96 protein-coding genes, 4 tRNA genes, 1 other RNA gene and 1 riboswitch (1 of these 102 running past the window's edge) are annotated in these 115343 nt (G+C 47.6%); of the genes, 93 read left to right on the top strand and 8 right to left on the bottom strand.

Features of this window, described 5'->3' with window-relative positions:
• From DWY89_RS05965 to DWY89_RS05875, 19 genes are all read left to right on the top strand, one after another.
• Positions 1-2682: the 3' portion of an acyl-CoA dehydratase activase gene (locus tag DWY89_RS05965; protein WP_118524486.1), read on the top strand. 2016 nt of this gene lie to the left of the window's left edge; 2682 of the gene's 4698 nt are visible here — the last part of the coding sequence; its start codon lies off the left edge, out of view; it ends in the stop codon at positions 2680-2682.
• A 58-nt stretch (positions 2683-2740) separates the two neighbouring features.
• A complete protein-coding gene (gene eno, locus DWY89_RS05960) occupies positions 2741-4033 on the top strand; it encodes a phosphopyruvate hydratase (protein ID WP_118523603.1) in 1293 nt (430 codons plus the stop codon).
• 441 nt (positions 4034-4474) lie between these two features.
• A complete protein-coding gene (locus tag DWY89_RS05955) occupies positions 4475-5581 on the top strand; it encodes a BMP family ABC transporter substrate-binding protein (protein ID WP_022359763.1) in 1107 nt (368 codons plus the stop codon).
• Between the two features lie 139 nt (positions 5582-5720).
• Entirely contained in the window at positions 5721-7259 is a 1539-nt protein-coding gene (locus tag DWY89_RS05950) for an ABC transporter ATP-binding protein (RefSeq protein WP_118467440.1), read from the top strand.
• Positions 7256-8302, top strand: coding sequence for an ABC transporter permease (locus DWY89_RS05945; protein ID WP_118523602.1), 1047 nt, complete (start codon positions 7256-7258; stop codon positions 8300-8302). Before DWY89_RS05950 ends, DWY89_RS05945 begins: the two co-directional genes overlap by 4 nt.
• Positions 8299-9249: an ABC transporter permease gene (locus DWY89_RS05940; RefSeq protein WP_022359766.1), complete on the top strand. Its 951-nt coding sequence runs from the start codon at positions 8299-8301 to the stop codon at positions 9247-9249. The genes DWY89_RS05945 and DWY89_RS05940 overlap by 4 nt, the downstream gene beginning before the upstream one ends.
• Before the next feature lie 41 nt (positions 9250-9290).
• Complete coding sequence (locus DWY89_RS05935; RefSeq protein ID WP_107001566.1) at positions 9291-10229, top strand: nucleoside hydrolase; 939 nt, start codon at positions 9291-9293, stop codon at positions 10227-10229.
• Between the two features lie 32 nt (positions 10230-10261).
• Positions 10262-11536: an ArgE/DapE family deacylase gene (locus DWY89_RS05930; RefSeq protein WP_118523601.1), complete on the top strand. Its 1275-nt coding sequence runs from the start codon at positions 10262-10264 to the stop codon at positions 11534-11536.
• A gap of 31 nt (positions 11537-11567) precedes the next feature.
• Positions 11568-12314: a glutamine amidotransferase gene (locus DWY89_RS05925; RefSeq protein ID WP_107001564.1), complete on the top strand. Its 747-nt coding sequence runs from the start codon at positions 11568-11570 to the stop codon at positions 12312-12314.
• A gap of 25 nt (positions 12315-12339) precedes the next feature.
• Entirely contained in the window at positions 12340-13485 is a 1146-nt protein-coding gene (locus DWY89_RS05920; RefSeq protein ID WP_107001563.1) for a M20 family metallopeptidase, read from the top strand.
• The gene (locus DWY89_RS05915; protein WP_118524485.1) at positions 13482-14510 is read left to right on the top strand and encodes a LacI family DNA-binding transcriptional regulator; all 1029 of its coding nucleotides are present in this window, start codon (positions 13482-13484) and stop codon (positions 14508-14510) included. The genes DWY89_RS05920 and DWY89_RS05915 overlap by 4 nt, the downstream gene beginning before the upstream one ends.
• A gap of 21 nt (positions 14511-14531) precedes the next feature.
• Positions 14532-15428, top strand: coding sequence for a ribokinase (locus DWY89_RS05910; protein ID WP_118523600.1), 897 nt, complete (start codon positions 14532-14534; stop codon positions 15426-15428).
• Between the two features lie 169 nt (positions 15429-15597).
• Positions 15598-16968: a sodium-dependent transporter gene (locus DWY89_RS05905; RefSeq protein WP_107001560.1), complete on the top strand. Its 1371-nt coding sequence runs from the start codon at positions 15598-15600 to the stop codon at positions 16966-16968.
• Between the two features lie 375 nt (positions 16969-17343).
• Positions 17344-18669 carry an electron transport complex subunit RsxC gene (rsxC, locus tag DWY89_RS05900; protein ID WP_107001559.1) on the top strand — a complete coding sequence of 442 codons (1326 nt, stop codon included), beginning with the start codon at positions 17344-17346 and terminating at the stop codon, positions 18667-18669.
• A 13-nt stretch (positions 18670-18682) separates the two neighbouring features.
• A complete protein-coding gene (locus DWY89_RS05895; RefSeq protein WP_118523599.1) occupies positions 18683-19624 on the top strand; it encodes an RnfABCDGE type electron transport complex subunit D in 942 nt (313 codons plus the stop codon).
• Entirely contained in the window at positions 19624-20232 is a 609-nt protein-coding gene (locus tag DWY89_RS05890) for an RnfABCDGE type electron transport complex subunit G (RefSeq protein WP_022359777.1), read from the top strand. Before DWY89_RS05895 ends, DWY89_RS05890 begins: the two co-directional genes overlap by 1 nt.
• A gap of 14 nt (positions 20233-20246) precedes the next feature.
• Positions 20247-20948: an electron transport complex subunit E gene (locus DWY89_RS05885; protein ID WP_022359778.1), complete on the top strand. Its 702-nt coding sequence runs from the start codon at positions 20247-20249 to the stop codon at positions 20946-20948.
• A complete protein-coding gene (locus tag DWY89_RS05880) occupies positions 20948-21523 on the top strand; it encodes an RnfABCDGE type electron transport complex subunit A (protein ID WP_107001556.1) in 576 nt (191 codons plus the stop codon). Before DWY89_RS05885 ends, DWY89_RS05880 begins: the two co-directional genes overlap by 1 nt.
• Positions 21524-21538: 15 nt before the next feature.
• A complete protein-coding gene (locus tag DWY89_RS05875) occupies positions 21539-22330 on the top strand; it encodes an RnfABCDGE type electron transport complex subunit B (protein ID WP_022359780.1) in 792 nt (263 codons plus the stop codon).
• A 150-nt stretch (positions 22331-22480) separates the two neighbouring features.
• On the opposite strand, the gene DWY89_RS05870 is transcribed toward DWY89_RS05875, so the two are convergent.
• On the bottom strand, positions 22481-22924 hold the full coding sequence (locus DWY89_RS05870) for a hypothetical protein (protein ID WP_117795137.1): 444 nt from the start codon (positions 22922-22924) through the stop codon (positions 22481-22483).
• Positions 22925-23217: 293 nt separating this feature from the next.
• On the opposite strand from DWY89_RS05870, the gene DWY89_RS05865 reads away from it, so the two are divergent.
• Both DWY89_RS05865 and DWY89_RS05860 read left to right on the top strand, forming a co-directional pair.
• A complete protein-coding gene (locus DWY89_RS05865) occupies positions 23218-23439 on the top strand; it encodes a peptidase M50 (RefSeq protein ID WP_107001555.1) in 222 nt (73 codons plus the stop codon).
• Positions 23440-23492: 53 nt separating this feature from the next.
• Entirely contained in the window at positions 23493-24104 is a 612-nt protein-coding gene (locus DWY89_RS05860; protein ID WP_118482205.1) for a class I SAM-dependent methyltransferase, read from the top strand.
• Between the two features lie 328 nt (positions 24105-24432).
• Here the strand turns inward: DWY89_RS05860 and ychF are convergent, their stop codons facing one another.
• Positions 24433-25530, bottom strand: a complete 1098-nt coding sequence (gene ychF, locus DWY89_RS05855) for a redox-regulated ATPase YchF (RefSeq protein WP_117795141.1) — start codon at positions 25528-25530, stop codon at positions 24433-24435.
• Between the two features lie 487 nt (positions 25531-26017).
• Here ychF and DWY89_RS05850 point away from each other — a divergent pair.
• The 14 genes from DWY89_RS05850 (at position 26018) to DWY89_RS05785 (ending at position 40088) form a co-directional block, all read left to right on the top strand.
• Positions 26018-26101: transfer RNA gene (locus tag DWY89_RS05850), tRNA-Leu, on the top strand.
• A gap of 4 nt (positions 26102-26105) precedes the next feature.
• Positions 26106-26189, top strand: a tRNA-Leu gene (locus DWY89_RS05845).
• 166 nt (positions 26190-26355) lie between these two features.
• A tRNA-Leu gene (locus DWY89_RS05840) sits at positions 26356-26439 on the top strand.
• Between the two features lie 4 nt (positions 26440-26443).
• Positions 26444-26527 (top strand) — tRNA-Leu (locus DWY89_RS05835).
• Positions 26528-26626: 99 nt separating this feature from the next.
• On the top strand, positions 26627-28384 hold the full coding sequence (locus DWY89_RS05830; RefSeq protein WP_118492128.1) for a S8 family peptidase: 1758 nt from the start codon (positions 26627-26629) through the stop codon (positions 28382-28384).
• Positions 28385-28646: 262 nt separating this feature from the next.
• Positions 28647-30329 (top strand): carbon starvation protein A, encoded by a 1683-nt coding sequence (locus DWY89_RS05825; RefSeq protein ID WP_022359691.1) that lies wholly within the window; start codon positions 28647-28649, stop codon positions 30327-30329.
• A 324-nt stretch (positions 30330-30653) separates the two neighbouring features.
• Entirely contained in the window at positions 30654-31661 is a 1008-nt protein-coding gene (locus tag DWY89_RS05820; RefSeq protein ID WP_117795145.1) for a deoxyguanosinetriphosphate triphosphohydrolase, read from the top strand.
• A 10-nt stretch (positions 31662-31671) separates the two neighbouring features.
• A complete protein-coding gene (dnaG, locus tag DWY89_RS05815) occupies positions 31672-33585 on the top strand; it encodes a DNA primase (protein WP_107001551.1) in 1914 nt (637 codons plus the stop codon).
• Between the two features lie 204 nt (positions 33586-33789).
• Positions 33790-34905: an RNA polymerase sigma factor RpoD gene (rpoD, locus tag DWY89_RS05810; protein WP_022359694.1), complete on the top strand. Its 1116-nt coding sequence runs from the start codon at positions 33790-33792 to the stop codon at positions 34903-34905.
• Positions 34906-34948: 43 nt separating this feature from the next.
• Positions 34949-35716 (top strand): class I SAM-dependent methyltransferase, encoded by a 768-nt coding sequence (locus tag DWY89_RS05805; protein ID WP_117795149.1) that lies wholly within the window; start codon positions 34949-34951, stop codon positions 35714-35716.
• Positions 35703-36503, top strand: a complete 801-nt coding sequence (locus DWY89_RS05800; protein WP_118524484.1) for a Nif3-like dinuclear metal center hexameric protein — start codon at positions 35703-35705, stop codon at positions 36501-36503. Before DWY89_RS05805 ends, DWY89_RS05800 begins: the two co-directional genes overlap by 14 nt.
• A 12-nt stretch (positions 36504-36515) precedes the next feature.
• On the top strand, positions 36516-38168 hold the full coding sequence (locus DWY89_RS05795) for a nucleoside kinase (protein WP_118523583.1): 1653 nt from the start codon (positions 36516-36518) through the stop codon (positions 38166-38168).
• Positions 38169-38212: 44 nt separating this feature from the next.
• Positions 38213-38560, top strand: an RNA gene (rnpB, locus tag DWY89_RS05790) — RNase P RNA component class A.
• Between the two features lie 100 nt (positions 38561-38660).
• Entirely contained in the window at positions 38661-40088 is a 1428-nt protein-coding gene (locus tag DWY89_RS05785; RefSeq protein WP_118523582.1) for an alanine/glycine:cation symporter family protein, read from the top strand.
• 136 nt (positions 40089-40224) lie between these two features.
• Here the strand turns inward: DWY89_RS05785 and DWY89_RS05780 are convergent, their stop codons facing one another.
• Complete coding sequence (locus DWY89_RS05780) at positions 40225-40650, bottom strand: aspartate carbamoyltransferase regulatory subunit (protein ID WP_022359701.1); 426 nt, start codon at positions 40648-40650, stop codon at positions 40225-40227.
• A complete protein-coding gene (gene pyrB, locus DWY89_RS05775) occupies positions 40644-41567 on the bottom strand; it encodes an aspartate carbamoyltransferase (RefSeq protein WP_107001544.1) in 924 nt (307 codons plus the stop codon). The genes DWY89_RS05780 and pyrB overlap by 7 nt, the downstream gene beginning before the upstream one ends.
• A gap of 419 nt (positions 41568-41986) precedes the next feature.
• Between pyrB and DWY89_RS05770 the strand changes: the two genes are divergently transcribed.
• The 23 genes from DWY89_RS05770 (at position 41987) to DWY89_RS05665 (ending at position 70899) form a co-directional block, all read left to right on the top strand.
• Positions 41987-42751 carry an ABC transporter ATP-binding protein gene (locus DWY89_RS05770; RefSeq protein WP_118523581.1) on the top strand — a complete coding sequence of 255 codons (765 nt, stop codon included), beginning with the start codon at positions 41987-41989 and terminating at the stop codon, positions 42749-42751.
• Positions 42752-42828: 77 nt separating this feature from the next.
• A complete protein-coding gene (locus tag DWY89_RS05765; protein ID WP_243022758.1) occupies positions 42829-44799 on the top strand; it encodes a CARDB domain-containing protein in 1971 nt (656 codons plus the stop codon).
• A 15-nt stretch (positions 44800-44814) separates the two neighbouring features.
• Positions 44815-46176, top strand: coding sequence for an ABC transporter permease (locus DWY89_RS05760; protein WP_118492140.1), 1362 nt, complete (start codon positions 44815-44817; stop codon positions 46174-46176).
• A gap of 464 nt (positions 46177-46640) precedes the next feature.
• Complete coding sequence (locus DWY89_RS05755) at positions 46641-47180, top strand: transcription termination/antitermination NusG family protein (protein ID WP_118492142.1); 540 nt, start codon at positions 46641-46643, stop codon at positions 47178-47180.
• Positions 47177-48520 (top strand): sugar transferase, encoded by a 1344-nt coding sequence (locus DWY89_RS05750; RefSeq protein WP_118492144.1) that lies wholly within the window; start codon positions 47177-47179, stop codon positions 48518-48520. The genes DWY89_RS05755 and DWY89_RS05750 overlap by 4 nt, the downstream gene beginning before the upstream one ends.
• Positions 48510-49319, top strand: coding sequence for a glycosyltransferase family 2 protein (locus tag DWY89_RS05745; protein ID WP_118482216.1), 810 nt, complete (start codon positions 48510-48512; stop codon positions 49317-49319). Before DWY89_RS05750 ends, DWY89_RS05745 begins: the two co-directional genes overlap by 11 nt.
• Positions 49316-50113, top strand: coding sequence for a glycosyltransferase family A protein (locus tag DWY89_RS05740; protein ID WP_118482217.1), 798 nt, complete (start codon positions 49316-49318; stop codon positions 50111-50113). Before DWY89_RS05745 ends, DWY89_RS05740 begins: the two co-directional genes overlap by 4 nt.
• On the top strand, positions 50100-51281 hold the full coding sequence (locus DWY89_RS05735; RefSeq protein ID WP_118523580.1) for a CDP-glycerol glycerophosphotransferase family protein: 1182 nt from the start codon (positions 50100-50102) through the stop codon (positions 51279-51281). The genes DWY89_RS05740 and DWY89_RS05735 overlap by 14 nt, the downstream gene beginning before the upstream one ends.
• A 4-nt stretch (positions 51282-51285) precedes the next feature.
• Entirely contained in the window at positions 51286-52074 is a 789-nt protein-coding gene (locus tag DWY89_RS14370) for an ABC transporter permease (RefSeq protein ID WP_333491424.1), read from the top strand.
• Positions 52075-52803, top strand: a complete 729-nt coding sequence (locus DWY89_RS14365) for an ABC transporter ATP-binding protein (RefSeq protein WP_118482219.1) — start codon at positions 52075-52077, stop codon at positions 52801-52803.
• A 22-nt stretch (positions 52804-52825) separates the two neighbouring features.
• The gene (locus DWY89_RS05725; protein WP_118482220.1) at positions 52826-53530 is read left to right on the top strand and encodes an IspD/TarI family cytidylyltransferase; all 705 of its coding nucleotides are present in this window, start codon (positions 52826-52828) and stop codon (positions 53528-53530) included.
• Between the two features lie 18 nt (positions 53531-53548).
• Positions 53549-56608, top strand: a complete 3060-nt coding sequence (locus DWY89_RS05720; RefSeq protein ID WP_118482221.1) for a CDP-glycerol glycerophosphotransferase family protein — start codon at positions 53549-53551, stop codon at positions 56606-56608.
• Positions 56609-56611: 3 nt separating this feature from the next.
• Complete coding sequence (locus DWY89_RS05715) at positions 56612-57667, top strand: NAD-dependent epimerase/dehydratase family protein (protein ID WP_118482222.1); 1056 nt, start codon at positions 56612-56614, stop codon at positions 57665-57667.
• Positions 57668-57692: 25 nt separating this feature from the next.
• A complete protein-coding gene (locus DWY89_RS05710) occupies positions 57693-57986 on the top strand; it encodes a hypothetical protein (protein WP_118524483.1) in 294 nt (97 codons plus the stop codon).
• Positions 57983-59701, top strand: a complete 1719-nt coding sequence (locus DWY89_RS14585) for a DUF6020 family protein (protein ID WP_118524482.1) — start codon at positions 57983-57985, stop codon at positions 59699-59701. Before DWY89_RS05710 ends, DWY89_RS14585 begins: the two co-directional genes overlap by 4 nt.
• A gap of 16 nt (positions 59702-59717) precedes the next feature.
• Positions 59718-60653, top strand: a complete 936-nt coding sequence (locus DWY89_RS05700; protein ID WP_118481718.1) for a glycosyltransferase family 2 protein — start codon at positions 59718-59720, stop codon at positions 60651-60653.
• Positions 60654-60762: 109 nt separating this feature from the next.
• Positions 60763-62463 carry an AAA family ATPase gene (locus tag DWY89_RS05695; protein ID WP_118523772.1) on the top strand — a complete coding sequence of 567 codons (1701 nt, stop codon included), beginning with the start codon at positions 60763-60765 and terminating at the stop codon, positions 62461-62463.
• A 244-nt stretch (positions 62464-62707) separates the two neighbouring features.
• Positions 62708-63217: an SEC-C metal-binding domain-containing protein gene (locus DWY89_RS05690; protein ID WP_118523773.1), complete on the top strand. Its 510-nt coding sequence runs from the start codon at positions 62708-62710 to the stop codon at positions 63215-63217.
• Between the two features lie 143 nt (positions 63218-63360).
• On the top strand, positions 63361-66438 hold the full coding sequence (locus DWY89_RS05685) for an insulinase family protein (RefSeq protein ID WP_182434506.1): 3078 nt from the start codon (positions 63361-63363) through the stop codon (positions 66436-66438).
• 31 nt (positions 66439-66469) lie between these two features.
• On the top strand, positions 66470-68155 hold the full coding sequence (locus DWY89_RS05680; protein WP_118523774.1) for a GspE/PulE family protein: 1686 nt from the start codon (positions 66470-66472) through the stop codon (positions 68153-68155).
• A gap of 32 nt (positions 68156-68187) precedes the next feature.
• Positions 68188-69243, top strand: a complete 1056-nt coding sequence (locus DWY89_RS05675) for a type IV pilus twitching motility protein PilT (RefSeq protein WP_118523775.1) — start codon at positions 68188-68190, stop codon at positions 69241-69243.
• A gap of 154 nt (positions 69244-69397) precedes the next feature.
• Positions 69398-70504 carry a stage V sporulation protein AD gene (locus tag DWY89_RS05670; protein WP_118524480.1) on the top strand — a complete coding sequence of 369 codons (1107 nt, stop codon included), beginning with the start codon at positions 69398-69400 and terminating at the stop codon, positions 70502-70504.
• A gap of 38 nt (positions 70505-70542) precedes the next feature.
• Entirely contained in the window at positions 70543-70899 is a 357-nt protein-coding gene (locus DWY89_RS05665) for a SpoVA/SpoVAEb family sporulation membrane protein (protein ID WP_022359528.1), read from the top strand.
• Between the two features lie 136 nt (positions 70900-71035).
• Here DWY89_RS05665 and DWY89_RS05660 read toward each other — a convergent pair whose 3' ends face one another.
• Entirely contained in the window at positions 71036-73747 is a 2712-nt protein-coding gene (locus tag DWY89_RS05660; protein ID WP_118524479.1) for a transglycosylase domain-containing protein, read from the bottom strand.
• Between the two features lie 225 nt (positions 73748-73972).
• On the opposite strand from DWY89_RS05660, the gene DWY89_RS05655 reads away from it, so the two are divergent.
• The 17 genes from DWY89_RS05655 to DWY89_RS05570 all read left to right on the top strand — a co-directional run bounded on the left by DWY89_RS05655 (position 73973) and on the right by DWY89_RS05570 (position 91984).
• The gene (locus DWY89_RS05655) at positions 73973-74635 is read left to right on the top strand and encodes a YigZ family protein (RefSeq protein WP_333491451.1); all 663 of its coding nucleotides are present in this window, start codon (positions 73973-73975) and stop codon (positions 74633-74635) included.
• 165 nt (positions 74636-74800) lie between these two features.
• Positions 74801-76639, top strand: coding sequence for a translational GTPase TypA (gene typA / locus DWY89_RS05650; protein WP_117795171.1), 1839 nt, complete (start codon positions 74801-74803; stop codon positions 76637-76639).
• 267 nt (positions 76640-76906) lie between these two features.
• Complete coding sequence (locus DWY89_RS05645; RefSeq protein WP_022359532.1) at positions 76907-77536, top strand: single-stranded DNA-binding protein; 630 nt, start codon at positions 76907-76909, stop codon at positions 77534-77536.
• Positions 77537-77781: 245 nt separating this feature from the next.
• Positions 77782-78300, top strand: a complete 519-nt coding sequence (locus tag DWY89_RS05640) for a cob(I)yrinic acid a,c-diamide adenosyltransferase (RefSeq protein ID WP_022359533.1) — start codon at positions 77782-77784, stop codon at positions 78298-78300.
• A gap of 29 nt (positions 78301-78329) precedes the next feature.
• Positions 78330-78502: riboswitch (Lysine riboswitch) on the top strand.
• A 148-nt stretch (positions 78503-78650) separates the two neighbouring features.
• Positions 78651-79544: a 4-hydroxy-tetrahydrodipicolinate synthase gene (gene dapA / locus DWY89_RS05635; RefSeq protein WP_118467484.1), complete on the top strand. Its 894-nt coding sequence runs from the start codon at positions 78651-78653 to the stop codon at positions 79542-79544.
• A 133-nt stretch (positions 79545-79677) separates the two neighbouring features.
• Positions 79678-80433, top strand: coding sequence for a 4-hydroxy-tetrahydrodipicolinate reductase (dapB, locus tag DWY89_RS05630; protein ID WP_118523776.1), 756 nt, complete (start codon positions 79678-79680; stop codon positions 80431-80433).
• Positions 80434-80769: 336 nt separating this feature from the next.
• A complete protein-coding gene (locus tag DWY89_RS05625) occupies positions 80770-81525 on the top strand; it encodes a hypothetical protein (RefSeq protein WP_182434504.1) in 756 nt (251 codons plus the stop codon).
• 308 nt (positions 81526-81833) lie between these two features.
• The gene (locus tag DWY89_RS05620) at positions 81834-84296 is read left to right on the top strand and encodes a phospholipid carrier-dependent glycosyltransferase (protein ID WP_118524477.1); all 2463 of its coding nucleotides are present in this window, start codon (positions 81834-81836) and stop codon (positions 84294-84296) included.
• Complete coding sequence (locus DWY89_RS05615; RefSeq protein WP_147341916.1) at positions 84269-84652, top strand: hypothetical protein; 384 nt, start codon at positions 84269-84271, stop codon at positions 84650-84652. Before DWY89_RS05620 ends, DWY89_RS05615 begins: the two co-directional genes overlap by 28 nt.
• A gap of 120 nt (positions 84653-84772) precedes the next feature.
• The gene (locus DWY89_RS05610) at positions 84773-85207 is read left to right on the top strand and encodes a hypothetical protein (protein WP_117795179.1); all 435 of its coding nucleotides are present in this window, start codon (positions 84773-84775) and stop codon (positions 85205-85207) included.
• 299 nt (positions 85208-85506) lie between these two features.
• Positions 85507-86937 carry an adenylosuccinate lyase gene (gene purB, locus DWY89_RS05605; protein ID WP_107001528.1) on the top strand — a complete coding sequence of 477 codons (1431 nt, stop codon included), beginning with the start codon at positions 85507-85509 and terminating at the stop codon, positions 86935-86937.
• Positions 86930-87847, top strand: a complete 918-nt coding sequence (locus tag DWY89_RS05600; RefSeq protein ID WP_118523779.1) for a LysR family transcriptional regulator — start codon at positions 86930-86932, stop codon at positions 87845-87847. Before purB ends, DWY89_RS05600 begins: the two co-directional genes overlap by 8 nt.
• Positions 87848-88057: 210 nt before the next feature.
• Positions 88058-89338, top strand: coding sequence for an adenylosuccinate synthase (locus DWY89_RS05595; protein ID WP_118467494.1), 1281 nt, complete (start codon positions 88058-88060; stop codon positions 89336-89338).
• Between the two features lie 397 nt (positions 89339-89735).
• Positions 89736-91010, top strand: a complete 1275-nt coding sequence (locus tag DWY89_RS05585) for a PD-(D/E)XK nuclease family protein (RefSeq protein ID WP_118523780.1) — start codon at positions 89736-89738, stop codon at positions 91008-91010.
• A 124-nt stretch (positions 91011-91134) separates the two neighbouring features.
• The gene (locus DWY89_RS05580) at positions 91135-91509 is read left to right on the top strand and encodes an MmcQ/YjbR family DNA-binding protein (RefSeq protein WP_107001522.1); all 375 of its coding nucleotides are present in this window, start codon (positions 91135-91137) and stop codon (positions 91507-91509) included.
• 12 nt (positions 91510-91521) lie between these two features.
• The gene (locus DWY89_RS05575; protein WP_243022774.1) at positions 91522-91770 is read left to right on the top strand and encodes a hypothetical protein; all 249 of its coding nucleotides are present in this window, start codon (positions 91522-91524) and stop codon (positions 91768-91770) included.
• Complete coding sequence (locus tag DWY89_RS05570) at positions 91694-91984, top strand: type I restriction-modification enzyme R subunit C-terminal domain-containing protein (RefSeq protein ID WP_118523781.1); 291 nt, start codon at positions 91694-91696, stop codon at positions 91982-91984. Before DWY89_RS05575 ends, DWY89_RS05570 begins: the two co-directional genes overlap by 77 nt.
• A gap of 104 nt (positions 91985-92088) precedes the next feature.
• On the opposite strand, the gene DWY89_RS05565 is transcribed toward DWY89_RS05570, so the two are convergent.
• Positions 92089-92286, bottom strand: a complete 198-nt coding sequence (locus DWY89_RS05565) for a hypothetical protein (protein ID WP_022359311.1) — start codon at positions 92284-92286, stop codon at positions 92089-92091.
• Positions 92287-92533: 247 nt separating this feature from the next.
• On the opposite strand from DWY89_RS05565, the gene DWY89_RS05560 reads away from it, so the two are divergent.
• Positions 92534-93826, top strand: a complete 1293-nt coding sequence (locus DWY89_RS05560) for an N-acetylmuramoyl-L-alanine amidase family protein (protein WP_118524476.1) — start codon at positions 92534-92536, stop codon at positions 93824-93826.
• Positions 93827-93916: 90 nt separating this feature from the next.
• On the opposite strand, the gene abc-f is transcribed toward DWY89_RS05560, so the two are convergent.
• Complete coding sequence (abc-f, locus tag DWY89_RS05555) at positions 93917-95977, bottom strand: ribosomal protection-like ABC-F family protein (protein ID WP_118524475.1); 2061 nt, start codon at positions 95975-95977, stop codon at positions 93917-93919.
• 273 nt (positions 95978-96250) lie between these two features.
• Between abc-f and DWY89_RS05550 the strand changes: the two genes are divergently transcribed.
• The 6 genes from DWY89_RS05550 (at position 96251) to DWY89_RS05525 (ending at position 101485) form a co-directional block, all read left to right on the top strand.
• Positions 96251-96946 carry a redox-sensing transcriptional repressor Rex gene (locus tag DWY89_RS05550; protein WP_106999697.1) on the top strand — a complete coding sequence of 232 codons (696 nt, stop codon included), beginning with the start codon at positions 96251-96253 and terminating at the stop codon, positions 96944-96946.
• On the top strand, positions 96943-97311 hold the full coding sequence (gene acpS, locus DWY89_RS05545) for a holo-ACP synthase (RefSeq protein WP_106999698.1): 369 nt from the start codon (positions 96943-96945) through the stop codon (positions 97309-97311). Before DWY89_RS05550 ends, acpS begins: the two co-directional genes overlap by 4 nt.
• Positions 97308-98822, top strand: a complete 1515-nt coding sequence (locus tag DWY89_RS05540; RefSeq protein WP_118524474.1) for an NAD(P)H-hydrate dehydratase — start codon at positions 97308-97310, stop codon at positions 98820-98822. The genes acpS and DWY89_RS05540 overlap by 4 nt, the downstream gene beginning before the upstream one ends.
• 22 nt (positions 98823-98844) lie before the next feature.
• Complete coding sequence (gene alr / locus DWY89_RS05535; RefSeq protein WP_243022754.1) at positions 98845-100050, top strand: alanine racemase; 1206 nt, start codon at positions 98845-98847, stop codon at positions 100048-100050.
• A gap of 215 nt (positions 100051-100265) precedes the next feature.
• The gene (locus DWY89_RS05530; protein ID WP_022360133.1) at positions 100266-100613 is read left to right on the top strand and encodes a type II toxin-antitoxin system PemK/MazF family toxin; all 348 of its coding nucleotides are present in this window, start codon (positions 100266-100268) and stop codon (positions 100611-100613) included.
• A gap of 143 nt (positions 100614-100756) precedes the next feature.
• Complete coding sequence (locus DWY89_RS05525; protein ID WP_022360132.1) at positions 100757-101485, top strand: YebC/PmpR family DNA-binding transcriptional regulator; 729 nt, start codon at positions 100757-100759, stop codon at positions 101483-101485.
• Positions 101486-101749: 264 nt separating this feature from the next.
• On the opposite strand, the gene DWY89_RS05520 is transcribed toward DWY89_RS05525, so the two are convergent.
• Positions 101750-103213: a nicotinate phosphoribosyltransferase gene (locus DWY89_RS05520; protein WP_118524473.1), complete on the bottom strand. Its 1464-nt coding sequence runs from the start codon at positions 103211-103213 to the stop codon at positions 101750-101752.
• Positions 103214-103823: 610 nt separating this feature from the next.
• Between DWY89_RS05520 and ileS the strand changes: the two genes are divergently transcribed.
• The 11 genes from ileS to DWY89_RS05465 all read left to right on the top strand — a co-directional run.
• Positions 103824-107012: an isoleucine--tRNA ligase gene (gene ileS, locus DWY89_RS05515; protein ID WP_022360130.1), complete on the top strand. Its 3189-nt coding sequence runs from the start codon at positions 103824-103826 to the stop codon at positions 107010-107012.
• A gap of 46 nt (positions 107013-107058) precedes the next feature.
• Positions 107059-109527 carry a glycogen/starch/alpha-glucan phosphorylase gene (locus tag DWY89_RS05510; RefSeq protein ID WP_118523784.1) on the top strand — a complete coding sequence of 823 codons (2469 nt, stop codon included), beginning with the start codon at positions 107059-107061 and terminating at the stop codon, positions 109525-109527.
• A 27-nt stretch (positions 109528-109554) separates the two neighbouring features.
• Positions 109555-110079, top strand: coding sequence for a hypothetical protein (locus tag DWY89_RS05505; protein ID WP_118524472.1), 525 nt, complete (start codon positions 109555-109557; stop codon positions 110077-110079).
• 214 nt (positions 110080-110293) lie between these two features.
• On the top strand, positions 110294-111286 hold the full coding sequence (locus tag DWY89_RS05500; RefSeq protein ID WP_118523786.1) for a SpoIID/LytB domain-containing protein: 993 nt from the start codon (positions 110294-110296) through the stop codon (positions 111284-111286).
• 40 nt (positions 111287-111326) lie between these two features.
• Entirely contained in the window at positions 111327-112094 is a 768-nt protein-coding gene (locus tag DWY89_RS05495) for a M23 family metallopeptidase (protein ID WP_118491203.1), read from the top strand.
• Between the two features lie 310 nt (positions 112095-112404).
• Positions 112405-112995, top strand: a complete 591-nt coding sequence (locus tag DWY89_RS05490; RefSeq protein WP_118467519.1) for a lactate utilization protein — start codon at positions 112405-112407, stop codon at positions 112993-112995.
• Positions 112996-113199: 204 nt separating this feature from the next.
• Positions 113200-113595, top strand: coding sequence for a CBS domain-containing protein (locus DWY89_RS05485; RefSeq protein WP_022360124.1), 396 nt, complete (start codon positions 113200-113202; stop codon positions 113593-113595).
• Between the two features lie 92 nt (positions 113596-113687).
• On the top strand, positions 113688-114086 hold the full coding sequence (locus tag DWY89_RS05480) for a spore coat associated protein CotJA (protein WP_243022752.1): 399 nt from the start codon (positions 113688-113690) through the stop codon (positions 114084-114086).
• A complete protein-coding gene (locus DWY89_RS05475) occupies positions 114086-114340 on the top strand; it encodes a spore coat protein CotJB (protein WP_022360123.1) in 255 nt (84 codons plus the stop codon). The genes DWY89_RS05480 and DWY89_RS05475 overlap by 1 nt, the downstream gene beginning before the upstream one ends.
• A gap of 3 nt (positions 114341-114343) precedes the next feature.
• Complete coding sequence (locus DWY89_RS05470; RefSeq protein WP_117795208.1) at positions 114344-114955, top strand: manganese catalase family protein; 612 nt, start codon at positions 114344-114346, stop codon at positions 114953-114955.
• A 163-nt stretch (positions 114956-115118) separates the two neighbouring features.
• Positions 115119-115343 (top strand): transposase (locus DWY89_RS05465; protein ID WP_243022751.1); only part of this gene is annotated, 225 nt, incomplete at its 3' end.

Raw genomic sequence — 115343 nt, 5'->3', positions numbered from 1 at the left:
TGTGAGCGGGGCGAGATTCTTGGCGATCCGAAGGATGTGAAGGTGCGCGAGCGACTGAAAATAGCGTCAGAAACCCGGAATAAAGTGCCAAATCTCTATAAATTGCGGGAAGAACTCCTGTTTGCAGATTATCTGGATCAAGCGGAAGAAGGGGATGCATCGTCTGCAAAAAGTCATTCAGAGCGGGCAGCCGCTAAGACTGGTCTTGTGCCGAATGCTGTGTCTGATACTGTGCGGCGAAATATAACCATCGGTCTGCCGCGCGTCCTTGCTTTCTGGGATACGATGCCGTTCTGGACGACGTTCTGGCGTTCGCTGGGCTTTGAGATTCAGATTTCATCCCCGAGCACGCACAAGATGTTTGAGGAAGGCTTAAGCGCGGTAACTTCAGATACCGTCTGCTTTCCGGCAAAACTGGTGCACGGGCATATCCGCGATCTGGTAAAGAAGAAAGTGGATCGTATTTTTATGCCGTCGATTGCGGCGATCGGATCGGAAAATACGGAATCAACGAGCGAGTCCATGTGTGCAGTCGTGAAGGGATATCCGCTTGTGATCCGCAACTCGGATTCTCCGGAGAAACAGTGGGGCATTCCGTTTGATGCACCGTTATTTTACTGGTACAGGGAGGAAGATAAAGAACGTCAGCTTATTACATATATGGAACAGACATTTTCCATCCAGCCGTCGGAAACGAAAAAGGCGGTTCTTGCAGGAAATGATGCGATGCGGCAGTTTGGGAGCCGCCTGAAAGAGGCGGGAGCGAAGGTTCTGGAAGAGGTGGAAAAAGAGGGGCGCTATGCGGTGGTGCTGGCGTCAAGACCGTATCAGAATGATGCGCTTGTCAACCACAGCCTGCCGGAGCTTTTGACCGAGTTCGGCGTTCCGGTTCTGACGGCAGATTCTGTTCCGGGCATTGAAAATGTGGATTTAAGCCACAGCCGTCTGGATGTCGTAAACAATTACCATGCGCGGATGCTGGCGTCCGCGGTTCTGGCGGCACAGAGCCAGAATCTGGAATATGTCCAGTTTGTAAGCTTTGGATGCGGGCATGACGCATATTTGTCGGATGAGATCCAGCGTATGATGCGGGAAATCTCCGGAAAATCACCGCTGATCCTGAAACTTGACGAGAGCGAGGTACAGGGACCGCTGCGGATCAGGGTGCGTTCCTTCCTGGAGACGATCAACATGCGGCGGAAGAAGCGGGAGATGGCGGAGAGGCTGCAAAACCAGCCTGGAACAAGCCGACAGGAGAATGCGGGCGGCGGAAATGAATGCGGGACGGCTGCGCTGGGACCAGACATTCAAAAATCTTGGCAGGTTCACGAACTTTCGGATCCATATCCGGTTAAATTTGAGGTGGAAGACCGCAAGAAGCGCACGGTTCTGGTCCCGAACACCTCCCACGCGTTCTGCCGGATTATGTCGGCGGCGTTGAAGACACAGGGAATCCGGGCAGTTCCGCTGGCGGTCGGCAGGGAAGAGGCGATCCGCCTAGGAAAGCAGTATGTCCACAACGATATCTGTTTCCCGGCGCAGATTGTCATCGGCGAGGCGCTGGCAGCACTTCGGAGTGGTCAGTATGTGCCATCTGAGACGGCGATCGGTATGGGAAAATACATCGGTGACTGCCGCCTGACCCATTACAGTGCGCTGCTTCGCAAGGCGCTTGACGACGCCGGCTACCCGGAGGTGGCGATTCTGACGAACGATGACGTTGATTATCATGATCTGCATCCGGGCTTCCGGATGAACCTTGTGTCGGCGATCCGTCTGGCGGGAGCGCTTCCGATGATCGATATTCTGGAAGAGCTGCTTCGCAAGATCCGCCCGTATGAGAAGGTTTCCGGAAGCAGTGATCAGGCATTTGGCGAGGCGATGGATTTCGTCGTGGATGGTCTGGAGCGGCATGGGCTTTCAGGCGCTCTGCGAGGCTTTAAAAAGGCGATCCAGCGGATGAATGCGATCGAATATGACCGGAGCCAGCCGCGCCCGCGCGTCCTGATCATCGGCGAGTATCTCCTCAATTTCCATCCGGGCGCGAATCATGAGATTGAGCGCTACCTGGAGAAAAATGGATTTGAGATTATCGAGGCGCGGATGACGGATGTTATCCGGAAAACGTATTTCTGCCAGGATGAGCAGATTCGGACGTATCATCTGAAAAAGCCGTTTGTCAAGAAAAACTGGTACCATGTGGCGAACCGGGTATTTGACGCTGCGCACGCGGCAGCGGATCGGATAGCGAAACAGCATCCGCTCTATACGCCTGTCTGCCGCCTGCCGGAATTGGTAAAGGAAAGTGACCCGATCATCCCGCACACCTTTGATGCGGGCGAGGGCGTGCTGATTCCGGGCGAGATCCTGCACCATGCGGCGCATGGCTGCCGGGCATTTGTGATTTTACAGCCATTTGGCTGTCTGCCAAACCATGTGGTAGGACGCGGCATCGTAAAAAAAATGCGGGAAATGTACCCGGACGCCCAGATCCTGCCGCTTGACTACGATCCGGATGTGAGCTTTGCCAATCTGGAAAACCGCCTGCAGATGCTGATTATGAATGTGAAAGAAAGAAGCGTGGACACGGTTGCCCTGCCGGACGTGGGGCAGAGAAGCCCCGTGGAGACTATGAATAGAAAACAGAAAAACGCCGATAATAAAAAGCAGAAAGTTTCCTGATTTCGGGTTAGACAAAAATAGAAATCACATAAGCCCACGCGGCGGAAAGGGACAGGCTATGAAACATCTGGAAATTGAAAAGGTGATTGGACGGGAGATTGTTGATTCGAGAGGAAATCCAACAGTGGAGGCGGAAGTTTATCTATCAGACGGAAGCATAGGACGCGGCGCGGCACCGAGCGGTGCATCGACAGGTGAATTTGAGGCTCTGGAGCTGCGCGACGGCGACAAGTCGCGTTTTGGCGGAAAGGGCGTACAAAAAGCAGTCCAGAATGTGAATACCGTGATTGCAGAAGTATTAAAGGGCATGGATCCGGCGGACATTTATGCGGTTGATAAAGCGATGATCGAGGCGGACGGAACCAAGGATAAATCCAAGCTGGGCGCGAATGCGATCCTGGCGGCTTCGATCGCGAGCGCACGGGCGGCAGCCAATGCGTATGGTCTTCCGCTGTACCGTTTTCTCGGCGGCGTATCTGGAAACCGTCTTCCGGTCCCGATGATGAACATTTTAAACGGCGGCGCGCATGCGGCAAATACCGTCGATGTACAGGAATTTATGATTATGCCGGTTGGCGCGGAGAGCTTTTGCGAGGGACTCCGCTGGTGTACCGAGGTGTTCCATGCGCTGGCAGCATTGCTTAAAGAGCGCGGACTGGCAACCTCCGTCGGCGATGAGGGCGGTTTTGCACCGGATCTGGGAAGTGACGAAGAAGCAATCCAGTGCATCTTAGAGGCAGTGGAGAGAGCCGGATATAAGCCGGGCGAGGACTTTGTCCTGGCGATGGATGCGGCATCCAGCGAGTGGAAGAGCGGCAGGAAGGGCGAATATCTGCTTCCGAAGAGTGGCAAACACTTCACCTCCGAGGAGCTGATCGCACACTGGAAACAGCTCTGCGGGAAATACCCGATCGCCTCCATCGAGGATGGTCTGGACGAGGAGGATTGGGAAGGCTGGCAGAAGATGACCGCAGAACTCGGCGGACAGGTGCAGCTGGTCGGCGACGATCTGTTTGTAACAAATACCGAACGCCTGGAAAAAGGTATCCGTCTCGGCTGCGGCAATTCGATCCTGATTAAGCTGAACCAGATTGGATCCGTCTCCGAGACACTGGAGGCAATCAAGATGGCACATAAGGCAGGTTACACGGCGATTGTATCCCACCGTTCCGGCGAGACCGAGGATACGACGATCGCAGATCTGGCGGTCGCATTGAATACCTGCCAGATCAAGACGGGCGCACCGAGCCGGAGTGAGCGCGTGGCAAAATACAACCAGCTTCTGCGGATTGAGGAAGAGCTGGGAACCGGCGCACAGTATCCGGGGAAGGCGGCATTTAATAAAAATTAAGTTGTCTTTTTTGCGAGATATCGTGCAGACAAGCAATCTGTTACATTGCATGAAATGTGTGAATTGTTCCGAAAACGAATGCATTTCCTCAGAAACAGACAAAAATCATCTGGGGAAATGCCGGATGGCGTCGAAACAAAGGAAAATAGAATACAACTTTGAAAAGGAATGCGTTTTACCGTACAACCAGGACGGAGAGAAACGTATTCCTTTTTGTTTTGCATAAGACCGAAAAAAGGAATATTGCTAAAAGTTTGACAATATTTTAAAAAATAATCGTTTTTATACGAAATTTATTGACAAAACAGTGGGAATGATTGTAAAATAACTGTAAAGCAAATATGAAAAAAGGATTTATTTTTTTTGAACGAATGGAAAAACGTTTTACCAAAGGAATGGTCCGGCGGATAACGTATTTCACATAAAAAGGAGGATGAAAGAATGAGAAAGAGAACATTAAGCATTGTACTTGCAGCAGCAATGTGTGCCAGCTTAACAGCCTGCGGCGGTGGCGGAAGTACTGCTGAGACAACGGCAGCTGACAGCAGCAATACCGAGACAAAGGCAGCCGACGCTTCAGAGAAATCTGACAAACCGCTTCGTGTGTGTGTTGTCTACACCGGCAACTTAGGTGATAAGAGCTACAATGACTCCTGCAACATGGGTGCACAGAAAGCAGTTGAGGATTTCGGCATCGAGCTTAAGAGCCTTGAGGGTACCACTGCTGAAGAGTGGAAAGCAAACCTACTTCAGGCTTGTGATGACGGCTACGATTTAATCATCGGTGCTTCTTCCAACATCGCAGATTATATCACTGAGAATGCATCCAGTTATCCGGATACCAAGTTTGCAGTTATCGATACAACCGTTGATCTGCCGAACGTTGAGTCCATCAGCTTTGCTCAGAATGAGGGCTCCTTCCTGGCAGGTGCGGCAGCAGCTATGTTCACCACCAAGACCGATATCCCGAATGTCAATGAAGATCATATCATCGGCTGGGTAGGCGGTATGGATATTCCGGTACTTCATGACTTCTATACAGGTTATGAGCAGGGCGCGAAGTATATCGATCCGGATATCAAGATTCTTCAGGCTTTTGCAGGAAGCTGGACGGATCCGTTAAAGGGCAAAGAGCTGACTTTAGCACAGTATGAGCAGGGCGCTGATATTGTCATGAACGTAGCATCCGGTACCGGTGTTGGTATTCTGGAAGGTGCAAAAGAAGCTGACAAATACGCAATCGGCGTTGACTTAAACCAGGATTCCGATCAGCCTGGACATATTCTTACTTCCATGGTTAAGAGAGTTGATAATGCCTGCTACCTGGTTATCCAGTCTGCAGTAGATGGAACCTTTGAGGGCGGCACAACTAAATATCTGGCACTGAAGGACGGCGGCGTCAGCCTGACTGATTTCTCTGTTATCAAAGAATCTCTGGGCGACAAATTCCCGCAGGATATCGTTGATAAGTGTGATGAGCTTGCCGAGAAGATCAAATCCGGCGAGATCGTAGTAGAAAACTATGAAGGATTTGGCCCAGAGGCATAATTGATAAAGACAAGGCCGGGAGCGAGTGAAACCTGGCGGCGAAGGGGGATCTGGATTCTTTCAGGTTCCCCTTCATTTTCAACAAAAATGTTTTTCTTGGAAAGAGCCGTCAGGCATTTCCGGACGAGAGGGTGATCGAATGAACGAATACGTAGTGGAGATGAAAGGAATTGTCAAAAATTTCGGACAGGTTCAGGCGGTAAAGCATGGCGAATTTACTCTGAAAAAAGGCGAGATCCATTCACTGATTGGTGAAAATGGAGCTGGTAAATCCACCATGATGAAGCTTCTGTACGGCATGTATCCCATTGACGAGGGCGAGATTATCGTCAAGGGGGAACCGATGGGAACCATCACACCGAAGATTGCAATTGAGCACGGTGTCGGCATGGTCCATCAGGAATTTATGCTGGTAAATGAGCTGACGGTTCTGGAGAATATTATTCTGGGATTTGAACCGAAAAAGGGATTGACAATTGACTTTGACAAGGCAAGAAAAGAAGTTAAAAAATATATTGAACAGTATCATATGGACGTGCAGCTGGATAAGAAGGTAAGCCAGATATCCGTTGGTGAGGCGCAGCGTGTCGAGATTATCAAGACATTGATGCGAGGTGCTGATATCATCATTCTGGATGAGCCTACAGCGGTTCTGACTCCTCAGGAGGCGGAACGTCTGTTTGAAATCCTGAACAATCTGAAACAGGATGGAAAATCCCTTGTCTTTATTTCTCATAAGCTGAATGAAGTTATGGCAATATCAGACCGCATCTCTGTGATGCGTCAGGGACAATATATGGGCACTGTTAATAAAGAGGAAACTTCTCCGCTGGATCTGACCAAACGAATGATCGGACGTGAAGTATTCTTAAACATTGATAAGGCTTATTCTGAGGCGGGAGATACGATTCTGGAGGTTCAGGATGTGTGGATTCCCAGCCAGAAGGAGACATCGAAGATCCGGGGCATGTCCCTGCATGTCAAGGCCGGTGAGATTGTCGGCGTGGCAGGTATCGATGGAAATGGACAGAGTGAGCTGGTTGAGGCGATCACCGGACTCCGCAAGGTAGAGAAGGGCAAGATCCTTCTTTGCGGCAAGGATATTACGAATCAGAGTCCGAGAAAAGTGAGAGAGAGCGGTCTTTCCCATATTCCGGAGGATCGAAATACAAGAGGTCTGAACCGTGCCATGACCATTGAGGAAAACCTGATTGCGGTTCGTCTGGATCAGCCGCCGTTTACGAAGGGCATCATGATGAATAAATCGGGACAGGATGCTTATGCAAAAGAAATGGTAGAACAGTTTGATATCCGCCCGGCGGATTATAATCTTCCTACATCTTCCTTATCCGGCGGCAATGCACAGAAGGTCGTAGTAGCCCGGGAGGTATCTCTTGGCAATAAGCTTCTGGTAGCATCCCAGCCTACCAGAGGTGTAGATATCGGTGCCATCGAGCTGATTCGTAATACACTGGAAAAGGCGAAAAAGGCAGGCGCCGGTGTCCTGCTGGTATCGGCAGAGCTGGAGGAGATTATCTCCCTTTCGGATCGTATCGTTGTTATCCATGAGGGCAAGATCACCGGCGAGATGCGTGCGGATGAGGCGAATGAGAACAATCTGGGTCTGCTTATGATGGGCGGTACAGACACAGGGAAGGACGGTGAAGCAGCAGTATGAATCAGACATTAAATGGTATTCGAAGGATTCTTATTACGATACTCGTTGCGATGGGTGTCGGTGCGCTGTTTATCATAGCCATCGGGGAAAATCCCATTGATGCATATGCGGCGCTGTTCCGCGGTGCTTTTGACGGAGAGCTTCGTCTTGGTACAACCTTGGCAGGATTTACTCCGCTGCTGCTGACATCCATTGCTTTTGCAGTTGCAGCGAAAGCAGGCGCATTTAACGTAGGTGTTGAGGGCGAGGTTTTCTTGGGCGGTATCACAGCTGCTTATATAGGCATCAACTGGACCTTCCTTCCGAAGCCGGCTCTGTATGTGGCCTGCTTCGTAGGTGCGATGGTGGTAGCAGCTGCCTGGGCCTTTATTCCGGCGATTTTGCGTGCCTATTATAATGTAAATGAAGTATGTACCACCATTTTGATGAACACAGTAGCCCTTTATATCACATCTTATCTGGTCAGCGGACCTATGAGTGCGGGTACTGCTAATGCTCAGTCCCTGCCGGTTACGGTAAGATTGTATCAGTTTATGAAACCCAGCAGTGTCAACGTTGGTATTTTCATCGCAGCCATCACCGTGATTGTGATTATTTTTATGCTTCAGAAAAGCAGCTGGGGCTACAAGATCCGTACCGTCGGCCTGAATCCGACCCATGCGGATTATGTGGGAATTGATTCCAAAAAGGTATTTGTCGGTGCTATGATGCTTTCCGGTATGTTAGGCGGCATGGCAGGCTGCATCGAGGTTCTGGGTGTTCACGGATATTTCCTGAACAACTTCGCAACCGGACTTGGAAGCAATGGTATGCTGGCAGCTCTGATTGTAAAGAACAACATGGTTTCAACTCCATTTATGGCATTTTTCCTGGCAGTTTTAAAATCAGGTGCTATGGGAATGCAGCAGTCAACCGGTGTACCAAAATCGCTGGTTGATACCATTACAGCAGTTTTCATTATCATAGCGACCATGGAGACTGCATTCCAGTTTACAAAGAAACGTAAAAAGAAAACGGAGGAGAAGAAGGAGGATAAGGCATGAATGCGATAATGCAGAATTTTGATAAAATCTTTAATGCGTCGCTGATTTATGCAACGTTTCGTTCAGCGACTCCGATCATCTTTGCCGCTCTTTGTGCGGCAATCACCCAGCAGGCCAATATCTTAAATATCGGTACTGAGGGTATCATGCTGGTAGGTGCTTTTACAGCAGTAGCGGTCAGCTACTTTACCGGAAGCTGGCTGTTAGGTATCATCGCGGCGATGATCGCGGGTGCTGTGATTGCGATGATCATGGCGGTCGGTCACATCCGTTATAACTCTGAGATCTGTGCGATCGGTATGGGTATCAACTTGCTGGCGCTGGCGCTCACAAAATTCATGGTAAATGCGATCTTCCACAGCACCGGCAGCTTTTCCAGCCCGGACATCAAAGCAATTCCGCGTGTGTCGCTCGGATTTTTAGACAATCTGCCGGTGGTTGGCGACCTGTTTAACAACTGGTGTGTGACCGAGTGGTTTGCTATCGTTCTGATTATTCTGCTTCAGTTCTTCTTTTATAAGACTGTATGGGGACTGCGTCTGCGTGCGGTGGGGCAGTTTCCGGAAGCAGCCAAGACGGCAGGTATCAAGGTAAATGCAATCAAATATCAGGCGATGCTGCTTTCTGGTCTCATCGGTGGTCTGGCAGGTGCTCATCTTTCCCTGGGTTACAGTACCCAGTTTATCGAGAACATGACCAACAACCGTGGTTTTATGGGCGTTGCAGCCATGTATTTCGGCGGTGCCAACCCGGTTCTGACCACACTGGGCTGTCTGCTGTTTGGATTTTCAGATTCCGTCGGTGCCCGTCTCCAGGCATATGGCATTCCATCCCAGTTCGTTCTGATGATGCCGTATATCGTGACCATCGCGGTACTGGCAATTTCCATGATTGCGAAGATTTCAGCCAACAAGAAGAGAGAATCATCCCTGCATGTGGGAAGCTGATGATGAAGAAAGATAAAACACTATAAGGAGGACATAATCAGATGGAAAAGACAAAAATTATTCTTGACTGCGATCCGGGACATGATGACGCGGTCGCGATCACGCTGGCGGCGAACAGTGACAAGATCGATCTGTTAGGTATTACAGTCGTAGCAGGCAACCAGACGCTGGAGAAAACGCAGATTAATGCGAGAAATGTGTGCCAGTGGCTCGGTGTGGATGTGCCAGTGTATGCGGGCTGCGGACAGCCGATGGTGCGTGAAAAAATGATAGCGGGCGATATCCACGGTGAAACAGGGCTGGATGGTCCGGTTTTCCCGCCGCTGACAAAAGAATTAGAGAAAGAGCATGCAGTCGATTTCATCGTTAAAACCCTGATGGAGTCCGATGGCGATATCACGATGGTGACAACCGGTCCGATGACCAATCTGGCGATGGCGATGCGGATGGAACCGGCGATTATTCCGAAGATCAAACAGATCGTCCTGATGGGAGGCGCGTATACCAATGGTAACGTAACTCCAGCGGCAGAGTTCAATATCATCGCCGATGCGGATGCAGCGTATGTATGCTTTACCAGCGGACGCCCAATCACGATGATGGGTCTGGATGTTACCCGCAAGGTACTGTGCTATCCGGAGATCGTTGACCGGATGGAGAAGATAGGCAATAAGGCATCCAAGCTCTTTGCGGATCTGATGCGCTTCTTCTGCAAGACCCAGAAAGAGGTATTTGGCTGGGAAGGCGGACCTCTGCACGATCCGGTTACGATCGCATGGCTGATTGATCCGAGCGTTGTGACCTTGAAACCGATGCATGTGGACATTGACATCCGCAGCGTCCAGTCCTACGGACGTACTAACTGCGATTTCTTCGGTTACGGCGGACAGGAGCCGACTGCAAACGTAGCGATCGATATCGATGCGGCGAAGTTCTGGGATATCGTTGAGGCAGGGCTGAGAAGATACAGCGAGGCATAGTTTATAATACTTGTGTTCGGAGGCAGATATAGATGAGAGACCTGAAAGAAGTTTTAGAGCAGAACAAAGAGAAATATATCGAAGAACTCAAGAATCTGGTGGGAATTGATACCCATGACTTAGGGCACGGAATCGATGGTGGTCTGGAGAAACAGGGACAGGAGTATATGGTAAACCTGTTTGAATCGATGGGAGCCGACGAGATCACGGTGGATCCGATGGATGAGGCTGTGATTCAGGAAAGCTACAAAAAGCACCAGGAAGGAAACCTGGGGCACAACCAGACCGACCGTGCCAATGTCTATGCGACATTTAAAGGAAAACAGGGCGGAAAAAGCCTGTTATTTAACGGTCATATTGACGTTATGCCGGCGGAGATGGAAGACGGCTGGACGAACCCGCCGTTTGAGCCGGTAATTCGGGATGGCAAGATGTACGGACGCGGCTGCACGGATATGAAGGGCGGTCTGATGGCATCGGTGATGGCGGTAAAGCTTTTGCAGGATGCCGGGTATGAGCTGCCGGGCGATGTGACAATTACCTCCGTGTGTGACGAGGAAGGCGGAGGCAATGGCTCGATCCAGGCGGTAATGCGCGGTCTGAAAGCCGACGGCGTTGTCAACTGCGAGCCGACCGACGATACCCTGATTCTGGCGCATATGGGCTGGGTATTCTTTAAGGTTGATTTTGAAGGAAAAGCGTGCCATTCCGGTGCAAAAGCCGAGGGCGTCAGCGCGATCGAGAAGGCGATCAAGGTAATTCAGGGGTTAAATGAGATGGAGCACCGCTGGCTTCTGACGATCCGCCACCGTCTGCTTCCGCCGCCGAGCTTAAATATCGGCGTGATCGAGGGTGGAACCGCCGGTTCTACCGTGCCGGGCGAGTGCAGTTTTTCTACCTGCGTCCACTATGTTCCTACCCTGATGAATCAGGATATGGTTGTAAAGGAATTTACAGAGGTCGTTGAGCGGATCAGCCGTTCCGACGCGTGGATGGAGGCACACCCGCCGAAGATTTCCATTTACCAGACCGGACATGGGTTTGAGATGGAGGAGGATCATCCGCTGGTAGACACCTTTAAGGAGGCGTACAGTGAGGCACTTTCGCGCAGCGTGAAGGTGGAAGGATCCCATTTTGGCTGTGATTCCCGCCTGTGGCGCAACATTGCCGGATGCCCGACGATCCAGTACGGACCGGGCGAGGGCGCACAGTGCCATACCGTGGATGAGTGGCTGAAGATCGATTCCTATCTGGAAGCGATTCTGGTGTATGCGAAACTGATTCTTTCCTGGGGAGAGAAGAAATAAGGAATTGATAAATATATAAGGAGATAAAAATATGAGCAAGAAAGTTTTACTGGCAGGCGAGTCCTGGATGAGCTATACCACCCATGTAAAGGGCTTTGACGCGTTTTATACCTCTACCTATGAGACAGGAGAGAAATGGCTGAAAGCTGCATTGGAGGCAGGCGGCTACGAAGTAACCTTCCTTCCGAACCATCTGGCAAATGAGGAATTTCCATTTACAATGGAAGAACTGAAACAGTATGATCTGGTAATTCTGTCCGATATCGGAGCAAACACCCTGCTTCTGCCGGGCGCTACGTTTAACCGCAGTGAAAAAATGCCGAACCGCTGCAATCTGATCCGCGACTATGTCAACGATGGCGGCGCTCTTCTGATGGTCGGCGGTTATCTGACCTTCTCCGGCGTGGATGCAAAGGGCAAATGGCATGACACAGCCGTACAGGAGGTTCTTCCAGTCGAGGTTCTGACGGTCGATGACCGTATGGAACACTGCGAGGGTGTAAAACCGGTAACCGTGGGCGAGCATGAAGCTTTAAAGGGCATTCCGACCGACTGGCCGGAGGTTCTCGGTTACAATAAGGTAATCGCAAAACCGGAGGCAGAGGTTCCGGTTACTGTAGAGGGCGATCCGTTTATCGCATTTGCTTCTTATGGAAAAGGGCGCAGTGGTGTTGTCACAACCGACTGTGCACCGCACTGGGCACCGCCGGAATTCTGCGAGTGGGAATACTACAATAAATTGTGGCAGAATATCGCAGACTGGCTGATTCAGAAATAAGATAGCAGGAAAAAGGAGAGCGCGTATGGACGGAGCGGTGAAACTTTTAAAAGAGCTTCTGACCATTCGGAGTGTCAATGGACGGGATGACGAGGGAGCAGTGGCAGAATATTTGTGCAAGTATTTCGAACAATCGGGAATTTCTGCACATATACAGCGGATTGACGCGACACATGCCAATGTGCTGGCGGAGCTTGAGGGGGAGTCGGATGACGCTCCGATCTTCTGGAACGGGCATCTGGACACGGTTCCTTACGGAGATACCGGAGAATGGAAGACTGACCCGGCGGTTCCGGTGGAACGGGACGGTTTTCTCTATGGCCGCGGTGCCAGCGATATGAAGAGTGGGCTTGCCGCGATGGTGTACGCGCTCTGTGAATATAAAAAATCCGGTCGTCCGGTGCCGCGTACGATCCATTTCCTCGGAACCTGTGATGAGGAAAAGGGCGGCATCGGCGCCAGGGAGATCTTAAAGGAAGTCCCGGAGACGTCGATTGGAACGCTTCTGATAGGAGAACCGACGGGATGCAGGCTGGGCGTGGCGCAGAAAGGCTGCCTGTGGCTGGAGATAGAAGCACACGGAAAGACGAGCCACGGGGCATACCCGCATGAGGGCTGCAATGCCGTGGAACAGGCGATGGCGCTGACAGGTGAGATTGAAACATATGTGAAAAGCTTCACACACCCGGTTCTCGGCGCATCGACCGCGCAGGTAACGCAGATTTCCGGCGGCGTGGCGCCAAATATGACGCCGGACACCTGCCGGATTCTCATGGATATCCGTATGACACCAGGACTGACAAGCCAGATGGTAGTCGGTCAGGCGGAGGCGTTTGCGGCGGCGCGTTCCGTTACATCGGAAGAAAAATTCCGCGTCAGCTGCCGGATTGTCAATGACCGGCGGGCGATCGAGATTGGAGAATCCCATCCGCTTGTGAAACAGCTCTCGAAGGAACTGGAGAAAAAAGGGCTTCCGGTGGAGACGACTGGGATTAATTTCTTTACAGATGCTTCGATCCTGGTGGAACACAAGCTGGATGCAGCCGTTCTCTTATTTGGTCCGGGCGAGGCAGGTATGGCGCATAAGCCAAATGAGCGGGTCGAGATAGAAAAATATCAGAAATCCATTCAGGTTCTCATGGATCTGATCGCATCGGAGGTGGATGAGTGAGGGCAACCATCAAGGATATTGCCGCTGAGACTGGTTTTTCCGTGACGACAATCTCACTGGTTCTCAATGGAAAAGGATATAAGATCTCGGATGAGACAAAGAATCAGATCCTAGCGAAGGCGCGGGAACTGAATTATCGTCCGAACCAGCTCGCGGTCAGTCTGGTAAAGCGGCAGAGCAAGACCATAGGATTTATCGTCCCGGATATTTCCAATGTATATTTTGCCAATATGGCGCGCGCGATCGATGAGGCGTGCCGCGAAAATGGCTGGAGTGTGATTCTCTGCAACACGAATGATAATTATGACCGGGATCGCGAGTATATCGATCTTCTGGCGGATAAAGGCGCGGACGGCATTGTGTTTATCATGGCTAAAGATAATACGCGGGAGATGGCGGCGGAGGAGATTGATTATCTGGAATCGATCCACATACCCTATGTGGTAGTTGACCGGATCCCGGAGCTTCGGAATTGTCCGGCGGTCGGTACCGACCATGAGATCGGCGGTTATCTGGCGGCGCGCCATCTGTTAAGTCTTGGACACCGGCGGATTGCCTGCGTCGTGGGACCGCATGCGACCCAGATGGATTCGGAGGCGCGTTACCATGGCTACTGCCGGGCGATGGAGGAGGCGGGAATTCCGGTGGATGAACGTCTCGTCTGTGTCGGCGAGTATACGCAGGAGGGCGGCGCGGCGGCAGTCGAACAGCTCATTTCACAGGATTTTACGGCGATTTTCGCCTGCAACGATGCTTCAGCGTATGGCGTATGCAGAAAACTCAAGGAATATAGAAAGAAAGTGCCGGAAGATGTTTCGGTCGTCGGATACGATGACGTTTTCTATGCCCGGATGCTGGAGGTGCCGCTGACAACGATACGGCAGCAGGTACGGGAGATGGGAAGAGAGGCGGTAAGGCTGCTTCTGAAACAGATACGGGAACATAAAAGACCGGAGAGCAAGGTAATCTTTGCGCCGGAACTGGTGGTGCGGGAGAGCACGGCGAGAATACAGCCGTCTCAGTAACCGGAGAGAGAGGGGAGCAGAGTGAAGGTATTGAATTTTGGTTCACTGAATATTGATTATACGTATCAGGTGGATCATTTTGTAAGAGCGGGAGAGACGATGTCCTCCGAGTCGCTGCAGGTATTCAGCGGCGGCAAAGGGCTGAATCAGTCGATCGCGCTGAGCAAGGCGGGCGCAGACGTATGGCACGCCGGAGCTGTCGGAGCCGGGGATGGAGATTTCCTTATCGAGCAGATGAAGAAGGCGGGCGTCCACACGGAGTTGATCGAGCATCTCGACGGGCAGACAGGACACGCGATCATCCAGAAAGATCCGGCAGGGCAGAACTGCATTCTGCTGTATGGCGGTGCCAACCAGCGGATCACGGGGGAAATGGTGGATCGCGTCCTGACACAGTTTGAGGCGGACGATTTCCTGATTTTACAGAATGAGATCAGCGAGATCGGCTATATCATGGAGAAAGCCCATGAAAAAGGCATGAAGATCGTTCTGAATCCGTCCCCGATGAATGCGAAGATCCTGTCCTATCCGCTGGAATATGTGGATTACTTCTTATTAAATGAGGTGGAGGCGTCGGATATCTGCGGCATTGAGGCAACCAAAGATCCGCAGGCGCTGATGAACGGACTGGTAAAACAGTTCCCGGAGGCGAAGATTGTCCTGACACTCGGCGGCGATGGTTCCGTGTACCGCGATGGTGACACAGTCCTTCGTCAGGGAATCTATAAAGTGCCGGTTGTGGACACGACGGCGGCAGGCGATACATTTACCGGTTATTTTATCGGCGGTTTACAGCTCGGTGAAGACCCGAAGACGGCGCTGGAACATGCGGCAAAAGCGGCAGCGATCGCCGTTTCCCGCCCAGGAGCAGCTCCGTCGGTGCCGAACCGGGAGGAAGTCGAGACGTTTGAAGGATAAAAAGCACCTGAAAACTTGTCTTTTAAAACAGAATATAGTAAAATACCATTTGGTGGCGTTTCCGAAATTCGGGCTGGTACCGGGATTTGCGGAGGCGCCTCTTTTTTGCGCCCGTCTGACTCTTGTCAGTGTGGGCCTGTAGAAATAAAAAAGGAGAAGGTAAGTAGAAATGGGAAGAGAACGTTTTTCCTCTCGGCTGGGATTTATCCTGATTTCCGCGGGCTGTGCGATCGGTCTGGGAAATGTGTGGAGATTCCCGTACATCGTCGGTCAGTATGGCGGCGCGGCGTTTGTACTGATTTATGCGGCATTTCTGGTGCTTTTAGGTCTTCCGATCATCGTTATGGAATACTCGGTCGGCAGAGCGAGCCAGAAGAGTGCGGCGCTTTCATTTGATGTGCTGGAGCCAAAGGGTACTAAGTGGCATTTTGAAAAATGGTTCGCGATGGCGGGCAACTATGTCCTGATGATGTTTTATACGACGGTAGCCGGATGGCTTCTGCTGTATGTGTTCAAGATGGCGAAAGGCGATTTCGTGGGTCTGGATGCGGACGGTGTAGCCGGGGAATTTGGCTCTGTACTGGCAAATCCGGGACTGATGACGGTATTTATGCTGCTCTGTGTCGTATTCTGTTTTTCCATCTGTGCGATGGGACTCCAGAACGGCGTTGAGAAGATCACAAAGATGATGATGGTCTGCCTGTTATTCCTGATGGTTGTGCTGGCAATCAATTCGGTGCGGATGGAAGGCGGACGTCCGGGACTTGAATTTTACTTAAAGCCGGATTTTGGCAAGATTCAGGAGGTTGGTGTCGGCAAGGTCGTATTTGCGGCGCTGGGACAGTCGTTCTTCACGTTGAGTATCGGTATCGGTGCGATGGCGATTTTTGGAAGTTATATCGATAAAGAGCGCAGCCTGACCGGCGAGGCGATCAATGTACTGGTCCTTGACACGCTGGTAGCGTTTATGGCGGGACTTATCATTTTCCCGGCGTGTGCGGCTTACGGTATCGAGGCAGGACAGGGACCAAGCCTGATCTTCATCACGCTGCCGAATGTATTTAACCACATGGCAGGCGGACGTTTCTGGGGCACGCTGTTCTTTGTCTTTATGACCTTTGCGGCGGCATCAACGGTCACAGCGGTATTCCAGAATATCGTATCCTTTGCAACGGATCTGACTGGCTGTTCGATCAAAAAGGCAGTCTGCGTCAATCTGGTGGTGATTGCGGTCCTGTCGCTTCCGTGCGTGCTGGGTTTCAATCTCTGGAGTGGTTTCATGCCGTTTGGAGAGGGCAGCAACGTGTTGGATCTCGAGGATTTCATCGTCAGCAACAACCTGCTTCCACTCGGAAGTCTCGTTTACCTGATGTTCTGTACCAGCCGGTATGGATGGGGATTTGAGAATTTTCTCAAGGAGGCAAATGAGGGAAAAGGCGTGAAGTTCCCGCGCCAGGTGCGAGCGTATGTGACATATGTCATTCCACTGATTGTGCTGTTTATTTTTGTGCAGGGGTACTGGAGTAAGTTTTTCCAGTAGACTGTGCAGCTCTTTAGGTAACGAGAAAAAAGGAAAGTCCGGCAGAGGCAAACTCCGCCGGACTTTCCTTTTTTCGCCAAGGCTATTGACATAGTATTTAAGGGAAAGTTTTACGGGATTTTTACACAGTTTTGTTGATTCTGTATAAACAAAAGCTATATTATAACCATTTGTATTAATTTTTATACAGAGTGAAGGGGGCAGAAGATTCATTTTTCAATTGTGAATTTTTTTTACCTGTGTTATACTATACGCGGTAGATTCTAGCTCCTACGCCCGATAATATTTTCACAATTTCGGCAGAAAAGGCATCTGACGGGAGGTGAATGGGTGGAGGATGAAGGAAAATTTAGTAAGAGAAAGAGGGTTTAATTGATGGGTTTGGCTACATTTATAGGCGGCATTCATCCATATGAGGGTAAAGAACTGTCTGAGGATAAGCCGATCAAGGTTCTCGAACCGTTACAGGGCGAGATCATGGTTTATCCGCTGTCCCAGCACATTGGCGCACCTGCGAAACCACTGGTAGCGAAGGGCGATCACGTGCTGAAAGGCCAGATCATTGCAGAGGCAGGCGGATTTATTTCCGCAAACGTACTCAGTTCTGTTTCCGGTACGGTAAAGGGAATCGAGTCCAAGCTGGTTGCCAATGGTGCAATGGTTCAGTCAATCCTGGTGGAGAATGACGGTGAAGAAGAGGCGATTGAGGGCTTCGGAACAGACAGAGATGCAACAAAGCTGTCGAAAGAAGAGATCCGTAAGATCGTTAAGGATGCCGGTATCGTCGGCCTGGGCGGCGCTGGTTTCCCGACACATGTAAAGCTTACTCCGAAAGATGAGAACGCAATTGATTACGTTATCGTCAACGGTGCAGAGTGCGAGCCGTACTTAACCAGTGACTATCGTACCATGATGGAGCGTCCGGAGCAGATTATCGGCGGCCTGAAGGTTATGCTTCAGCTGTTTGACAATGCGAAGGGTGTTATCGGTATCGAGAACAACAAGCCGGAGGCTATCAAGAAGCTGACGGAGATGGTAAAGGACGAGCCGAGAATCGAAGTATGTCCGCTGCTTACCAAGTACCCGCAGGGTGGTGAGCGTACACTTATCTATGCAGTGACAGGACGTGAGATCAATTCTTCCATGCTGCCGGCAGATGCAGGCTGTATCGTAGACAATATTGATACCGTTGCTTCTATTTATAATGCAGTATGCAAGACAACTCCGCTGATCCGCAAGATCATTACGGTAACCGGTGATGCCATTGCAGAGCCGCAGAACTTTGAGGTACGCCTTGGTACCAACTATCAGAGACTGGTAGAGGCAGCAGGCGGCTTTAAACAGGAACCGGAGAAGATGATTTCCGGTGGTCCTATGATGGGACAGGCTCTTTTCAGCCTTGACTTCCCGGTAGCGAAGACTTCATCTGCTCTGACCACCTTTACCAAGGATCAGGTAGCAGCGATGGAGCCGTCAGCATGTATCCGCTGCGGACGCTGCGTAGGCGTTTGTCCGGAGCATCTTGTACCTCCGCTGATGATGAAGGCATCTACGGCTCACGACCTTGAGAAATTCCAGAGCTTAAACGGCATGGAATGCGTTGAGTGCGGATGCTGTGCATATGCTTGTCCGGCAAGACGGCCGCTGACCCAGGCATTCAAAGAGATGCGTAAGGCAGTAGCAGCCAGCCGCAGAAAGTAGGAGGTGGGAAGAAATGGAAAAATTATTAAAAGTATCGTCATCACCTCACGTTCGTGACGGAGTTACGACACAGCGCCTGATGTTTGACGTTGTGATCGCCATGATTCCTGCCAGTGTTTATGGTGTATGGCAGTTCGGCATGAATGCACTTCTGGTTCTGATCGCTACCGTGATCGCCAGTGTGGCAGCCGAGTATCTTTATGAGAAATTAATGCACAAGCCGATTACGATTTCGGACGGCAGTGCAGTTGTTACCGGCATGATTCTTGCACTGAATATGCCGCCGGAAATCCCGGTTTGGATCCCGGTTCTTGGTGCATTCTTTGCAATCATCGTTGTAAAACAGCTTTACGGTGGTCTGGGACAGAACTTCATGAACCCGGCACTGGCAGCCAGATGTTTCCTTCTGACTTCCTTCGCTCTGTTTATGAATAACTTCTCATCCGAAAAGCTTGGATTTGACAGTCTGACAGGTGCAACTCCGCTGGCACAGTTAAGAGCCGGTGAGACAGTGGATCTGGCATCCCTGGTAATCGGACGTATCCCGGGAACTATCGGTGAGGTATCTGTTATTGCCCTGCTGATTGGTGCGATTTACATGGTAGTCCGCAAAGTTATCAGCCCGGTTATTCCGCTGATTTACATTGGAACCGTATTTGTATTTACATTCCTGTTTGGCGGATTCAACCTGACCTATTCTCTCAGTGAGATCTGTGCAGGTGGTCTTATCTTCGGTGCATTCTTTATGGCAACCGATTATGTAACGAGTCCTCTGACTCCGAAGGGACAGATCGTATACGGACTGATCCTCGGAATCGTAACCGGAATCTTCCGTCTCTGGGGTGCTTCTCCGGAGGGCGTTTCCTATGCGATCATCTTCAGCAACCTGCTGGTTCCGCTGATTGAGCGCTATACGCTTCCGACAGCATTTGGAAAAGGAGGTCAGAAGAAATAATGAACCAGATTATCAAAAATACAATCATCCTTTTCGTTATTACTCTGGTAGCTGGTATCTGTCTGGGAACAGTACATGATATTACGCTGGATCCGATTGCACAGGCACAGGAGGCAGCAGCTACTAAAACTTATCAGGAAGTTTACCCGGATGCGGCAAGCTTTGATGAACCGCAGGAGCTGGCTGACGCAGTAACTGCTGCAGCGGACAGCATCTCTGAGTGGGGATTTGGAAAAGTTACCATCAATGATGCAAAAGAAGCGCTGGATGCAAGCGGCAACCAGATCGGTTACCTGATTACCTCTACCTCCGCAGAGAGCTACGGCGGCAACGTGCAGATCGCAGTTGGTATCACCAACGAGGGCGAGCTGACCGGTATCGGTTTCTTAAGCATCAGCGATACGCCAGGTCTTGGTATGAGAGCCAAAGAACCGGATTTCAAGGATCAGTTTATCGGCAAGAAAGCTGAGAACCTGGAAGTTACAAAGACAGGCGCGTCTGCAGATAATCAGATTGAAGCCATCAGTGGTGCAACGATCACTTCCAAGGCAGTCACCAACGCGACAGATGCAGCTATCTATTTCGTGGCTAACTGCCTGGCACAGTAGGAGGTGGAAAGATTATGAATAAATATGTAGAGCGCTTATATAACGGTATCTGGAAAGAAAACCCGATTTTCGTTCAGATGCTGGGTCTGTGTCCGACCCTGGCGGTAACCACTTCCGCCATCAACGGTGTCGGCATGGGACTTTCGACAACCGCCGTACTGATTGCGGCGAACTTTCTGATTGCATTGCTTCGTAAGATCATTCCGGACGGCGTGCGTCTGCCGGCAGAGATCGTAGTCGTAGCATCCTTCGTAACCATCGTAGATATGTTGATGGAAGGTTTCGTTCCAAGCTTATATGCTTCCCTGGGACTTTACATTCCGTTGATCGTAGTTAACTGTATCATCCTTGGCCGTGCCGAGGCATATGCTATGAAGAACGGTCCGATCCTGTCTGCATTTGACGGTATCGGTATGGGACTTGGATTTACAGTTGCTCTGGCACTCATCGGTTCTTTCCGTGAGCTTCTGGGTGCAGGTACTATCTTTGGTATCCAGATTATGCCGGCTTCCTATCAGCCGATCTCAATCTTCATCCTGGCGCCGGGTGCATTCTTCGTACTGGCTTGCCTGACTGCTCTTCAGAATCGTCTGAAGATGCCGTGTGCAACAAACGGTTCCGTAAAAGAGAAGAAGAAGGGTGGCTGCTGCAGCGGCGACTGCTTAAGCTGTGCTGGTCATGATGCAGAAGTTAAGAAGGAACAGGAGGAGAAGTGATGAAAGAATTACTTATTATTGCGATAAGCTCGGCGCTGGTCAGCAACGTCGTACTGAGCCAGTTCCTCGGTATCTGCTCCTTCGTCGGCGTATCCAAAAAAGTTGAAACAGCAGCTGGTATGGGTGGTGCGGTTATCTTCGTTATTACCATCGCATCCATCGTTGCAAACTTGATTTATCAGTTCGTTCTGGCACCGCTTGGTATCGATTACTTGAAAACCATCGTTTTCATTCTCGTTATCGCAGCACTGGTTCAGATCGTTGAGATGTTCTTAAAGAAGTGCATGGTTTCCCTGTATAACGCGCTGGGTGTATTCCTTCCGCTGATTACAACAAACTGTGCCGTTCTTGGTGTTGCCCTGACAAACGTCCAGAACGGATATGGATTTTTACAGAGTGTGGTAAATGGTGTTGGTACAGCCGTTGGTTATACCATCTCCATCGTGCTTCTGGCAGGTATCCGTGAGCACATCGAGGGAAATGATATCCCGTATAACTTCCAGGGATCTCCTATCGTACTTGTAACGGCTGGTCTGATGGCGATTGCATTTCTCGGATTTTCCGGATTACTGTAGAAGGAGGAGACGAAAATGGATATGAATTCAATCATTATCGCTGCTGTCGTGATCGCGGCAGTCGGCATCATCGTTGGTGTCGGTCTGGGTCTGTTCGGCGCGAAATTTAAAGTTGAAGTAGATGAAAAAGAGGCAGCTGTTCGTGAAGAGCTGCCAGGCAACAACTGCGGTGGCTGTGGTTACCCGGGCTGTGATGGTCTTGCAAAGGCCATCGCAGAGGGCAAAGCTCCGGTTAATGCCTGCCCGGTCGGCGGTGCTCCGGTTGGCGAGAAGATCGCTGCTATCATGGGCGTAGAGGCTGGTTCCTCTGAGAAGAAGGTAGCTTTCGTTAAATGTAAAGGTACCTGCGACAAGACAAAAGTACAATACGAGTACCATGGTATCGAGGACTGTGCGAAGGCATCCGTTGTACCGGGTGGCGGTGCAAAGGCATGTTCTTACGGCTGTACCGGTTTCGGTACCTGTGTGAAGGCATGTAAATTCGATGCAATCCACGTGGTAGACGGCGTAGCGGTTGTAGACAAAGAGAAGTGTGTAGCGTGTGGTGCCTGCGTGGCAGCCTGCCCGAAACACCTGATCGACCTGGTACCGTACAAGGCAAAACATCTGGTACAGTGCAGCTCCCACGATCGTGGACCGGCTGTCAAGGCAGCCTGCCAGGTTGGCTGTATCGGCTGTACGCTGTGTACCAAGCAGTGTAAGTTTGACGCAATCCATATGGATAACAACGTAGCTGTTATCGATTATGAGAAGTGCGTAAACTGCGGAGCTTGTGCAGCGAAGTGCCCGGTTAAGGTTATTCAGTAAATAACGTAAAAGAATACGGAAATAAAAAGTCCGGTTGAACCGTTTGAAAAGATGGTTCAGCCGGATTTTTTTGGTTAAAAGATAAGGTGCTTTTCTAAAGCATCCGATGAAGGTGTTCTTTGAAATTTTTGATGTTATGCTATACGAAATTTAAAGGATTGCTTTTGCTAATGCAGTATGTATCACATTTAATAATGCCTGTGAGGTATACTGGCTGCCGCTTTCAAAGGAGAGATTTTCAAGCGACTGCGTGCTCACGATCTGCTCCGAGAGATGCGAAGCGGAAGGGGAGAGCAGCGGGTACATAGTTTCGATGGAATCACTTAAAGGACGGCAGGTAACAGAGGTGATTTGGGTGGAATCAACCGTGACTTCGACATTGACTGCCTGGCTGCCAAGTGTCAGGGTAGAACTGTACATGCCTGGCAGATAGTGGATACCAGCCGCAGCAGGGGCAGAAGCACTCTGTGTCTTCCTTCCAGGACGGAACATGATGAGGAGAAGCGCGATGAGAAGAAGCCCCAGCCCGATAAAGATAGCAGTATAAATAATCTCTTTCATGCGGAGTACGACAATTTTTGTTTTTGAACTCATAAGAAAGCTCCGGAATTCGTTTAGTACAGTGTATGAGACGGTTTGAGGGAAAATGAAAGAATATGATTTGTTATAAAAATAAAAGTCCCTATTTACATTTGTGTGTCTGATGTATCAACAGTATAATGATACATTTCACAAATTGCGTATGCGATTAGAAAATCAAGTAGTCCAAATTCCATAAAATGAAATTTTAGGGCAAATTACAGACATTAGCTTGGCTGTAGTATTTTTAAACAACATGTGTTAGACTACTGTTATACTAATCGGTATTTAACGAGGAGGTAATGATTATGAGTAGAAATATAAAAGGTGGTTTTTTAACATTAAGTGGTGTTGTTGGTATTGTGGGAATGATAATAGTGGCAATGCAAAATCCAGCAACTGAATGGGTAACGCCACCTGGAAGAATGATTGTAAGTATTTTAGAAAATGGATTATTGATTCCTACGGTTTTATTCCTTGTTCTTTTTATTTATGGATTGTATATTCTCCTAACGGAGAAAAACGATTGAGCAATACCGGTTTGTCGAATTAAGAAAACCGGTATTTGTGGAGGAATTCTGTAATGAAATTTTTTGAAAATACCCGTAAGCCACAAGGCTTCGGCGGAAAATTGATGACGAAGATGATGAACAGCGGTCACGCCAAATTATCGCAATGGGGATTCTCAAATATCTCCGCGAAGTCTGATGCTGAAGTTCTGGACGTCGGCTGTGGCGGCGGAGCAAATATTGCGGTCTGGCTTGATAGATGTGGAAATGGCCACGTGACAGGAATGGATTATTCTGAGGTTAGTGTGGCAGAATCTCAAAAATTGAACGCCCTCGCCATTAAACAAGGGAAATGTAATGTAGTTCAAGGAGATGTATCTGCTATACCCTTTTCTGGCGCGACTTTTGATTATGTTTCTGCCTTCGAAACAGTTTACTTTTGGCCAGGATTAGTAAAATGCTTTTCCGAGATCAACCGTGTGCTAAAAAGCGAAGGCATATTCCTGATTTGTAACGAGAGTGACGGAACGAATGCCGCAGATGAAAAATGGACAAAGATGATCAATGGTATGAAGATTTACACATCTAAACAACTTGTTGCCGCTTTGAAAGAAGCGGGTTTTACAGAGATCAAAACGTATTCAAATGCAAAAAATCATTGGATAAGTATTGTTGCAACGAAATAGCCAAATTCCAGTTTGTCAATTACAGGTGACATTGAAAGAGTCAGCCCATTCAAGGTGCTGGCTCTTTCAAAAATTCAAATCTAATAAATTGCACGACAACTTAGAGTAAAAATGAATACCCATTAGCCAGAAATGAATAGAAAATGAATAAAAGAGTGGTGTTTCGTATAATTATGAGTTAGTATGCATCAGACACACTTTTGTAAAAAGGGAGAAATAAAAAGAGCTGCCATCCGTTGATATGCTTTGAGAGGATACCCCTCCCCCAAATCTACGAAAAGGGAATCTGATCAGCGGATGGCAGCTTCTGAGATTTTATGACACGATATTAAACATTGAAGCGGAAGAGTACGACATCGCCGTCCTTTACCACGTAGTCCTTGCCCTCCATGCGTACCAACCCTTTTTCTCTGGCTGCATTATAGGAACCGCAGTCTAAGAGATCCTGATAGTTGACTACCTCAGCTTTGATGAAGCCACGCTCAAAATCGGAGTGGATTTTTCCAGCTGCTTGCGGTGCTTTGGTGCCGACTTTGATGGTCCATGCACGGGTCTCAGTTTCACCGGCAGTCAGGTAGCTGATAAGGCCAAGAATGCGGTAGCTGGCTGCAATCAGTTTTTCAAGACCGGATTCAGTCAGACCGAGATCTTCGAGGAACATTTTCTTCTCATCTTCATCTAACTCAGCGATCTCCTGCTCAATCTGGGCGCAGATAACAAATACCTCGCTGTCGTTCTCAGCTGCAAATTCGCGAACCTGTTTTACATATTCATTGGAAGCACCGTCATCTGCCAGATCATCCTCGGATACGTTGGCAGCGAAGATAACCGGTTTCCAGGTTAAGAGATCCAGCGTATTGATGAACGCGAGTTCATCCTCATCCTCCGGCTCAAAGCTTTTTGCCAGTTTGCCATCTTCCAGGTGAGCATACAGTTTCTTTAAAGTTTCCAGTTCTTTGGCCAGAGCCTTATTTCCCATGGCACTCTTGGTCGTCTTGGCGATACGGCGTTCCAGAACCTCCATATCGGAGAAGATAAGCTCCAGGTTGATGGTTTCGATATCGCGGAGCGGATTGACGCTGCCGTCTACATGGATAACATTTGGATCCTCAAAGCAACGGACAACGTGTACGATCGCGTCTACCTCACGGATATTGGCAAGGAACTGGTTACCAAGACCTTCGCCCTTGGAAGCGCCCTTTACCAGACCAGCGATATCAACGAACTCAATTACAGCCGGAGTGATTTTGGCAGAATTATAAAGAGCTGCTAACTGACCCAGACGCGGATCTGGAACCGGTACGACACCGACGTTCGGATCGATGGTACAGAACGGGTAATTGGCAGACTCAGCGCCAGCCTTGGTCAGAGAATTAAACAGTGTACTTTTGCCTACGTTTGGCAGACCTACGATACCTAATTTCATTTTATGATTTACCTATCCGAAAATCCTTTGCTTATCAGGATTTCCGCCTTTCTTTCGGTTTCTTATTGCGCCTTTTTACGCCCTTTTTGTAATGTTTCTTAATTTTAATGAAAGAAATCAATGCAACTATGTATTATAGCAGAAAGACAGCGCTTTTTCAATCTCAAAGGAGACATTTTGTGGCTATAGGAATGCAGAAATGGTTACTGGACACGTATGCGTGAACAGTAACCAGAAATGTGTAATGGTTGTCTATTTTCCTGTTTAAGAAGTAAGAAAGGATTTTTTAAGGGAGCTGCGGAGTGGTAGGATAGGGCTGAAATACATGATTTTGCAGTAGAAAGAAACTATAAAAATATAGGAATAATTAGAACAAATAAAAAAAAATAAAAAAAACAAAAAAATGCTTGCATTCGCGGAGCGCCTGTGCTATACTAAGCTTCGTCAGTGAGTGACTCACTCGACAGGCAAAAATAAAAAGCAGTAAGCGGGAGTGCTGGAATTGGCAGACAGGCAAGACTAAGGATCTTGTGGGTGTATGCTCGTGTGGGTTCAAGTCCCATCTCCCGCAGTAAGCAGAAGTGGCGGAATTGGCAGACGCGCACGGTTCAGGTCCGTGTGATGGCAACATCATGAGGGTTCAAGTCCCTTCTTCTGCATGCCTGATAGCCCGGTACAGAGATGTGCCGGGTTTTTGCTATACTCTGATTCAATAAATTCAGATATAAATTTGCGGAAAACAGGCTTGCAATTCAAATGAAATTGTGCTATACTACTCTTTGTCGGTGAGAAAATCATCGGACAGAGAAAATTGAAAAACAGTAAGCGGGAGTGCTGGAATTGGCAGACAGGCAAGACTAAGGATCTTGTGGGTGTATGCTCGTGTGGGTTCAAGTCCCATCTCCCGCAGTAAGCAGAAGTGGCGGAATTGGCAGACGCGCACGGTTCAGGTCCGTGTGATGGCAACATCATGAGGGTTCAAGTCCCTTCTTCTGCATGATCGATAGCCCGGTACAGAGATGTACCGGGTTTTGTTTTGTTAAAAAAATAGATAGAATATGATGCTGGGATTTGCCATATAAGCATAAACTGTAAAATGAGTGAATTAGTGAATGGCAAGAGCCAGAAAAAAGAAAACCTTTTAAACTTATCTTTGGATGCGACAGAAGCGGAACGGGAAAAGTCCCCGGCACTTCAGATGGGATACGACCAGAATACGAAACGCTGGGAATTAATCATTCAATATAATGGAACTGTGGAAAAGTTGCAGGAACAGCTGCCGCAGGCGGAAATTTATCCACTTTCCGGCGGCTACGCGATTGTGCGGCTCCCTGAATCGCAGGTGGATGATCTGGCAGGATTATCACAGGTTGAGTATATAGAAAAGCCGAAGCGTCTTTATTTTGAGGTGAACCGGGCGATTCGGGATACCTGTATTGCGCCGGTGCAGAGCGGAAATCAAGTCTCTCAAAACGTGTATGGCAGAGATGCTGATTTAAGTGGTCGAGGCACATTGACTGCCATCATCGACTCCGGAATCGATTATTTCCATCCGGACTTTCGAAACGCAGATGGAACGACGCGCATCGCCGCACTTTGGGATCAGGAGCAGAACCGGATTTATACGCGGGAGGAGCTCAACCGGGCATTGGAGGCGGGCAGCCGGGAACGCGCTTACGAGATCGTCCAGTCGCGGGATGTGAGTGGGCACGGGACGGCAGTTGCGGCGATTGCAGCCGGAAATGGCTGGGAGGGCGGCGGACACTACCGGGGAGTAGCCTGGGAGAGTGAACTTCTGGTCGTGAAGCTTGGAACGCCGCTTGCGGATTCATTTCCCAGGACAACAGAGCTGATGCGGGCGTTGGACTATGTGGTGGGAATCGCACAGGAATGGCGGATGCCGGTGGCGGTGAATCTGAGCTTTGGAAATACCTACGGTTCTCATGACGGAACCAGCCTGCTGGAGACGTATCTAAATTCGATGGCAGAGCGGGGGCGGACTTCCATCATCGTGGGAACCGGAAATGAAGGATACAGCATGGGACACCGGGCGGGATTTCTGCAGATGGGACGTCCGGTGGAGATAGAGCTTGCAGTGGGGGAATATCAGACGGGCTTCGGTGTGCAGCTATGGAAATTGTATCAGGACCGGTTTTCAGTAGAAATTTTCAGCCCGGGCGGCAGCAGCACCGGGCTGATCCGGGAATCGTTGGGAGCACAGCGGCTTTCCTATGAGACGGAAGAGATTCTTCTATATTATGGGATGCCGAGTCCATACAGTCAGGCGCAGGAGATTTATCTGGATTTGATTCCAAAAGGAAGCTACATTCAGGACGGGCTCTGGAAAATCCGTCTGATTCCAGAAGAAATACGGGATGGTCAGTATGATCTGTGGCTGCCAGCGGGCATGGCACTGAACAGGGAAACACGTTTTTTGACGGCATCGCCGGACACGACGCTGACAATCCCATCGACCGCCAGCCGGGCGATCTCGGTGGGGGCGTACGATGACGCCACGCAGGCGTATGCAGATTTTTCCGGTCGTGGATTTGCAAGATTGGGGCATCCGATCAAACCAGAGCTGGTGGCACCTGGTGTAAATATCATCACCGCCCGCGCAGGCGGCGGATATGAGGCGGTGACAGGAACTTCCTTTGCCGCTCCATTTGTGACCGGATCGGCGGCGCTGATGATGCAATGGGGGATTGTAAATGGGAACGATCCCTACCTGTATGGGGAGAAGCTGAAAGCATATCTCATCCGCGGGGCGCGGAGTCTGCCGGGGGAGACGGTATATCCGAATGAGCGGGTAGGGTATGGGGCATTGTGTCTGGAGCGAAGTTTCCCGTTGTAAAAACAATAGGAAGTGCAAGGTGCACAAAAAACAATAAATGAAATTGTAAATTATATTTAAAGTGTTAATTGAATTTTCCGCTCAAAAGAGTATAATTTACATGATATAAAATGCAATGAGCATGGAAAGACATAAAAGAACGGAAATACAGAGAGTCACTGGATGGATCGGGAAAGCTGTTGGGATAGAAAATTCGCCTTTGTTATCCGACTGGATAGCAGAGGCGTTTTTTTATAAATAAACAAAGGAAAGAGGTTTAACTATGAGTGGAGTAATGATGATGATAATCGCCATCGTTGTTCTGGGAGGAGCATACCTCCTGTACGGGCGTTATCTCCAGAATAAGTGGGGCATCGATCCGAATGCCAAAACTCCGGCATATGAGATGGAGGACGGTGTTGATTATGTACCGGCTGATACAAACGTTGTGTTTGGTCATCAGTTCGCGTCGATCGCCGGTGCGGGTCCGATCAATGGTCCGATCCAGGCGGCAATTTTTGGCTGGCTTCCGGTCCTGCTTTGGATTTTAATCGGCGGCGTATTTTTCGGCGCCGTTCAGGATTTTGCATCCATGTATGCGTCTGTCAAAAATAAGGGACGAACAATCGGATACATCATCGAAGAGTACATTGGAAAATTAGGAAAGAAATTATTCCTTTTATTCTGCTGGCTGTTCTGTATTCTGGTTGTTGCAGCGTTTGCAGACGTTGTAGCGGGAACATTTAAGGGATTTACGGTCGATGAGGCAGGTGCTGTCACAAAGATAGCGGCAAATGGAGCCGTTGCAACTACTTCTATGTTATTTATCATCGAGGCAGTTGCACTTGGATATTTCCTCAAATATACCAAATTCAACAAATGGATCAACACAGCCGTCGCTATTTTATTACTGGTGGCAGCGATCGCACTGGGACTGAATTTCCCGGTCTATGTCGATCTTGGAACCTGGCATATTATTATCTTTGTGTACATTCTGATTGCCAGTGTCGCTCCGGTATGGGCGCTGCTTCAGCCGCGTGATTATCTGAACAGCTATCTGCTGATCTTTATGATCGTCGGTGCAGTTATCGGTGTATTTGTGGCCAATCCGGCATGTAATTTGAAACCGTTTACAAGCTTTAATGTAAATGGACAGTATATGTTCCCGATTTTATTTGTAACGATTGCCTGTGGCGCAGTTTCCGGTTTCCATTCTCTGGTATCTTCCGGTACTGCATCTAAACAGATCAAAAATGAAAAGAACATGCTTCCGGTTTCGTTTGGCGCAATGCTGATGGAGAGTATGCTTGCTATCATCGCACTGATTGCAGTTGCTTCCTTTGCAGATGGCGAGGCAGCAGCACAGGGACTTACCACCCAGCCGCAGATTTTTGCAGGCGCGATCGCAAACTTTCTTTCCGTAGTTGGTCTGCCGCATTCGCTTGTATTTACATTAATCAACCTGGCGGTATCTGCATTTGCACTGACTTCCCTGGATTCGGTTGCCCGGGTAGGACGTCTGTCGTTCCAGGAATTTTTCATGGATTCGGATACAGACGAGGAAAATATGAGCCCGTTTGTAAAAGTAGTAACCAATAAATATTTTGCAACCATCATCACACTGGTACTCGCGTACCTGCTTACCAAGGTTGGCTATGCAGAGATCTGGCCGTTATTCGGTTCTGCAAACCAGCTGTTATCGGTACTTGCTCTTGTAGCTTGTGCAGTATTCTTAAAGAAAACCAAGCGTCAGGGCTGGATGCTCTGGGTGCCGATGCTGTTCATGATGGCAGTTACCTTTACTGCACTGAGCATGACCATCATAAAGCTCACAAACGCATTTATGACGACCGGTCTGGATCTGGGAAATACACTGCAGCTTGTATTTGCAGTGCTGCTGTTAATCCTGGGTGTATTAGTAGCAATTCAGGGTATCAAGAAACTGCTTGAAAAAGCGGATAAGTAAAAATAATAAGTGAAAATAAAATGTAGATGAGGTCCATCAGGGACAGCCGTTACGTTTTGTATGTATGATAGTAAAGAGAGGATGTCTGTATTCAAAAGAACAGATGTTTTCTCTTTTTCATTCTAAGCCCCTTTGTTCAATAGATGGAAATAAGTAGTCATAATTCCCCTTCTTTCCACATAAAATAAAAAAAGAAAATAGAAAAAGATCAAAAATCCATGGAAAACCTCTGTCCCAAATTACAAAAATATGATATTATTATAAGATAATGGGCGAACTTTCGAATTTATTCCGTAAATTATTCTGAATAAAGGTGGGATCTGGATGAATATCAGAGAAACGATCGAAAAATGGGAACAGGAAACCCTGAGTCCGTATGCGTCGCTGAGTGCGAATACACGGGGACGGGAGCGGAAAGAACCGCTCTGCGACATCCGGCCAGAGTATCAGCGCGATCGCGACCGTATTCTGCACAGCAAATCGTTCCGGCGTCTGAAACAGAAAACGCAGGTTTTTCTGGCGCCGGAGGGCGACCATTACCGGACGCGCCTGACGCACACGCTGGAAGTATCGCAGATAGCGCGCACGATCGCGAAAGCGCTGCGGCTGAATGAGTCTCTGGCGGAGGCGATCGCGCTGGGGCACGATCTGGGACATACGCCGTTTGGTCATTCGGGGGAGGCGGTGCTCAACCGGCTCTGCAGCGAGGGGTTCGCGCATTATCAGCAGAGTGTCCGCATTGTGGAGGTGCTGGAGCAGAAGGGGCAGGGGCTGAACCTGACCTGGGAGGTTCGCAACGGGATCCTGAACCACCGGACGAGCGGTCATCCGGCGACGCTGGAAGGGAATGTTGTGCGGCTTTCAGATAAAATTGCCTACATAAACCATGATATAGATGATGCGATCCGGGGAAAGATCATGAAGGAAGAGGATTTGCCGCGGGAGTACACGGACATTCTGGGAAACAGTGTGCATGAGCGGCTGAATATCATGATCCACGACATCATCGAGCACAGCCAGGACAAGCCGGAGGTGGCGATGTCACCGGAACGCGAGGAGGCGATGCACGGGCTGCGCCGCTGGATGTTTGACCATGTCTACCATGACGGGATTGCGAAAGCGGAGGAAGGGCGCGCACAGCAGATGATCGAGATGCTGTATGGATATTATATGGCGCATCCGGAGGAACTTCCGGAAGAATCCCACCGGATTATGGAGATAAGAAATGAGACGAAAGAGCGCGCGGTATGCGATTATATCGCGGGTATGACAGATATTTACGCGATTGACCGGTTTAAGGAATTGTTTATTCCGAAAGCCTGGAGCGTATAAGGAGGAAGAAATGTATTATCCGGAAGAGGTAATCGAGGAAGTCAGAATGCGTAGCGACATTGTGGATGTGATTTCCGGATACGTGAAGCTGCAGAAGAAGGGAAGCAACCTGTTTGGACTCTGCCCGTTTCATCATGAGAAATCGCCATCCTTTTCGGTGTCGCCGTCCAAGCAGATGTACCACTGCTTTGGCTGCGGTGTCAGCGGCAATGTGATTACGTTTGTGATGGAATATGAAAATTATTCATTCCGCGAGGCGGTTGAGATGCTGGCGGACCGTTCGGGCGTGAAACTGCCGAAGATGGAATATTCTAAAGAGGCAAAGGCGAAGGCGGACCGCAAGGCGGCGCTTCTGGAGATCAATAAGCTGGCAGCCAATTATTTTTATTACCAGCTCAAGCAGCCGCAGGGAAAGATAGGATATGATTATCTGGTAAAGCGGAAGCTGACGGATGAGACGATCCGGCGGTTCGGACTGGGATTTTCCAATAAAATCAGCGACGATCTGTATCGGTATCTGAAAAGCAAGGGCTATGAGGACGAGCTTTTAAAGGATACGGGGCTGGTGACGATCGAGGAGCGCGGCGCCAGGGACAAGTTCTGGAACCGTGTCATGTTTCCGATCATGGATGTCAACAGCCGGGTGATCGGGTTTGGCGGACGTGTCCTCGGGGACGGGGAACCGAAATACTTAAACTCACCGGAGACGATGCTGTTTGACAAAAGCCGGAATCTATACGGACTTAATTACGCGCGTACTTCGAGAAAGAAATATATGATGCTCTGCGAGGGCTACATGGATGTGATTTCCATGCACCAGGCGGGTTATACGAACGCGGTCGCATCGCTGGGAACGGCGCTGACCGAGCAGCACGCGGCGCTTCTGAAGCGGTATACGGATCAGGTCATTCTGACCTACGACAGCGATGGCGCGGGCGTCAAGGCGGCGCTGCGGGCGATTCCGATCCTCAAGCGGGCAGGAATTTCAACCAAGGTACTGAATATGCGTCCGTATAAGGATCCGGATGAATTTATGAAAAATCTGGGAGCAGAGGAGTTTGAAAAGCGGATCGAGACGGCTAGAAACAGCTTTCTCTATGAGATCGATGTGCTGAAAGCCGGCTTTGATATGGAAGATCCGGAGCAGAAGACGGCATTTTACAATCAGACGGCGCGCAAGCTGCTTGAATTTGGCGAGGCGCTGGAGCGGGATAATTATATACAGGCGGTTTCGCGGGAATACTTTATCAATTATGAAGATCTGCGGCGGCTGGTCAACCAGCTCGGAAGCCGGTATGGCGTCGGGGAGACGGCAGCAGGCGGATATGCGGGTCGCTATGGTGATTCATATAGAACCGGAAATACGACTGGTGCGGTACAAAACAGGGAGGTAGGCGGAAGCGTCGGCAGTGCCGGGGCAATGGCGGAAAACCGCGGTGCTGGAAATGCAGAGTTTCCGGGAAATACGGGACCGGCGGTGAGACCGGTGGGCAGGAAGAAGGAGAAGGACGAGGGCATCCGCCGTTCAGAACGCCTGCTTCTTACATGGCTGATTGAAGAACCATCGCTGTATGCCCGGATCAAGGACATCATCGGACCGGAGGATTTTGTAAAACCACTTTATAAAGAAGCAGCAAAAGCTGTATTTGAGGGTCTGGAAGCTGGAAATGTCAATCCGGCGGCGATTTTGAACCGCTTTATCGACGACGAGGGCAATTATAAAGAAGTCGCGGCGCTTTTCAATGCAAGTCTGGAAGAATCCTTAAACAATGAGGAGCAGAAAAAGGCATTTGCGGAGACGGTGCGCCGGATCAAGAAGAACAGCCTCGACGATCAGATCCGGCGGGCGTCGGATTTGAATGAGCTGCAGCGGCTCATACGGGAACAGGCGGGATTGCCTTCGCTCGTAATCACGTTGGAGTGATTGCGGATTGGGAAAAATTGGGTTACTGTACACGGGTAGGCACTTTTGGAACCGAAAGTGCCGTAAGAAAACGTGGTGGCAGCAGGAATTTGCCGTATTGAAATGCGAAGCCACGGCAAATTCCGTTACTGGACACGTATGCGTGTTCAGTAACAAAATTGGAAATGGTCGGGCAGGTTCTGAGGATGGAAGGAAGGACGAACTATGGAAGAGAAAAAAGTTACATTTGAAGAAAAACTCACACAGCTTCTGGAATTGGCAAAAACAAAGAAAAATGTACTGGACAATAAAGAAATATTGAATTATTTCCATGGTGAGATACTGAGCCCGGAACAGCTCGATCAGATCTATGATTTTCTGGAAAATCATCATGTAGACGTTCTCCGGATGGATGACGATGAGGACATGGAGCCAGAACTTTTTGAAGACGGCGAGGAGGAGGAGCCGATCGACGTGGACAACCTGGATCTCAGCATCCCGGATGGCGTCAGCCTCGATGATCCAGTCCGGATGTATCTGAAAGAGATCGGAAAAGTGCCGCTGCTTTCCCCGGAAGAGGAAATTGAACTGGCGAAGCGGATGGAGCTGGGAGATGAAAATGCCAGAAAACGTCTGGCGGAGGCGAATCTGCGCCTGGTTGTCAGCATTGCGAAGCGCTATGTCGGCAGAGGTATGCAGTTCCTTGACCTGATTCAGGAAGGAAATCTGGGTCTTATCAAGGCGGTTGAAAAATATGATTATTCAAAAGGATTTAAGTTCAGCACCTATGCAACCTGGTGGATCCGTCAGGCGATCACGCGCGCGATCGCGGATCAGGCGCGGACGATCCGGATTCCGGTTCACATGGTGGAGACGATCAATCGTCTGATCCGGACTTCCAGACAGCTTTTACAGGAACTTGGACGGGAACCTACCCCGGAGGAGATCGCGGAAAAGATGGAGATGCCGGTTGAGCGTGTGCGGGAGATCATGAAGATTTCACAGGATCCGGTTTCCTTGGAGACACCGATCGGCGAGGAGGAAGACAGTCATCTGGGCGATTTCATTCAGGACGATCATGTGCAGGTTCCGGTCGATGCGGCAACCTATACATTGCTGCATGAACAGCTCATGGAAGTGCTCGATACGCTGACCGAGCGGGAGCAGAAGGTGCTGCGTCTGCGCTTTGGCCTGGACGACGGCAGACCGCGCACGCTCGAAGAGGTAGGACGGCAGTTCAATGTCACCCGCGAGCGGATCCGCCAGATCGAGGCGAAAGCGCTGCGGAAGCTGCGCCATCCGAGCCGGAGCAAGAAATTGAAGGATTATCTGGATGAATGATCTGGAAAGAAGAAATAAAAAGTAGAACACAGGAGAATAAATCATGCGGACAGAAGTAAAACTCTCGAAGCGTCTGGAACGGATCGCTTCTTTTGTACAGCCGGGCAGCCGGGTAGCAGATATCGGCACCGATCACGGTTATGTGCCGATCTGGCTGGTGCAGAAGGGCGTGTGCCCGTCGGCATTGGCGATGGATGTGCGGAAAGGCCCGCTGGAGCGGGCGGAAGAACACGTGGAAGAGGTGGGGCTTTCCGGGAAAATTGAACTGCGACTGTCAGACGGACTGGCAAAATTGAAAGCAGGCGAGGCAGATACAGTTGTGATCGCCGGAATGGGCGGAAAACTGACCTGCCGGATTCTGGAACAGGGACGCCATGTGTGGGAGAATTGGAGCGAGGGAAAAGAACGCCTGATTCTGTCGCCACAGTCGGAGCAGGACGAAGTGCGTCATTTTCTGGAAGAACAGGGATTTTCGATTCTCCGGGAAGCGATGCTGACAGACGAGGGAAAATATTACATAGTGATAGAAGCGGCGCGAGGCACGATGCGGCCGGGGAGAGAGCAGGATTACCGTTTTGGAGCCGATTTGATCCGGAAGAAAGATCCGGTGCTGCTTGCGTATCTGGAGAAAGAAGAGAAGATGACGCGGCAGGTGCTGGCAGGGCTGACAGAAAATGATGCCCAGAACAAGAAGGAAACTTTAGAAGCCAGTGAAGCGGGAGAGACGGCGATCAGCCGCCGAGCAGCGCGCATCAACGAACTGACCGCCTATCTGGCGCTGATAGAGGAGACGAGACATGAAATGCAGTGAGATTATCAAGATCCTGGAAACACTTTCGCCGCGCAGCATGGCATGTGACTGGGACAATCCGGGGCTTTTAGCGGGGCGCAGCGGGAAGGAAGTGAAGACGATCTTTCTGGCGGTGGACGCCACCGATTCTGTGATTGAGCAGGCAGAGCAGGCGGGGGCGGATATGATTTTGACGCACCATCCGCTTATTTTCAAAGGAATCAAGCAGGTGTCCGATCAGAATTTCATCGGCAGAAGAGTCCTGCGGATGATTCAGGATGATATTTCCTACTATGCGATGCACACGAATTTCGACGCAGCGCCGGGCTGCATGGCAGATCTGGCGGCAAAGAAGCTGGGATTGACGGATTGTGAAGTTTTAGAGAAAATGGGAGAGACCGGAGACGGCACTTCCTACGGAATCGGATGCACTGGACGCTTCGAACAGCCGATGACGCTGCGGGCAGCTGCCGAGCAGGTCAAGGAGGCATTTGGCCTGCCGTATGTGGCGGTCTTCGGTAAGCTGGACGGTGAGGCAGTGATTCAGAAAGCGGCGGTCTGCCCGGGCGCAGGAGGAAGCACGATGGGAGAGGCACTGGCAGCCGGGGCGCAGGTTTATATCACAGGAGATATCAGCCACCATGAAGGAATCGACGCGGTTGCACAGGGCATGGCGGTCATTGACGCCGGACATTATGGAATTGAACACATTTTTACAGAATTTATGGAGAAATATCTGATGAGGAAGCTGGGTGATGCCGTGAAGGTTGTGCGGGAAAAACCGGCGTTTCCAATCCAGATTGTTTAGGGAGGGGATTACATGCCGGAGGTACGGATTGGGAGTGAGATAAAAACATATCCGCAGGGAACCGCCTACGCGGAGATTGCGGAGGAATATCAGAAGAATTACGAGAATGATATTCTTCTGGTCTCGGTAAATGGACGGCTGCGGGAGCTGCATAAAACACTGCAGAAGGACTGCCAGATGGAATTTATCACAGCGGCAGATACGGCTGGCTATCTGGCATATCAGAGAAGTGCCGTCTTTCTGATGATGAAAGCCTTTCAGGATGTGGCAGGCAGGGAAAATGTGAAAAATATCACGGTCTGCTTTTCTGTTGAAAATGGTCTGTATGTGGAGGTGGAAGGCGGGGTAACACTCAGCCAGGAGCTGTTAGACCGTGTGAAAGCGGAGATGAAGCGCCTGTCTGAGCAGGATCTGCCGTTGCAGAAACGGAGTGAAAATACGGATGAGGCGATGGATCATTTCCAGGAGCAGGGCATGTATGACAAGGCGCGTTTGTTCAATTACCGGCGGGCGTCGCGGGTCAATGTTTACCGGCTTGGCGATTATGACGACTATTTCTACGGATATATGGTCATGAGCACCCGGTATCTCAAATATTTTGATTTACAGATGTACGAGGAAGGATTTATCCTGCGTCTGCCGAATAAGAAGCAGCCGAAGGCGATTCAGCCGTTCCATCCGCAGAAAAAACTGTTTGATGTCCAGCAGGAGGCGGAAAAGCTCGGTCACAAGCTCGGTGTGTTTGACGTGGGAACACTCAACGATACGATCGCGCGGGGGCGCATGAACGACCTGATCCTGATGCAGGAGGCGCTGCAGGAAAAGAAGATCGGAGATATTGCGGAGCAGATTTATGAGAGCGGACGCAAACTGATCATGATTGCAGGACCGTCCTCTTCGGGAAAAACGACCTTTTCACACCGTTTGTCGATTCAGCTCGGCGCGCTGGGAATGAAACCGCATCCGATCGCGGTGGACAATTATTTTGTCAACCGTGTGGACAGCCCGCGGGATGAAAATGGAAATTACGATTATGAGGCATTAAACTGCATCGATGTGAAACAGTTTAATGAAGATATGGAAGAACTTCTGGCGGGAAAACGCGTGGAACTGCCGGTTTACAACTTTGTCAAGGGCGAGCGCGAATATAAGGGCGATTTTTTGCAGCTTGGGGCGGAGGATATTCTGGTCATCGAGGGAATCCACTGCCTGAATGATGATTTGTCGTATTCACTGCCGCGTGATAAGAAATTTAAGATCTATATCAGTGCGCTGACCCAGTTAAATATCGACGATCACAACCGAGTTCCGACGACGGACGGACGTCTGATCCGGCGGATGGTCCGCGATGCGAGAACGCGCGGTGCGTCGGCACAGGACACGATCCGGATGTGGGATTCCGTACGCCGGGGCGAGGAGCGGAATATTTTCCCGTATCAGGAAGAGGCGGATGCGATGTTCAACTCTGCGTTTTTATATGAGCTTTCGGTGCTCAAACAGTATGCGGAGCCGATCTTATATAGTGTTCCGCGTGATTCGGCGGAGTACAACGAGGCGAAGCGGCTGCTCAAATTTCTCGATTATTTTCTGGGTGTCAGCAGCGAACAGGTGCCGCACAATTCGATTGTGCGCGAATTTATCGGCGGAAGCTGTTTTAAAGTATGATTGACTGGACAAATGCCTGAAAATATGGTAGAGTTAGGATGTTTTGAGTAAGACAGATGGTCGCGGCTGCAGAACCGAAAGGCTGCAGGTGAGGAAAGTCCGGGCTTCACAGGGCAGGATGCCAGATAACGTCTGGTGGAGGCGACTCCAAGGACAGTGCAACAGAAATGTACCGCCCGGTTTACCGGGTAAGGGTGGAAGGGCAGTGTAAGAGACTACCGCCCGGCTGGTAACAGCCGGGGCACATGTAAACCCCATCCGAAGCAAGACCGAACAGAGAGCGCAAGGCGGCCCGTCTGCTCTCGGGTAGGTCGCTTGAGCCTGCTGGCGACAGCAGGACTAGATAGATGACCATTCAACGACATAACCCGGCTTACCGTTTTGCTCAAATCATTTAAGAGGGCTGTTGCCGAATGCAGATACCAAAGAGCATCTTTATCCGGCAGCGGCTCTTTTTTCTATATTGCATACAAAAGAAAAGGGGGAAATTTTATGTTAGAAGGATTTGCATCACTCGTTGGTGTGATCAGCAATGTTATGTACAGCTATCTGCTGATTATCATGCTGCTGGCGGTCGGACTGTATTTCACACTCCGAAGCCGTTTCGTACAGCTCCGTCTGCTTCCGGAATCAATCCGGGTAGTCGGAGAAAAGACAGACAGCAACTCCGTATCCGCATTTCAGGCGCTGATGGTATCGACGGCGAGCCGCGTCGGCACAGGCAATATCGTAGGTGTAGCCAATGCGATCGCGATCGGCGGTTACGGCGCGGTGTTCTGGATGTGGCTGATCGCGATTGTGGGCGGCGCATCGGCTTTTGTTGAGAGCACGCTGGCACAGATTTATAAGAAGCGCGACGCATCCGGCGGAAGCTACGGAGGTCCGTCTTATTATATCGAGGCGGCGCTGAAGAGCCGTGCGCTGGGCGTTGTCTTCGCGATTGCCCTGATTGCTACTTATGCTGGCGGTTTTAATATGCTGGCGTCCTTTAACCTGATTGACAGCATGTCGAATTACGGCTTTTACCATCAATTTATGATGGGGGACAGGAGCCTGGTTCCGATGATCGGCGGCGCCATTCTGGCGATTCTGGTCGGCATCTGTATCATAGGCGGCGGAAAACAGATTGTCCGCATTACCGGTGTGCTGGTTCCGTTTATGGGCGTTTTCTACATCTTGATGGCAGTTGCGGTCATGTTCTTAAACATCGGAAGACTACCGGAAGTGTTTGTCAATATCTTCTCCAATGCATTTGATTTCAAGGCGATCTTCGGCGGATTCGCAGGTTCTGCCATGATGCAGGGAATCAAGAGAGGTCTGTATTCCAACGAGGCGGGTGTTGGTTCTGCACCGAACGCGGCGGCAGCAGCCAATGTCAGCCATCCGGTTAAGCAGGGACTGGTACAGATGCTTTCCGTCTTTATCGATACAATCCTCATCTGTACGGCAACAGCGATGATGTGCCTCTGCACCGGTATCGTTCCGTCCGAAGAGCTGAAAGGCGCTCCGTTCGTACAGGAATCGCTGGGAACGGTATTTGGCGTGATCGGACCGTATTTCATTACATTTGCACTTCTTTTGTTTGCATTTACGACACTGCTCGGCAACCTGTTCTACTGTGAGGGATGTCTCAACTACATCGCAGGTCGTACACTGAAAAACAAAGAAATGAACGTGTTCCGCCTGTTTGCGGTGGTAGTTGTCTTCATCGGCGCACAGCTCCAGTTCGGTCTGGTATGGGATCTCGCGGATGTCCTCATGGGTATCATGGCGATCATCAACCTGCCGGTTATCGTGATTCTGGGAAATACAGCGCTCAAATGTCTGGATGATTACCTGGTGCAGAAAAAGGAAGGCAAGAATCCGTGCTTCAAGGCTGAGAGTATCGGGTTGGAAGGTAAGACAGAGTTCTGGAATTAAGATGTTCAAGGGTAGGCACTTTTGGAATCTATAATCTGGAAAATAATAAAAAGCCATGAAATCGCTTATGATCTGTAAATCTACAGAAAAGTCGTTCATGGCTTTTTTGATATTCATTTGATATATTCAGGAGAATTTACAGCGAATACTTCTCATCACAGTACTGGCAGCGGTATACCTCTTTTTCCTCATCCGCGAGATAGAAGATATGCGGAAGCTCCTGCTCGATCGAGGTAATGCAGCGCGGGTTCTTGCAGTGGATGACATTTGTGATTTTTTTCGGCATCTTGACATCTTTTTTCTCTACGATTTTTCCATCCTTGATGATGTTGATCGTGATACGGTGATCGATGTAGCCGAGCACATCAACATTTACCAGATCAAGGCTGCCGTCGATCTTGATGATGTCCTTGCGTCCCATCTTGCTGCTGCGCGCATTTTTGATGATAGCCACCTGGCAGTCCAGCTTGTCCAGCCCCAGTTTAAAGTAAATATCCATACTGCGTCCTGCCTGAATGTGGTCCAGAACAAAACCTTCTTTTAATCCGCTGATATTTAACATGGTTTTTCCACCTCCAGTAAAGTCATGATCAGAGCCATACGGACGTATACGCCGTACTGAACCTGTTTGAAGTAAGCGGCACGCGGGTCGTTGTCCACCTCAACGGAAATCTCATTGACACGCGGAAGCGGATGGAGCACAAACATATCATCACGGGCAAGCTCCATCTTCTTTTTGTCGAGAATGTAGCAGTCCTTCATACGGATGTAATCTTCCTCGTTGAAGAAACGCTCTCTCTGGACACGTGTCATGTAGAGAATATCAAGCTCCGGCATCGCCTCATCCAGGTTTTCGACCTCTTTGTACTCGATTCCCTTTGCATTCAGTGTATCCTCAATGATATAATCCGGGACGCGCAGTTCCGGCGGGGAAATGAGGACGAAACGGATGCCTGTGTAGCGGGACAGCGCATTGATTAAGGAGTGAACCGTGCGTCCGAATTTCAAATCGCCGCACAGACCGACTGTTAAATTGTTCAGGCGTCCTTTTAAAGAACGGATCGTCATCAGATCGGTCAAGGTCTGCGTCGGATGCTGGTGACCGCCGTCGCCGGCATTGATAACCGGGATGGAAGAGTGCAGGGAAGCAACCATCGGCGCACCTTCCTTCGGGTGGCGCATCGCGCAGATATCTGCGAAGCAGGAGATAACGCGGATGGTATCTGCCACACTCTCGCCCTTGGAAGCAGAGCTTGAATCGGCAGAAGCAAAGCCAAGAACCCGTCCACCTAAGTTCAGCATAGCAGCCTCAAAACTTAAGCGTGTACGGGTGCTTGGCTCATAAAACAGAGTCGCGATTTTCTTTCCGTCGCAGACGTGTGCATATTTGGCTGGATTGGCTTCGATATCGGAAGCGAGATCCAGAAGCTGGTCGATCTCCTCAACGGAAAAATCCAGTGGATTCAGCAAATGTCTCATTTGATTCTCCTTCTCTATTCGTATTAGCATATTTTTCCCAACTATTATAAAACATTTCCAGATGGATTGCTATAGCTTTTAATGATCTGTGATATAAAAAATATGAATAGGGGGGATAGAAAATATGGACAATGTGATGACGGCTGGAAGATTACCTGCGATGAAATAGGAAATAAAAATGACTTTCCAGGGCAAAATGGATTAGCGTAAGGAACGGTCAGACAGGGAGAAAAATCTGGTAAGAAAAGCGTAAGGAACATTAAGAAAAATAAGGTAGGAGAATTGAAACAAATCCGGTATAATGTAGAAAGAAGAACTGGAATTGCAATGGTTGAAACTTGTATAAATCCAGGTTGTCAGGAATGGATTTCGATGGAATATTCAGGAGCATGAAATAAGTTAGAAAATGGAGAAGGCTGATGGAAGAGCGGAAAGTGCCAGGGAAGAATGAACTCCGGAAACGGGAACCTGTCATACAGGTAAAAAATCTATATAAAGTCTACCGCGTCGGCGAGACGAAGGTATACGCGCTGAGCGGCGTTGATTTTACGATGTACCGTGGCGAATTCTGTGCGATTGTAGGTACCTCCGGTTCGGGTAAATCTACCTTATTGAATATGCTGGCGGGGCTGGAGAAGCCGACGAAGGGCGAGATTGTCATAGCCGGACAGCACATAGAAAAATTAAACGAGAACCAGCTGGTGGCATTCCGCCGGGAGCGGGTCGGATTTATCTTCCAGTCATATAACCTGCTCGGTACGATGAATGCGGTTGAAAATGTAGCGCTTCCGCTGTCTTTCCGCGGTGTGCCGCGCGGCAGGCGTCGGGAGATGGCGGAAAAATATCTGAAAATGGTCGGACTGGAAAAAGTCGGCGATCATATGCCGAACCAGATGTCCGGCGGGCAGCAGCAGCGTGTCGGCATTGCACGGGCGCTGGTGGTACATCCAGAGATCATTTTTGCAGACGAGCCGACTGGAAACCTGGATTCGCACACGACGATGGATGTGCTGAAACTGATGCAGCGGATCGTCCGGGAACAGAACCAGACGCTGGTTATGGTCACGCATGATAACCATCTGGCGGCGTATGCGGACCGGATCTTCCATATTATCGATGGTAAGATTGTGAAGATAGAGGAGAATCGGCAAATGGGTAAGGAGGATGGGAAAATAGAAGGCTAAAACACAGGAATGCTGACGATAGAATGAGAAATTGATAAAAGCAGCATTTAATGTGAGAGGATATGGAGGTATGAAAAATGAGAGGTATGAGAAAGTGGAAGAGATGGGCGGTGTTTTTGCTGCTTTTTGTGGTGCTGGCGGTGGGAGGAAGCCGGACAGCGCAGGCGGAAATGCTGGATATGACAAAATATAACGATGATTTAATTACCGTCAGCAAAGTGCCGCACGGAAAGGCCGGAAATAAAATTTCGATTAAGATGACGGTTCATAATAATGGCAGCAAAGGAGATAATTATTTAAGAACAATTCGTTTAGCCAATGCGGATCAATACGATCAATTTTATACATATGATGATGACGATGATGATGACAGTGATTCGGATTCCAATATTTCATGGTCTGGAAAACATTTTCCATTTGAAGCTGATTCAAATACGTTTAAAGAAAAAAGAATTGATGTAAAGCCAGGTTCGTCTAAAAGTGTAACATTGACGTATAAACTGCGCCGGGATTTGGCAGCAGGATATTATCAGGCGTTTTTCTATATTGATGACAGCCTAAAAGTCGGCATCAACATCTGGGTTTCCGCTTACGACGGTTCCTCCACCGAGGAAGACGACAACACGAAGCTGGACTACGATTTTTCCATCGGCGATAACCAGCAGACGCCGTATGCGGGGTACAATCAGGTCATGGATTTTGGCGTGAACCTGACCAATACGGGACTTAAAAAGGTTTACGATGTCCGCGTGGATATGCAGCTTGACGCAGATATTACGAAATTCCCGTTTGATATCAATGAGGGCAACTATAACCGTAAAATGGGGGATATGGAATCAGGGCAGATGGTGACGGTTCCGTACAGCATGATGGTGCGTGAGGACGTAAAATCGGGCTTTTTCCCGATTCACTATCTGGTTACATACCGCGAAGAAGAGGGCGGCGAGTTTTCGGAGCCGGTGGACAAGGTGTTTTACGTGCGCGTCAAGGGAAAAGATGACGATGAGCTGTCGGCGGATGCGGGCGAGCAGGATCGAACCAAGGCGCGTATCATCGTGGACAGCTTCGAGACGATCCCGGCAGAGATCTATGCCGGACAGCCGTTTGAACTGCGTGTGCGGATGAAGAATGCGTCTTCGGATGTGGCAGCTTCCAATATTATGTTTACATTTGCTTCGGAAGAAGTTGAAAATACGCCGATCTTTACATCCGAGAGCGGTTCCACCTCCGTAGTTGTCAATAACATGGCGCCGGGGGCGACGGCGGATCTCTCGATGGTGTTCAAGGCGGCGCCGACGGCGGAGCAGAAATCATACCGCATGACGATTCAGGAGCAGTACGACAGCCCGGAATTTAAAAATGCCAAAGAAGAAGTCAAAATTGCCCTCCCGGTCAAACAGGAGCCGCGGCTGAACACCAGCACGATCGATGTGATGCCGGATGCGATCGAGGTTGGTTCTGAGACGAATGTCATGTTTGGCATCAACAACACCGGAAAAGTAATTCTTTACAATGTTATGGCGCGTTTTGAGGCAGATTCTATCCAACCAGCTGACGCTTACGTGGGAAATATCAAGCCGGGCGAAACCGGCAATGTCGATACGATGCTGACCGCGATTGCGCCGACAACCGATGATGGAAAAGTGAAGATTATCATTTCCTATGAGGATGAAAATGGAGTCGTTTCAGAGACTGAAAAAGAAATGCTTCTGAACGTGAGTGAGGCGTTTTCCGATGACGGGATGGACGGCATGGATGGAATGGACAACGGCATGGATGCAGATGCCGATGCGGCGCAAGCGGGCGGCGCTGGGCGGATCGCTCCGATGCTTGTGATCGCTGCGCTGGTGGGCGCAGGTGCCGGTGTAATTGTCTGGAAGAGGAAAAAGAAGAAAATAGCAGGAGAAAAGGCGCTTGAAGACGAATTAGAAGAGGAACTGGACAATGAGCTGGGCGAGCCGGAAATGACGACAGCAGATGTATCGGAAGACGAAACAAAGGACGTTGAAAAAGAACAAAACGATCATCTGAAAAGAAAGAAAAAATAGAAAGGACCGGTTAAAATGAGATTCAGTGATCTGCTGACGATGAGCGTCAACAACCTGTTTCGCAGAAAGCTCCGTACCTTTCTGACGGTTCTGGGAGTCGTGATTGGTACGGCATCGATCGTTGTCATGGTTTCCATCGGAATAGGACTGAAAGAATTTACCATCAAACAGTATTCTTCCTATGGAAGCCTGACCGCGATTCAGGTGTATAATTATGACAATGGAAATTCCAGCGATAAGAAAAATCCAGAGGACAGCTTTATGACGGATGAGACGATGAAGACATTTGAGAAGATTCCGCATGTGACAAGTGCTTATCCGGATCTGAACCTGAATGTGATTATGCGTCAGGGTGTCTACGAGGGAAATGTGCAGCTGCATGGGATCCCCTTGGGAGCAATGAAGAATATCAAGCTGGGGGAAGGAAGTTTGCCGACTGCCGAAACGAAGGATATGGAGATGGTGGTCGGAAACATGGTCGCGCAGAATTTCAGCAATGCCAAGACAGGAAAAGGTTACTGGGACACCGGGGAGATGCCGGACATCGATTTTATCAACAAACCGATGTTTACGATCTTTGACACGGATGCGTACTATCAGTCCAAGGGAAATTCCAGCGGCGAGGATGGCAGCCAGAAAGTAGCGGCGCCAAAGAAATATATGATGAAAACGGCTGGAATGGTAGCGGGTGGACCGGAAGACTGGAGTGATTACAGCTACGGCGTCTACGTGGATCTGAATAAGCTCAAGACACAGCTGAAACAGATATTTAAGAAAAAGCCGATTCCGGGACAGCCGACCAATAAAAAAGGAAAACCGTACAATTATTTTGTCTATGAGGAAGCGACGGTCAATGTGGACGATATGGATCATGTAATAGAGGTTCAGAAAGCCATCAGCAACATGGGCTATGAGGCAAACAGCCAGATGGAATGGCTGGAACAGTCCAAACAGCAGTCCAACATGATCCAGGCAGCCCTCGGCGGCATCGGCGCCGTTTCCCTGCTGGTAGCTGCGATCGGCATTGCCAACACGATGATGATGTCCATCTATGAGCGGACGAAAGAGATTGGCGTGCTGAAAGTGCTGGGATGTTCCCTTGCAACCATCCGAAATATGTTTCTGATTGAGGCAGGTTTTATCGGTTTCATGGGAGGACTCATCGGACTGGCGCTGAGTTTTATGGTTTCCGTGCTGATTAACCAGTTTCTGGCAGCGACTTTTTTATATGGAATGGATGGAAAACTGTCCGTGATCCCGATCTGGCTGGCAGTTCCATCGGTAGGATTTGCCATCATCATCGGCATGGTAGCCGGATTCTTCCCGGCGATGCGCGCAATGAAGCTGAGTCCGTTGGCGGCGATACGGAATGAGTAGGGGGAAATCAGATACAACAGTAAGTGTAAAAAAGATTCTGAAAGTACATATTAATAATTGGGAGGAAGTTAGCTCCGGAAATGACAGAAAAAGTTGTTTCCGGAGCTTTTTTAAGTCTGTAGAGAGATAAGCGTTATGTATAAAAATGCATAAAATAATCAATATATAAAGTTCTGGAAAGCTGTTTAAAAAGAAAAATTTCGCAGAATACCCTGTTCTGCGAAAATATCAGCGCAGTTTGAGAAAATAAATTGTTATTCTTTCTGAAAATAAAGGTTTTTTATTTGATATTGATTTAGAATTTGATGAATTTTTAATCAGAAACTTCTATCTTAATAATTTCCTAATAGATTCTTGGCAGAAACTTCTATTGAATTCGCAAAAAAAGCATAGTATAATGTACAGAGATTTCGCAGAACAGGGTATTCTGCGAAAATGGAAGAACTGAGAGGAAGAGACCCGGTATGTGGTACGTAGTGCAGACAACTGTGGGAAGCGAAAAACAGATAGCGGAGAAATTAAACCGGGTTTATTCGGAACATGCGGACCCTCCCTGCTTTGTGTTGCTCAAAGAGCGAACTTGGAGGCGGGAAGGTATTTATCAGATTGGCGTGGAACCGATGTTTCCGGGATATATTTTTGTGGACACAGAAGACCCACAGCGTTTGGAAGAGAATGTTCATAGGTTGGCAGGAAAAGCCCAATTGCTGATGGGCGGGCAAGCGCTTGCAATAGAATCATCGGAGGAAATACTTTTTAAGGAATTGCTTCGAGGAGATTCGCAGCATACAGTGAGACGATTTCTGGTACAGGCAAACGAGGCTGGAGAGATTGTGTCGGCGGAAGGAATTTTAGGAGAGCTGCTGGGGCAGATTGTGCGAAAGCGATTCCGCAAGCGTGTTGTGACACTGGAAATCCCATTTTTGGGAAAAACGCATCAGGTAGAATTATCGATTCGGGTCAAGGACGATCGGGAAAAAACAATGAAAGAGGAAACAATTTGAGACAATACGAACCATTCAAGAGACTGTTCCGAATAGGAAGTGCGGCTATCCTGATGGGAGTGATCACGGGCGTATATGGATGCGTCTGGAACGGTTATTTCAATAAATTGATCGAATTTCCTTTCTGGAGAAGAGGAAACTGGTTGATGATTGCCCTGTATGCAGGACTGCTATTTTTCTTCTTGATGACATACGGAGGATTTCGAATCGGATATCTGAAAAAAGGAAATCTGCTCTGTTCTCAGATTCTTTCGATCGGTCTTTTGAATGTGATTACTTACATACAAATATCGCTGTTGGATAAAAAATTTCATGATCCGAAGATTTTGATTGCCATGACACTGGTGCAGCTTTTGATAGCGATCATATGGACATTCTTATTTCAGAAGCTATACCGCTGTTTATTTCCGCCCAGAACGATGCTGCTGGTTTGCGGCGATCGTCCGGCGTTTCATCTGATGGAGAAGATTCACTCGCGGGAGGACAAATACTATCTGGCGAAGGCGATTCATATCCAGGCGGGAATGGAAGCGATCATCCGGGAAGCACAGGATTTTGATGCTTTGATTATCGGAGATATTCCGGCAAAAGAACGCAATGCACTGCTGAAAAAATGTTTTGAACGCGATATACGAACCTATACCGTTCCAAAACTTTCAGATATTCTGATTCGGACATCCGAAGAATTGGATATTTTTGATAGTCCGCTTCTTTTATCCAGAAATGAGGATATGTCCGGTATGCAGCGCTTTTTGAAGCGGATGCTGGATGTGATTTGTTCCGGAGTGGGACTGGTTGTATTATCACCATTTTTCCTGTTGGTGGCATTGTCAATTTATCTGACGGATCGCGGACCTGTTTTTTATAAACAGACACGGCTGACAAAAGGTGGGAAAGAATTTCAGATTTGCAAATTTCGAACCATGATTCAGAACGCGGAAGAAAAGAGCGGAGCAAGACTGGCATCGGAACATGACGACCGCATCCTCCCAGTAGGACATTTCCTGCGCAGAACCCGTTTGGATGAACTGCCGCAGCTTTTAAACATCTGGAAAGGCGAGATGAGTCTGGTCGGTCCGCGCCCGGAACGTCCGGAACTGGCAGCAGAGATTGAAAAGGAAATACCGGAATTTTGCTATCGGCTGAAGATGAAGGCGGGGTTGACGGGGTATGCACAGATATATGGAAAGTACAATACGACGCCATATGATAAGCTCAAACTTGACTTGACATACATACGAAATTATTCGTTTCTGCTGGATTTAAAACTAATTCTAATGACTCCTAAAATTATGATGTTAAAGGAAAGTACAGAAGGAATTCAGGAAAATGGGAAATGAAAAGATATGTGAAAATGAATCAGAAGAAATCACAGTATCGGTTGTTATGCCTGTTTATAACGGAGAAAAATATCTGAATCAGGCAATAGAATCGGTTCTGTTGCAAAGAAAAGAAATAAGCAGCATAGAGCTTTTGATTGTAGATGATGCTTCAACAGATTCTACACCTGAAATCATAAAAAAATACCAAAAAGAAAATCCAGAGATTCGCTATCTAAGAAATAAAACCAATATGGGAGCGGCAAGGAGCAGAAACTATGGAGTAGAAGAAGCAAAAGGAAGATGGATTGCTTTTTTGGATGCAGATGATTGGTGGGAAGAAGGAAAATTAATAAAACAGCTGGAAATGCTGAAAAAAAAGAAAGCTTCTCTCTGCACAACGGCTAGAGAACTGGTAAATGAGGAAGGAGATTCTTTAAGGTGCATTATACCGGTAAAAGAAGAGATAAGCTATAAAATGATGCTTCGGCAAAACTGGATTAATTGTTCGTCTGTTCTTGTGTTGAGACATATTATGCGAGAGTTTCCAATGCTGCATGAAGATGCACATGAAGATTATATTACCTGGATGAAAATCATACAAACATATGGAAGTGCCTGCGGAGTAAATGAGGTACTTTTAAAATATCGTTTGACAGGAAAAGGAAAATCTGGAAGTAAATGGAAGTCTGCTCAGATGACATGGAGCTCATACCGGTATCTTGGATTTGGAATAATAAAAAGTTTGTATTGTTTTTCTAGCTATATGCTGCACGGAATCTGGAAATATAGAGCGATTGAACTCAATAGAAGGGTGTGAAAAAGATAGAAGAAAAATTACAAATATTAGTATCAACAATGAATCAGGATGATAAATCTTTAATAAAACGTATGAACATACATAGTGATGCAATCATCATCAATCAGACAGATTCATTTTCAAAAGAGACATGGAATGAAAATGGAAATAACTTTGAATGGTATAACCTGGAAGAGAGAGGGGTGGGATTAAGCAGAAATAATGCATTATTAAGGGCTACGGGAAATATCCTTCTATTTGCAGATGATGATGTGAGATATATAGATAATTATGAAAAAATAATTCAAACTGAATTTGAAAAAAGAAAAGATGCGGAACTGATTTTGTTTAATGTGGAGAGTACAAACAAAAACAGACCAGAGTATATAGATCAAAAATTTCATAAAGTACATTTTTACAATTATCTTCGGTATGGAACGTTTCGAATTGCAGTCAAAAAAAATAGTATCAGAAAGCATAATATTTCATTTTCTCTTTTGTTTGGAGGCGGAAGTAAGTATAGTTCAGGCGAAGATTCGTTATTTTTAACAGAGTGCTTAAAGAAAAACATGAAAATATATGCATCGGAACAACAAATAGGATATGTCGATCATCGGGAATCTACATGGTTTAAAAATTATGACGAAAAGTATTTTTATGATAAAGGAGCGTTGTTTTCAGCAATTTCAAGGAGATTTTCAATGGCTTTGTGTCTGCAATATTGTATACGTCATAAAGAAGTTTGCAAAGAATTAGGGTTAAAGCAGGCATATAAAAGTATGTTAAAGGGGCTGCGTGAATATGAAAGGTGGTAAAGAAAAAGAGATAAAAGATTGTCATAAAACGGTGAAACTGAAAGAAATAAGAAATTATATATTATTAAAATGCTGGTATCCAGCAATATACAGATTCGGAAAGAAAAGAGTATTTGATAAAAAAAGAATTATTATTATTGAAAATTTTGGAAAAAAGCTTAGTGTGAATTTCCAGCCTTTATTTGAGAAATTGAAAAAAAGACCGGATCTAAAAGTAAAAATCATATATTTGGAAAAAGAAAGAGGAACAAAAATAGGGTATTTATGGAGATGCACGAAGCTTGTATGGGATTCGGCATCCGCAGGGTATATTTTTTTGGCGGATGCGTTAAATGTTTTTTCGTGTGTGTCGATACGTTCAGATAGTGTTTATACACAGTTGTGGCATGGATGCGGAGCATTTAAAAAATTTGGAAATGCATTATCAAAAGGAAAAAAGGAAACATATTCAAATTATAATTACAATACATGGATGACTGTAAGTAGTCCGGAAGTGAGATGGGCTTATAAAGAAGCATGCGGGCTTCCAGAGGAAGCAATTATTGCCACTGGCATTAGTAGAACCGATCGTTTTTTTGACAGGGAATTTCATAAAAGAGCAAAGAAAAAAATCAGGAAATATATTTTGTTTAATACCAATCGAAAGATTATTTTATATGCTCCTACATTCCGAGGCGATGCATTAGATGCACAAATGCCACGGATTTTGTCATTAATTCGTTTGAAAGCTGCATTGGAAAAACAGTATGTTATTGTCTTTAAGCAGCATCCGCATATAAAAGAGCATATAAAGATACCGAAGGAATGCGCTGATTTTGTGTTTGATGTAAGTGAAAAGATGGAAATAGATGAACTTATGTGCGTTGCCGATTTATGTATTACGGATTATTCCTCATTGATTTTTGAATATTCGATTTTTGAACGCCCGATTCTTTTTTATGCCTATGACCTAAAGGAATACTGTAAAGAACAAGGCTTTTTTTATGAGTTTGAATCATTTGTTCCTGGATATATATGTAAAACGGAAGAAGATATAATTTATCAAATTGAACATACAACAGATTATGATTTGAAAAAAATGAGAGAATTTCGAAAGAAATTTATGTCATCTTGTGACGGACATGCGACAGAAAGAATTTTGAAATTAGTTTTTGGAGAAAGCTGGTGATCAGATGTTAATGAAAAGATTTATAAGAGATATAAAAAAATATTTTGGCTTTTCAGTGGTTTCAGCGAAAGCACAGTTAAAGTCAGAAGTGGCAAATTCATACTTAAATTGGCTTTGGTGGATATTAGATCCCATTTGTTTTATGCTCATATATACATTTATTTTTGGTTATGTTTTTAAGGCAAAAGAGCCATATTTCCCGATTTTTATTTTTATTGGATTATCCATGTGGGATTTTTTTAATCGAATGATTAATCAAAGTGTACGGATTGTAAAAACAAATAAGCCAATTGTTTCTAAAGTGTATCTTCCGAAATATATATTGGTATTGACAAAGGTATGGGTAAATTCTTTTAAAATGATGATTTCCTTTGCGATCGTTATCTTAATGATGATTTTTTGGAGGGTACCCTTTACCTATAAGATTATTTATACGATTCCAACGCTGCTTTTATTATTGCTTTTTACGTTTGCGTGCTCACTATGGCTGCTTCATTACGGAGTCTTTGTTGAAGACCTTTCGAATGTAATAACGATCGTATTGAGAATGTTATTTTATTTGACAGGTATTTTCTATAATGTCGCTACAAGAATTCCGGCACCCTATGGAGAGCTTTTGACTCGCTATAATCCTATGGCGTTTTTTCTGGAGTGCATGAGAAATTCACTGCTTTATGGAAAAATTCCGCATCGAAAATTAATGCTGGCATGGTTTGTAGTTAGCATTATTTTGGCAGGAACCGGAATTCGAAAGATTTATAAAAATGAAAATAGTTATGTAAAGGTGATTTAAATGAAAGAAAATGCAATTGAAATAAAAAATTTATGCATCAGTTATCGCGGACTGAAATCCTATTCAATAAAAAAAAGCTTATTGCATTTTCATAGAAATAAAGTAGATGAATTTCAGGCAATCCGCAATGTGTCGTTTAATGTTCCCAAGGGAAATATTTTAGGAATTGTAGGAAAAAACGGCAGCGGAAAGTCAACGATGTTAAATGCAATTGCAGGTATATTTGCTCCAGACAGCGGAACAATTGATTTGAAAGGAAACAGCGTTTCGCTGCTGTCGATTGGGGTGGGATTTCAGAGAGAATTGACGGGACGTGAAAATATTATTTTGTCGGGAATGCTTTTGGGATTTTCTGAAAAAGCAGTCCGGGAGCGAATGGAAGAAATTATAGAATTTTCGGAACTTGGAAAATTTATTGATGCGCCTGTCAGAACGTATTCCAGCGGTATGTATTCAAAGCTGGCATTTTCTATTACGGCGATTTTAGAGACGGACATTATGTTGATTGATGAAGTGCTCAGTGTAGGAGATGCCCGATTTAAGAAAAAAAGTTATAACAAAATGAAGCAGCTGATCTCGGATGAAAATAGGACGGTTGTTATGGTGTCGCATGATACAAAGACGCTGGATGGATTGTGTGATGAGATACTGTGGCTCCATGACGGCGAAATAAAGATGTACGGGAATACAAAAGAAGTTCTGGAGAAATACGAAGAATTTATGAGTTAAAGATGGAGAGGGTATATAGAAAATGAATACAGCAATTATTTTAGCAGGCGGTACAGGACAAAGAATGCATCAGGAGATACCGAAGCAATTTATCAATGTCAACGATAAACCGTTGATTATCTATACGCTAGAGGCATTTCAAAAGCATCCACAGATTGACAGCATTCTGGTTGTATGTATCGATGGATGGCATGATATTTTGAAAGCGTATGCCAGACAGAATCATATAACAAAATTAAAGTGGGTGATAAGCGGAGGAAGTACCGGGCAGGAATCGATCCGAAACGGTGTGTTTGCGCTTGAAAATGAATGCAAAGAGGATGATATCGTGGTAATTCACGATGGGATCCGGCCATTAGTTGATGAAAATGTTTTGTCCGATGTGATTGTAAAATGTGGGATTTATGGAAATGCAGTAACTTCCCTTCCGTATAATGAACAGATCTTTGTAAAAAAAGATGAAGAAACAACGGAACAGTATATTCCGAGGGAAACATTGAGACGAGTTTCGACACCGCAGGCATACAAATATGGAACATTGCTTTGGGCGTATAAAAAAGCATTTAAAGAGAAAATAGGTATCTATGGTTCTTCTTATACGAATACAATGATGACAGATTTGGGAGAAACACTTCATTTTGCTGCGGGTTCTGATAAAAATATCAAGATTACGACACAGGATGATTTGGAGTTATTTAAGGCATTACTAATGTTAAAAGAACATTAATGTAAAGGGAGTTTTCAGATGAGAGATAAGAAAATTTGGATTTTCAATGCGGGGAATGCGTTTGATGGGAATCCCAAATGGCTTTTCATGTATATTGTGAATTATAGGAAAGATATTACTCCATACTGGTTTTGCTATACGGAAGAAACGAGAAATTATATTCGTAAACTGGGATATCAGGCTTTTCTGTTTAAATCCAAAATGGCTGAAAAAATTGGTTCACAGGCAGGAGTTTATGTTGTGAACCAAAAGAAGGAAGTTTTTCAGGATTATCTTAAAGGAATCACAGTATTAAATTTATGGCATGGAGTAGGATGCAAAACAGTTGAAAAGGGTGTTACATATGGATTTTTGAATGAACGTATAATCAAAAAACATATTATCAATATGGATTGTTATCAAAATTATCAATTGTTTTTAGTGACTTCTCCACTTATGGAAAAACATTTTATTAAGCAGTGTGATCTAGCTGAAGACAAGATTATTCGAGCCGGATATCCGTGTTGTTTTTATCCGGGAAAAATTAAGACATATGATCATGATATCTTGAAACAAAAAAAGCTGCCAGAGGATACGAAGATAGCTGTTTACGCACCGACTTACAGAGATGCTTCTGCTACTAATTTTTTCTCACAGGCGATTCCGGATATGGAAAAGTTAGTGGACGTATTGGAGAAAAATAATTTCCTGCTGATCTTTAAAATGCATCCATTGATGGCGAATGATTTCCAATACCAAAATATAAAAAAAATATATACAAATTGTCCGAGAGTGCTGTTTTGGGACAATGCAAATGATTTTTATGAAATATTTGATCGGATTGACCTTGCAATTGTCGATTATTCTTCTATTTTCTATGATATGCTGGCAAGCGGAGTCAAACATTTTGCCCGATATATATTTGACTATGGTCAGGAAAATACGTTAAGAGATTTTGCATTGGATTACATGGAAAATACGTGCGGAAAGATCTGTACTAATTTTCAGGAATTTTTAGAAGTGTTTTCAAAAGCAGATGAGGATGAATCGGAAGAAATTGCACGTATCTATAAAAAATTCTGGGAATATGCAGATGAGCATTCTCTGGAGAAAATAGTAGATGCAGCACTTTTGTTTGAACCGGATGAAAGTAAGAAATTGCCTACTTTATATAGTTTTGATATTTTTGATACATTGATTGGCAGAAGTACGCTGCTTCCAATCGGTGTTTTTTATCATGTTCAAGATAAGATGAGAGAATCAAAATTAGAATATCCTAAATATATCAAGGAAAATTTCTATAAAATTCGTCCATGGGCGGAATCAAATGTGCGTGAATACTATAGAAAAAGCATAGTTCTGCGGAAGGATAGAAGAACTGAAATTACATTTGATTTGATTTATGAGAGAATCAAAGAACTATATAGCTTAACAGATGAGCAGACAGAGCAGTTAAAGAAATGGGAATTGGAATGCGAGTATGAGACATCTATACCATATCCGGAGAAAATTCAGCAGGTTAAAGACTTGATCGAACAAGGGGAAACGGTTGTTTTAATCAGCGATATGTATTTACCAAAAGAATTTATAAAAAAGCTGTTATGCAAGGCGGAGCCAATTTTGGGGGAACTCCCACTGTTCCTTTCAAGTGATTATGGAACACAGAAGACAACAAAAGAATTGTTTTTTGATGTATATCATGCCGTAGAGTATCGGTTTGGTAAATGGATTCATTATGGAGATAATAAAAATGCAGATGGGAAAGTGCCAGCCTCAATTGGAATTGAATCTGTAAACCATGAAATCCCGGCGTTTGATTTTTATGAAAAAAATTTGACTCAATTTATAGCAACGTATGATTCTTATCAGATAGCGGCTTTGTTTGCAAGGTTTCGCCAGGAAGAACATCGTATGGAAGAGGTATATGCATATTCGTATGTGTCCTTATATTGGGTTCCGTATGTGAATTGGGCGATTAGGCATGCGCTTGAGAAGAAAATAGATTGTCTGTATTTTATTTCTCGCGATGGATATCATTTAAAACGAATTGCCGATGCGATTATAAAAGAGAAAAAACTTTCTATTAAAACGAAATATATATATGGTTCAAGAAAAGCTTGGAGAATTCCTTCTCAAATCTATGAAATAGATGAAGAATTTTTCGGTGAATTTGGAAATTTTGTTGATATAGAAGAGTATGATAAATTGTTGGAAGCGGCTAGCATGACTTCAGAAACATTTGAGAGTATGTTTCCTGAATTGGCTTATTTAAAAGAAAAGAAAATAATTACACGTCCAGAACTCAAAAAAATTAGAGAGGCTTTTTCTGTATCCGAAAAATATGAGCAGTATCTTCTTCAGACGGCTGCAGAACAGAGAAAAATTGTTCTGGAATATTTGAATCAGGAAATTGATTTTTCGGAAAAATATGCATTTGTGGAATTCTGGGGACGAGGATATACGCAGAATTGTTTAGCACGTTTACTCTGGAAAGCTGCTGGATATAAACACGATAACATATTTTATTATGCAAGAAGTATCTATCCATCGAATGGACATCTAATCCGTTATAATTTTACGGGGAATACATATTCACAAATATTTATAGAATCAATTTTTGCTAATCTGCCATATCGCAGTGTTAGTTCTTATGAGAGAAAGAATGGAAAAGTGGAACCTGTATTAAATCCTTGCGATAATAATCAAAGTCTTCATAATGCGCTTGAAAGATACCTTCCTGAATTTGCAACTGATTTTTGCAGGATGATATTCGAAAATGAAGAATCAATAGGAAGAAGTCTTTTTGATTTTGGAATATCATTTTTCCATAATAATAAGAGTCAGGATATCTTTCTCCAAATGACAGCTTCTTTATATGACTCAGTGGCTCTTTATGGAAAGACAAGAGAATATGCTCCACCAATCACGATGCTAGCAATTATTAAATGGGCGAGAGGCGGACATTTTGGAACAAAGGATTTCAATCTGTCTCTGGCCAGATCGGCATGGTCCTATCGTTTTGTGTGGCGATGTTATCGAAAATGGATTCACGGCACAAAATATGCTGAAAAAATAAAAAAATTGCGGGAGAGGAGATAAAGTATGTATTATTCACATCCATTGTATGTAGAAGATATAAAGAAAATTTCAGATTATACCTTTCCGTGGGAAAAACTGGAGAATAAGAAAATTTTGATTACCGGTGCTAGCGGAATGATAGGAACGGTGTTAGTAGATGTGTTGATGGAACATAATCGTACATATGATTCTAAGATCCATGTGTTTGCAATGGGACGTTCTGAGCAGAGAGCACGTGAACGTTTTAAAAATTATATGGAGGATCTGAACTTTTCCTTTATTCAGGGTGATATTAATAATTCGCTGCAGCTGGATACAAAAATGGATTATCTGTTTCACTGTGCCAGCAATACGCACCCGAGAAGCTATGCAGAAGATCCGATTGGGACGATTATGACGAATGTGGCGGGAACAGAAAATGTATTAAAAATGGCAGTGTATTCAAAGGCTGAGAGAGTTGTTTTTCTCTCTTCGGTCGAAATTTACGGCGAAAATCGTGGAGATGTAGAACGGTTTTCAGAAGAGTATTGCGGTTATATTGACTGCAATACTCTTCGAGCCGGATATCCGGAGGGAAAAAGAACGGGTGAAGCGCTGTGCCAGGCGTATAGACAGAAATATGGACTGGATGTTGTGATTCCGAGAGTATGTCGAGTCTTTGGTCCGACGATGCTTCAAAGTGACAGCAAAGCATTGGCTCAGTTCATAAAGAAAGCAGTAAACAGAGAAGATATTGTTTTAAAGAGTGAAGGAAATCAATATTTTTCTTATTGCTATGTTACGGATGTAGTGTCTGCATTGCTTTATATTCTGTTTTATGGAAAAGACGGGGAAGCTTATAATATTGCGGATGAGAAATATGATATTCGACTGAAAGAACTGGCAGGTATTTTAGCAGACTATGCTGGCAGAAAAGTTGTGTTTGAACTGCCGGATGAAATAGAGCGGAAAGGGTATTCAAAAGCATCGGATGCGCGGCTTGATGCGAAAAAGTTGAATCAGTTAGGTTGGAAGTCAAAGAATGAAATGAAAGAACAGCTTGAAAAAACAATCGAAATAATAAGGTCGAAGACGGAATGAGAATGAAATATGTGGAGGAGCTAAAGTGATTGCTATAGATAGGTATAAAAAGAGTTTAAGCTGTATCATGGCTGTATTTACAATGATGAGTCTCCGAATGAATCTGTTGAAGATGGATTACAAGGGAAATCCATTGAAACGGTATTTGGATGCACTATCAGGTTTTTCACTAGATCAGCTTATTCTCTTTGCGGGAATGATATGTTTATTTTATTATATGTTAAAAGAAATTCAGAGGTATAGACCTGAAAATAAGGCAGAGTTCAGAAAAGATTGCTGCTGTGCAGGTTTATTGGGATTTTTTTTGCAATATGCATGATTGTAGGTAATGCGATTGAGGTAAACGGAGAATTAAGTGCCCTGTACATGGGAAAACTTCAGATCTTTAAAAGTATAACGGTTCTTATCGGTTATACATGCCTTTTTTCAAGCGTGATAATCTATTTATTTTATAAATGGGACCATCTTACATTATGTCAAAATTCGAATGATGAAAAGATAGTCTCAAAAACTTTCGGGGGGAGGTATCTCTCGTTCCTTGAGAATCATACATTTCTGTGTTCGTTTTTGACGATAGTAGTTTTATATATTCCTTATATTGTGTGTTCATATCCGGCAATTTTGCAGGGAGATGCACAAGATTTTATTTTGCAGGGATATAATTTGCCTAGTCTTCAGTCAGAACGATTGGTATTGTTAAATAAAAATGTATACTTAAATGCGCATCATCCCGTGGCATATACAATGCTTGTGCATATCTGTATGATAATTGGAAAGTTTTTGTTTAAGTCGTGGAATGCGGGATTGTTTTTGGTTTCGTTAATTCAATTTGTATTTGCTGCAAGTGTTATTTCGTATTTTGTGAAATTTCTTAGAGAACTTCGTGTTAATATAAAAATATGTTTCGTGAGTCTAATTTACTATTGTATTTCTCCGAGAATGGTATCATATATGTTTTTATTTTCAAAAGATGTTTTTTACGCATATATGATGCTGTTCCTCATTGTTTTGTTAGCTAAAATAATGATTTGGAAAAGTCTTTTTACTAGTAATAGAGAAAAGTGTAATAAAAATATATTGTTGATTTATTTGGCATTGATATTTCTTTGCGGTGGCTTCATTGTTTTCTTTCGAAATGAAGCAAAATATATTGTTGGAATCTGGTTTGTTTTCCTTATTGCTCATTTTAAAGAATATAGAAAAGAACTGGGGATTGGGTTGGCGTTAATCTTATTCTTGCTTTTTTCTATAAATCATATTATTTTTCCGTATTTAAAAATTACACCAGGAAGTACAAAAGAGATGCTTTCGGTTCCGTTTCAGCAAACAGCACGTTACATAAAAGAATATTCGGATGAGGTGACGGAGAAAGAAAAAGAGGTAATTGATCGCGTCTTAAATTATGATACATTATCGGAACGTTATGAGGCCGACCGTTCTGATAAAGTCAAAGATGGCTGGAATAAATATACATCTAAAGTAGAATTAAAAGAATATTTTTCTGTATGGTATCAGATGCTGAAGAAACATCCTTTAGTTTATGCAGAAGCCACTCTAAACAATTACTATTATTATCTATATCCTGGTAAAAGATTGGCCACAAATTATTCATATAGTTGGTCGGAAAAATGCATGGATAGTGTGAATAAACGTGGAAATCAATTAAATATGGATGTTCATTATCCAGTTAAGCTGAAATGCTTAAGAAATTGTTATGAAGCGTTGCGAGAAGGAATATTTAATCTTCCAGTGCTAGGAGTATTTAAGTGTGTTGCCTTATATATCTGGCTGCTATTAATATTTGCATTTTATTTATTCAGAAGACAAAAGATAGATATTTTATGTTGGGGGATTATCCCATTATTGGCTTCGGTAGGTATTGCATTTTTGGGACCGTGCAATGGATATTACTTTAGATATGTTTATATGATTACGGTTGCATTGCCGGCGGTATTGTTGCTTGGATTGATTGATAAGAAATATCGTTGGATAAAAATGAATAATGCAGGAACACAGATTTTGAATGATAAGTGAAAGGAATATACATAAAATGGATAAGATAGCAGTACTGATTCCATGCTACAACGAGGAAAAAACAATTGAAAAAGTCGTGAAAGATTGGAAAACTGAACTTCCAGAAGCGGTTATTTATGTGTACGACAACAATTCAAATGATAAGACAGCCGAACTGGCTCAAAATGCGGGCGCAATCGTCCGTCATGAATACGCACAGGGGAAAGGAAATGTAATCCGGCGTATGTTTCGGGAGATTGATGCGGAGTGCTATATCATGGTAGATGGAGACGACACGTATCCTGCTGAATACGGAAGAAAGATGGCGAATCTGGTTCTTGAAAAAAATGCTGATATGGTAGTGGGGGACAGGCTTTCATCTACTTATTTTAATGAGAACAAAAGACCGTTCCATAATTTTGGAAATACGCTGGTGAGAGCTAGCGTAAATCGCTTGTTTCATACTGATATCCGGGATATTATGACGGGTTATCGGGCTTTTAGTTTTCTTTTTGTTAAAAGCTTTCCTGTGCTATCGAAGGGATTTGAGATAGAAACGGAGATGACCATTCATGCAGTTGAAAAAAATATGCGGATTGAGAATGTAGTTATCGAATATCGAGACAGACCGTCTGGCAGTGAATCAAAATTAAATACATATTCAGATGGATTTAAGGTCTTGAAGACGATAGGACGTCTCTATAAGAATTATCGTCCGTTTGGATTTTTTGGTCGGATATCGACTGTTTTGATGCTGGTTTCAATGGGACTGCTTATTCCGGAGATCCTACATGATATACAGGTGGGAAAGGTTAAACATCCGTTTATATTTGTTTCATCGGGAATTTTGATTTTTACTTCGATTGTATCATTCTTTTCGGGAGCAGTTTTATCAACTTTGGTTGAGAAAGAACGGCAGGCGTATGAATTTCGGCTGCAGATGATTGAAAAGATGAAAAGTGAATTAGAATGATTTTTTGTGAACGATTAAAGTTGTTTGAGCATCCCTAACCATTCCACCTTTATTTTTACAAAGAAATATGAGATAATAAAAACCAGAAAATAGCACGGGAGGCTCGCTTATGAATGAATTAAAACTTCCGGTAGGGATTGATGGTTTTGAAAAGATCCGTCGAAATGGCTTTTATTATATCGATAAAACAGAATTGATTGAACAATTGTTTTTAAATTGGGGAGAAGTGAATCTGTTTACACGTCCGCGTCGCTTTGGTAAGACCCTTAATATGAGTATGCTGAAGTGCTTTTTTGAGATTGGAACGGATTCATCGCTCTTCGATGGACTCTATATTTCGGAGAAGCAGACATTATGTGAGCAGCATCTGGGAAAATATCCGGTTATCTTTCTCTCCTTAAAGGGAGTAGAGGGCTTGAACTTTTCAGAGGCAAAGCGAAGATGCATTCAGCTGATAAGAAGAGAAGCGGAACGGTTTTATTATCTAAAGGACAGCGAAAGACTTCTTGATTTGGATAAAAAAAAGTATCATCAGCTTCTTGACATGAAGGATCAGCCTGAAGACGTGGATATTGTCATTTCTTCCATAAAAACATTGTCCGATCTATTATATAAACATTATGGTAAAAAGACGGTCATTCTGATTGATGAGTACGATGTACCACTGGATAAAGCATTTCAGCATGGTTATTACAAGGAAATGATCTATTTTACCCGTGGACTGCTTGGAGAAGCATTAAAGACAAACGATTCGCTTAACTTCGCAGTGTTGACGGGCTGCCTTCGTGTCTCGAAAGAAAGCATCTTCACCGGACTCAACAATTTTAAGATCCTATCGATCACAGATACACGATTTGATGAGCAATTTGGCTTTACTGATACAGAGGTTCGAAAGCTGCTTTCAGACTATCATCTGGAAGATAGGTTTGCGGAAGTAAAAGAATGGTATGATGGATATCGCTTCGGAAAAGCCGACGTATACTGCCCGTGGGATGTTGTAAACTTTGTGGATCGTGTAAAGGATGATCCGGAAGCAAGACCAGAAGCGTATTGGATCAATACGAGCGGAAACGATCTGGTAAAGCGTTTTATTGATAAGGCAAATAAGACAACGAAAAATGAAATAGAACGTTTGATTAACGGCGAAGCGATTGAAAAAGAGCTTCGTCTGGATCTTACCTATGAGGAGATTGATCAGAGCATCGAAAATCTTTGGAGCGTACTTTTTACGACCGGATATCTGACACAGACCGGAAGGACGGAGAAGGGCGCTTACCGCTTGATTATTCCGAATCGGGAGGTGCGCGAGGTCTTTCGGCTTCAGATAAACGAGTGGTTTAAGAAATCGATCTTCACTAACACAGAACGCCTGACTGCATTCTGGAAAGCCTTTGAAGGAGGGGATACTGAAGGAATAGAGCAATATTTAAATCGGGTGCTCAGTAATTCCATCAGCGTTTTTGATACAAAGGCAAGGAAGGAAGAAAAGGAAAGCTCCTATCATAACCTTCTTGTCGGGATTCTTACAGGGAACGCAGACTGGCTTGTAAAATCAAATGTCGAAGCCGGAGATGGCTTTGCGGATATCATTGTAGAGACCGATAATCCGGATGCTGGAATTGTTGCAGAATTAAAATACACAAAAAACTTTGATGAGATGAGGATAGCGTGCAGGAAAGCAATGAATCAGATCCGAGATCGCCGTTATCAGGAATATCTCCTGAATGATGACCGGAGGGACATACGGTTATATGGAATTGCCTTTTGCAAAAAAAGATGCTGTGTGATCAGCGAAAAACTTGAAAAATAGGTTACGTTTACGGGTAGGTACTTTTGAAACCGAAAGTGCCGTAAGAAAACGTGGTGGCAGCAGGAATTTGCCGTATTTAAATGCGAAGCTACGGCAAATTCCGTTACTGGGCACGTATGCGTGAACAGTAATAAAAATAGGCAGATGCCAGTTTTCCTCCTTGCAAATCCCCCCAACTTGTTATATACTTAAATATACTATGTTATTATAGTAATGAAAGAACGAAAAAAGGAAGGAATTACCGATGACACTGTTAGAAAATTGGCGCAATCTGGCATATGGTGACGGGCTGGATGATAAAAAGAAAGAGGAACTCTGGTCTGGATATTTTACGATTGAGAAAGGCATTTACGAGCAGATTCTTACAAACCCGACTGAGGTTATAGAAGGTACCGTTAAGGAACTGGCTGAGAAGTATGATACCGAAGTTATGATCATGACCGGTTTCCTGGATGGAATCAATGAGAGCTTAAAGGGCTATGAGAACCCGATCGAGACCATGGATGAGGATACCAAGGTTAAGATCGAGATCGACCCGGAGAAGTTATATTACAACATGGTAGAGGCAAAGGCTACCTGGCTGTATGAGCTTCCGCAGTGGGATGCAATCCTGACTGAGGAGAGAAGAACAGAGCTGTACCGCGAGCAGAAGGCATCTGGCACAGTCCGCAATACACATAAGATTTACCCGAACGATCCGTGTCCATGCGGAAGCGGTAAGAAATACAAGAAGTGCTGCGGAAAGAATAAATAAGAGATTTATGAATCAGAGAAGCACATCCGGAACACAGAGTGAACCGGATGTGCTTTTTTCTATGGAAATATAGGACGTGCTTTTGTATAATAGATATAGAGAAAAGACAGCAGACGAATGATGGCAGGAGGCATGATAAAAGAATGGCAGGTACAAAGCAGTGGAGGGCGGCAGATGGGAGACTGCAGCCGGGATTTCAGACAGCAGGTTTTACATTGAAACAGGTGGGAAAACTGCAGGCGCTGGGAGCGCAGACACTGTATTTTGAACATGAGAAAAGCGGGGCGTCCCTGTTTTATATCAGAAATAAAGATACAAACCGGGGATTCTCGATTTCCTATCGGACACCGCATCTGGATGAGACGGACACGAATCATGTGTTTGAGCATTCGGTACTTGCTTCCTCTGATAAATATCCGAGTAAGGATATTTTTTTTGATCTTTGCAGCAAGACATACCACACATTTGTAAATGCATTTACCTATATACCATTTACGGCATATCCGGTGTGCAGCCAGAGCGAGGAACAGCTGCTTAAGATGGCAGATGTGTATTTAAGCTGCATGAAAGCGCCGGGAATCCGGCGGGAACGCCGCTTTTTTGACCGTGAAGCGGTCCGCTATGAGCTGCGCGACCGCAAAAGCCCGATTACGCTGGCAGGAACGGTGTACAGCGAGGATTTCGGCATGCTGAATGATACAGATAATGAGGCACTGCGGAATGTTTTGCGGGCGCTGTATCCGGGGGAGACGGCGGCAAATGCGAATGGACAGGCGCACCGTTTTTATAAGGATCTGACGTATGAACATACGATGGAGATGTATGATCGATTTTATCGGTTCGATAATGCTCTGATTTTGTTGTATGGGGATCTGGACTGGAAACGGTTTCTGGCATTCCTGGATAAAGAGTATCTGTGTGATGCAAAGAAAAGCTATGGAAAAGAAGACGGATGGAGTTTCCAGTCAGGCAGCGGGCGACAGGAAAAACAGGAAATGCAGAATATAGGGATGAGTGCGTTTTACAGCCCCGAGCCAGATAGTTTGGAAAATGGGGGAGAATCATTCTTCCGTCAGGCAACCGTTCCCAGTCCTGCTTACCGGGGAGACGCATCGGAGAATGCGGCGGTGGTATCGTATGCGATGGATCTGAGCGGCATTTCATGGGAAAAGCTGATCCAGTACAGCATCATTGCGGGAATGATGAATGTGGATGGATCGGTTTTCAGGGAAAAGCTGCGGACGGCGGGCATCCATTGTGATGCGAGCGCATCGGTGATGATGGAGGCAGAAAAGCCATTTTTTGTTTTCGAAATGACAGACAGCAGTCCGAAGGATGCAGAACGGTTCCGGCAGGTGTCGGATGAGACATTGTGCGAGATGCAGGAGCGCGGGATCGACCCGTCAGTGGTGGAGACGGCGCTCAAGGCGCGGGCGATACATGATTATACGGCAGGCGAAGATACGGATGTATTTGCGGATTCGATCGTGCCGGAAGTCAGCCTGAAATGGGCACTGACGGGCGATGCAGATGTGTATGCGGATGAGGCGGCAGCCTATGATTCTCTGGATGCAGGGACGGCACAGGCGGAGATTCGCCGGTTTGCGGCAGAGCTTGGCGCGGCGAAGCGGCGGGTTCTTGTCACGACGGTTCCGACGCCGGGGATGGCAGAGGCGATGGAGCAGGAGCGCGACGCGTATCTGGCGCAGATGAAGGCGGAGATGAGCGAGGCAGAGCTGGATGCGCTGATTGCGAAAACCCTGGATTTTGATGCGTGGAATGCGTCGGAGTGTTCGAATGCGGATTTTATGATCCGGGTCGATGAGCTTCCGCCGCCGGAAGAGACGCCGGAATATCAGATATATGAGATAAATGGGATTTCGGTCTATGAATCGCCGTCGGATCTGGAAGCGATCAGCTATAACCGTTTATACCTGGATTTGAGCGGCGTGCCGGAAGAGGACCGTTTTTACATTCCTTTATATACAATGTTTGTTTCAGAGCTTGAAAATGCCCGGTATGGCAGAATGGAAAAGGAAAATCAGATTGAGCGCTATCTGCATGATTTTTCCATGAATGAGGGATATCCGGAGGTTCGGGCGGGACGAAACAGCCATCCGACGCTGGCGGTCAGCTGGTATGGGATGGCGGAGGATTATGAAGAGAGCCTGTATGTCCTGTTGGAACTCTTATCACATCCACTGTGGAGAGATAAGAATGCGGTTCTTCAGGCACTGGATGAGACGATTCCGTCCTGTGATGAGTCGCGCAGTGATGCGTATTCGCTGGCGGTGCGTCTGGCGGCATCTGGCTATAGCATCAATACGCGGTATCAGGAATATGTCGGCGGACAGGCGTTTTATGAGTTTTTGAAAAAACTGCGCGGGCGACTGGAACAGGAGGATGCAGCGATCTTCCAGCTGGCAGAGAAGATGGAGGAGGTGCGCGACCGCATCCTGCATGGAACAGCGGTGACGATCCTTCATGTTGCACCGAGGGAAAATCTGGAATGGATGCGGAACTGTGCAGGGCGGATTCTGGGAAATCTGCGGGGAGAACAGATGCCAGACCATGAGAATAAAACGGAAAACAGAGGGGAAAATGCTGGGTATACTTTCCCGGTTCCGGCGCGCAGGGAGGCGGTAATTGTGGAGAGCTCCAGCCAGTATACCGTCTTTTCGGCAGAGCTGAGCGCTGTAGATGGATTTTCCGGGCGGATTCTTCCGTATGTAAATGCGCTGGATGACCGGTATTTTGTGCCGCAGCTCCGTTTTCAAGGCGGCGCCTACAGCGCGTCGTTTGCATTTACGCCGACGATGGACCGGATCGTGGCGAGTACATACCGGGATCCGAAGGTCAGTGAGACGATCGAGGCGATCCGGGCGGCAGCGGGTGTATTGGAAAAACTGCAGCTTTCGGAGGCAGATCGGAATGGCTATATTTTAAGCAGTTACGGCAATGCGACGGCGCCGTGCGGATGCCTGGGACGGCGGATGGCAGCGATGCAGTATGCGTACAATGGCCTGGATATTGTACAGATCCGTCGTTGGACAGAGGAGATCCGTAAGACGACCGCAGAGGATCAGAAAGAGGCGGCGCGGATCATCCGGCGGCTTTTGGAAGAAGCGTGGATTGTGACGACTGGAAATCAGACGGCGATCGAGATGGATCGGGACTGCTTTGACCGGATCCGGGATTTCCGCAGTAAAATGGCTGAATAACCAGATCCATATTTATAGGGAGGTAGAGAGAATGCGTACAAAGCGATTGGGAGACATGCTTTTGGAGCTGGGACTGATCACAGAAGGGCAGCTTAAAGAGGCGCTTGACTATCAGGCGAAGGAGAAAGAACGTCTGGGAACAACGCTGATCAAGCATCATTATATCACGGAAGGTCAGCTGATCGATGCGCTTCGCATGCAGCTGGGCATTGACTATATTGATTTGACGCGGGTCGATATCAGCCCGGAACTGTCGCGTTTTGTGCCGAAAAACCTGGCAAAGAAAATGACGATCGTACCGGTGCGTATTTCCAAAGACCAGCTCTATCTGGCAATGGCGGATCCGCTGAACTTCATGGCGATTGAGGAAGCACAGCATACTTCCAAAAAGAAAATTGTGCCGATGATTGCCTCTGAACCGGCGGTGAAGCGTGCGATCAATATTTTGTATGGCAACGAGGGAGCGGCAGAAGCGATGGCGCAGATGCAGGCAGAGACGGCAGCGGCACAAGAGGTGCGTCAGGGGCAGACGGCGGCAAGAGAAGGACAGGAAAATGTGACGCCGATGATCCGCCTGGTCAATTCGATTATTGAGCGCGCCATTTCGGAAAATGCTTCGGATATCCATTTTGAGCCGACGGAGGAGGAGATGGTCGTCAGGATGCGTATCGACGGGCAGCTTCACCGGATCATGACGATCCCGTCGGAACTCAAGGATTCGGTCATTTCGAGGCTTAAAATCATGTCCCAGCTCGATATTGTCGAAAAAAGAATTCCGCAGGATGGTCGTGCGGTGATGCATTTAAGAGGAAAAGATATTGATATGCGTATATCCACCCTTCCGACCCTGTATGGAGAAAAAGTGGTTATCCGTATTTTGAAACGAAATGAGGAGACGCTGAACCGCCGCGGTATCGGTATTCCGGCAGTGGAGGATGCAAAGATTGATACACTTTTAGGGCTTACTTCCGGAGTTATCATGATTGTAGGACCGACTGGTTCAGGTAAATCTTCGACGATGTATACGCTGATCCGCGAACTTCTTTCGGATCGGACCAACCTGATTACACTGGAGGATCCGGTGGAATACCATATCAAAGGCGCGACACAGGTGCAGATCAATGAAAAAGTGGGGCTGACTTTTGCATCGGGTCTGCGCTCAGTCCTGCGTCAGGATCCGGATATCATCTGCGTCGGCGAGATCCGTGACGGTGAGACGGCAGAGATCGCGATGCGTGCGGCAATGACGGGACATCTCGTTATCACCACGATTCATACGGAAGATGCGATCTCGGCGATTGACCGTCTGCGAGATATGGGCGTGGCGCCATACCTGATCGCGGCGGGACTGCGAGGCGTTATTTCCCAGCGGCTGCTGAGAAAAATCTGTCCGAACTGCAAAACTCAGATTCAGCCGCCGAAAAAAGCGCTTGAGATGGCAGGAATCCCGGAGAACCCTGGAAAATTATACTGGCAGGGAGCCGGATGCGATCAGTGCTTCCATTCGGGATACCGGGGCAGAATCGGTGTGTTTGAGGTAATGCTGATTCAGGAGGAGCTGCGCCGGTGCATTCTGGAAGGAGCTGACCGGACACGTTTCTTAGAGGCAGCCAGAAGAGCGAGCCAGTATGTTCCGATGCTGGAACACGCGCAGAAGCTGGTAGAAGAGGGTGTTTCGACGGTAGACGAGGTGATCCGGACGCTGCTGGCGCTGTAAATGGTGCAGAAAGAGAAGAGGAGACAGATGGTATGTATGGAATCGAGGAATTAATCGCGCTGGCAGCTGAAAAAAGGGCATCGGATGTGCATCTGATTGCAGGGCTGCCGCCAAAATGCAGAATTGACGGCAGAATCGAGACGCTGACGGATGGCGGGCTGACGCGTGAGGATTGTGAGGAATATGGACGCCAGCTGGCAGGCAATGCGGCCGATCAGATCGAGGCGATCGGACAGCTGGATTTTAGTGCTTCGTTTGCGGGACGGCGTCTCCGTGTGAATCTGTTCCGGCAGCAGGGCGCGCTCTCTGCGGCGATCCGTCTTCTGGGCAGTACGATTCCGAACCTGTCGGAGCTGGGGCTTCCGGAAGCAGTGAATCAGTTTTCAAGCTGGAATAAAGGCATTATTCTGGTAACCGGCGAGACGGGAAGCGGCAAGTCAACGACGCTGGCGGCAATTTTAAATGAGATCAACCAGAATCGTCCGCTCCATATGATTACGCTGGAAGATCCGATCGAGTATGTCTATGAACCGGCGCAGGCGATCATCAACCAGCGCGAGGTGGGCGTGGACGTAGAGAGCTATGATAAAGGGCTTTATGCGGCGCTCCGTGAGGATCCGGATGTTATTCTGATTGGAGAAATGCGTGATCCGGCGACGATCGAGACGGCGCTGATGGCGGCGGAGACGGGACATCTTGTTTTTTCCACCATTCATACCAATTCGGCAATCGACAGCATTGACCGGATTGTGGGTGTTTTTCCAGAGGATAAACAGCCGCAGATCCGGATGCAGCTCTCGATGACGCTGCGGGCGGTGCTGTCGCAGCAGCTGGTGCCGAGGGCGGGCGGCCAGGGCAGGGCGGCAGCTTGTGAGCTTATGATGCTCACGCCGGCGATCCGGAATCTGATCCGTGATGGAAAAACACCGCAGATGCAGAGCTATCTGCTTTCTAGTGCAAAAGAGGGCTCTATTACGATGGATAATTTTCTGATCCGTATGGCGAAAGAGGGCGTGATCACACCGCAGACGGCAGTCGATGCGTCCCAGGACCCGCAGGAGCTGAGAGAGAAACTGGCGGCGGTGTAGTATTAATAATATGGTAAAAACGGGTGAATGAAGCCTGCGAGGAATGCAGATTACTAGAGAACATAAAAATGTATGTTTGTGTAAATACTGAGATTGTAGCGAAAGTTTGAACAGTATATTTTTGACAATGTTTTTATGTTTCAGGAGGAATTTTATGCAGGCAGGTAAATCAAGCATCCAGTTTGAGCATCCGCCCATCATCACATCGGCGGCATCGATCGTGGGGCAGACGGAAGGCGAGGGACCGCTGGCAAGTTTTTTTGACCGGGTGGAGCCGGATCCGACGTTTGGGAAAAAGTCGTGGGAGGAGGCGGAGAGTGAATTGCAGCGCCAGACGGTGCAGAAATGTCTGGATAAGGCGGGCAGACAGGCGGCGGATGTGAATTGCCTGTTTGCGGGAGACCTGTTGGGACAGATTGTGGCGACCTCGTTTGGTGTGGAGTCGTTTGATATCCCGTTTTTCGGGCTTTACGGCGCCTGCTCGACGATGGGAGAGGCGATGATTCTGGGGGCGATGGCAGCAGGGGCTGGCTATGCGGACCGGGTTCTGGCGCTGGCGTCGAGCCATTTTGCCTCGGCAGAACGGCAGTTCCGGTTTCCGCTGGCGTATGGGAATCAGAGACCGCAGTCCACAACCTGGACGGTGACCGGGTGCGGGTGTGTGATGATCGAGGGAAATGAGAAAAATGAAGGGAAAAATGGGCGCAGAGCGAAAGAAAATGCGTCAGAATCACTGAAAAATGCTGGACAGGAAAAATTGCATCCCAAATTTCAACCTTGTATCCCAGCTGCCACCCCCGGAAAGATCGTCGATATGCAGATGCGCGATTCCATGAACATGGGGGCGGCAATGGCGGTGGCGGCGGTAGACACAATCTTGCAGAATTTCCGTGATTTTAACCGGAAACCATCTGACTATGACCGGATCATCACTGGCGATCTGGGAATGGTGGGGAAGGAAATCCTGCTTGATTTTATGCGCGAGGCAGGACAGGATATTTCCAGCATCCATATGGACTGCGGGATCGAAATGTTTGACCCGAAGACGCAGGATACCCATTCGGGCGGGAGCGGCTGTGGTTGCTCGGCGGCGGTGCTGTGCGGCTATATTCTTCCGAAAATACAGGTGGGTGAGTGGAAACGCGTCCTGTTTGTGCCGACCGGGGCGCTGCTGTCCCAGATCAGCTTTAATGAGGGGCAGAATGTGCCGGGGATTGCCCATGGAGTGGTGCTTGAGGGAAAAGAATCGTTCGGTGAATGATAGGTATTTGCAAGAAACTTTAGAGAGGGAGCAAAAAAATGGACTATATCAAAGCATTTGTGACCGGCGGACTCCTCTGTGCCGCCGTGCAGATTCTGATGGATAAAACGAAACTCATGCCGGGGCGGATCATGGTACTTTTGGTGGTATGTGGCTCGATTCTCGGTGCGATCGGATTGTACGAACCGTATGCCAAATGGGCGGGTTCCGGGGCAACAGTGCCGCTGCTGGGGTTTGGGAATACGCTCTGGAAGGGTGTGCGGGATGGAATAGATAAGGATGGGGTTCTGGGGCTGTTCACCGGCGGATTCACGGCGGGTGCGGCGGGGATTTCCGGGGCGTTGATCTTCGGCTATCTGTCGTCGCTGATTTGCAAACCCAAGATGAAGGATTAGAGAGAAGACGAAAAAAGGAAAAGTAAAAGAAAGCAAAGCAAAAGAAAATCAAGTTGAGGAAATAAAAAGCTGCTGTAAAAGAGGCATATGAATGTCACTTTTTACAGCAGCTTTTTGCAGATATATTATTTTGCTGTTAATGCTCCGGATTCGCTGGGACAATCGGAATATTATTTCCATTCCGTCCACTTCCCGTCATCGGGCGTGGAACCACAGAGTGGATCGGAGCCGATAGATTATCTGAATCGGGGCTGTAGCCCGGAGCTGAGAAATCGGCGCTCTCAGAAGGATGGATGATCGTGGACGAACCATTGTGAATCTTGCACTCGCCCGGCATGGAGAAGCGGGAATCGTCCGTTTCTCCGCCGTCTTCCGGAACGACCATAACTGTCTTGGAAATCTGCTGGTTCGTCGGGCAGAAGGCAGTCGAGATGCCGCCGGAGGCGGAGCAGATCGTCACGCGGGTGTGGTGATCGCAGGTCTCGGTCGGAACCGTGCCCTTCGCGAAATATTCAGTGTAGACGGCCGTTCCGCGCGGGTCACTGCTGCAGACGCCGGAAACCGGAAGCTTGCCGGATTTGCGGCATACTTCAGCAGTTTCAATGCTGTCCGGAACCGTAAATCCGGGGTCGCTTAAGCTCTCATGGACACGTGTCATGATATTTCGCCAGATGCGCTTGTGGTAACTGGTACCGCCGTTTGAAACGGTGCCGCCTTTTAATGGCTGGTTATTGTCGCACCCGCCCCAGATACCGGCAGTGTAGTACGGCGTAAAGCCTACAAACCAGACGTCGACGTTGCTGGTGGTCGTACCGCTCTTTCCGGCGCAGCTCATATTGGGAATCGCCGCTGTCGTACCGGTCGATTTAACCCCGGAACCGGAACGCGTATACATTGTATTGCTCTGCATAACATCCTGCATCGCGCTGGTTAAAAGATAGGCGGTAGAGTCTTTGAGCGCCTGCCGCGTCTCCGGTTCATTGTCGATCAGTATCTTTCCGTTGCGATCCAGGATCTTAGTAAAGAAGATAGGCTTCGTGTAGGTGCCGCCGTTGGCGATCGCCGCAAATGCATTTGTCAGTTCCAGGTTGCTGACGCCCTTTGTCAGACCGCCGAGTGCTGTCGAGAGAGTCTGATCCTGGCTTACGAGGGAAGTGATTCCCAGCCGTTCAGCATATTCGACACCGAGCTGCGGCGTTACCGTGTCCGCCATGCAGCGCAGGGCGACGATGTTCATGGAATAGGTAATGCCGTCGCGGATCGTGTGATAGCCCTTGTAATCGCTGCCCCACCAGTTTCGGAACTCTTTTTCACCGGAAGAGTATGGTCCGTCATAGTAAACAGTTGATAGGGTCGCGCCGCAGGCATCCAATGCCGGGGCAAAGGAGGAAATGACCTTGAAGGTCGATCCTGGCTGCCGCAGGGAGTCGGTCGCACGGTTTAAGGTGCGGTTTGCCGTCTTCTGTCCGCGTCCGCCGTTGATTGCCTTGACATAGCCGGTGGACTGTTCGATCAGGACGAACGAGGTCTGCGGCTCTAAAATCATGGTAACTGATTCACCGAGAACGGTGCTTCCGTCCTGCGTGAGGGCGGTGCGGTACTCATCGATCGCCGTCTGCGCCTCTTCCTCGGAATTAAACAGCCCGTCAAAACCGCTTTGTCCCTTGACCTGCTGGATCCATGTTTTCAGAGTTTCCTGTGAATAATGCTGCGTTTCCCCGTCTGGATGGGTCAGGGAAAGGCGGTATTCAACCGAATAGCGAGCCGCGTCGTAGTTGGCAGGATTGTTGACTTCCTCATCGACGATTGCCTGAATCTGCGGATCCTGCGGGGTATAAATCTGCAGTCCGCCGCTGAACAGAAGATTGGACGCCTGCGTGTCAGTATAGCCGAGCTGCTCTTTGAGTGCTTCGGTGACCTGGCTGATCAGCTCGTCCGTGTAATAGGAGTACGGTGTCTCATTTTCCTTGAGCGCCGTGTCGACATTCTGGATACGGGCGTAGACGTCGTCCGCCAGTGCTTCCTCCTGTTCTTCTTTTGTGATATAGCCCTGCTCATACATTGCCTGTAAAATGACCTTGCGCCGGGCGGCATTTGCCTCCGCGCCGCTGATCGGATTCAGCTTTGACGGATTCTGTGTGATACCGGCGATGACCGCGCACTCAGAAAGAGTCAGATCGGAGACGTTCTTATTAAAATAGCGCAGCGCCGCTGCTTTGACGCCCAGCGTATTGCTGCCGAGGTTGATCGTATTTAAATAGTTCGTTAAAATGACCTTCCGATCGACGTTTTTTGTCAGCTGCAGCGCCAGATATTGTTCCTGGATTTTTCGTTCGATTTTGGAACCTTTGCTGGTCTCCATACCGCCGTTGAAGACGGTATTTTTGATGAGCTGCTGGGTCAGGGTGCTGGCGCCGCCTTTATAATTATTTGTCAGGACACCGACCACGGCGCGTGAAATGGAGCGCAGATCGATACCGCTGTGCTGCCAGAAACGCGAGTCCTCGATGGAGACGAATGCGTCGATCAGATCCTGAGGAAAATCCTCGTAGGATGCTTCAATTCGGTTCGAGTTGGAACCGACCAGCGTGTCGGTCACTTCCCCGGCGCTATTATATATAGTAGAAAAATATCCGCTTGGAGTGAAGCTGTCCGGGTTGAAGTCCGGCGAACTGTCCAGAATGCCTTTAAACATGCCGATAAAGGTGCTGACACCCGTCACGCAGAGAAACAGAACAAGAACAAAGGCAGTCTTGAAGAAGGTCAGAAACAGCCGGTTGGCGTATTTCTTCTTCCGGGAATTGGCTGCCCGGATCCGTTTCTTGGTTGCTTTTACACCGTAATTCATGAGAACCTCCTTTGGGTTCGTAGTGGTTCGTTCTATTAATAAATACAGTATTTCCAATTATATCAAAATTCATGGGATAAATAAATACTATTGTCATGAAGTTTTTTTTACGGTATCATAAAAGATAAGGTTTGTTACTGGGCACGTATGCGTGAACAGCAACTAAGGTTTACAAGCGTTTAAAGAAGTGAAAAAACATCCGTTTTAAGGATGCGTTGTTCATAGATGGAGGAAAAGATGAAAGAGCGCTATAAAATCATCTATCAGGGCGGCGAGGGCGAGATTGTGGAGAAGAAGTCCCGCTTTATCGCGGAGATCCGCCCGGTGGAATCGGAAGAAGAGGCGACGGCATTTATTGCGGAAGTCAAGAAGAAATATTGGGATGCGAGACATCATTGTTCGGCATTTACGATCGGAGAAAATAACGAGGTGGCGCGCTGCAGCGACGACGGCGAACCGGCGCAGACGGCGGGACGCCCGATGCTGGATGTGCTGCTGGGACGTGAGCTTCACAATGTCTGTGCGGTCGTGACCCGGTACTTTGGCGGGACACTTTTAGGAACCGGCGGACTGGTGCGGGCATACGGCGGCGCGGTCCAGGAAGGTCTTAAAAACTGTGTGGTTCTGGAAAAATGCCTGGCTCGCAAATGGAAGGTCGGGACAGACTACAGCGGGCTTGGAAAGGTGCAGTACATTTTGGCAGAAGCAGAGCTGCCGATTCTGGACAGCGAGTACGGCGAGGGCGTGGATCTGACGATCCTGGTGCCGTTTGACCAGGCGGGAGCAGCGGAGAAGAAGCTCATAGAGGGCACAAATGGAAGATGCCGGATCGAAAAACTGGATGAAGTTTATTTTGGCATGGATGACGGAAAAATCATTTTATTGTAAAAAAAGATTGAATAATGGATAAAAAAATGCTAAAATAACAAGCTGTATTATTTTGTGGGCGGATCCTTTGCCAAAGACGAAACGGCAGGATGCTTGTCTGTGACAGAAAATAATTATTAATTAGTACATGTAATGAATCATCATAAGAAAAGAGAGTAAGCAGATATGAAAATGAAACGGGAAGATGTCAGAAACGTTGCAATTATCGCTCACGTTGACCACGGTAAAACGACGCTGGTAGACCAGCTGCTTCGCCAGAGCGGTGTATTCCGTGCCAATCAGGAAGTAGTCGATCGTGTCATGGACTCTAACGATATTGAGCGTGAGAGAGGTATCACGATTCTGTCCAAGAATACGGCTGTTAATTACAACGGCACCAAGATCAACATTATCGATACACCAGGACATGCGGACTTCGGCGGCGAGGTAGAGCGTGTTCTTAAGATGGTAAACGGCGTTATCCTTCTGGTAGACGCATATGAGGGCGCGATGCCGCAGACCAAATTCGTTCTGCGTAAAGCACTGGAACTGGATCTGCCGGTTATCGTATGTATCAATAAGATTGACCGTCCGGAAGCACGTCCGGAGGAGGTTGTGGACGAGGTTCTCGAACTTCTGATGGATCTGGATGCATCCGACGAGCAGCTTGACTGCCCGTTCTTGTATGCATCTGCACGTTCTGGATATGCAAAGAAGAACCTGGACGATCCGAATGTGGATATGAAGCCACTGTTCCAGACCATTCTGGATTACATCCCGGCGCCGGAGGGAGATCCGGATGCAGAGACACAGGTTCTGATCAGTACGATTGATTACAACGAGTATGTAGGGCGTATCGGCGTTGGTAAGATCGACAACGGTTACCTGAAAGTAAATCAGGACTGCGTCATCGTCAACCATCATGAGCCGGACAAGTTCCGCAAAGTTAAGATCGGTAAGCTCTATGAGTTTGAAGGTCTGAATAAAGTAGAAGTACAGGAAGCAAAGATCGGTTCGATCGTAGCGATTTCCGGTATCGCAGATATCCACATCGGTGATACCCTGTGTTCACCGGAGAAACCGGAGGCAATTCCGTTCCAGAAGATTTCTGAGCCGACCATTTCCATGGATTTCATGGTAAACGACAGCCCGTTGGCAGGTCAGGAAGGTAAATTCATCACTTCCCGCCACATCCGCGAGCGTCTGATGCGGGAGCTGAATACCGATGTCAGCCTGCGTGTAGAGGAGACAGACTCCGCTGACTGCTTCAAGGTATCTGGCCGTGGTGAGCTGCATCTATCCGTCCTGATTGAGAATATGCGCCGCGAGGGCTTTGAGTTCGCAGTCAGCAAGGCGGAGGTACTCTACAAATATGACGAGAGAAACCGCAAATTAGAGCCGATGGAGATCGCTTACGTCGACGTACCGGATGACTTTACCGGTGCTGTTATCCAGAAGTTGACCAGCCGTAAAGGCGAGCTGCAGGGCATGAGCCCGATCGGCGGCGGATACACAAGACTGGAGTTCTCGATTCCGTCCAGAGGTCTCATCGGCTACCGCGGCGAGTTCATGACCGATACAAAGGGAAATGGTATCTTAAACACCAGCTTTGACGGCTATGCACCGTTCAAGGGCGAATTAAGTTACCGCAAACAGGGATCCTTGATTGCATTTGAGGCAGGCGAGTCCATCACCTACGGTCTGTTCAATGCCCAGGAGCGCGGAACCCTGTTCATCGGACCGGGCGTTAAAGTTTACTCCGGCATGATTGTCGGACAGAGCGCAAAACCGGAAGACATCGAGTTAAACGTCTGCAAAACCAAAAAGCTGACAAACACCCGTTCTTCCAGCGCCGATGAAGCCCTCCGCCTTGTTCCGCCGAAAATCATGAGCCTGGAGCAGTGCCTCGACTACATCGATACCGATGAACTTCTCGAGATCACCCCGACCAGCTTACGAATCCGTAAAAAGATTCTTGATCCGACTCTGAGAAAGAGAGCGATGATCAGCCGTAAAAATAGCTAAATAATCGTAAAGTGGGAGCAGCCGCGCAAGCCAGCTGCTCCTTTTCGTATATTCAAGCGAGAGATATCCAGGAAACGACGCGCCCCGCCGTTTCCGTCCCTCTGCCGATCCCATTCCCTCTGTCGATTCATGTCCCCCACCCTGTCGAAATTTCCCCCTCACTTCTTCTTCTAAAACGGTCATTCCCCTCATACATATATACAGTAAGAAGCAGGACTCCAAGAACCTGCCGTGAAAAACTGCAAAAAAGAAGAGGAGAGAGATACTATGTCGGAAAAAATGATTGAAAACAACAAGGTTAGCGTGATTGGTGAGGTCGTATCGGAATTTACATTCAGCCACGAAGTATTCGGGGAAGGATTTTATATCGCAGACCTGGCAGTCAGCCGTCTGAGCGATCAGGTGGACGTGATTCCACTCATGATTTCAGAACGGCTTCTGGATGTATCGAAAGACTACCGCGGAATGACGATGGAGGCGATCGGCCAGTTCCGTTCCTACAACCGTCATGAGGGCGCGAAAAACCGTCTGGTGCTGTCTGTGTTTGTCCGTGAGATTCATTTCCTGGAAGAATTTACGGATTACACCAAAACCAACCAGATTTTTCTGGAAGGCTATATCTGCAAGGAGCCGATCTACCGGAAAACACCGCTGGGACGCGAGATTGCCGATATGCTGCTGGCGGTCAACCGTCCGTATGGAAAATCCGATTACATACCGTGTATTGCGTGGGGCAGAAATGCCCGCTATGCGTCCGGATTTGGCGTGGGAAGCCACGTGTGCGTGTGGGGGCGCGTGCAGAGCCGTGAATATACGAAGAAGCTGAGCGAGACAGAGTGCGAGAAACGTGTGGCATACGAGGTGTCGGTCAGCAAGCTGGAGTGCGTGGAAGAATAGGATAGGTTTAGGATGTTACAGCAAAGTTTGAAGCCGGTTATGCAATCTATAGGGCATGATAAATGGCTGGTTTTGCCATAGCTTGCCAAAACAGATAAAATATGCTAGAATAAGGCAGCTTACAGAATTCGTAAAACGATTATTGGATGGATAGAAATAAAACACACAGGTCTGTGTGTAAAAAGACATCAGGAAAGACAGTCTGTGCGCCAGCGCAGCGGGAGGCACAGAAAGAGGAGAGGGAAATGAAAAAGGGGAAAGTTCATATCATCTTCGGCACCGGGATGGGAAAAACAGCGATGGCACTGGGACGTGGTGTCAGTGCAGCCATGCACGGCCGGAAGGTAATTATGATACAATTCTTAAAGGGAGTGCTGAGCCATGAGACAGCAGATGGGTTAAAACAGCTGGAGCCGGCATTTAAAGTATTCCGATTTGAAAAACAGAATGAGTATTATGAAAATCTCTCTGAAGAAGGCAAAAAGGAAGAGCTCTGCAATATCCAGAATGGGTATAATTTTGCAAAAAAAGTACTCTGTACCGGCGAATGCGATATGCTGATTCTGGATGAATTTCTTGGGGTGTTAGATCAGAAACTGGTCGGAGACGATGCTCTGGAAACACTGCTGGCAGCGCGCGAGGAGAATGTCGATCTGATTCTGACCGGAAAAGTATGTCCGGCTGGGGCAGAGGAGCATGCAGACGAGGTGACGCGTCTGGAATGCCTGAAGCCGTCAAACGATCATGCGTGCATGAACGGTTGACAAGTATTCAAAGTAATGCTAAGATAGAAAAAACAAGTAGAGGTTGCGTTGATTATCAGTAAGCGGTCGGATGCGGCAGGTGCAGGAGAAGACAGCTGAAAGGATGATACGCCGAAGGGCTGCGGCGCCTGTATCTGCAGTTCCTGGGTGCAGGATGAAGAATTCTGTAACTGTCATCGACAGATGGGGAGCTACTGGGAGTTTGGATTTGAATTCATAGAGCTGGCCGTCGTGCCAGCTTTTTGTACGCTCAGGACCGACAGGCTGCAAACATTCGTTTGAAGCGGGGACAGAAACGGACTCTGGAATAGAAACTCAGCCATCGTGCAAAAGAATAAGGAGGAAACAAAATGTCTATTTTTGAAGGAGCAGGCGTAGCGCTGGTAACGCCATTTCATGAGGATGGAAGCGTAAATTATGAGAAACTGGAGCAGATCGTAGAAGAACAGATCGCTGGCGGCACAGACTGTATTATCGCCTGCGGTACGACCGGCGAGGCGGCTACATTAAGCCATGAGGAGCACATCGAGGTGATCCGTTTCGTATGCCAGGTCGTAAATAAGAGAATCCCGGTTGTAGCAGGAACCGGTTCCAACTGCACAGAGACAGCGGTATATCTGTCTACCGAAGCGAAAAAGGCAGGCGCAGACGGACTTCTGCTCGTATCCCCGTATTACAATAAATCAACCCAGAAGGGTTTAAAGGTTCATTTCTCAGAGGTCGCAAAGGCAGTTGATCTTCCAATCCTTCTGTACAATGTACCGAGCCGTACCGGCGTCAATATCACCCCGGAGACGATCGTGGCACTGTGCAAGGAATATGAGAACATCGTCGGTGTCAAAGAAGCAAGCGGCAATTTCTCCGCGATCGCACAGATTGCAAGCCTGTCAGGCGGATCAGTTGATATTTACTCCGGCAACGACGACCAGACGGTTCCGATGATGGCACTGGGCGCAAAGGGCGTTATCTCCGTATTATCCAACGTGGCACCGCGTCAGGTACATGATATGTGCGCGGCATTCAAGGCTGGCGATGTAGCGAAGGCAAGACAGATGCAGATAGATGCAATTCCACTGATTGAGGCGCTGTTCTGCGAGGTAAACCCGATTCCGGTTAAGGAAGCGATGAACATGATGGGCGAGGAAGTGGGTCCGTTCCGCAAACCATTAGTGGATATGGAACCGGCAAACCGCGATCGTCTGAGAAGAGAACTGGTAAATTACGGAATCAGCCTGAAAGAGTGATTCGTTCATTTTTCAAAAACGCAAAGCGGCAGAGACAGCCGCAGCTGACGGATGACAGAAAGAAGTAGTCCGCTTCCGAACGAGAACAAAGCTTTTGGGGCGGGAAAGAGAAAAGGAAAAGAGGAAGATTCAGATGGTACGAGCAATTATGCATGGCTGCAACGGTGCGATGGGTCAGGTTATTTCCGGAATTGCAGAAAAAGATGAGGAAATTTCGATTGTTGCCGGAATTGATATGAGAACCGAGCAGAAGAGTGATTATCCAGTATTTGCTTCTCTGAAGGACTGTGATGTGGAAGCGGATGTTGTGATTGATTTTTCCAATGCAGCAGCTGTCGATGAACTTCTCGACTGGTGTGCAGAGAAGAAAATGCCGGTTGTTCTGTGTACGACAGGACTTTCCGAGGTACAGCTGGCAAAGGTAGAAGAGACAGCAGAGAAGACAGCGGTTCTTCGCTCTGCAAATATGTCTCTTGGTATCAATATGCTCTTAAAGCTTCTGAAAGAAGCAGCGCAGATTCTGGCTCCGGCTGGATTTGATATTGAGATTCTGGAGAAACACCACAATCAGAAGGTGGATGCTCCGAGCGGTACGGCAATTGCGCTGGCAGATTCGATCAACGAGGCGATGGGCAATACATACCATTACAAATACGATCGTTCCGCTACACGTGAGAAACGTGATGCGAAGGAGATCGGTATTCAGGCGATCCGCGGCGGCACAATCGTAGGTGAACACGATGTCATTTTCGCCGGTCAGGATGAGGTGATTACCTTTAATCATACGGCCTACTCCAAGGCGATTTTCGCAAAGGGTGCGGTACAGGCAGCTAAGTTTCTGGCAGGAAAGCCGGAAGGACGGTATGATATGGCGGATGTGATCGGTTAAGAGATTTTATACAGATGTGAAAATGGAACCCCGGCTGTGAGTAAGTTTATCCACTCACAGCCGGGTTTTTCATTTCTGGAACTTTTCCCGCCCTTGTGTTTGTGGATGAAAGCTTCTGAAAATCAATTTGTCAAGGTTAGTGTATCATTTTTTTACATCTTGTGTAAAAAAATGACATCTTGTGCAGTGTGAATTGTAGAAAAATAAAACAAATGATAAGATGAATACAACAAGAAAAGCTTGAAATCGTGAAAAAGAAGAAAAACTCCAGAATTAAAAATAAAAAATACACGAAAGACAGCTTTTCGATTAATAAAAATACGAGGAGGTATGAGGATGAGAAAACGCAAATGGATGAAGTTGGGTGCCTGCGCACTCAGTGCCGTTTTGATCATGGGCTTGTATGCCGGACCGGCTTTTGCCGAATGGATAGGTACAGGAAGTGCAAGAGCCTACATCCTAAACGGACAGGTGCAGACAGGCTGGCAGCAGATCGATGGAAAATGGTATTACCTGAATGAACAGGGAGCACCGCAGATCGGCTGGGTAAAAGACGGGGACAAACAGTATTTCTGTACGGCGTCGGGGGAAATGGTCAGCGGTGTCGTCTGGATCAATGGAAAAACCTATTATTTTGGCACACCAGACAGTGGAGAGATGGCAACGGGTGTTGTCAGTATCAACGGAATTCCTTATACGTTTGAAAACGATGGCACATCGTTCGGCGGCCGCAAGCCGAGACCGGCGAGAAGCTTTGAGGTAAAAGTGGCAGAAGACGGAACGATGACCATCTTAGAGACGACCAATGCCGATACACCGAAGCTGAATTCCAGAACATCCAAAGAACGCAGACATTCTGGAGGCGGCGGTGGAAGTGAAACGCCAAGTGTGGTACCGAGTGATGCACCGGCGACGAAAGAACCGACCGAAAACCCGACGTCGACCGTGAAACCGACCCAGCCGGAAGAGACGGAAGGGGATACAACAACGGAGCCGCCGCAGCCAACAACGGAGCCGTCGCAGCCAACAACGGAGCCGTCGCAGCCAACAACGGAGCCGCCGCAGCCAACAACGCAGCCAACAGATCCGTGATCAATCTGAAACTAAGAGTACGAAGTGAAAATAATCGGCCAAGTTCAGATTTGGGACGATTACAAACATTAATGAGCTGTAACTGTTCAGTACCTTCACAGTTACAATAATCTATATTTTAACCTTGTTTTTGCTCTCCTGCATATAGGATGATGGAAACAGATTCATATACTCTCGAGCTCTTTCCTGCGTGTGTGCAGGGAGGAGCCCGGGAGTATATAAGTTAGAGCGATGAGAAAGAAACGGCGTGTCTGAGGGGAGTGCCACTGAAATGGAGCACTTAAAAAGTCGTTAAAGGAGGTGCCAGAATGAAATCAGCTTACTGTATCGCCATTACGGCGTGCCTGACTGTCATCTGGCTGTATGAGGAAAAGAAAAAGCGGAGGATGGCGGGAAAGCTTTGCTGGAAAGCAGCGGCCGGGTATCTGATTACGCGCTTTGTATTCTTTGCCATTTCTAATCAGGAGGTTCATGGCTTCCTGGAAGTCATGGCAATGGATCTGGTGACAGCCGGACTTTTATATATTTTGTCCGGGAAAAACGGAAGCCGGGAATCAGCGTGGGAATGCCTGTATCTTTATATCTGGAATCCGATCCCGGTATTATCTGTTCTTTCACAGGGCAAAAAGCGGATGCTTTTTATCTGGCTGGCGGTATTGATTCTTTTCATGGGCAGTTCGTGGATAGAGCGCTTCAGAGCGCGCCTTGGAATAGAAAGATTCAAAAAAATTGAAATTCTTCTCACGGCTGCGGGAACTGGCATACTCTGGGCGCGGGATATCACCGGAGAGCGCTTCGGACAGTGCAGTCCGGGAGATGAATTTTATCCGCTGATGCTGATGTTTTTTGCGGTACTGGGTGTGGGAACCTGTGTATATGGAATCGCTTCTTATGTTGGAATAATACATGAAAAATGTCAAATTCCTGAATCGAAAGTCGAGCTGGATGAAGCAAAAGCGGCACGCTGCGTATCAAAACGAATGACGGGGAGTGAAAAAATAGATGCCGGGAAGAGCTTGGGAATAAAATCCTGTGAAAAGAACACAGAGTCGGAAAAGACTGGCGCGCCCTGGTCCGGCCGTGACTGGTGTATGGCAGCAGGATTGACAGTTCTCTTTGCTGTGATGGCATTTGTGAATCTTGGAAGCATGAAGGCGCCGCAGACTGCGTATGAATTTGAAAAAAATGATAGCCACGGAAATGAGATGGTGCTTCGGTTTGATGGAAGTGTGACTATCTCAGAGGCACAGGTTTATCTGGGTGGAAAGGAGAAGAGACATTTTGTATGCTCGGTTCCGAATGCCGAGGGAGATGGTTGGGATGCCATCGGGGAAGAGACAGAATTGTTATCTGTATACTGCTGGAATCCAGTGGAAATTCATTACCGCACTTACGAACTAGGGATCGTGTCGATGGATGAGAGTGCAGAGGTTCTGGAAATCGTTCTTCTGGATCCGGATGGAAATCCGATCCTTCCATCCAATGCAGATGATTATCCAGAGGCATTTGATGAGCAAGAATTGTTTCCGGCGGATACAACCTATGAATACCAAAGTATGTTTGATGAGGTTTACCATGCCAGAACGGCAAATGAGATAGTAGAAGGGCGTACAATTTATGAGACAACGCACCCACCGCTTGGAAAATGGTGGATGAGTCTGGGAATCCGCGTATTTGGAATGACGCCGTTTGGATGGCGGTGTGTATGCGCTCTGTTTGGCATCCTGATGGTGCCGGTCAGCTATGCGTTTATGCGGAAAATCAGCCGGAGTACATGGATTGCCTCATTTGCAGCACTGTTGATAGTCTTTGATTTCATGCACTTTACATTGTCAAGAATCGGAACCATTGATGTGATAGTGGGATTTTTTATCCTGCTTACCTTTTATCTGATGTATCTGGTGCTGGATGACCTGAAAATGGGATGCAGCTGGAAAACGGTGTGTCTGATGATTTTAAATGGCATGGCAGCTGGAGCGGCGATGGCATCGAAGTGGACAGGGGTATATGCCTGCGCGGGGATTGCAGTCCTCCTTTTTACATTTTTGTTCCAGGAATATGGGACAGCTGCGGCACGGACCAGAAAGGGAATGTCTGGACAGGCGGCGATAAGTTACCTGGCGGGGCTGTCTGTCATCTGTATCGCTGCATACATTTTGATTCCGGCAGTGATTTACGTTGCATCCTATCTTTCTTATGGAAATGATATGGGAAATGGAAATGTTTTCCAGACTATGTGGGAAAATCAGCAGCTTATGCTTCATTACCATGAGAAAACGGTGTTTGAACATCCATATGCCTCTGAATGGTATGAGTGGGCCTGGATTAAACGACCGCTTCTGGATGCATACACGTCGCTTAAGTCCGGTAAAATCAGTGTGGTTTCAACTTTTGGAAACCCGGTAATCTGGTGGTCGGCAATTCCGGCGCTATTTTATACTATATACCTGTGGCAGATTCGACAGGATAAAATAGCGGGATATCTGTGCATTTCCTATGCTTCTATGCTGTTTCCGTGGTTATTTATCCACAGAACCGTGTTTATCTATCAGTATTTTGCGTGCAGTATGATACAGATTTTAATGCTGGGAAATTGTCTGCATTTTTTCTGGGAAAGAGATCCGAAACGAACCAGGAAAGCAGCGTTGCTGTATCTTGCAGCAGTGATCGGCGCGTTCCTTCTTTTCTATCCGGTGCTGTCTGGATATCCGGTAAAACAGGAATTTGCCGAGCAGTGGCTGGAATGGCTGGAAGGTTGGGTGTTGTCATGAAAGAAAAAAAGAGAGACTGGGCGATCAGCGCTGGCTTTCTGGGGGTGCTTTTGACGGCTTATGTGATAAATTATAGATTTGGTTTTCTGGAAATTCTTGATTTTCATATCGAGAAAGTAAAGAAAGCATACCCAGCTTATTTTGGCACCTATGACAGGATGGGTGAATTGACTGCATGGTTGAATAAAATCGAAAATCTGTTCTGCATCGGACGGAATGGACAGCATCGCTACAATAACATGGATCATTCGATGATGACAGCATTTTGTGCAGTGGATCTCCTTCTGGCGGGAAGTGCGGATAAGGAGCATATCTGGAGTGTGAATACAGAAAAAGCGTATCATGAGAAAAAATAAACTGCCTAAAAACCACAACTTTCAGTTCGGAAAAGCCCTGCCTGTGAGCCGCATCATCTTTACAGATTTTTTTCTATTTGTTATAGTAAAAATGGAGAGGCACCTGCGGGAGGAATGCAGATGTCAGAGAAACATAGAAATGCACAAAAATCAATGCCGCAAAGCAGAAAGCTGTTTAAATATCAAAAACGGAAGATTCGCCGCTATCTGAAACGCGTCCGCTGGCGGAGGAAGCGGAGGCAGAGGTATTTTCTGTATGGACTTGCACTGGCTGTATCCATGTACCTGGCGAGTATATGGAAGATGCGGGAACGGATCTGGTCGATCCGAGAGATGGATGTGATCGAGTATGAACTGCCGGAGGGGGAAAGAGCAGAGAATGGGGCGGAGGAAGCGCCTGCAGACTGGCAGGAGAAGAGAACAGTTGAACGGGAAAATGCCGGGGAAACATACGGAGCAACAGAAAAAACGGGAACTTCCACGAAAATCCGTCTGCATCTGAAGACCGGAGAGCTGGAAATCGTGCACGAACGGGTGGAATCAGAAGGAGAGTGACTGTTTGCGGGTAGGCACTTTTGGAACCGAAAGTGTCGTAAGAAAACGTGGTGGCAGCAGGAATTTGCCGTATTTAAATGCGGAGCTACGGCAAATTCCGTTACTGGGCACGTATGCGTGAACAGTAACCAGGAACGAAAGAGCCGCAGCTGGAACAGCGAAAAGTGATTGATTTTGAAAAGTGCCTGTATTATAATTTGCAGGTAGGATATTGAGAAAAAGTGTCGGTGACGCCTTCAAATGGCTGCGAAAGAGACTATTTTCCATACCCTGAAAAAAGAAAGCGAGGTAAATTAGCCATGTACGACAGATATGTAAGCCCTCTTTCCGAGCGCTATGCAAGCAAGGAGATGCAGTATATTTTCTCTCCGGACAAGAAGTTCCGCACCTGGAGAAGACTTTGGATTGCGCTGGCAGAGACGGAGAAGGAGCTTGGCCTTCCGATTACGCAGGAGCAGATCGATGAATTGAAAGCACATAAGGATGAAATCAATTTTGATGTTGCTAAAGAGCGTGAGAAACTGGTGCGCCACGATGTTATGTCTCATGTGTATGCGTACGGCGTACAGTGCCCGACTGCAAAAGGAATCATCCATCTGGGTGCAACTTCCTGCTACGTAGGAGATAACACCGATATCATCATTATGACAGAAGCCCTGAAGCTGGTACGTAAGAAACTGATCAGTGTTCTGGATGAGCTGGCTAAATTTGCTGATAAATATAAAGCACAGCCGACCCTGGCATTTACCCATTTCCAGCCGGCACAGCCGACCACCGTCGGCAAGCGTGCAACTCTGTGGATGATGGAGCTCAAGCAGGATCTGGATGATCTGGATTATGTGCTTGGATCCTTACGTCTCCTTGGCTCCAAGGGAACAACCGGTACACAGGCAAGCTTCCTGGAGCTCTTTGATGGGGATCATGCAAAGTGCCGCAAGGTAGATCAGATGATCGCGGAGAAGATGGGCTTTGATGGCTGCTATCCGGTATCCGGACAGACCTATTCCCGTAAGCAGGATACACGTGTATTAAATGTTCTTGCCGGTATTGCACAGAGTGCCCATAAATTCTCCAACGATATCCGTCTTCTTCAGCATCTGAAAGAAGTAGAAGAGCCTTTCGAGAAGAATCAGATCGGTTCCTCCGCTATGGCATATAAGAGAAATCCTATGAGAAGCGAGCGTATGGCTTCCCTGGCTAACTACGTGATGGCAGACGTGATGAACCCGATGCTGGTTGCATCTACCCAGTGGTTTGAGCGTACATTGGATGATTCTGCGAACAAGCGTCTGAGTGTTCCGGAAGGCTTCCTTGCAATTGATGGTATTCTGGATCTGTACCTGAATGTCGTTGACGGTCTGGTTGTATATCCGAAGGTTATCGAGAAACACATGATGGCAGAGCTTCCGTTCATGGCAACCGAGAATATCATGATGGATGCAGTAAAGGCAGGCGGTGACCGTCAGGAACTGCATGAGAAGATCCGTACTCTGTCGATGGAAGCTGGAAAGAATGTGAAAGAGAAAGGTCTGGATAACAACCTTCTCGAGCTGATTGCAGCGGATCCGGCGTTTAATCTGTCCTTAGATGACCTGAAAGCAGCGATGAAACCGGAGCGCTACACCGGCCGTGCAAAAGAGCAGGTAGATGAGTTCTTGGCAGAGGTAATCCAGCCGATTCTGGATGCAAATAAAGAAGATCTGGGCGTGAAAGCAGAGATTAATGTCTAAACAGGATTTACATGGAAGTGTGAATCTGGAGTATTACCGGGTATTTTGCAGCGTGTGCGAATGCGGCGGCATCACGGCGGCCGCAGAGGCACTCTGCATTTCCCAGCCGGCGGTCAGCCAGGCGGTCCGACAACTGGAGACCGCGCTTGGCTGCCGCCTTTTTTTGCGGACATCCCGCGGCGTGAAGCTGACGAGCGAGGGAGAATTGCTTCTGTCGTATGTCAGACGGGGAATTGATGCGATACAGGACGGGGAGACGATGCTGCGGCGTATGAAGGACCTGGAAACGGGCGAGATTCGCATTGGCGCGAGCGATATGACACTTCAGTTTTATCTGCTTCCATATCTGGAACAATTTCATGAGCAGTATCCGAATATCAAGGTGACGGTTTCAAACGGTCCGACGCCCGAGACCCTTGAAGCACTCTATCAGGGACACATTGATTTCGGTATTGTCAGCACACCTTTTGAGACCAAGCAGGCGGTAAAGAGTCTTCCGGTTCGAGAGATCCGCAATGTGTTTATAGCCGGACCCAAATACGCAGCCCAGTTAAAGGGCAGAAAACTTTCATATAAAGAGCTGTTGAACTGCCCCTGCATCTTCCTGGAGCGCAATACCAGTACGCGCCGCTTTATGGATGAGTTTCTGGCAAAGCGCGGGGTTCGGCTGGAGCCGGAGTTTGAACTGGCCACCAGTGAGATGATTGTCCAGTTTGTTAAGCGGAATCTGGGAATCGGCTGTCTTATGTCGGATTTTGCATCGGAGTCTCTTGGAAATGGGGATGTTTTTGCGTTGGAATTTGACGAAGAGATGCCATCCCGTGAGTTTTGTCTGGTGGCAGCTGAGAAAGCCTGGATGTCCCCAGCGGCTGTGAAGCTTTTTAAGCAGCTGGCGAAGGTAACCACATGAGAAAAATAGGAGCTGCAAAGTAGCGGTTTTTCAAATCACATTGCCTGGCATATGTGTGAGCATCAATAGTATAAGTGTTAATTATGTAGCTTATAAATAATATTGATTTTACTTATATAGAAAAGTTGTGTATGATTATACAGTAAGAAGGCATGATCGTTTTTCGAACATGCCAAAAAGTATTTATATTCTTCTGAGGGAGGAAAATTCATGGTACGAGCAATAGTAGGAGCTAACTGGGGAGACGAAGGCAAGGGTAAGATTACCGATATGCTTGCTAAGGAATCCGACATCATTATCCGTTTTCAGGGAGGAAGCAACGCAGGTCATACGATTATCAACAATTATGGCCGTTTCGCACTTCACCTTCTGCCGTCCGGTGTATTTTACGGACACACAACCAGCATCATTGGCAATGGTGTGGCATTAAACATTCCATTCCTGGTAAAAGAGCTGGAAAGTCTGGTATCTCAGGGTGTTCCGATGCCGCATATTCTGGTATCGGACCGCGCACAGATCCTGATGCCGTACCATGTTCTGTTTGATACGTATGAGGAAGAGCGTCTGGGCGGCAAGTCCTTCGGTTCCACCAAGTCCGGTATCGCGCCGTTCTACTCTGACAAATACGCGAAGATTGGTTTCCAGGTCAGCGAACTGTTCGAGGACGAGGCAGCTCTGAAAGATAAAGTACAGCGTGTCTGCGAGACAAAGAATGTCCTGTTAGAGCATCTGTACCACAAACCGCTGCTGAACCCGGATGAGGTTCTGGCAGAGCTGATGGAATACAAGAAGATGGTAGAGCCGTATGTATGCGATGTATCTGCATATCTGCATGACGCGATCAAAGAGGGTAAAAACATCCTTCTTGAGGGTCAGTTAGGTTCCCTGAAAGACCCGGATCACGGTATTTACCCGATGGTTACTTCTTCTTCGACTCTGGCAGCTTACGGCGCTATCGGCGCAGGTATTCCGCCGTATGAGATCAAAGAGATCACAACCGTTGTAAAGGCATACTCCAGTGCAGTCGGCGCAGGTGCATTTGTCAGCGAGATCTTCGGTGATGAGGCAGATGAGCTTCGTCGTCGTGGCGGTGATAAGGGTGAGTTCGGTGCAACCACCGGACGTCCGAGACGTGTGGGCTGGTTCGACGCAGTAGCAAGCCGTTACGGCTGCCGTATCCAGGGTTCAACCGAAGTGGCTCTGACCGTTCTGGATGTTCTGGGATATCTGGACGAGATCCCGATCTGCGTTGGCTACGAGATCGACGGCGAAGTTGTCAAAGACTTCCCGGTAACCTACAAGCTGGAGAAAGCAAAACCGGTTCTGAAGACACTTCCGGGCTGGAAATGTGATATCCGCGGAATCAAGAAATACGAAGATCTCCCGGCAGAGTGCCGCAACTACATCGAGACGATCGAGGCAGAGCTTGGCGTACCGGTAACCATGGTATCCAATGGTCCGGGACGTGATGAGATCATTATGAGAAAGTAACTTTATAGAATCAATTTCAGCGGCGGTCCTGCATGATGAGTGCAGACCGCCGCTATTTTTGTGTAATAGGAAATTCCTTGGAATTCTCTATTACACAAAAAGGCACATTCTTTTTAAAGTTTATTCTGAAATCAGCCAGTCAATTAAATTTTTAGATTTTATGCCATCATAGGAAGAGTCCATTCTGGGATTCAAGGAAAGGACGATTTTTTCGTAATTGTCATTGATTTTTTGAAGAGGGAATAATTCAGGATAAGGTATGATTTGGTGTGAAGAAAGTTGGAGGGATGCCTTGGATAGAGTCTGTGAGAACCGTGTTTTTTATGGTATGATAGATAAAAAGAAATCGTTTTATAAATGAAAAGTGAGACAAACGGGAATCGCCAGAGAATGAAAAATGGAAGCATATAGAGATTTACTATCGCAAATTCATACAAACTGTAAAAACGTACCATTTCATAAGAAATTATCAGCTTACAACATTTTTGATGTATTAGAGATACAGAGCCGTGAAGTGATCATGTGCCGTTTTTTGACCGATCTGCTGAATCCAGAGGGAATGCATGGCTGCGGAATCCGGTTCCTGAAATCGTTTATCCGAGATGTGTTGAAAATGGATCCGGTAAGCGATACATTGCTATTGCATACGGAGGTAGTCAAAGAGTACCCGATTGATAAAGAGAGAAGAATTGATATTTTCATACGGAATGCGGAGTATCAGATTCCGATCGAGGTAAAAATCTATGCGGGGGAACAGGAAGGACAGTGTTCGGATTACTTTGAGATGGCACAAAATTCCCGATTGATATATCTAACCCGTTTTGGAACTCCGCCATCTGAGTACAGCCGGAAGAAGAAAGGCGGAGGAAATTTATTACCATTAGGGCAAATCCAGTGTATTTCATGGGCAGAAGATATCTATCGGTGGCTAGAAGGTGAATTGCAAAATTTAAAAGAGCCATTTCGGGCAGTGATGGAGCAATATTTGGATGCGGTACATAGCATAGCGGATGAAAGAGAGAAGAAAGTGGCAGATAAAGTGATTGAGGCATTGTACGAATCGCCGGAAAAATTTCTTGCCGGAATTGAGATTGAAAAATCAATGAAAAAGGCAAAGATGCGGCTGATTCGCCAGGTGTTTGAAGAATTTCAGCAGCAGATGCAGCCAATTTTAGAAAAATATGGTTTGAAATTAGAAAAGGATAGTGGATATTATTCCTATCAGGATTCACAGCATGATAAATTTTATGATTGTTACAGCACCTATCCTGGATTGAATTATGTGGTAAAAAAGGCAAAATTTCAAAAAGCGGGTCTGGAACTCTGGTTTCGGATTGAGGTAGAACATAATTTGTTTGCGGGATTTTGCCTGTTTGATAAAGAAGCCAGCTCCAAGGATGGCTTTTCGAAAGGCTATCAGGTAGATGATATAACCGATGAGCTTAAGCAGGAGGCATCCAGATATCTCAAAAAGGAAATAATTCTGCCGGAGGACTGGTGGTTTGCCTGGTGTTATCCGAACGGAAAACGCTACTGCGAAGAGGCAGAAGTGCCGGATTTTAAGCAGATGAATCCGTGTGCGGTTTCACTTGTGGATGAAACGGCGCGGAGGGAGTATGTGAAGCGGGCGTTGGCGGTGTTCGAGAGAGAGCTTTTGGGGTGGCTTTTGTAAAAGGATAAATTGTCGCTTAAACAGAATATCATGTCGCACTATAAAAACACATTTACACAAACACAAACATTGCAAATAACAAATATATTCTACCTTGAAACCGAAAGCGAGGCGTTTCACCAAAATGACAAGAGAAGAATTATTTCAATGGGTAAAACAGGAATATGGCACGGAAGCGGAATATCCGTGGAAGGATTCGAACGCAGTGCTGCGTCGGGCGGATAATGATAAATGGTATGGCGTGATTTTGAGTGTTGCAGGGAGTAAGCTGGGGCTGGAGGATGATAATATCATAGATGTTATAAATCTAAAGAGTGATCCGATGCTGATAGGTTCTTTGCGGGGGCAGAAAGGATATTTTCCGGCATACCATATGAACAAGGAGAAGTGGATCAGTGTTTTGCTGGGGGATGCGGGGCTGGATGAGCCGATTAAAAATTTACTTGCGTTAAGCTATGAGCTGACAGCGCCAAAGAAAAAGAAGAATACTTCCAAATAGGGGGGGGATCTTATGTCAAACTTTGAATTTTTAAAGAATACAAAAGAATATGCATTATTTGCGCCAGCGGTGATGGAAGCGAAGCACACCAGCAAGGATCCGAATATTGGCCGGAAACAGGTTATGCTGTATGCGGACTGTTTAGAGCGGAAGTTTGGCCGCAGACCGATGATGTTTACGACGAATGGATTTGAAACGTATTTCTGGGATGATAAGACTTCTCCACAGCGTCCGGTCAGTGGTATTTTCAGAGTTTATTAACGATCAGTCATTGAACCAACGGCAGATCAATTTTGTTCATAAGATTATTAATCATATGGAGCAGAATGGGTATATGGAGAATGTGGCTGTTTTGCAGAAGCCTCCGTTTGATAAGCCAATTAGTTTTTTAAAGCTGTTTGATGTGAGAACGAGAACAGCGCTTATGAAAGCGATTAATGATGTCCGGGAGAATGCGGTTACAGTGGCGGGATGATGAAAAAATGACAGGAGACTGCGGAGGCAGTCAGTATAGAAGAGTGAAAGAAGCGAACGACTGCGTATTGTGTTAGAAATAGACAGTCGTTTGCTTTTTGAACGTTATTTTTTCTTTTTAAAATATCGCAGTGCCACCGCATACCCATAGAGCACCGCCGGTATAACGATCGTGCAGAACAGCGATGCCAGCAGCAGATTTTCTGCCAGTGGACTGTCCATCAGGGCGAAGATGATGGAAGAGACGTAGAGAGCGATTAGGATAACAGCACCCGTCAGCGCCAAAATGCGTTTTGATTTCATATATGGTATCCTTTCTAATTTTATAACTCTATAAAAAAGAGTGATTGGAATTTGTAATCATTTTTATATTGTTTCAAAGGCAGATTGGATATTGCTGTCTTTGATGAACTGTCTTTTATTTTATTATTATAAAGGATGTAAGAATTTTTTTCTATACTTTTCATTTGCGGTGCGGTAAAATAAGAAGAGATGTGGCAACTGTTCACAGTTTTTTGCTTAATTATGAACAAGAAAGGGGAGGCACACGATGAATTGGAAGAAAAAATTTATGTGGGCAGCATCCTTTTTAGTATCCCTGTTTGTTTGTGGGACAGCGCTGGCGGCAGGTAATGATGCGTCTGCGGACACCCCGGCGCAGGGCAAGGAAGAAAATCAGGTTTACCGGTTCAGTACCGAAAATAATGTCAATGATATAACGGAGACAGAGGCATCGGCGGCAGAAAGTGGCGCGGCTGGTTTTAAAAATAAAGAAATGTATCTGTATGAGGGCGAGTGGGTCGGAGACGGCGAGGACTGGCAGTATCGCCTGACGGATGGCAGCTTTTTGAAAGCGTCCTGGCTGAAATCAAATGGTCACTGGTATTATCTGGGAAAAAGCAGCTATATGCAGCGGGGACTCCGGAAAATTGGCACAAACCGTTATTATTTCGCCGAGAGCGGCGCGATGATGACTGGCTGGATTTATGAGGAAGAGACGGATCAGTGGTATCATGCAAACGAGGATGGGGCACTGACGACCGGCTGGTATCAGGCAGGAAATGCCTGGTATTGGTTTGATTCCAAATGTGTTATGTTCAGCGGCGGAAACCGGATGGTAAACGGGCATAAATATTATTTCTTTGACAATGGTCAGATGGCGGCGGATCAGTACGTGGAACTCAACTACTACGATGCAAATGGACTGCGCGACCGGACGCATGATGTGCGTTTGATGGGAAAACGGCGTCCGTCGGACAGTGAAAAAGAACAGATTACGAAAGAACTGGCAGGCGTGCCAAGAGAGTGGATCAAACGATTTGCAGAATCAGGCTGGGAGCTGATGTACTACACAGATAAGGCATACTTCTCAGCGCCGAAAACAGAGCAGGGTATCTATTTTGTCAATTATGATACAGATGTGCATTACAAGAAAATCAAATTTTCTAAACCGCAGGGACTTGCGATGGCATTCGGCGAGTTCGCTGCGTCGGAACTAAGCGACGAAGAAACCTCACGTGCCCTGACGGATTTCGAGCGGTATCTGGCTGGCAGTGGACTGGTGCAGCCGCTTCCATCCTACTTTGACGATAAGCCGGAGATGCAGTTCGGCAGCTTTTTCGCCGCCTGCTGTGACAAAGATGTCCGAGCTGACATCCGAAAAAACAGTCCGGAATTATACAAATATGTCGTAAAGTTAGGATTCTGGCAGGAAGGACAAAAACCAGACGAAGCCGAAGGAGTCGAGATGAACTCTGATCCGGAATTTGCCGGAAGCGGAGCCGGACCGGCCGGGGATGAATCTTTAAAGGCTAAGAGTGGTCCGGCATCGGAAGTGCCGTAAGAAAACGTGGCGGCAGCAGGAATTTGCCGTATGTAAATGCAAAGCCGCGGCAAATTCCGTTACTGGGCACGTATGCGTGAACAGTAACCACTACTCTGCCAATTCCTCCCACTTCTCATACAATCCCTCTAACTTTGCATTCAGTTCTTCCTTCTCTTTATTCAGTTCCATCAAACGCGGAACATCGGAAAAGACAGTCTCATCGCAGAGAAGCGCATCGATCTCCTGATCGCGGGTTTCAAGGGTGTGGATTTCTTCCTCGACGCGTTTCAATTCATTCTGTTTCTTACGAAGCCGCGTCTGTTCTTCCTTCTGCTGTTTCCAGTCCAATTTGCCGGAGGAAGCGCTGGCTGCCGCTTGAACTGCAGCGGTCACGGCAGAAGCGGACGAAGCAGCAGAGGTACCAGTGCCATTTCCGGAAAGAGCAGTCGGATTTGCGCCTGCCGCAGCGGTCAGATGGCTGGAAGTCCCTGTGTTTCCGGCTCCGGAAGATTTTGCAGAGCGGTTGGCTGCCTGTGCGGCGGAAGCCAGATAGGCTTTCTCCTGCGTCTCCTTCTTTTCCAGATAATAATCGTAGTTTCCAATATAATTAATCAGTGTTCCCATCGTCAGATCGAGAATCCGGGTCGCAGTTTTGTTGATGAAATATCGGTCATGGGAGACGTAGAGAACGGTTCCGGTATAATGAACCAGCGCGTTTTCCAGAATCTCCTTCGAGGCGATATCCAGATGGTTGGTCGGCTCATCGAGGATCAGGAAGTTCGCCTCCGAGAGCATCAGCTTCGCCAGGGAAACACGTCCGCGTTCGCCGCCGCTCAGATCGCGGATGCGCTTAAAGACATCGTCGCCGGTGAAGAGAAATGCCGCCAGCACATTTCGGATCTGCGTGTTGTTCATATCCGGGTAGGTGTCCTGCAGCTCGTCAAAGAGCGTCTTGTCCATGTGCAGAACCTGGTGTTCCTGATCGTAGTAACCGATATGCACCTTGGAACCTAACCGGATCTCGCCGTTGTCCGGGGTCAGAAGACCGTTGATCATCTTGAGAATTGTGGTCTTGCCGGTTCCGTTGTTGCCGATGATGGCGATGCGCTCGCCGCGTTTTATCTCAAAGTTCAGATCCGTGAAGAGTGTCATGCCGTCGAAACTCTTGGCAAGCTCACGGACGGAGAGAACGTCATTTCCGCTGGTGACGCACGGTTCCAGTGTAATGTGCATCGCGTCGTTGATTTCGGTTGGTTTTTCCAGAAGATCCATCTTGGAAAGCATTTTTTCACGGCTCTCGGCGCGCTTGATGGATTTCTCACGGTTAAAGGATTTGAGTTTGGTGATAACCTCCTCCTGATGACGGATCTCCTGCTGTTGGTTTAGGTAAGCCTTGAGCACACCGGCGCGGATGATCGCTTTTTTCTCGCTGTAGGCGGTGTAATTGCCCTGGAAAGAGGTGGCGATGCCGCCGTCCAGCTCGACGATCTTGGTCACGACGCGGTCCAGAAAATAGCGGTCGTGGGCGACGATGATGACCGTCCCGGCGTAGTTCATCAGATAGGTTTCCAGCCACGCGATGGATTCCATGTCGAGGTGGTTGGTCGGCTCGTCCAAAAGGATGATGTCCGGTTTGGAGAGCAGGAGCTTACCGAGGGAGACGCGCGTTTTCTGACCGCCTGAAAGTTCGGAAACCGGTTTGGAAAATTCTTCCTCGACAAAGCCGAGTCCCTTTAAGACACCGGTGATCTCGCTCTGCCATGCGTAGCCGTTTAAAAGTTCAAATTCATGGTTTAAGCGGCTGTAAGTGTTGAGCATCGTCTCGAGCTTTTCGCCCTCGGCGTGCTTCATCTGGAGTTCCAGCGTGCGGATCTGCTGTTCCATTTCCAGAATCGGACGTTTGACCTCCAGAAGAGAGTCATAAATGGTGGTCTGGCTGTGCAGATCCTGGTGCTGTGCCAGGTAACCGAGGGTTTTGCCCTTGGCGATGGTCACGGAGCCCTCGTCCGCTGCGAGTTCTCCGACAATTATTTTTAAAAGAGTCGATTTACCGGCTCCGTTGATGCCGACGATGGCGGCTTTTTCGTGATCTTCTACATGAAACGATACGTGTTTGAGGATTTCCTCCGTACCGAATGCTTTTGAAATATTGCTGCAAGATAAAATCATAGATTCCTCCTGTGGTTGTATCCATGTATTTCGGTTAAAAAATATACCGTCAATCTTAAATTATAATATAAATAAAGAAGCAATGCAAGAATGAGAACGGTTAATGGCTGTTTCTGGTCAGAAAATTTTGCGAAATACAATGTAAAATCCCTCATATGAAATAAAAAAATTGACAATTATTTATCATATGACTATAATAAATTTATCAGATTGTCCGAAGGTTTGCGTAAACCATATGGACAACGTTATAGGAAAGAAAGGTGGAAGAAAGCCGTGGAACAGAAAGAGATATCTAAAGCGGTCATTTCTAGGCTACCCAGATACTATCGTTACTTGGGCGAATTGCTCGAGGAGGGAGTAGAGAGAATCTCATCGAATGATTTGAGTATCCGCATGAAGGTGACAGCGTCCCAGATTCGTCAGGATCTGAACAATTTCGGCGGATTTGGTCAGCAGGGATATGGTTATAATGTAAAGTATTTATATTCGGAGATTGCCCGGATTCTGGGAATTGACCGTCAGCATAACCTAATTATTATCGGTGCGGGAAATCTGGGTCAGGCGATCGCGAATTATACAAATTTTGAGCGGCGTGGTTTTTTAATCAAAGGCATGTTTGATGTGAATCCGCGTCTGGTCGGCCTGGTAGTCCGTGGAGTGGAGATCCGCGGTATTGAGGATCTGGAACAGTTTATCAAGGACAATGAAGTGCAGATCGCAGCGCTGACGATTCCGAAGTCGAAAGCACCGGAGATTGCGGATCGGCTTGTCAAAGCCGGAATCAAGGCGATCTGGAATTTTGCCCATACAGATTTACAGGTTCCAGATGACGTTGTGGTGGAAAATGTCCATCTGTCGGAGAGCCTGATGCGCCTTTCTTACCGCGTATGCAGTATGCAGGATCAGAAAGCGAGAGAAGAAGCGCAGAGAAAGCAGGAAGAGGCAGCTGGTGCCGGAGAAATAAAATGATCGTCGGAATTGGTACGGATCTGGTAGAGATAGAGCGAATCAAAAAAGCCTGTGAAAAAGAGGCTTTTTTGGTGCGTGTATATACAGAAGAAGAGCGTCGGCAGGCTGGGGGAAATGCGTCCCGGCTCGCCGGCGATTTTGCGGTAAAAGAGGCAGTCTCGAAGGTGTTTGGAACAGGCTTTCGGGGCTTTGGACTGCTGGATATAGAAGTGCTCCGGGACGAGTTTGGAAAACCGTGGGTGCAGCTTCACGGGGGAGCGAAGAAACTTGCGGACAGCCTGAAAATCACCCGGATTCACGTGTCGATCACGAATACAGGCAGTCTTGCATCCGCTTACGCAGTCGGAGAGGGGGAATGGAAATGAGACGTCTGGTGACAGGAAAACAGATGAAAGAGATAGATGGATATGCAATCCGGAAAGTGGGGATACCCTCTCTGGTACTGATGGAGCGAGCGGCGCTGGCGGTTGCAGACGAGATGGAAAAACGGTATGGGAAGCTTTCAGGGCAGAGGCTTCTGGTATTTTGCGGAACGGGCAATAACGGTGCGGACGGCGCGGCGCTGGCTAGGATTCTCTTTCTGCGCGGCGCGCTTCCGACGGTTCTCACGGTCGGTGACAAGGCGCACTGGACGGGGGAGATGACCTGCCAGGTGGCGATTGACCGGAATCTGGGGATCCCGGTGGAGGCGTTTGAAAATTATGTGCCGGGGCATGTGGAGATCATGGTGGATGCGATCTTTGGTGTGGGTCTTTCCAGAGAGGTCGGCGGTGAATTTGCCGAGGCGATCCGTTTTATGCGGGAGCAGGAGCCAAAGGCGGTAGTTGCGGTTGATATTCCGTCCGGCGTCAGCTCAGAGACGGGGGCGGCGCTTGGCGAGGCAGCTGAGGCGGATCTGACCGTTACTTTCGGCTATGAAAAGCTGGGAATGGTGTTCTATCCGGGACGGAAGCTGTGCGGCGAGATTGTGATTGCCGACATCGGGTTTCCGGCGTATACAAAATATGAAGGGCATACCTATTTTGCCTATGATCCGGAGGATCAGAACCAGATCCCGAAACGGCGGGCAGACGCCAACAAGGGAACGTATGGAAAAATCCTGATCGCAGCCGGTTCGGAGGGGATGTGCGGCGCAGCGTATTTGAGCGCCCTGGCTGCGTACCGGATGGGCGCGGGACTTGTGAAGATCCTGACCGTCCGGGCAAATGTGCCGATTCTGCAAAATCTCCTTCCAGAGGCGATCCTGACGCCGTATGATCCGGAACAGGCACAGACGGATCCGGCAGGTTTTAAGAGTCTGGTGGAACAGGAGTGCGGCTGGGCGAGCGCGATCGTGCTGGGACCGGGACTGGGAAAGGAAGCCCATGTCGCAAGTCTGGTGCAGAACGTGCTGCTTTCCGCCTATGTGCCGATCATTGTGGATGCGGATGGATTAAATGCTGTCGCACAGCATCCGCATTTGTCCGGGTATTTTACGGAAAATGTGATCGTTACTCCGCATCTGGGAGAGATGGCGCGTCTGACGGGACGCTCGATTGAGGATCTGAAACGGGATCTGGTCGAGTCAGCGGTGCGGTATGGCGAAGAAAAAGGCGTGACCTGCGTGCTCAAGGATGCCGTGACGGTGACGGCGGGGCGCGATGGCAATGTGTATATCGGCGACAGCGGCTGCGCCGCGATGGCAAAGGGCGGTTCCGGCGATGTGCTGACCGGTGTGATTGCCGGGCTTCTGGCGCTGGGATTTTCAGAGGATGAAGCGGCGGCGCTCGGCGTGTTCCTGCACGGAAGAGCCGGGGCGGCAGCTGCCTGTAAAAAGGGAGAGCATTCCGTGCTGGCAAGAGATATCGCGGACTGTCTGCTTGAAAAGATAGATTGAAAATAAAAAGGAAGACAAAAAGATGGAAAAAGCATATACAATGGCAGAAGAACCATATACCCGGATTTATGCGCGGATTGACCTGGATGCGATTGTGAAAAATATGGAGGCGATGCGCGAAAATCTTCCGGCAAAAACGAAGATGATCGGCGTGGTTAAGACGGATGGTTACGGTCACGGGGCTGTCCCGGTGGCGAAGACGATCGCGCCGTTTGTCTGGGGCTATGCGGTGGCAACCTTGGAGGAAGGACAGAACCTGCGCCGCCACGGCATTGACAAACCGATTCTGGTGCTTGGCAGCACGCACCCGCGCCATTTTGCGGAATTGATTGAGGGCGATATCCGTCCAGCGATCTTTGAGGAAGACAAGGCAGAGCTGCTCTCAAAACTTGCGGTTTCGATGGGAAAGACGGCGAAAATGCATATTGCGCTCGATACCGGCATGGGACGAATCGGATTTCACCCGGATGAAAATAGCCTGAAAGAGATAGAGCGGATTGCAAAGCTTCCGGGCATTGAGATCGAGGGAATGTTTACACATTTTGCGCGTGCTGACGAGGCGGATAAGGCATTTACCCATTTACAGTATGAGCGGTACCAGAAATTCCATGAAGGTCTGGAAAATGCAGGCGTTCATATTCCGATGTGCCACTGTGCGAACAGCGCGGCGATCATGGAACTGCCGCGGATGGGACTGGATGCGGCGAGAGCCGGTATCACGGTATACGGTCTGTATCCGTCGGATGAGGTAGAGCGAAACATGAAGATTTACCCGGCGATGGAGATCCGCAGCTTTATTACTTATGTTAAGGAAGTGGAGCCGGGCACGCCGATCAGCTACGGCGGAACCTTTGTGACGGATCGTCCGATGCGGATCGCGACGATTGGCGCCGGATACGGCGATGGCTATCCGAGAAATCTCTCTGGAAAGGGTTATGTCCTGATTCATGGACACCGCGCACCGATTCTGGGACGCGTCTGCATGGATCAGTGCATGATCGATGTGACCGATATCCCGGAGGCTGCTGAGGACACGCGGGTAACGCTGGTCGGACGCGACGGGGACGACGAGATCACGATGGAAGAGCTGGCGGAATGGAGTGGCGGTTTCCACTATGAGATCCCATGCGTGCTTGGAAAACGTGTGCCGCGCGTGTACGTGAGAGGTGGAAAGATCGTCGGGAAAAAGGATTATAATGATGATCGGTATGAGGATTTTATGGAGTAAAGCCGGCGTTTGAACCATTTAGAAAAAGGATTCATAAGATAAAGTAGATAGCTTCGGCAAAGCCGGGAACCTGGACTGCCGGATGCATTTATGGGACGACCCGCGTATAGGCGGTGTAAATCTGTCCATACTAACGGTATAAACGGACTGTGGAGCTGTGAAAGTACAAAGCAGTTATTTATATCTTAAAATAGTTTGGACGGAGTGTGAATCGAGTGGTTATCAGACGAGGAGATATTTATTACGCAGATTTAAGACCGGTCATCGGCTCAGAGCAGGGCGGCGTCCGCCCGGTGCTGGTCATCCAGAATGATATCGGCAACAAGCACAGCCCGACCGTGATCTGCGCGGCGATCACATCAAAGATGAACAAAGCCAAGCTGCCGACGCATGTGGAATTAAATACGCGCCGCTGTGCGATGGTGAGGGATTCGGTCATTTTACTGGAACAACTCCGTACGATCGATAAGCAGCGGCTGAAAGAGAAAATCTGTCATATCGACGGGGCGCTTTTACAGGAAGTGGACCGTGCGCTGAAGGTCAGTCTGGAACTGGATACATAAAATCAGCCGCGAACCCCTTGTCAAGCATACAGAATGGTGTTAAAATAGTTAAGATGCAGCTTTTTAGTGCCGAAATCGGCGTGATATAAAAGCTGATGAGCGAAAAGATACAACAAAGAAGATAGAAAGAGGAGTGTTATTTTATGTCAGGACATTCAAAGTTCGCCAATATTAAGCACAAAAAAGAGAGAAACGACGCAGCAAAGGGAAAAATCTTTACCGTTATCGGTCGTGAGATTGCCGTAGCTGTTAAGGAAGGCGGTTCGGATCCGGCAAACAACAGCCGTCTGCGTGATGTGATTGCAAAAGCAAAAGCGAACAATATGCCGAACGATACCATCGATCGCGGTATCAAGAAAGCAGCCGGAGATGCAAACTCTGTCAATTACGAGAATCTTACATATGAGGGATATGGTCCGAATGGCGTCGCTATCATCGTAGATACCCTGACCGACAACAAGAACCGTACCGCAGCGAATGTCCGCAGCGCATTTACCAAGGGCGGCGGAAACGTAGGTACTCCGGGCAGCGTGTCCTTTATGTTTGATAAAAAAGGTCAGATCATCATCGACAAAGAAGAGTGCGAGATGGATCCGGATGAGCTGATGATGCTTGCACTGGATGCAGGAGCTGAGGATTTCTCTGAGGAGGAGGACAGCTACGAAGTGATCACCGCACCGGAAGATTTCTCTGCAGTCCGCGAGGCGCTGGAGAAGGCTGGCGTTCCGATGATGGAAGCAGACGTTACCATGATTCCGCAGAACTGGGTAGAGCTTACCGATGAGGAATCCATCAAAAAGATGCAGAGAATCCTGGATCTTCTGGATGAGGATGATGACGTACAGGCTACTTACCATAACTGGGATGAGTAATTGATATCATATTTGATATAGATTTAAAAAAATAAAGATACGATTCATATAAAAACTGTCGCTGGAATACAATGGCGGGCTGGACTTTTCAAAGAAGAGGGCTGGCAGCCGGATGTATTTGGCGGCAGTTTTTGTGTAATAGGAATTTCCTTGGAGACACATTCGTTTTTATTTTGCAAATTTTATGGAAGCATTAAAGAAAAAAATACCATGTCCGGCAGCAATAAACTTGCCTGAACATGGTATTTACTCGTATTTTATCTACTAGTTGCTTGTATAATGATAGCTGTCTAACAGCTGTGCCTTCATATGCCACAGCTCGTTGGAGAGATCCACATGAATCTCATGCGGGTTTACCAGACGGCGGGACTCATCCCACAGCGTCTCCTGTTCTTTCTTGCAGTATTCGCGGATGTCCATAACCTTTGGAGACTCGTAAACGCATTTGCCGTTTTTGAAGATTGGAACGAGAAGTTCGCGCATGGTGTAGGTGCCCGGCGCGAGGTGTGTCTTTTTCCATGTCTCGATCGGATCGAAGAGCAGAAGGGAATTCTTCTCATCGAACTCTTCATCCACGAGACAGATCAGATCTGCGATAATCTTGCCAGTCTCCTTGTCATAGATTCGCTGGATGGTCTTGTTGCCCGGATTGGTAACCTTTTCTGTATTTTCCGAAAGCTTGATCTTCGGGATAAATTTGCCTGTGTGACGGTCCTTGATGGCAGCCAGCTTATAAACGCCGCCGAAGGAAGGGCAGTCCTTGGAGGTGATGAGGTTTGTGCCGACACCCCAGGACGTGATGGCAGCGCCCTGAATCTTCAGGCTGTCGATCAGGTATTCATCCAGATCGTTGGAGGCGGAGATGACTGCATCCGGGAATCCGGCGTCATCCAGCATCTTGCGGGCTTTCTTGGAAATATATGCAAGGTCGCCGCTGTCGAGGCGGATGCCGTAGAAAGTCAGCGGGATACCGGCGTCGCGCATCTCCTGGAAGACGCGGATCGCGTTCGGAACACCGGAACCCAGGGTATCATAGGTATCGGCTAACAGGATGCAGGCACTCGGATAGAGCTTTGCATAAGCGCGGAACGCAGTCAGCTCATCCGGGAAACTCATGATCCAGCTGTGTGCGTGGGTTCCCTTGACCGGAACGTCAAATAGTTTTCCGGCCAGTACATTGGAAGTGCCGATACAGCCGGCGATCATGGCAGCGCGGGCGCCATAGGTACCGGCGTCAGCACCCTGCGCGCGGCGAAGCCCAAACTCCATGATTCCGTCCCCGCGTGCGGCGAAGACGATACGGGAGGTTTTGGTCGCGATCAGGCTCTGGTGGTTGATGATATTTAAGATGGCAGTCTCAACCAGCTGTGCTTCCATGATCGGCGCGATGACCTTGACGAGGGGCTCACGCGGAAAGACAACAGTGCCTTCCGGGATTGCGTAGATGTCACCCGAAAATTTGAAATTGTGAAGATATTCGAGGAAATCTTCATCAAAAATGCCGAGTCCGCGTAAGTATTCGATGTCGGCATCATCGAAGTGAAGATTTTTCACATAGTCAATGACCTGCTCTAAGCCGGCGCAGATGGAAAACGCATTTCCATCCGGGTTTGTGCGGTAGAACGCATCAAAAATGACGGTTTCGTTGGCATCTTTCTCCCGGAAATAGCCCTGCATCATCGTCAGTTCATACAGGTCGGTCAATAGGGTAAGGTTTCTTGGCTCCATAATATTCTCCTTTGTTGCGAAAGACGGCTGCGGGCACGCCCTTCTTTTTATATATAGTATACTTCATTGTTTATATTTGCAATGAATGTCTGTGTCTGTTTTTTAAAGTAAATACAGACATATTTTATATACTATACCATAAAATCAGGGGAATGGCAAAATAATGATAATTTTATAACATGTGAATCATATCCGAAACATTCCTTGACAACCATCTGGAAAAAAGATACAATGTCCATGTTAGTGATTTGATTACTAATTACGATAGGAAAAGCAATGATGGAGACAGTAGCGCCGCACGGAAAGCGGGAGCGAGGCAGGGACGGTGAGAGCCTGCTGTGAGTAAAGCGGATGCGAAGATCACTCCGGAGCTTCGGGCTGAACCATTTTTGGAAGTCTGAGCGCCGTTTCTGACAGCGCCCGGAAGGAAAATTCAGTAAGTACCGACGGTTTCCTCCGTTATAGGGAGCGCATATAAAGGTATGCAGTAATAGGTGGTTAAAAGCAAGTGGGCCCTTGTCCTGTTACAGGATGGGTCCATTTTTATTTCATAGAAAAAGACATTCTATGAAATAAAAACTTTATTTCATATTTTTAGGAGGAATTTATCATGTACAACAAAGTTCCGGCAAACATGAATTTCGTGGAACGTGAAAAGAACATTGAGAAGTTCTGGGAAGATGAGCAGATTTTTAAGAAGAGTATCGACAGCCGTAAGCAGGGACCGACCTATACATTCTATGACGGACCGCCTACCGCAAACGGCAAGCCGCACATCGGACACGTGCTGACCCGTGTTATCAAGGATATGATTCCGAGATACCGCGCGATGAAGGGCTACATGGTTCCGAGAAAGGCTGGATGGGATACCCACGGTCTTCCGGTTGAGCTGGAAGTAGAGAAGATGCTGGGACTGGACGGCAAGGAGCAGATTGAGCAGTATGGTCTGGAACCGTTCATCGAGCACTGTAAAGAGAGTGTCTGGAAATACAAAGGAATGTGGGAAAAATTCTCCAACACCGTTGGTTTCTGGGCAGACATGGAGCATCCGTATGTTACCTACCACAACAGCTTCATTGAGTCTGAGTGGTGGGCATTAAAAGAAATCTGGAACAAGGGACTTCTTTATAAGGGCTTCAAGATCGTACCGTACTGCCCGCGCTGCGGCACCCCGCTGTCCAGCCATGAGGTGGCACAGGGATATAAGGACGTCAAAGAGCGTTCTGCGATTGCTAAATTCCCGGTAAAGGGCGAAGATGCATACATTCTTGCATGGACGACCACCCCGTGGACACTTCCGTCCAACGTGGCGCTCTGTGTAAATCCGGACGAGACATATGTAAAGGTAAAAATGAAAGAGGATGGCACGGTTTATTATATGGCGCAGGCGCTGTGTGATACCGTTCTGGGCGAGGGCACTTACGACGTCCTGGAAACCTTTGTCGGAAAAGATCTGGAATATAAAGAGTATGAGCCATTATTTGACTATGCCGTAGCAACCTGTGAAAAACAGCATAAGAAAGCATTCTACATTGTCTGCGATAATTATGTAACACTGACCGATGGTACCGGTGTCGTACACATCGCGCCGGCATTTGGTGAGGATGACTCCAAGGTCGGCAGAAAATATGACCTTCCGTTCGTACAGTTGGTAGACGGCAAGGGCGAGATGACGAAGGAGACTCCGTGGGCTGGTATGTTCTGCAAGAAAGCCGATCCGGAGGTTCTGAAAGCATTAAGAGAAAGCGGACTTCTGTTCTCTGCACCGGTATTTGAGCATAGCTACCCGCACTGCTGGCGCTGCGATACACCACTTATCTACTATGCACGTGAATCCTGGTTCATCAAGATGACCGCAGTCAAGGATGACCTGATCCGCAACAACAACACGATCAACTGGATTCCGGAGAGCATCGGTAAAGGGCGTTTCGGCGACTGGCTGGAGAATGTCCAGGACTGGGGCGTGAGCCGTAACCGTTACTGGGGTACTCCATTAAATATCTGGGAGTGCGAGTGCGGCTGTCAGCACGCGATCGGAAGCCAGGCAGAATTAAAATCTATGAGCCCGAACTACACGGACGTTGTGAAAAAATATGCAAAAGAGATGGATCAGGAGGCAAATGGAGAGGTTGAGCTTCACCGCCCATTCATCGATGATGTGACGATCACCTGCCCGAAGTGCGGCAAACAGATGCACCGTGTACCGGAGGTTATCGACTGCTGGTTTGATTCCGGTTCCATGCCATTTGCACAGCATCATTATCCATTTGAAAATAAAGAACTGTTTGAGCAGCAGTTCCCGGCAGATTTCATCTCCGAGGCGGTTGATCAGACGCGTGGATGGTTCTACTCCCTGTTAGCTATCTCGACCCTGATCTTTAACAAGGCGCCGTACAAGAATGTTATCGTTCTGGGGCATGTCCAGGATGAGAACGGACAGAAGATGAGTAAGTCCAAGGGCAACGCGGTTGACCCGTTCGATGCACTGCAGACTTACGGCGCTGACGCGATCCGCTGGTATTTCTACATTAACAGTGCACCGTGGCTGCCGAACCGTTTCCACGGAAAAGCCGTTATCGAGGGACAGAGACGTTTCATGGGTACTCTCTGGAATACCTATGCATTCTTTGTACTCTATGCGAATATTGATAATTTTGACGCAACCAAATATACGCTGGAATATGATAAACTTCCAGTTATGGACAAATGGCTGCTGTCCAAGTTAAACAGCCTCATCAAAGAGGTGGACGACGATCTGGGCAACTACCGCATCCCGGAGGCTGCAAGAGCGCTTCAGGATTTCGTCGATGATATGAGTAACTGGTATGTCAGAAGAAGCCGTGAGCGTTTCTGGGCGAAGGGCATGGAGCAGGATAAGATCAATGCATACATGACACTCTACACTGCACTGGTAACCGTAGCGAAGGTAGCGGCTCCGATGATTCCGTTCATGACCGAAGATATTTACCAGAATCTGGTTCGCAGTCTGGATAAAGAGGCACCGGAGAGCATCCATCTGTGCGACTTCCCGGTTGCAAATGAGGCGCACATCGACAAGGATCTGGAAGCGAAAATGGAAGAAGTCCTGAAGGTTGTCGTTCTGGGTCGTGCAGCAAGAAATACTGCTAACATCAAGAACCGTCAGCCGATCGGACGTATGTTCGTGAAGGCAGAGACCGCTCTGCCGGAGTTCTATCAGGAAATCATCCAGGATGAGCTGAATGTGAAGAAGGTAGAGTTCACGGATGATGTCCGTGCATTTACCTCCTACAGCTTCAAGCCACAGCTTCGTACCGTTGGACGCAAGTATGGCAAGTATGTAAACGAGATCAAAGAGATTCTTGCAGGTCTGGACGGAAATCAGGCGATGGATACCTTAAATGAAACCGACCTTTTAAGCTTTGAGACGCAGGACGGTACAAAGGTAGAGCTGGCAAAAGAAGATCTTCTGATTGATATGGCACAGGTACCGGGCTTTGTATCTGAGGGCGACAATTTCGTTACCGTTGTTCTGGATACTAATCTGACACCGGAACTCATCGAAGAGGGCTTTGTCCGTGAGATCATCAGTAAGATTCAGACGATGCGTAAGGAAGCCGGTTTTGAGGTAATGAACCATATCAACGTCTTCCAGGACGGAAATGATAAACTTGCAGAAATTTTAAAGAACCATACAGAGGAAATCAAGAAAGAGGTTCTGGCTGATAATATCCTGATTGGCACCATGGGCGGATACACAAAAGAGTGGGATATCAATGGCGAAAAAGGTATGTTTGGTGTTGAAAAAACGACTGACTGATGTGTCTGACGGGAAACTGTGATACTACGAATATTAGGAGGACAGGATGCGCGAGATCAGCAAAGAAGAGTTTAAAAAGAGTGTTATCGAAAATGTAAAGAACCAGTACCGCAGAACGATCGACGAGGCGACACCGCAGCAGATATTCCAGGCTGTGTCCTATGCGATCAAGGATGTGATTATCGACGACTGGATTGCAACCCAGAAGCAGTTTGACGAGACAGGCGCAAAGAAGGTATATTACCTTTCTATGGAGTTTCTGATGGGACGTGCGCTTGGTAACAATATCATCAACCTGGGTGCGAAAAAAGCAGTGAAGGAAGCACTGGAAGAGCTGGGTTTTGACCTCAATGCGATTGAGGATCAGGAGCCGGATCCGGCACTTGGAAACGGCGGTCTGGGGCGTCTGGCAGCATGTTTTCTGGATTCCCTGGCAACTCTTGGTTATCCGGCTTACGGCTGCGGCATCCGTTACCATTACGGTATGTTCAAGCAGAAAATTAAAGACGGCTACCAGGTGGAGGTGCCGGATGAGTGGCTGAAAAACGGTTATCCGTTCGAGCTTCGCCGCCCGGATTATGCGACCGAGGTTAAATTTGGCGGTTATGTCAAGACCGAGTGGGACGGTGAGCGCAACCATTTTGTACAGGAAGGTTATCAGTCTGTTCTGGCAGTTCCGTATGATATGCCGATTGTCGGCTACGGCAACAACGTAGTCAACACCCTGCGTATCTGGGATGCACAGCCGATCGACACGTTCAGCCTTTCTGCATTTGACAAGGGTGATTACCAGAAGGCGGTCGAGCAGGAGAATCTGGCGAAGAACCTGGTTGAGGTCCTTTATCCGAACGACAACCACTATGCGGGTAAAGAGCTGCGTCTTAAACAGCAGTATTTCTTCATTTCTGCCAGTTTACAGGTTGCTCTGAAGAAATTCAAAGAGACAAACGATGATATTCACAAACTGCCGGAGAAGATCGTATTCCAGATGAACGATACGCATCCGACCGTGGCAGTTGCTGAGCTGATGCGCCTGCTCCTGGATCAGGAAGGCTTAAACTGGGATGAAGCGTGGGGTATCACAACAAAATGTTGTGCATACACCAACCACACTATCATGGCAGAGGCGCTGGAAAAATGGCCGATCGAGCTGTTCTCCCGCCTGCTTCCGCGTGTATACCAGATTGTGGAAGAGATCAACCGCCGTTTTCTGATCGAGGTACAGAATAAGTACCCGAATAACTACGAGAAAGTTAAAAAGATGGCGATCATCTTTGACGGTCAGGTCAAGATGGCGCATCTGGCGATCGTAGCCGGATATTCCGTCAACGGTGTGGCAAAACTTCACACCGAGATTCTGAAAAATCAGGAGCTGAAAGATTTCTACGAGATGATGCCGGAGAAATTTAACAATAAGACAAACGGTATCACCCAGCGTCGTTTCCTGCTGCATGGCAATCCGCTTCTGGCAGACTGGATCACGGAGCAGATTGGCGACGAGTGGATTACCGATCTTCCGCACCTGGCAAAATTAAAAGTATACGTCGATGATCCGAAATTCCAGCAGGAATTTATGAACATCAAGTACCAGAATAAACTGCGCCTGGCAAAATACATCAAGGAGCACAACGGCATCGACATTGATCCGCGTTCCATTTTCGATGTACAGGTAAAACGTCTCCATGAGTACAAGAGACAGCTTTTAAATATCCTTCATGTAATGTACCTGTATAACCAGCTCAAAGACAATCCAAACATGGATATGGTTCCGAGAACCTTTATCTTTGGTGCGAAAGCAGCGGCAGGTTACCAGATTGCCAAGAAGACGATCAAACTGATTAACTCCGTAGCAGATGTTATCAACAATGATAAATCCATCAATGGTAAGCTGAAGGTTGTGTTTATCGAAGATTACCGCGTTTCCAACGCAGAATTGATTTTTGCGGCAGCGGATGTCAGCGAGCAGATTTCCACCGCCAGCAAGGAGGCGTCCGGTACCGGCAACATGAAGTTCATGCTGAACGGTGCGCTGACGCTGGGCACGATGGATGGTGCGAACGTGGAGATCGTCGAGGAGGTAGGCAAGGAGAACGCATTTATCTTCGGTCTGAGCGCTGACGAGGTTATCAATTATGAGAACAACGGCGGTTACAACCCGGAGGAGATCTTCAACACCGACCAGGATATCCGCCGCGTGCTGATGCAGCTCATCAACGGCTACTATTCACCGCAGGATCCGGAGCTGTTCCGCGATATTTACAATTCTCTGTTAAATACAAAGAACAGTGCCAAGGCAGATACCTACTTCATCCTGAAAGATTTCCGTTCCTATGCGGAAGCACAGAAACGCGTCGAGGCAGCTTATCGTGACGAGAACTGGTGGGCGAGAGCAGCCATGCTCAACACAGCAAGCGCTGGTAAATTCTCCTCTGACCGTACCATCGAGGAGTATGTGCGCGACATCTGGCATCTGGAGAAGATCCATGTGGACGATGATGATGTAAAGGCACTGTAAAAGGAGTAAAAAGAGGGAGGACACACTATGAGAGGATACAGAAAAAGACCGGGGACACAAGGATTTTCGGTTCCTCTTGTGGGTGCTTCCCTCTTTTTTATCATTTCGCTGTTTTTGTTTGCTTCTTATAAAAACAGCGCCTATCAGCAGGCGAAAAAGGAAATCTATTCGCTTTATACGGCGAACCGGGCGTTTGATCTGGATGAGGTGTATCAGGACGGTCTGACGGCGATCTACGCGAAAGAGTATGGAAAGACGGCAACCGAGGCTGGATGTGAGGCGCTGGAGCAGACGGGGCTTCCGTATGTTCTTTTATTATCGCAGTTTTCCACACCGGTGGAACGCGTGTATGTGACTAACTGTCAGCTGAGCGAGATGGGGCGGGAGAAGAAGGCGCGGACGTATGACTACACGGTTTCGGTGCGTTTCTGTCTGGAAAAAGGCGATGAGGTGCTGGCACCGGAGAAGACGATGGACTTTCATGGAACTGTGGTGATGAAGAAAAAGGGATGGTTCCGCTGGCTGCTGGATGGTGTGACGCTGGGGGAGTAAAAGAATGATAGAGGGGAAACTGGAAGAGACTGCAAAGGGCGGCGGAGGAAAAGCCGGAGCGTAGACTTGTGATATTTTTTGAGTGCCTGTCATAAGATAAGGAAGGCAGAGAAAAGAAGCAGGTTTGTAAGGCATTGAAACCATAAGTTTACTGGTATGGCAAAACAGAAAATGCGTGAAACCGTACTGGAACAGTCAAAACAGGAGAACCGAAATGAAGAAGAGAACTGCCGCCGTACTGGCGGCTTTTTTGATCCCATATATCACAACACTGGCAGTTTCCGGGCGTGTGCAGGGGGCGGATGGAGGAAAAATCGGAGGAAATTCAGATAGAACATCTGGAGGGGGAAGTCAGACGGATGATCGGCAGATCCTTCTGGATCGGGAGGATGTCGGCCGCAACAACGGAACCGGGTATGCTGTCCCACTGGAAGAATATCTGATCGGTCTGACTGCAGTGCAGATTCCGGACGGCTATCCGAAGGAGGCAGTCAAGGCGCAGGCAATTCTGGCGCGGACGGCGCTGTACCGGGAGATGGACGGGGCAGATTCGATCGAGGAATCGGCGTTAGATATGGATTATCTGGAGCCGGAGCAGATCGAGAGCCGGTTTGAGGCGGCTGGAATGCCGGAATATTACCAGGCGATCTGTGGGGCGGTGCGGGAGAGCGCAGGACAGACGGCGATATGGGATGGGAATTATATTGAGCCGCTGTTTCATGCAGTGAGTGCGGGGCGGACGCGCGAAGGGGATGAGGCGCATCCGTATCTGGCGTCGGTTGCGGCAAAGGAGGATGAGGGCGCTGGCGGCTACCTGACGCGGCAGGGCATGACACGGGAAGAACTGAAAAAACGTCTGGAAGAAGGACTGAATGCATTGGGAGAACACCCGGATCTGGAAAATCTGGAAGAAGATCGGATTCTGGAGGAGATTCAGATCGTGAAACGGGACAGCGCCGGTTATGTGGAAACAGTGCAGATTGGGGCGGAGACGTACAGCGGGGACGCGGTGCGCTATGCGTTAGGCGTGCCGTCGCCAGCTTTTTCCCTCGAGGAAGACGGGGACGAAATCCGCTGTGTTACTTATGGGCGCGGGCATGGTTACGGGTTGTCGCAGTACGGGGCGGGACTCATGGCGGAGAATGGGAGTAGCGCGGAAGAAATTTTAAAGCATTATTTTAAAAATATTCAAATCGTTTCTGAATAAAACGATTCACTTCGGCAAGACTAATACCGAGGTGATAAACGTGAAAAATAAAGTAAGACAGTTATTCAGGGACAAACTTGTTCTGGTAATGACAGTGCTTGGTCTGCTGACAATCGTAGCCGCAGCAGGAACCGTAAAAATTCGAAAAGATAATGCGCAGGATGGAAGAAATCCGTATCTGGATGTGCCGCAGACGGAGGGAATCCTGGCGGAAGAGATGCCGCAGAACCGTTTAGAAGAAAACGACGGACAGGCGGAAACACGCGCACAGGTGGCAGGAAGTTCGGATGCCTCGTATTCGGTCAATAACCGGGATGAAGCCGATCAGAAGCCGATGGAGGAGGAAAAAGAGAGCAGTCTGGGAGCCGGAGCAGCTGCCGCACGCGCACTTTCCTACAATGGAACCGATCGCTTAAGCTGGCCGGTCCAGGGCAATGTAATTCTCGATTACAGCATGGATTCGACCATCTATTTTCCGACGCTCGATCAATACAAATGCAATCCGGCGCTCATTATCCAGGGCGATGTGAGTGAACCGGTCGCCGCACCCGCCGAGGCGCAGGTAACCGAAGTCGGTTCCAATGAGGAGATCGGCAATTATGTTGTGCTGGATCTGGGAAGCGGCTACACGGCAGTCTGTGGACAGCTCAAAGACGTTCAGGTGGCGCAGAAGCAGTATGTGGCAAAAGATACGACGCTCGGATATGTGGCAGAGCCGACCAAATACTATTCGATTGAGGGAAATAACGTATATTTCGAGCTGATGCACGACGGAGAACCGGTGGATGCACTGGATTATCTGGAATGATAGGCTGAAATGCTGTTTATGATGCGCCTTGCAGTCTGGTTCTGGCTGTGGCAGAAATTGGAAATGAAGGGATAAGTTTGTGTTTTGTGACAGGTGGTTTTGAAACAGAAAGCTGCTGTATGAAAACATGAAGACAGGGAATTTTGTTGATTTGAAGCAAGGCGGGCAGCTAATTTGCTCTGCCTTGTTTTTCTGCCAATATTTGATATACTATAGGTAAAGTATGAATATTTTCAAAGATCAAAGGCTGTCAATGTAGGTTATAAATAAAAGTTACTATAAATTGAACGATTTAATAAGGAGGACAAAGATGGAACAGGAATTGTTGAAGAATAATTTTGAACGTCACGGATTTAAAACGAGTTTCTTTGATACAAAGGAGGCTGCGTTGGACTATCTGAAAGATCAGATTTCCGGGAAAAAAGTTGCGATAGGCGGAAGCGTGACGGCACAGGAGATGGGACTTTATGAAGCACTTTCCGAGAAAAATGAGGTGATCTGGCACTGGAAAAAGGCAGGGCGCGAGACGCTTATGGAAGCGAGAAGTGCCGAGGTGTACATAACCAGCGCCAATGGTGTTTCCAAAACCGGAGAACTGGTCAATATCGATGGAACCGGAAACCGCGTGTCGCAGACCTTATTCGGACCGGAAAAAGTATATTTTGTCATTGGAAACAATAAAGTCTGTCCGGATTTGACATCTGCGATGGAACGTGCAAAACAGATCGCAGCACCGAAGAACGCAGCCCGTCTGCAGGTCCAGACCCCGTGTGCGAAAACGGGCGTTTGCGTAGACTGCAACAGCCCGGCACGGATTTGCCATTCGATCGTGATCCTGGAGCGTCCGAGCAATGGGATGGAAGTAGAGGTTGTGTTTGTGGATGAGGAGATGGGTTATTAGGAGCGGAATATAGTTACTGGTCACGGGTATGAACAGTACCGATTATAGAAAAATTTGATGGAAAAATAAGGATTTCTTTATATCTTTTTTGGACGGATTTGGTATAATCAAGAAGAACGAAGGCAGATTTGAACGAAAATATACAAAATCTACAGATACGTATGGGGGACGTATGGGGAAAGATGAAAGGAGAACAGGTAAACCATGAATATATTATTTTTTCTGACACCGAAAAGTGAAGTCATTTATGTGAATGAGGAGGACACGGTTGGGCAGGCAATGGATACGATGGAAAAGTACAAGTATTCTGCGGTGCCGATCATCACGAAGGCAGGGCGTTACGCAGGAACATTAACCGAGGGCGATCTGCTGTGGGGACTCAAAAATAAGACAGATCTGGTGCAGAAAGGACTGGAAAAAGTGCGGATCACTGAGATTCCACGCCGTTCCGATAATCAGCCGGTACTTGTCAATGCGGATATGGAAGATCTTCTGGGAAAGATCATGAACCAGAATTTCGTGCCGGTGCTGGATGATCAGAAAAATTTTATCGGTATTATTACCAGAAAAGATGTTATCAGTTACCTTTGTAAAAAATAGTACATAATGATCGCTCTGTTTTTCAGCGGCGATCGCATTTATATATTTCCTGCATAAGATAAAGTATAACTGCTTTTGTAGGAGAATGAAATATGAATGGTTATCAGGATAACTCCAGCCGGAAAAATGCCTGCCGTTCGGGAATGCCTCTTATGTCATGCCCGGTGGCAGGCATTTCTGGCAATCGCTGCATAAATACTGCACCGCCAACCTGTCCGCCGGAAATACCTTGTGCTGGTTCGGTGCATCCTGTTTTGGAAAATGGGGCATTTTGCCCGCAGGGGTCAGAAATCCGACCTGCCCGCCCGTATCCGCAGACAGGAGGAAACAGGCCGCCGCAGACATTTCTGGGAGGCGGAAATTATCCGGTCGGCATGGGATATGTACCGGTTCAGTCCTGGCAGCAGCCGTATGCGCTGGAAACCGCATTCAGGCGGGGAACTATTTTTCCGGATCTGGATCTGCCGTTTATGATGGGAGGTGCCTGCTGATGAATGAGACTGCCAGAAAATTGATGAAACGGATTGATGATGCCAGCTTTGCAATGGATGATGTGATTCTCTATCTGGACACCCACCCGGATGACAGGAATGCGCTGAATTATTACCGGTATGTGGTGGCACTTCGGAAAGAAGCTGTTAAAGCGTATGAGGCATCGTTTGGACCGCTCACGATCGAGGATGCGGACGATGCATGCACATGGTCCTGGCTTACAGAGCGCTGGCCGTGGGAAGGGGAGGTGTAGCGTATGTGGAGATATGAAAAAAGATTACAATATCCAGTCAATATCAAGACGCCGAATCCGAAGATCGCGCAATATATAATGAGCCAGTATGGCGGTCCTGACGGCGAAATCGGAGCCTCTATGCGCTACCTGTCCCAGCGGTATACGATGCCTTATAAGATGCAGAAAGGACTTCTGACCGACATCGGAACCGAGGAACTCGCCCATATGGAGATGATTGCCGCCATTGTCCAGCAGCTCACGCGCAACCTTACTCCGGCACAGATCGAGTCATCCGGGTTCGGACCATACTATATCGACCACACCACGGCAATCTGGCCGCAGGCAGCAGGCGGAATCCCGTTCAATGCGTGCGAGTTCCAGTCGAAGGGCGATGCGATCACGGATTTATATGAGGATATGGCAGCAGAGCAGAAAGCCCGCACAACTTACGACAATATTCTCCGCGTGGTCAAAGATCCGGAAGTGTGCGATCCGATCCGTTTTCTGCGCGAGCGCGAGATTGTACATTTTCAGCGGTTTGGTGAAGCTTTAAGAAATGTACAGGATCACCTGAGCAGTCGTAATTTCTATACGTTTAACCCAGAGTTTGATAAAGTGAAAGCGAAGGGATAAAACAAAAACCTCCGTAAACAATGTCAAATTCATTCTTTACGGAGGTTTTCAAACCAGCACCGAGTACGGATAAATCCTTACTGGATGTAAGGGGATTACCCATAAGTATATTGTAGTAGTGATGAGTTAGGTGTGCCAAATTTTTTATCAAGATACAGAACTAGTGTTTGCTAAATGCGGAGGCATATGGTATAATATAAACATGGAAAAAGATATATTTACTATTAAGAGAAATACACTTTCATATGGTAGAGGATATGTGTATTCTTTGCAATATCATCTTGTCTGGTGCACGAAATATCGAAAACAGGTTCTGAAAAATGGGATAGACGCAGAATGTAAAAAAATGTTGTATGGACTTGCGGAGGAATACAAATTTAAGATTCTG

It is taken from the genome of Clostridium sp. AF27-5AA (assembly GCF_003478415.1).
GTDB classification, from domain to species: domain Bacteria; phylum Bacillota; class Clostridia; order Lachnospirales; family Lachnospiraceae; genus Otoolea; species Otoolea fessa.
This window is presented reverse-complemented; position numbering and strand designations above follow the sequence as displayed.

Coding starts and splice junctions, on each gene's coding strand:
- eno (WP_118523603.1), top strand. CDS start 2,741: ATGAAACATCTGGAAATTGAAAAGGTGATTGGACGGGAGATTGTTGAT.
- DWY89_RS05955 (WP_022359763.1), top strand. CDS start 4,475: ATGAGAAAGAGAACATTAAGCATTGTACTTGCAGCAGCAATGTGTGCC.
- DWY89_RS05950 (WP_118467440.1), top strand. CDS start 5,721: ATGAACGAATACGTAGTGGAGATGAAAGGAATTGTCAAAAATTTCGGA.
- DWY89_RS05945 (WP_118523602.1), top strand. CDS start 7,256: ATGAATCAGACATTAAATGGTATTCGAAGGATTCTTATTACGATACTC.
- DWY89_RS05940 (WP_022359766.1), top strand. CDS start 8,299: ATGAATGCGATAATGCAGAATTTTGATAAAATCTTTAATGCGTCGCTG.
- DWY89_RS05935 (WP_107001566.1), top strand. CDS start 9,291: ATGGAAAAGACAAAAATTATTCTTGACTGCGATCCGGGACATGATGAC.
- DWY89_RS05930 (WP_118523601.1), top strand. CDS start 10,262: ATGAGAGACCTGAAAGAAGTTTTAGAGCAGAACAAAGAGAAATATATC.
- DWY89_RS05925 (WP_107001564.1), top strand. CDS start 11,568: ATGAGCAAGAAAGTTTTACTGGCAGGCGAGTCCTGGATGAGCTATACC.
- DWY89_RS05920 (WP_107001563.1), top strand. CDS start 12,340: ATGGACGGAGCGGTGAAACTTTTAAAAGAGCTTCTGACCATTCGGAGT.
- DWY89_RS05905 (WP_107001560.1), top strand. CDS start 15,598: ATGGGAAGAGAACGTTTTTCCTCTCGGCTGGGATTTATCCTGATTTCC.
- rsxC (WP_107001559.1), top strand. CDS start 17,344: ATGGGTTTGGCTACATTTATAGGCGGCATTCATCCATATGAGGGTAAA.
- DWY89_RS05895 (WP_118523599.1), top strand. CDS start 18,683: ATGGAAAAATTATTAAAAGTATCGTCATCACCTCACGTTCGTGACGGA.
- DWY89_RS05890 (WP_022359777.1), top strand. CDS start 19,624: ATGAACCAGATTATCAAAAATACAATCATCCTTTTCGTTATTACTCTG.
- DWY89_RS05885 (WP_022359778.1), top strand. CDS start 20,247: ATGAATAAATATGTAGAGCGCTTATATAACGGTATCTGGAAAGAAAAC.
- DWY89_RS05880 (WP_107001556.1), top strand. CDS start 20,948: ATGAAAGAATTACTTATTATTGCGATAAGCTCGGCGCTGGTCAGCAAC.
- DWY89_RS05875 (WP_022359780.1), top strand. CDS start 21,539: ATGGATATGAATTCAATCATTATCGCTGCTGTCGTGATCGCGGCAGTC.
- DWY89_RS05870 (WP_117795137.1), bottom strand. CDS start 22,924: ATGAGTTCAAAAACAAAAATTGTCGTACTCCGCATGAAAGAGATTATT.
- DWY89_RS05865 (WP_107001555.1), top strand. CDS start 23,218: ATGAGTAGAAATATAAAAGGTGGTTTTTTAACATTAAGTGGTGTTGTT.
- DWY89_RS05860 (WP_118482205.1), top strand. CDS start 23,493: ATGAAATTTTTTGAAAATACCCGTAAGCCACAAGGCTTCGGCGGAAAA.
- ychF (WP_117795141.1), bottom strand. CDS start 25,530: ATGAAATTAGGTATCGTAGGTCTGCCAAACGTAGGCAAAAGTACACTG.
- DWY89_RS05830 (WP_118492128.1), top strand. CDS start 26,627: ATGAGTGAATTAGTGAATGGCAAGAGCCAGAAAAAAGAAAACCTTTTA.
- DWY89_RS05825 (WP_022359691.1), top strand. CDS start 28,647: ATGAGTGGAGTAATGATGATGATAATCGCCATCGTTGTTCTGGGAGGA.
- DWY89_RS05820 (WP_117795145.1), top strand. CDS start 30,654: ATGAATATCAGAGAAACGATCGAAAAATGGGAACAGGAAACCCTGAGT.
- dnaG (WP_107001551.1), top strand. CDS start 31,672: ATGTATTATCCGGAAGAGGTAATCGAGGAAGTCAGAATGCGTAGCGAC.
- rpoD (WP_022359694.1), top strand. CDS start 33,790: ATGGAAGAGAAAAAAGTTACATTTGAAGAAAAACTCACACAGCTTCTG.
- DWY89_RS05805 (WP_117795149.1), top strand. CDS start 34,949: ATGCGGACAGAAGTAAAACTCTCGAAGCGTCTGGAACGGATCGCTTCT.
- DWY89_RS05800 (WP_118524484.1), top strand. CDS start 35,703: ATGAAATGCAGTGAGATTATCAAGATCCTGGAAACACTTTCGCCGCGC.
- DWY89_RS05795 (WP_118523583.1), top strand. CDS start 36,516: ATGCCGGAGGTACGGATTGGGAGTGAGATAAAAACATATCCGCAGGGA.
- DWY89_RS05785 (WP_118523582.1), top strand. CDS start 38,661: ATGTTAGAAGGATTTGCATCACTCGTTGGTGTGATCAGCAATGTTATG.
- DWY89_RS05780 (WP_022359701.1), bottom strand. CDS start 40,650: ATGTTAAATATCAGCGGATTAAAAGAAGGTTTTGTTCTGGACCACATT.
- pyrB (WP_107001544.1), bottom strand. CDS start 41,567: ATGAGACATTTGCTGAATCCACTGGATTTTTCCGTTGAGGAGATCGAC.
- DWY89_RS05770 (WP_118523581.1), top strand. CDS start 41,987: ATGGAAGAGCGGAAAGTGCCAGGGAAGAATGAACTCCGGAAACGGGAA.
- DWY89_RS05765 (WP_243022758.1), top strand. CDS start 42,829: ATGAGAGGTATGAGAAAGTGGAAGAGATGGGCGGTGTTTTTGCTGCTT.
- DWY89_RS05760 (WP_118492140.1), top strand. CDS start 44,815: ATGAGATTCAGTGATCTGCTGACGATGAGCGTCAACAACCTGTTTCGC.
- DWY89_RS05755 (WP_118492142.1), top strand. CDS start 46,641: ATGTGGTACGTAGTGCAGACAACTGTGGGAAGCGAAAAACAGATAGCG.
- DWY89_RS05745 (WP_118482216.1), top strand. CDS start 48,510: ATGGGAAATGAAAAGATATGTGAAAATGAATCAGAAGAAATCACAGTA.
- DWY89_RS05735 (WP_118523580.1), top strand. CDS start 50,100: ATGAAAGGTGGTAAAGAAAAAGAGATAAAAGATTGTCATAAAACGGTG.
- DWY89_RS14370 (WP_333491424.1), top strand. CDS start 51,286: ATGTTAATGAAAAGATTTATAAGAGATATAAAAAAATATTTTGGCTTT.
- DWY89_RS14365 (WP_118482219.1), top strand. CDS start 52,075: ATGAAAGAAAATGCAATTGAAATAAAAAATTTATGCATCAGTTATCGC.
- DWY89_RS05725 (WP_118482220.1), top strand. CDS start 52,826: ATGAATACAGCAATTATTTTAGCAGGCGGTACAGGACAAAGAATGCAT.
- DWY89_RS05720 (WP_118482221.1), top strand. CDS start 53,549: ATGAGAGATAAGAAAATTTGGATTTTCAATGCGGGGAATGCGTTTGAT.
- DWY89_RS05715 (WP_118482222.1), top strand. CDS start 56,612: ATGTATTATTCACATCCATTGTATGTAGAAGATATAAAGAAAATTTCA.
- DWY89_RS14585 (WP_118524482.1), top strand. CDS start 57,983: ATGATTGTAGGTAATGCGATTGAGGTAAACGGAGAATTAAGTGCCCTG.
- DWY89_RS05700 (WP_118481718.1), top strand. CDS start 59,718: ATGGATAAGATAGCAGTACTGATTCCATGCTACAACGAGGAAAAAACA.
- DWY89_RS05695 (WP_118523772.1), top strand. CDS start 60,763: ATGAATGAATTAAAACTTCCGGTAGGGATTGATGGTTTTGAAAAGATC.
- DWY89_RS05690 (WP_118523773.1), top strand. CDS start 62,708: ATGACACTGTTAGAAAATTGGCGCAATCTGGCATATGGTGACGGGCTG.
- DWY89_RS05685 (WP_182434506.1), top strand. CDS start 63,361: ATGGCAGGTACAAAGCAGTGGAGGGCGGCAGATGGGAGACTGCAGCCG.
- DWY89_RS05680 (WP_118523774.1), top strand. CDS start 66,470: ATGCGTACAAAGCGATTGGGAGACATGCTTTTGGAGCTGGGACTGATC.
- DWY89_RS05675 (WP_118523775.1), top strand. CDS start 68,188: ATGTATGGAATCGAGGAATTAATCGCGCTGGCAGCTGAAAAAAGGGCA.
- DWY89_RS05670 (WP_118524480.1), top strand. CDS start 69,398: ATGCAGGCAGGTAAATCAAGCATCCAGTTTGAGCATCCGCCCATCATC.
- DWY89_RS05665 (WP_022359528.1), top strand. CDS start 70,543: ATGGACTATATCAAAGCATTTGTGACCGGCGGACTCCTCTGTGCCGCC.
- DWY89_RS05660 (WP_118524479.1), bottom strand. CDS start 73,747: ATGAATTACGGTGTAAAAGCAACCAAGAAACGGATCCGGGCAGCCAAT.
- DWY89_RS05655 (WP_333491451.1), top strand. CDS start 73,973: ATGGAGGAAAAGATGAAAGAGCGCTATAAAATCATCTATCAGGGCGGC.
- typA (WP_117795171.1), top strand. CDS start 74,801: ATGAAAATGAAACGGGAAGATGTCAGAAACGTTGCAATTATCGCTCAC.
- DWY89_RS05645 (WP_022359532.1), top strand. CDS start 76,907: ATGTCGGAAAAAATGATTGAAAACAACAAGGTTAGCGTGATTGGTGAG.
- DWY89_RS05640 (WP_022359533.1), top strand. CDS start 77,782: ATGAAAAAGGGGAAAGTTCATATCATCTTCGGCACCGGGATGGGAAAA.
- dapA (WP_118467484.1), top strand. CDS start 78,651: ATGTCTATTTTTGAAGGAGCAGGCGTAGCGCTGGTAACGCCATTTCAT.
- dapB (WP_118523776.1), top strand. CDS start 79,678: ATGGTACGAGCAATTATGCATGGCTGCAACGGTGCGATGGGTCAGGTT.
- DWY89_RS05625 (WP_182434504.1), top strand. CDS start 80,770: ATGAGAAAACGCAAATGGATGAAGTTGGGTGCCTGCGCACTCAGTGCC.
- DWY89_RS05620 (WP_118524477.1), top strand. CDS start 81,834: ATGAAATCAGCTTACTGTATCGCCATTACGGCGTGCCTGACTGTCATC.
- DWY89_RS05615 (WP_147341916.1), top strand. CDS start 84,269: ATGGCTGGAAGGTTGGGTGTTGTCATGAAAGAAAAAAAGAGAGACTGG.
- DWY89_RS05610 (WP_117795179.1), top strand. CDS start 84,773: ATGTCAGAGAAACATAGAAATGCACAAAAATCAATGCCGCAAAGCAGA.
- purB (WP_107001528.1), top strand. CDS start 85,507: ATGTACGACAGATATGTAAGCCCTCTTTCCGAGCGCTATGCAAGCAAG.
- DWY89_RS05600 (WP_118523779.1), top strand. CDS start 86,930: ATGTCTAAACAGGATTTACATGGAAGTGTGAATCTGGAGTATTACCGG.
- DWY89_RS05595 (WP_118467494.1), top strand. CDS start 88,058: ATGGTACGAGCAATAGTAGGAGCTAACTGGGGAGACGAAGGCAAGGGT.
- DWY89_RS05585 (WP_118523780.1), top strand. CDS start 89,736: ATGGAAGCATATAGAGATTTACTATCGCAAATTCATACAAACTGTAAA.
- DWY89_RS05580 (WP_107001522.1), top strand. CDS start 91,135: ATGACAAGAGAAGAATTATTTCAATGGGTAAAACAGGAATATGGCACG.
- DWY89_RS05575 (WP_243022774.1), top strand. CDS start 91,522: ATGTCAAACTTTGAATTTTTAAAGAATACAAAAGAATATGCATTATTT.
- DWY89_RS05570 (WP_118523781.1), top strand. CDS start 91,694: ATGGATTTGAAACGTATTTCTGGGATGATAAGACTTCTCCACAGCGTC.
- DWY89_RS05565 (WP_022359311.1), bottom strand. CDS start 92,286: ATGAAATCAAAACGCATTTTGGCGCTGACGGGTGCTGTTATCCTAATC.
- DWY89_RS05560 (WP_118524476.1), top strand. CDS start 92,534: ATGAATTGGAAGAAAAAATTTATGTGGGCAGCATCCTTTTTAGTATCC.
- abc-f (WP_118524475.1), bottom strand. CDS start 95,977: ATGATTTTATCTTGCAGCAATATTTCAAAAGCATTCGGTACGGAGGAA.
- acpS (WP_106999698.1), top strand. CDS start 96,943: ATGATCGTCGGAATTGGTACGGATCTGGTAGAGATAGAGCGAATCAAA.
- DWY89_RS05540 (WP_118524474.1), top strand. CDS start 97,308: ATGAGACGTCTGGTGACAGGAAAACAGATGAAAGAGATAGATGGATAT.
- alr (WP_243022754.1), top strand. CDS start 98,845: ATGGAAAAAGCATATACAATGGCAGAAGAACCATATACCCGGATTTAT.
- DWY89_RS05525 (WP_022360132.1), top strand. CDS start 100,757: ATGTCAGGACATTCAAAGTTCGCCAATATTAAGCACAAAAAAGAGAGA.
- DWY89_RS05520 (WP_118524473.1), bottom strand. CDS start 103,213: ATGGAGCCAAGAAACCTTACCCTATTGACCGACCTGTATGAACTGACG.
- ileS (WP_022360130.1), top strand. CDS start 103,824: ATGTACAACAAAGTTCCGGCAAACATGAATTTCGTGGAACGTGAAAAG.
- DWY89_RS05510 (WP_118523784.1), top strand. CDS start 107,059: ATGCGCGAGATCAGCAAAGAAGAGTTTAAAAAGAGTGTTATCGAAAAT.
- DWY89_RS05505 (WP_118524472.1), top strand. CDS start 109,555: ATGAGAGGATACAGAAAAAGACCGGGGACACAAGGATTTTCGGTTCCT.
- DWY89_RS05500 (WP_118523786.1), top strand. CDS start 110,294: ATGAAGAAGAGAACTGCCGCCGTACTGGCGGCTTTTTTGATCCCATAT.
- DWY89_RS05490 (WP_118467519.1), top strand. CDS start 112,405: ATGGAACAGGAATTGTTGAAGAATAATTTTGAACGTCACGGATTTAAA.
- DWY89_RS05485 (WP_022360124.1), top strand. CDS start 113,200: ATGAATATATTATTTTTTCTGACACCGAAAAGTGAAGTCATTTATGTG.
- DWY89_RS05480 (WP_243022752.1), top strand. CDS start 113,688: ATGAATGGTTATCAGGATAACTCCAGCCGGAAAAATGCCTGCCGTTCG.
- DWY89_RS05475 (WP_022360123.1), top strand. CDS start 114,086: ATGAATGAGACTGCCAGAAAATTGATGAAACGGATTGATGATGCCAGC.
- DWY89_RS05470 (WP_117795208.1), top strand. CDS start 114,344: ATGTGGAGATATGAAAAAAGATTACAATATCCAGTCAATATCAAGACG.